Here is a 115,343-nt window from a genome sequence, read left to right on the forward strand (position 1 = left end):
GTTCGCTACTCTTGTTAAAACTTCAAAGCCAAATTCCGCTTTTCCGTTTTCTTTTTTTGGTCTTTCTTTCAAACCGGGCTGCAAAGTTACTACTTCGAAAGCCGCTTGTCAAGAATTTTTGAAAGTTTTTTTTCGCCCTCGCCTCAACCCCACTCCCTTTTCCTTTCTTCCCTTAACCGGGTTGCAAAACTAGTCATTTTAACACCCCATTGTCAAGAAAAATTTTAAATTTATTTTTCCTAACTCCCTCTCCCTCAATTACTTACACCAGCTTACATTCCCTCTTCCCGTCGTTTGGGAGTGCAAAGATGCAGCTTTTTACCCCCTCTTGTCAACACTTCTACCAAACTATTTTTTCTTACTATCCACTCTAATCCCTTAACTCCTTACCCCTCAGGAGCTTATACCTCGAAAAAAAATGAGGCATAGATGCCTCATCATTTGTTGTCTGTCTGCCGTCTTTTTACATTCAAAACAGAATAATATTCGGTATTTTGGCCAAATACATTCTTATTTAGGCCCATATACTCCCGATGCAGCCCATATCTTCCAGCGAACTCATAAATACCACCGCATTATACTTTCCGACAGTATCTGGTAGATCCTCGCCAGATGCGGCTCGTCTTCCAGCAAAGAAAGGTGCCTGGACATCGTTCCCTGGTCCCCCCGGCGGGCCGGCCCCGTCTGCACATCAGCCGGATGATCCGCTTCCAATGCCTTCCGGAGCGTTTCCTTTATAATAGGCTTCAGCAAATCGAACTCGAGATTCTGCTGTTCCAATAGTTCTTTCGCTATCGCCCACAAGTGGTTCGGGAAGTTATTGGCAAACACAGCAGCCATGTGCAGTCGCAGCCTTTCCTCCGAATTCACCAGGTATACCTCCTCGCTGATCTGCCGCGCCAGGTCTATCAATTGCGATTCCGCTTCCTCGTCCTCCGCCTCAATACATAAAGGAACTCCCTTCCAGACCAGCTCTATCTTCCGGCTGATACTTTGCAGCGGATACAGCACGCCGGCCTTCACCGGTACATCGCTATATATAGTAAGGAGCTTCCGGAGATCATCCAGGGGTTTGGCCCCCGAAGTATGCACAAGCAGTGCCTCTTCCGGCAATACCAGGCGTGCAACTACTTCGTCGATCGCGTCGTCCGACAGCGTCAAGAAAAACAACTGTCCTTCACTTTCCGAAAAATCGAGCTGGTCGGTAGGCATCGCCCCGCTCAGTAATTCGGCCAGCTCATCGGCATGAATTTTCTTCCGGCTATATACTGCCAGAATCTCGTGCCCGGCATTTTCGCATTCCCGCGCGAGGTGATGCGCCACATTTCCCGCTCCCAGAAAGACGATTTTCATGTCGCGTTCCGTCAAAGGGCTATATACTTGCAGCCCGTGTTTCCGGCAATATACTTTATGCCGACAACAAGTTCTTCAGAGACAGGTAGGCGCGGCCGCTCTCCAGCGACTCCTTCGCCCGGGCCAGGGACTCTTCCAGGGAAATTTCCTGCGCTACATGCAATGCCACGGCAGCATTCGCCAGTACTACTTCTTTCTGGGCAGGTGTCCCTCTGTTTTCCAGGATCTGTACGAGGATATCGGCCGATTCCTGGAGGGAATTTCCTCCGGCCAGACTATCCGGCGACAATTTGGATAGCCCCATCTGGTCCGGGCTGAGCTGCCGGCTCTCTTTTCCATCAATCAGCAGAAAATCTCCCGTCAGCGATACCTCATCATATCCATCGTATGCATGCACAACCGCGAAGCGGACACCCGCCGATTTCAGTACCCCCGCATACAAATCCGCAATCTGGGTATTATACACGCCGGATAGCTGCGTCTTTACGTTCGCCGGGTTCATCAGCGGCCCGATCAGGTTAAAAAAGGTTTTGAAACCGAGCTCTTTCCGGATATTCCCCACGTGTTTCATGGCCGGGTGAAACAACGGCGCATGCAGGTAGCAGATATTACCGGCATCGAGCTGGCGGCGGAGTTTGTCGTAATCATCTGTAAACCGATATCCCAACTGCTCAATTACCGTTGACGAGCCTACCGGCGACGATACCCCGTGGTTTCCGTGCTTCGCTACGGCCTGCCCGGCGCCGGCGACGACAAATGCCGACGTCGTGGATATATTAAAGGTATGCTTGCCGTCGCCGCCCGTTCCGCACACATCCATCGGGCTGTAATCGGAGAAATCCACCGCCCGGCAAAGCTCCAGCATCGCCTGGCGAAAGCCGTTTACTTCTTCCACCGTCAGGCCTTTAATAGCGTATGAAGTCAGAAAAGCAGCGATTTGAGAAGGGTTTACTTCCCCGCGGCCGATCGCCAGCAGGGCCTGGTAGGCTTGTTCGGTCGAGAGGGTTTGCTGGCTCAGCAGCAACGACAGGTATTCTTTCATTTTTTTGGATCCAATAGTCAAAACGGGAAGTATGGCAGCGGTCGTTATTTCAACCAGTTGATCAGCATTTCCTTTCCGAACTGAGTGAGGTAGGCCTCCGGGTGGAATTGCACCCCGCGTACATCATACCGGGTATGCGCCTCGGCCATGACATATCCTTTTTCATCTACGGCGGTGACTTTCAACTCTGCCGGCATGGTTTCCGGCACTACCGTCCAGGAGTGATACCGGCATACTTCGATTTCGGATGGTAATCCCTGAAAAAGTTTTTCGGAAGTATCCTGAATCAGGCATTTGGTTGTCACGCCGTGGAGTACCTCTCCCATGTTCAGGAGTTTGGCGCCGAACGCCTCTCCGATGGCCTGATGCCCGAGGCATACGCCGAAAATGGACTTTGTCGGAGCATATTCCCGGATCACGTCCAGCATGATTCCGGCTTCTTCGGGAATACCGGGTCCGGGAGACAGCAGGATTTTATCGTATTGCGCGACGTCCTCCAGGGCGATCTTGTCGTTCCGGAACACCTCAACATCATGGCCCAGCTCCTTCAGCAGGTATACCAGGTTATAAACAAAGGAGTCGTAATTATCGAGAACTACTATTCTGGATTTCATGGTCATAATGGGGTTAAATCTCCTCTGCCATCTCCATGGCTTTTCTGAGAGCGGCCAGTTTGCTGTGAATTTCCTGCAGTTCGCTTTCGATATCCGATTTCGCAACTACACCCATTCCGGCCTGGTAAAACAGGGTATGGTTCTTGCTCAGGAACGTGCGGATAGCGATGGCGTGGTTGAAGTCGCCGTTGAAGTTCAAATGGCCGATCGCCCCTCCATAGATACTCCGGTTGGTCGTTTCGTACCGGTTGATGAGCGTCATCGCCATGTGTTTCGGCGCTCCGGAAAGCGTACCGGCAGGGAAGGTATCGGCTACGAGTTGCAGCGGATTTGTCCCGTTTGTCATCTTACCGACGACTTTCGATACCAGGTGAATAACATGGCTGTAATACTGCACTTCCTTGAACGTTTCCACCCGTACATAGTCGGAGCTGCGGCTGAGATCGTTCCGGGCGAGGTCTACGAGCATTACGTGCTCGGCTGATTCCTTCGGATCGGCCAGGAGTTCATGCGCAAGCTCGGCATCGCGGGTGTCGTCGCCCGTCCGGCGGAACGTCCCTGCGATCGGGTGAATTTCCACCATGCCGTTTTTGATGAAAATCTGCTTTTCGGGAGAGGAACCGAAGATATGGTAGGTACCGAAATCGAAGTAGAACAGGTAAGGGGAAGGATTGATGGAGCGAAGCGCCCGGTAGACCTGAAAGTCGTCTCCTTCGAAGTGGCGGGAGAACCGGCGGGAAGGTACAATCTGGAAGACATCGCCCCGGAGGCAGTGACCGATGCACTTCTGAATGACTTCGCGCATCTCGTCGTCGGTCCGGTTGGTTGCTTCTTCGCCTTCCAGCCTGAACTTCCCGGTGGATGTTTTCGGCGTCTGGATGATAAACTGAAGTTCATCCAGTCCTTTGGGCTCCGCATTTCCGTACTGGTGTTCGAACAGAAATACTTCGTTTTTGAAGTGGTTGAAGACGATGACGTAGCGGTAGACATAATACACCAGCTGCGGAATCGCCGATTCTTCGCTTTTGGACTGAATTTCAATGTCTTCGAAATACCCGACCGAATCGTAGGTCATGTGCCCGAACAAACCGCCTGTCGGAAACGGAAAAGACGAAGGCCCTTCTTCGAAACTGGCTGCGAAATCCCGCAGGGCTCCTACTGCGTCTTTTCGTTTGGCGAGTGGAAAGGTTTCGGTCGTTCCATCCGGAAATTTTTGGGTGACGACGCCTTCGTCCAGCACAAAACTCGCCACCGGGTCGCAGCCGATAAAACTTAGGCTGTTTTGCATGGCGTGGTAGTCGGCGCTCTCCAGCAGGACTGAATTCGGAAACTGCCGCCGCAACCGCTGGTACGCACTCACCGGTGTCAGCATGTCTGCCAGCAGCCGGTGGGAATAGGTTGTAATGGGAAAATGTTTCACGGTTTTTTGTTTAAAGGCTTCAGGCAGCAGGCCATAAGCGTTAATTTTTCTTTATAAAGCCGCCGGACAAATGCCGCTGCGCTTGCTTCTTCCCGGACTGCGTGGCGTCTGTTCAGCGCTTACTGCCTAAGGCTTAACGCAACAAAAAAGCGCCCGCTGTTCGGTTGAACAGCGGGCGCTTCGACTAAGTCTATTCAGACATTTCTCTTACGCATAACAAGGCTGCTCAACCGAAGATTCCGGTTGCCACCACCATGCTTGTGCGAAGGAAATGATCATTTTCGTGCGATTTTTACGGAGGCAAACTTATAAACAATTTCAGATTTAGGCTAAGACACCGGGATTTTTTTTGTGTTCCGGGCAATCCGGCCGACTTTTGATTCATGAAACAGGGTCTTTTTCCATTCCCGGTACGCTACGCCCTCCGGTCGCTTCTGCTGTTCGTTTCTGCCCTATGGGTTACTTCCTGTACGCACAAACCTGATCTTCAGGGATTTCCTGTCGATAAATGGCAGGCCGACAAGGGCGGTTGCCAGTCCGTTCGCATGGGCCTGCTACCGGAATTCAAGAAAATCCGGCATAACCTGAAGGGTACGTCGTCCAACGACTTCGTCGAGCTCTTCGGCCGGCCGGATATCAACGAAATCGCTGACCGGAACCAGGAGTTCTATGTCTATTTCCTCGAACCTGGCCCGCACTGCCAGGATATCACAAAAAAATCCGACGCGGCTTCTGTGGCTATCCGCTTTTCGTCGGTAGGGCTGGCGGCAGAAATTACGTTTCAGAAAGGCGTTCCGATCAAATAGGGTAGGAATCTGCCCATACAAGGCACAACCCGCACTTCTTCCTGAAAAAAGATATTCACAGCATAAAAAAACCCGCCGGGATCTGAGTCCCGGCGGGTTTTTTACTACTATAGAACCGATCAGGAACCGAGCGACCAGCCGGCGCGGTACTCGCGCTTGACAAACTGATTAGCCTCTTCGAAGTTCGTGATCTTCATGTTGGTACCATCCCAGAGGAGTTTCTTCCGGCCCGGGTAGGCGAATCCACGGCCATTGGCGTTCGGCACGCGGACGTTGTAGCTGCGGATAGCGAGGTTACCCATGAGAACCGTTTCGGTGAGCGGTCCGGAGTAGTCGAACGAAGACGTAAGTTTCTTATGTGCTTCGCTGCCAAAACCTTCCTTGCAGGCGCGAACCCAGGACGTCTGGTGGCCGCTTTCAGGCATTTTTTGCAGTTCGGTTTCCGTCCACTTCAGCTTTTCCAGTTCCTTTTCACTGACTTTTTTGTTGCCAAAGTACAGTTTCGGGGTATGTCCGTAGGTACCGCAGGTCATGATGCCTTTAGAGCCGATCATGATCACACCGTTGGCGCTGTCCGCGTCGCCCAGGGGCTCATCGGCCGGAATCAGTTCCGGGTGGAAGGCACGAATGCCGCCGTCCGACCAGGTCATGGTTACTTCCGACTTGTTTTTAGCCGTTTCCGGGAATTTCAGCTGTACGTAGCTAGACGGCGGGCAGCCTTCGGGGATGTATTCCGGGTTCCAGTCTTTCACAAAAACGGAACCTACTGAACATTCCACTTCCGTCGGATAACCCAAGCCGAGTACGCGGAACGGGGGATCGATGAGGTGGCAACCCATGTCGCCGAGCGCACCGGTACCGAAGTTCCACCAGCCCCGCCATTTGAAGGGGTGGTAGGCCGGGTTGTAATCCGTCCAGGCAGCAGGGCCGATAAACTGGTCCCAGGCTACTCCGTCGGGTACGTCAAATTTTCCACCGGGAACCGGAATACCTTGCGGCCATACCGGGCGGTTGGTCCAGACGTGCACCGTATGTACTTTCCCGATCAGACCGGCATTGAACCAGTTGACCATTTGCCAGCTGCCCACGCTGGAAGCGCCCTGGTTACCCATTTGCGAAACCACTTTATACTTGCGGGCCGCTTCGGTCATCGTACGGGCTTCAAAAATATCGTGTGCGAGTGGCTTCTGTACGTAAACGTGCTTGCCGGCCTGCATTGCCGCCATAGCAATGACAGCGTGCGTATTGTCAGGAGTGGAGATCGTAACGGCATCGATGTTCTTGCCTTCCTTATCCAGCATCTCCTTGTAATTCTGATACTTGCGGGCATTGGGGTAGCGTTTCACCGATTCGGCTGCTACTTTCCAGTCTACGTCACAAAGGGCTACGACATTTTCAGCACCGTTGTTATAGGCATTCCAGATATCGCTGGTGCCTTTGCCGCCGGCGCCGATAGCTGCCAGATTCAATTTATCAGAAGGAGCAACAAAACCTTTGCCCAGGACATGGCGCGGAACGATGTAGAAAGCCGCCGCAGACATAGCGCCCTTCTTGATAAAGTCGCGCCGGGAGGAGGCGGACGATTCTGGTTTTTCCATAGAATTTAGAGTATCAAATAGAGTAAGTAAAACGTTGGTTATGCAAACGCGACGCGCTCGAGCAGTTGTTTGGTCTTACGAATGCCCTCTTCTTCCGAAAGCTTGTCTCCTTCGTATTCGATCCCGATGTATCCTTTGAAACCGGATTTTTTGACGATTTCAAAAATGCGGCTGTAGTCTGTCTCGACGCAGTTGCCGCTCGCATCGAAATCATATGTTTTCGCAGAAACACCCTTGGCAAACGGCAACAATTCCTGCGTTCCCTTGTAGCGGTCGTACTCTTCTTCGCAGACTTTCCAGTCGCCGGGCTTCCGCTTGATGCAGAAGTTTCCGAAATCCGGCAGGGTTCCGCAGTTTTTGCGGTTGACTTCCTTCATGACGCTGGTCAGCCATTGCGCGTTGGAAGAATAGCCTCCGTGGTTTTCAACGATGACGTTGATACCGACCTTTCCGGCGAACTCGCTCAGGCGGCTCAGACCGTCAACAGCCTGCTTTTTCACTTCGTCAGCGGTACCTTGTCCGGCGGCGTTGACGCGGATGGTCTTGCAGCCTAGAAATTTTGCTGCTTCCACCCATTTATAGTGATTTTCAACGGCTTTGGTCCGCTTGGCTTCGTCCTTGTCGCCCAGCTCCCCTTCTCCGTCGCACATAATCAGGTGGTTTTTCACCCCGTTATCGTTGCAGCGCTGGAGGAGATCCTTGAGATATGCCGTGTCGTTGGCCTTGTCTTTGAAGAACTGGTTGACGTACTCGACCGTACTGATGCCGAAGTCCTTTTTGGCAATAACCGGGAAATCGAGGTTGGTAATTTTTTTCGCAAAGAGCGCCCGGTGGAGAGACCACTCTGCCAGGGAAATTTCGAAGGCAGGTTTTTTGGCCACTGCGCCGGCCAGCAGATCAGCAGCCGGCACAGACGTCGCCGCGAGCAGACCCAGGTTCCGGAGAAAGGAACGACGGTTTTGATGCATAAGTTGAAATGATTTAGAGCCAGTGGCTTTCCGGGTGGGAAAATAGGGAAGAAATCTCAAAAAAAAATACAATTACGACGAAACACGATCCAGCTTTCCGCACCTCCGGATAGCCCGCTTCTGCTCTTTCCGGACACCTGTTCCTTCATTCGGAAACTTTCTCCCCTTCCACGCCGAAATTCTCTTTATTTTTGAATCCGGGAACAACGGATAAGTGGATCATTTTCAGAATTTTACGCATTTTGAATACGCCGGGTTCCTACCCTATCTGTCCCCAAACAGCCGGAATATTCCCCAAAAGTTCCGGAAACTGTTTCCCTTTAATCTTGTTTGACGAATGAGCAGTACAGTCCCGACGCTGCCAGAACGGGCAACGAAATTCAAGAAAATGAAATCGTTTCAGATTCCCGATACATTCAGAAGTCCTGTCATCGGCGCCATCAAGGAATTCCGGCGGAAAGAAGACAAAATGAAGAAGGACTTCACGCCGACCGTCCTCGATTTCGGTCCGGTACGTTTACTGATCGCCCGGCATTTCGGGTTTTGCTATGGCGTCGAAAATGCCGTCGAAACCGCCTATCAGATCATCTCCGAATACAAGGGGCGTTCGATTTATCTCCTCAGCGAGATGATTCACAACCCCGAGGTAAATCAGGACCTGCAAAGCCAGGGGGTCCGGTTTATCATGGATACCTCCGGTAAACAGCTTATCCCCTGGGAAAACCTGAAGGCGGACGATGTCGTGATCATTCCGGCTTTCGGAACCACGCTGGAAATCCAGCAGAAGCTCGGAGAAATCGGTATCGAAACCCGGCAGTTTGATACGACCTGCCCCTTTGTGGAAAAGGTCTGGAAACGGGCGTCTTCCATCGGGCAAAGCGAGTATACTGTTGTTATTCACGGAAAACCGACGCACGAGGAAACCCGCGCGACCTTTTCCCACGCCCGGCAGAACGCGCCGACGGTCGTCGTAAAAGACCTGGCGGAAGCCCGGAAACTGGCCGACTATATCCGCGGCGACAAGCCCGCTGATACTTTCTATCAGGAATTCAAAGGGCAGTATTCGGAAGGATTTGATGTTTCCAGGCATTTACAGCGTATTGGCGTCGTCAACCAGACGACTATGCTGGCCTCTGATACGCAGGGCATTGCCGACTACCTCCGTCAGGTGATGATCGAGGTATTCGGTATTGAAGGACCGGACGTTACCGCCCATTTTGCCGATACCCGGGATACCCTGTGCTACGCCACGAACGATAACCAGACGGCTACCTATGGTTTACTGCAGGAGCAGGCAGATTTGTGCATTGTCGCCGGCGGATATAACTCCTCGAATACGTCTCACCTGGTAGAGCTTTGCGAAGCGAAACTTCCTACCTATTTCATCGCTAATGCCGATAAGCTACTCGACCGCCGTCTCATCCGGCATTATGATCTCCATGAAAAAGTCGAAAAAGTAACGGAAGGCTATCTTCCGGAAGAGGGGCCGGTTACGGTTATGCTGACCTGCGGCGCGTCGTGTCCGGATAAGGTTGTAGAAGATATTCTGTTGAGACTGTTGTCCTTTTTCCCCGGCAGCGCTCCGCTTGAGAGTGTGATGGAACAGATTAATGGATGATATATAAATGAAAGAAGGGCGGTCTCCAAAATCGGAGACCGCCCTTCTCTTTTTCTGTGCTTTCTGTGAGAAAAAGAAAATATGTTCTCACAGAAAGCACAGAATACACAGAAAATATGTCCTTTACTTGACCAAGAGACTTCCTTTGAGCTTGAGCTCAGTAAGTTTCCGTTTGGTATCGAGGGTAAAATCGCCCTGCATCATCCATTCATAGTAACTCGGCTCCCGCTTCAGTACTTCGAGTACAGGCTTGCCGGTGTGTTTTCCAAAGTTGAAAACGACGACACCGTCGTGGTTGAACTTCATACGTTGCGCGAAATCCACGAAGTTTCCTGTCGTAATTTCATGAAGCGCATCCATGTCGTTCTTAACAGGCGACCAGGCTTTGCCTTTGTCGTCCGTGATTTCCACACCGTCATACTTCTTCACCATCGCATCCAGGACTTCGAGGGTGGCAAGGGTATCCGCTTCGGCCGAGTGGGCGTCGATGAGCGTCTTTCCGCAATAGAAGCGGTAGGCGGCCCCCAGGTTACGGGGTTCCATGAGGTGGTAAATCCGCTGGGCATCAATGAGCCGGCGGTTACGGGTGTCGAATTCGATGCCGGCGCGTAAAAACTCTTCCACGAGCATCGGAACGTCGAATTTATTGGAATTAAACCCGGCCAGGTCGCAGCCTTCGAGAAACTGGGCGAGGGATTTGGCGACCTGCTTGAAGAGGGGTTTGTCGGCCACGTCGGCATCGTAGATTCCGTGAATCATACTCGATTCGATCGGAATAGGCATACCAGGGTGGATCCGTTCTGTCCGCACCTGAACCGAGCCGTCGGGAAATGCTTTTGCGATGGAAATTTCCACGATCCGATCACGGACCAGATTGATGCCTGTCGTTTCGAGATCGAAAAAAGCAAGCGGCTTGCGGAGATTGAGACTGTGTTGCACGATGATCCTGTTACTGTGTCTTCAAAAGTACATCAAAACGCCGGAAGTCAGGCCGCACCCGGCAAATGATGTGTACTGTTTCTCAGTACTTTTGTTAATTTTCCGTTAAATCACCCCGATATTTTTTCAGCCCGGGAAAAAGTAGTAGTTTTGTCTGGCAAATAATAATAGCACCGTTATTTGCCATGTTGGACTCCTCCAAGTTTCTCTTTGAAGCACTTACTTACGATGACGTGCTTCTGCTGCCCGCCTACTCCGAAGTTCTTCCCCGCGACACGCGCACTGAAACGTTCCTCACGAAAAACATCCGGCTGAATATTCCTCTGGTTTCTGCGGCTATGGATACCGTGACGGAATCGGAAATGGCCATTGCCATGGCACAGGAAGGCGGAATCGGTATTATCCACAAAAACATGTCGATCGAGCGCCAGGCCGAAGAAGTCCGGAAGGTAAAACGTTCGGAATCCGGCATGATCCTCGACCCCGTTACGCTGTCGGAAGGCGATACCCTCGCCGATGCACACCGGCTGATGCGGGAAAATAAAATCGGCGGTATTCCGGTCGTCGACTCTTCCAATAAGCTTATCGGTATTCTGACCAATCGCGACATCCGTTTCCAGACGAAGCTCAACCAGCCCGTTACGGAAATCATGACGAAAGATCGGCTTGTCACAGCCCGGGAAGGTATCGATCTCCTCGCTGCGGAGTCTGTTCTTCAGGAACACCGCATTGAAAAGCTCCCGATCGTCGATGACAATCACAAGCTTGTCGGCCTGATCACGTACAAGGATATTCTCAAGAAGAAAAATCACCCGAATGCCTGCAAAGACTCCCGCGGCCGCCTGCGTGTAGGCGCAGCCGTTGGCGTGACGCACGATCTCCTCGACCGCGTCGCGGCGCTCGTCAAGGCTGGCGTGGACGTTGTCAGCATCGATACCGCACACGGTCACTCCCTCGGCGTCATCAATGCCCTGAAATCGGTAAAGGCTTCTTTCCCGAATCTGGATGTAATCGTTGGTAACGTCGCAACCGGTGAAGGCGCCAAAGCCCTTGCCGATGCCGGTGCAGATGCCGTGAAAGTAGGTGTAGGCCCGGGTTCGATCTGTACCACCCGCGTCATCGCCGGCGTTGGAATGCCCCAGCTCTCTGCTGTGTACGAAGCTGCGAAGGCCGTTGCAGGAACAGGCGTTCCCATTATTGCCGACGGTGGTATCCGGTATTCCGGAGACATCGTGAAGGCTATCGCGGGCGGCGCCAGCTCCATCATGATGGGTTCGCTGCTCGCCGGTACGGACGAAGCGCCGGGTGAAATCATCATCGCCGAAGGCCGCCGGTTCAAGAGCTACCGCGGGATGGGTTCTGTGGAAGCAATGGAAGAAGGTTCGAAAGACCGCTACTTCCAGGATGCGGAAGATGACATCAAGAAGCTCGTTCCGGAAGGCATTGTCGGACGTATCTCCTACAAAGGCCGCGTGAGCGATATCCTGTATCAGATGGTCGGTGGATTGAAAGCCGGTATGGGCTACTGCGGCTCAGCCAACATCGACGCCCTGCAACAAGCCAAGTTTGTGAAGATCACCGCTGCCGGTGTCCGCGAAAGCCACCCGCATGATGTGGTTATTTCGAAGGAAGCGCCGAACTACAGCGTGAAATAAATCGGTTTACAGTTTTCGGTTTACAGTTTTCGGTTGCGAAACCCCAACTGAAAACTGTAAACCGAAAACTGTAGACTGTAAACCGATTCCCTACTTTTTCCGGAAGAACATCGTAATCGGCACGCCTTCGAAGCCGAAATGCGCCCGGAATTTCTTTTCCAGGTACCGCTCGTAGTTGTCCTTGATGTACTGCGGGTAATTGCAGAAAAGGACGAACGTCGGGCTTGGCGTCGGCAGTTGCGTCAGGTACTTGATCTTCACGTATTTACCGTTGATGGATGGCGGCGGGAAGGCCTCGATCTCCGGCAGAATCGCTTCGTTGAGCTGAGACGTCGGAACCCGGCGGGACCGCTCCTCGTATACTTCAGCAATCTTCTCGATTACCTTATAAATACGGGTCTTTTCCAGTACGGACGTAAAGATGATGGGCATATAGTCCATCGGCGCCAGGCGTTGGTAGAGTTCCTTTTCCATCGTCGGCAGGGTCTTCGAGTCTTTCTCAATAAGGTCCCACTTATTGACCATCAGTACGATGCCTTTCTTGGCCCGGTCAGCCATTCCGATGATGTTGAGGTCCTGCGCTTCCAGTCCCCGCTCCGCGTCGAGAATAATAACGGCCACGTCGCATTCCTCCAGTGCCCGCATCGAGCGCAGGGTGGAATAGAATTCGATGTTGTCGTTGACGCGCGCTTTCCGGCGCATACCGGCAGTATCGGTAATGATAAAATCTTTTCCGTAAAGCGTGTAACGCGTGTGGATCGCATCGCGGGTGGTACCGGCAATATCGGTCACGATACTGCGCTCAGTGCCGAGCAATGCGTTGAGGAAGGAAGACTTACCGACGTTCGGCCGGCCGAGTATCGCAATGCGGGGAATGCCTTCTTCCGGATTTTCTTCACCGGTATCGGGGAAGTTGGCAACGACGGCGTCAAGAAGATCACCGGTATTGTTTCCGTTTTCAGCTGAAATGGGATACGGATCACCAAGGCCCAGTTCATAGAATTCCATGGCAGCGTAGCTCTTTTCCGTCGTATCGGCCTTGTTGGCTACGAGAATGACGGGTTTTTTCGAGCGACGGAGTACATCGGCGAAATCCTTGTCGAGGTCGGTCATTCCCGTGATACAGTCGACCACGAAGAGCACCACGCCGGCCTCTTCCATCGCGATCTGAACCTGCTCGCGGATAGCTTCCTCAAAAATATCTTCGGAACCGACGACATATCCTCCCGTATCAATAACGGTAAAGAACTTGCCGGTCCATTCGGCATACCCATAGTGCCGGTCCCGGGTTACCCCCGAGACGTTGTCCATGATGGCCTTCTTCTGCTCAATAAGCCGGTTGAATAATGTGGACTTACCAACATTAGGGCGTCCGACAATGGCAACAATATTTGACATAAAACACGGAGGCCTTCCAGTCAGAGGCCTCATTTAGAGATGATCAGCAGAACACTGTGTCTGCCCGGTAAAAAAACTACTCCTGGATATAGCCGAATTCCCGGAGTTTATTGGCTTTGCTGCGCCAGTCGGATTCGACCCGCACATATGTTTCAAGGTGAATCTGCTTTCCGAAGAAGGCTTCCATTTCCTTCCGTGATTCTATTCCCACTTTTTTGATCGAGGCGCCCTTGTGACCGAGCAGGATGGCCCGCTGGCTGGTACGCTCGACGTAAATTTCGGCCAGAATCCGGATGATGTCATCGGTTTCCTTGAAAGAAGTGATCACAACTTCCGAACTATAGGGAATTTCCTTTTTGTAATTGAGGAAGATTTTCTCCCGGATGATCTCGGCGGCGAAAAAACGCTCGGGCCGGTCGGTCAGGGAATCCTTGTCAAAAAACGGCGGATGGAAAGGAATGGCCTTGAAAATGAGGGAGAAGATCTCCTCAAGGCCCGACTTGTGCAACGCCGAGATAGGCAGAATGGTTTGCGTGGCAAAACGGTTCCGCCAATAGGCGATTTTCTCTTCCACCTGCTCCTGGGTAGCCAGGTCTACTTTATTGATCAGGAGAATGACCGGGATGTCTTCGATCCGGGTAAGCTTTTCGATGACGTCGTCTTCGTCGTACTTCTCGAAGATATCGGTCACAAAGAGAATCACGTCCGCATCCTGGAGCGAGCCTTTGACGAAGTTCATCATCGACTCATGGAGCTGATACTGGGGCTTGATGATCCCCGGGGTATCGGAATACACGAGTTGGAACGGAATATCGTCATGGACACCGTTGACGATTCCCATGATACGATGGCGGGTAGTCTGGGCTTTGGAAGTAATAATGGAAAGCCGCTCCCCAACCAGGGCGTTCATCAACGTCGATTTTCCCACATTCGGCTTGCCGATAATGCTGACATAGCCGGTTTTATGCTGCTCCATGACTTTTTACTGATTTTTTATCGGGACGATTTTACTGTAAATCAATACATTAGCACAAATCCTCCTCTCAGTCCCTCAATTTTTTTCACAAAGGTATTGATTTCGCTCGATAGTGCCCTATATTTGCAGTCCCAAACAACACCGCGGGATGGAGCAGTAGGCAGCTCGTTGGGCTCATAACCCAAAGGTCGCAGGTTCGAGTCCTGCTCCCGCTACTAAAGGCCGGTCGAACGAGAGCGGCCTTTTTCTTAGGGTTCCGTAGTACAACGGATAGTATGTGAGCCTCCGGAGCTCAAGATACAGGTTCGATTCCTGTCGGAACCACGGAAAAAGAAAAGCCTCAGATGGACGTCTGAGGCTTTTTTGTTTTTTATTCGCCAAAAAGCGATAAATACGACTCGAAAGCGAATACCCGGTTTCTTGCAAATCCGGTCATTTCTTTCAGAATACCCATCTTCTCAAAATCAGAGACCAGATCGCCGGCGGCTTTCGCACTTAGCGAGCATATTCCCCTGACATCCTTAATATGGACAATGGGATGGTTAAACAATGCTTTTAACAACGCCTGGGCCGCGGGTGTCTTTCGTCCCAATTGCTGTCGGATACGTGTCTCAAGTTCTTCCTTGAGTTGCAGAATCTTCACCAGGGTGTCGCACGCCTGTCTGCTCGTTTTCTCAACACCAACGAGGAAGTATTTCAACCAATGTATCAGATCATTTTGATCCCGGACCTTCGTGAGGTTATCGTAATAGAGAATCTTATTCTCTTCAAAAAACGAAGAAAGATAAAGCAGCGGCTTATTCAAATAATCCGTTGAGATCAGGTATAACGTTATTAACAAACGTCCTATACGCCCATTTCCATCGAGAAAAGGATGGATTGTCTCAAACTGATAGTGTGCTATTCCAATTCGTATCAGGGCTGGTACTTCTATGTCTTCGTTATGAAGAAAATTTTCAAGATCTCCCATCAACTCATGCACATACGCGTGACTTGGGGGGATAAATGCGGCGTCGGTAAGGGACGCCCCCCCGATCCAGTTTTGGCTGGATCGCAATTCTCCCGGAAGCCTGTGTTGCCCACGAACGCCTTGCAATAGAATTTTGTGTGCCTGCCGAAGTAACCGGGTGGATACAGGCAGCTTCTCCAATGCCGCCAAAGCCGCATTCATTGCATTGGAATAGTTTCTGACCTCATACCAGTCGTCGCGGCGTTCAGGGTCTATATCTTCCTCCTGCATGAGGGCTTCTTCCACATTCGTGCGGGTCCCCTCTATTCTGCTGGAAACAACCGCCTCTTTTGTGACATGCAGCTGGATAAAGAGATCGATATTGGGGACCAGACGAGCATACGAGTTAAGCTGGCCAACTTGAATGGACGCTTTTTCGAGCAATGTGTTCAATCCGGCGTCAGACCAGGACCATTGCCGGTTCACTTTCTCCGGTACGAAGAAAGAGTACCCCGCCCCTCTCTCCCTCCTGCCGGAAACGAATTCTTCTATTTTCAACGGCTCTTCCATATGCTGGTTTTAGATGAAAGTAAAATAAGAGAATCCATATTTTACTTTACCACCCAAAACTAAAATAAAGGTTTCTGTATTTTAGTTTATTCCTAAAAAATAAAATAAGAGAATCTATATTTTACTTTCTCAACCCATCCTCTTTCGCTCTCCCAACATAAAAAACGGCACATTCCTGCGCCGTATCTTTCTAAAAATTCATCGACTCTCTCCAACGGAGTAACTATACGTCGTTTTCTTTAGCCGCGTTTTTTGCTGCTGCCTCCGCCTCTTTCCGTCGCCTGCGGGCCACAAGTACAGCGATCAATAGTATAAAAAACGCTCCTGACCCGCCATGCGGTGCATAATGCGCCACCGGATGATGCGGTGTGGCAGATGTCAGAAAACCGGCAATCATCAAAAGCACGGCAAATACGGTCAGAAGGGTGAATACCAGAGGCTTGCGTTTCATGTTGTACGTCGTTGACATGGCAAACCTAGCGGGTATACGTCAGTCACAAACTCCGTTCCGGATAGTGGGTTGAATACCTCTTTGAGCGGATCAAATTCGATCCTGGTCTTTTTTTGTCTGTGTATTCTGTGAAGTCTGTGAGAACATACTTTTCCTTTTTTCTCACAGACTTCACAGAATACACAGACAAAAAAAGCTGTCCCATTTTCATGAGACAGCCTTATTTCAACCCAAACCAACCTTCCTACTTCAGAAACGGCATCTTCACGACTACCGCCTTCAGGTATTTATTCCGGATGTTGATATAGATTTCGGTACCGGTCTTCGCGTATTCCATTTGGATATAGCCCATTCCGATTCCCTTGTTCAGGCTCGGAGACTGGGTTCCGGAAGTGACTTCGCCGATGATATGCCCGGCCGCGTTCATGATTTCGTAGTGCTGACGCGGAATACCCCGGTCAATCATCTCAAAACCAACCAGCTTCCGTACCACACCGTTTTCTTTCAATCCTTTGTGAAACGCGCTGTAGGTGAAGTCTTTCGTGAATTTGGTAATCCAGCCCAGTCCGGCTTCGATCGGCGATGTAGAATCGTCGATATCGTTTCCGTACAGGCAGTATCCCATCTCTGTACGCAGCGTGTCGCGCGCGCCCAGGCCAGTCGGCTGAATGCCAAACTCGGCACCGGCTTCCATAATTGCGTTCCAGATATGCACAGCGTGCTCGTTGGGCACATATATCTCTACCCCTCCGGCGCCGGTATAGCCGGTCGTCGCCACGAGGATATTGTCGACTCCGGCAACCGTGCCTTCCGTAAATTCATAGTACTTCAGGTCTCCCAGCTTCAGATCCGTCAGTTTTTGTACCGTTGCGACACCTTTCGGTCCCTGAACAGCAAAAAGACACAACTGATCCGACAGGTTTTCCATCTCCACGCCTTCGGTATTGTGTTGCTGAATCCAGTTCCAGTCTTTTTCAATGTTGGAAGCATTGACGACGACGAAATAGTCCGTCGCACTCCGGCGGTAAATCAGCAAATCGTCCACGATACCGCCACGGTCGTTCGGCAGGCAGGAGTACTGCACTTTGCCATCTACCAGGACCGCTACGTCGTTAGAAGTAACCCGCTGAAGGAGATCCAGCGCTTTTTCTCCCCGGACGACGAATTCGCCCATGTGGGATACATCGAAAATACCCACCGCATTCCGCACCGCGAGGTGTTCCTGAATGAGCCCGGCATAGGAAACAGGCATTTCAAATCCGGCAAAGGGAACCATTTTAGCTCCCAGGGAAACGTGAACGTCGTGAAGAGGGAGGCGACGAAGTGTATCTGTCATGAAAGATGGAAATAATAGACAGGCAAAAATAGCGGAAATTGCCCTTCCGGCCTGCATGGGAAGAGCACTTGCGGGAAACTTCCCTCAGGCAACGACAACAGAGGACGCCTCCCAGAGGCTGGATGTCAGCCATTCTGCCTTGGAAGGGGTCTCTTCCTGCGCGATCCGGATCGTCCGGACGCCGGCTTTATGCCCTGCCTGTACGTCCCGTTCCCGGTCGCCGATCATCCACGATTGAGCCGGGTCGATCGCATACTTGGCCATTGCCTTCTCCAGCATCAGCGAATCCGGCTTCCGGAGCAGGGAATTGCTCGTATAATCCGGGTGATGCGGGCAGAAATACAGATCGTCAAGCAGGTTTCCACATTTTTCCTGCAGAAACTCGTGGCATTTGACGACGTCTTCCTTCTTATATAATCCCTTGGCAATACCTGCCTGATTCGTAATGACAATCAGCATGTAGCCGGCTTCTTTCATCTGCCGGAGGGCTTCGACGGTGCCTTCAGGAATAATCAGGTCCTCGGTACGAAACAGGTATCCTTCGGTATCCTGATTCAGTACACCATCACGGTCGAGAAAAACACATTTTTTCATGGCGCTCGGGGTCACGCTGGCAAAAGTTTCCAGGTTTTGGTTGTTCAGGCAAAAAATAGAATTATGTAAATATAAATTTGTATAATTATTCGAAAGATAAGGAGTGATTCGAATAATTTTCCATTTCGGGCGAAAAAAGCCCGCAGATAAAAGGCTTTAAGGGCTACAAGCAGTATGCTATAAGCTGGAAAGAACCTGCTATACGCACGCGGCACCTCGCTTAACGCTTAAAGCTTATTGCCTACCGCCCACAAAAAAACCTGCCAGCAGTAACTACGCTGGCAGGCTCTCCGGTATTGTACCGGTTATCCGATCTAACGGAACAGCGGACGATCCGTGAAGGGAATCCGGCTGAGCATCAGGAGCAAAGCGATTCCGAAAAAAATCAGCGCCGACTTATGCCGGGCCACGTCTACCGTTCCTTTTTTGGCTTTGCTGTAACCAATGTGTACCAGGGCAATGGCGATGATCATCATCACCGCATGCTCTACGGCGAAGTACCGGATACCGGCTTCCTTCATCGGGTTTACACCTTCCATTGAGAAGGCTGCGATGCCAAGCGGACTGGTCACGAAGTACATAATCAGTCCTACGAGCAACTGGATATCGCAGGAGATCATGAAGAACAGCCCTACTTTGCGATCACCGTCGGTATACGGCTTCTGACCGGTTACGCCGGCAGCGGCTTTGGCGATGGCTACGATGGCGAGAATCAGGACAACCCAGCGGAGCCAGGAGTGGATCGACAGTAAAACAGTTTCCATGTCGTTTGCTACGTTTATTCGTTTGAGTGGGGAGCCGGCGGTCCGGAATCCGGCGGCAAACAAACAGCCAAACCGCCAGATCACCAAACTGTCCGGCACATTTTGCCCCGCTTCTCCGGTGTTCCGGGAGTTTACTATTTCCCGTTCCAGAAGACGCTCAGGCCGTCTTTTCCGGCTGCAACGATCTCCGGTAGTTTGTCTCCGTTGAGGTCTACAATCTCCATGGCAATGCCCGTTCCTTTCGACTGGCCAGCCGGTCCGAAGATGATCGTATGCTTGTCAAAACCGGTACCGTTCCACGTGAAGTAAAACATACCATAGTCATCTTTTGCACCTGCATCATTATCATTATGAGCCCGGTAGCGCTTGCCGGTGACGAGCTCCGGCTTGCCGTCTCCCGTAATATCCCGCCAATGCATTTCATGGTACTGGGAGTTTTTGTCGTCAATTAGTTTCTTTTCCCAGGTACGCTGGCCGTTTGCGTCCGACTGCTTATACCAGAAGAGACCATAGTCATGCGCCGCGCCGACGATGAGGTCGTTTTTCCCGTCTTTATCAACGTCTGTCACCAAAATCGGGACGCTGGCCTGACCCAGTTTGAAATCTTCGTGAAACACCCATTTCTGGGCAAAGGGCTTCTCCGGCGCTTCCAGCCAGCCGTCGGCCAGAATGAAATCACCGCGGCCGTCCCCGTTTACGTCTCCGAAACCAAGACCATGCCCCTGTTTTTCCAGCAGTTGAAACTTGGTGAAACTTCCGTCTTTGTTGAGGCGGTACATTTTAAACGGCCGGCCGGGATTATTCGGAACGATCTCGGGCGTACCATCCCCGTCTACATCCCAGGCGCGGGTCGTTTCGACATTTCCGCAGGCATCGATGACATGTTCGGGCCATTCGGCGCCGAGTTTACCGGTGTTTTCTTTCCAGATCAGCGTTCCGCCGAACCAGCCGCCGGTGACGAAATCCATGCGCCCGTCTCCGTTCACATCCATCGGTATCGTCGAAAAATCATCGTAGTACTCCCCTTCTGCCCGGACCTTTCCGATGAAAAACTTCTTTTTGAAGGAAGGCCCTTCGTACCACCATTCGCCGGATACGAGATCCGGAACCTTGTCGCCGTTGACGTCGAACACGCCGACCGCCTCAAAGCGCTCTTCCGAAACTTTCTGCTGTTTGAAGGGGCGGTCTTTGACAAGCGGGGCGATCGCCGCTGCCAGAACCAACCAGAGACCTGTTTTCATTGTCGATCAGTTAATTTCCAGGGCGTCGCGGGCGGGCAGAGCCGGGAAGGGTGTATGTGGTTCGGTTTGATACCAAAAAATAGTTCCTGCAACATCGGAGCTTTGCGGGAGATACCGCCCGCCGCTCTTCCAGCCGAGGTCCTGAATGGTGACTTTCAGGTCTTTTTCGAAACGGACCGGATCGAGCAAATGCCAGCGGTACAGTCCGAAACGTTGCTGGGATTTGTAGGTACCATCCGGGCGAAGTACCTGCGGAAGGCCGGCATACGGCGTTGAAAATTCCGTATACTTTCCGTTGCGGTCAAAGTTGTAGCTCCCGCAGAAATAGTCTTCCGTGCCGGTACCGGCAATCGTCGGATATTCCTTGTCTCCATCCATAAAAAACTTGATTTCTCCTTCGCCCCACCAACCATTATTATGCACACCCCAGGCAAGGTAGGTTCCGACGTACTGGCCTTTTCCTTTGATTCCGTCGATGAGCGTAATCGGCTGATTGACCGGATGGCCGTTGGCTCTCCGGAATTGAGCGTGGAAGTAGGCTGCGTCGTCAGGTACTTCTGTCAGGGTGTAGTCCACCTGGTAGTAGAGCCGCATTTCCCGGTCGTCGAGGTTTTCCATGGTGATGCGGCATTTTTTGCGGAAGGGCATCGGCCAGTAGCAATTGAAGGCACTGCCCGGGTTGACGCAAACCGCCAGGGAGTTAAGCGGCGCATATTCGCCCCATCCCATGCCGAAAAAATCTCCGACGGGTACTTCAACCGACGGCGTCTTTTCATCATCCCAGTAAAAACGAAGAATACTGAAACGCCAGTTGCCGGTAGGCGTCATCCAGATATGCTGAATCTGCCCGGAGCCGGAGATTTCAGCAAGGGTAAATACCTGCTTGGGCTTGATAATGACGAAAGGGTTGACCTTCCATCCTTTGCCCAGGTCCCGGGCCTCGCGCCGGGCATTGGCCTGATTGGCACGGGTATCGGAGGTATCGGCCATGCCGCCTTTGCCGCGCTCTCCGGTGAAGTTTTCCGGGCTGATGGAGCGGGTTTGCGCATTTGACAGGCGATAAAGGTTGCTCAGGCCAACGTCAAGCCCGTTCCAGGGCTTGTTCTGGGCGAAAAGCGTGGTACAGGAAAGCAATAGCAGTACCGGTGCTAAACGGAGGTTCATGCAGGATAGATTTAAGAGGTTCTGAAGGGAAATTTCGTCATTCCCCTGAAAAATCATACGTCCCGGATAAAAAAGCCCCGACAACCGGTATGATTGTCGGGGCGAAAACCAGAAAAATTTCTGAGGTCAGAATTCGTAAAGAGCACGAATACGTAATCCAGCCGGTGTTTTCTCCAGGCGATAGTCACAATTCCGGAGAGACGGCGCCAGATAGGTTTCTACCTGGAAAGCCAGGTGGGCAAACCGCTTCTCCAGCCCTACTCCTGCGTTGAAGGAGTTGATCAGCGGCTCCCGGGGCTGAAACGTTGTTTTGTCAGCGCTGAACTCCCCGGTAAACGGATTCCGGATAACGTTGAACTTATACTGCTGATCTACCTTGACATCGATCATGGTTCCCGCAGACGTCAGAAAAGCCCAGTTATCCGGCAGGTTGGTCCGATATGTGATATTCAAAGGAATACGAATCATGTCCGATTCCGTATTGATGTTGATAATCTTGAAGTTCGGCGGAACCTTCGGCGCGTGGCTCATCCGGAAATCCCGGTGATTTTTGTCGATAAACTTCCGCTCGCTGACGTAGCTTTCTCCGTTCACTTTGGCGATCGTCAGACCGCTATTGATTCCCCAGTGCTTACCGAGAATGATGCCGACGGAAACAGATTTGGCTGCATAGTTCTTTTCCCACTCAAACCCTCCTCCGACACGGAAGGCCGTCGTCCGGGTTTTCGGCAGGCGTATCGACGGCGATTCCGCTGCGGGCGCCGCGAAGAATCGCCGCTTGACCGGTATAGCCGTTTTCACGGGAATTCCCTCCGGATACACATCAAAACCGGTATGTGGTCTGAGATAGGCTACTTCGGTTATTTTCCTTCCTTCCGAAACAGAAACGGACCGGTTTTCCGGCAGGTTGCCGGAAGCATAACCGGATGGACCGGGCTTCGTATCCGTTCCGGCAAAACGGGTACCTCCGGACCGGGTCTCGCCGGACCGGGTCTCGCCAGACCGGGTCTCGCCAGACCGGGTCTCGCCAGACGACAAGACATTCTCTGTTTCCCGGCTGTTCGCGTTTTTCGTGCCGGCAGGTGTCGCATACCGGTCACCGCGTAATCCGTTTCCTGCTGTCTCAACGCTTTCCGAGAATTTCTCGCCGGACCGCAGGGACCGCGTAGCAGTCTGGCCGGCCCCCTCCCCTTCCGACGCAACGCGATTACCGTAGGTCGACTGCCGGGTCTGATCGGAGAAGCGGCGGTCGGCAGGTTGTGCCGGACCTGCGGCGTAATCCGGGCGGGTTTCGGCGGTTACTTGTCCGTCGCCGGTCAGGTCCGGACGGTTATCAGCAGGATGTATAGTTTTTCCATTCGTTGCGGTTAAGGGAGATTGACTGGAAGAAGCGGCGTTTCCGGGAGCGACGGAAGCGCGGGCAGCGGTCGAGCGGACCACCTGAATCTCCCTGCGGAGCTCGGTGACCGTCTGCCGCAGGATGCGGTTTTCGCGGTACTGGATGATATTCGTCACCACGAGGATCGTCGCAACGAGTCCTGTAGCGCCATAGCCTACCCATTTGGCTCCGGTTCGGACCCACCAGGTTGCAGGCATCTGCTGTTTGTAAAAAGCCTGGAATTTCGACCACTCCTGCTCCTGGAAAGGTGGTTCGATTCCTTCCAACTTTCGTCGGACGGCTTCATTGAAACGATCCGTTTTCATCCTTTAAAAAGGTGTATTACCCCAGTTTCGTTGTGATACATAGGGATATGACTCGATAACCATTTGCTGGAGGAGCGCGCGGGCCCGCGCAAAATGCGAGCGGACGGTTCCTTCCTTGATATTGAATAAATCGGCGATCTCCCGGAGCTGATATCCGTCGACCACGTGCATCAGGAAAATAGACCGGTAGATTGGTTTCAGTTGCTGGACCAGCTGCAGGATTTCATCGGCCGAAATCTGATCGACAATTCCTTCATCCAGCACGGGATCCGGGACGGCATCGTACCCGATCTCACTATGAAATTTCTGGTTTTTCCGGAAGTAGCTGATTGCCGAATTGACCATGATCGTCCGCAGCCATGCTTTAAAAGGCAGTTGGGAATCATAGCGCTCAAGATTCCGGAATACCTTCAGAAAGCCCTCATTCAGTATCTCTTCGGCTTCCTCCGTGCTGGAAGAATAACGCAGGCAGATGCTCTTCGCGTAACTGAAATATTGTTGAAAAAGCACCCTCTGGGCGCGCTTGTCATCCGACAAACACGCCTGTATGACCCCTTCGAGGTCATCGTCCGAAAAGGATGCTTTCTTTCGAAAAAACAAGTTATCTCACGGGTTAAGGTTCCCTTCTATCTTCCTCATACGCAAAAGGAACCTGATTCGTTGCAGCCAATCTGTCTTTTATTGCCTCCGTCCGGAAATAGTTCCGACAAGACACCTTTCCCTGCCCGGAAGAAATAATTTCCTTCTCCCTCACGAAAATAGTTATTACTCTGATTTACAGACAAATAGCATATTCATTTTCTCGTTTTCGTTGAAAAAAAGAGATCAAACGCTTAAAAAAAGCGGCGTTCCTGCAACGCGCTTCCGGCACCCGGCGTAAGGGGTAATTGAATCGATTCACGGATTATTTTTCACTTAAAGCCTGATTCTCTCACTTCCATTATATCTCCGTATGAGAAAATACCTGCTTTTGTTTCTGCTGTTCACCGGAGGGCTCTACCTGACCTCCTGTACGAAAGACAGCTCTGCCGTGGCCGATTCCGAAGATGCACTCGACGCCGTAACGGCCACCGCCGCCCGGTACTCCGCCAGTGTCGATTCGGTAACGCACAAAAAATGTAAGGGAAGTTTAACAGATGTAGATGTTTCAAGCCTTTCCGCTACCATCACATCTTATATCAAGCAGAACTATTCTTCTGCGACGATCAAAATCGCGCTGAAAGACCAAGCCGGAAACACGATCGTCGGTATCGAAGCCGACGGACAGCCGAAAGCGCTTCTTTTCGATGCCAACGGAGCTTTCGTTCAGGAACTTCAGCATTATAAGAAAGCGGCACGGCTGACGGCAGTCGCCGTGGCCGATCTGCCTGCGGCCATTTCATCCTACATCTCGGCTAACTATTCCGGCGCGACCATTCAAAAAGCCGGAAAAAATGCGGAAGGGAGCTACTTCGTGGCGATTTCCGTAAGCGGCTCAATTAAAGTACTGCTGTTTGATTCGGCAGGATCCTTTAAGCAGGAGCTTCCGAAACCACCGAGTCACAAACGTCACTGATCTCTTTCCCGGCGGCCGGATGGTCGCCGGGTTCATTCACCCACCATCAAACCGCTACTTTAACGATGAAAACGACCTCCTTTCCACCTGCTGCTGCTCCGGCAGATCGTCCGGATTTATTCTCATCTTCGGGTACGACATCTCCCCTTTTCCCGCTAGACAGTCTGGATATAACTACTCACACGCGGCGACCGGCTTCAATCGGTGGTAACGGAGAGCAATCGCCGGTTCAGACAGCCAATCTGGATTGGCTCATCGAAGTAATGGTAATGGGTGTGACTGTTCTGCTGGCGTACTCCTTTTTCTGACAATCAGAAGAATACAAAAAAAGAAACCCCTCTTTCCCACAGGAAAAGAGGGGTTTTGTCGTTATAGTGACACCACCGCCTTGGGTCACCTTACTCAAAAAGTACTTCCATGAGGGCTTCAGGTCGCCACTTTAGGCCCTTTGGTGAATCAAAGGTCCTACTTATTTTCAACAACACGGACCGTATTCGACAATTGGTCAAAAATACCGGTTTTTCGGATACTACCTTACCCTTTTCGGGGGATCAGTAGCCTACCGTAAACCGCTTACGGCTGAATTGCGGATCCCGGACTTCGTCGACCAGCGCCACTGCGAGGTCTTCCACCGAAATGGCGCAATGCCCTTTTTCATCGAAAACAGGGCTGTCTGTGCCGGTCCGGAATACGCCGGTACGTTCGCCGGGAGCCAGGTGAATAGCCGGGCTGAGGAACGTCCAGTCCAGTTCGTTTTCTTTCCGGATCACATTCAGGAAATCCCTGGCTGCCAATGCTCCGGGCTTCCATTCAGCCGGAAAAGAATCGGTATCCACCAGTTGAACACCCGGCTGGATTTCGAGGCTTCCGGCTCCGCCGACCACAAGCAGGCGATTTACGCCGGCGGCCTTGGTTCCTTCCAGGATCGCATCAGAGCCTTTCAGAAAGTCTTCATAGATATTCGGGTTCGCCCAGCCGGGATTGTAAGCGCTAACCACGGCGTCGTGCCCGGCAACCAACGCTTTCACTTCTTCCGGATTCTGTACGTCTCCTGCCTTTATAGTAAGCGCTTCTGACGTTTCCGTGATTTTTTCCGGATGCCGGGCAATGGCCGTTACTTCCAGGCCCTGGGCCAATGCTTCTTTTAAAACGGCTGAACCGACAAAGCCGGTCGCTCCGATCAAGGCAATTTTCATGTTTCTTTGGTTATCAGTTGATCCTTGGTTACTTTTGGTAACTCAAAGATAGAATAAATATAACTGCCTGACAAGAAGGCATTTAAAACATACCCGGTAACATGGAAGTAACTAATGTTGACAATCAGCTGACTCCGGTTCAAAAAAAGATAGAAAAAATTTTCAGCCTGGAAGACGGCATCGGAATATGCCCCGTTCGCGGCATTCTCGACCGCATCGGCGACAAATGGTCCTTTCTCACGATCATGCAATTGGGAGGCGCGGGAACGTTGCGGTTCAGCGAACTTCGGGCGCGCATCGGAGATATTTCGCAACGCATGCTTACGGTCACGCTGCGCAGCCTGGAAGAAGACGGTCTGATACGCCGTGTTTACTATCCGGAAGTACCCCCGCGGGTTGAGTACAGTCTCACTCCGCTGGGCGAGAGCCTCCTGGAGCGCATGCTTGACCTTGCCGAGTGGGCCAATTCCTATAAACGGGAAATTGTTCGTGCGCGGCAACAGTATATTGCCGGCTAAAGTAAAAAGGCGACCGTGCGGTCGCCTTTTTACTTTATGACTTGTCTTCTTCTCAAAACTTGAAAGAAGCACTTGCGCTCAACGCTTCGCCACTGGAGGATCCTTCAGCTTTCAGTTGGCCGTCTACATAAATTTCGACTTTCAGTGTGGAAGACGTACCGGTGCCGATTCCGTTGACGACGACATTCGCCATCGTTGCTCCTGCAGGTACGCTTACTTCGGGGCTGGTCCAGGTTGCTCCGGAAAGGCTGGAGGCGGTGGTTACCTTGCTGTCATATCCGTAAATCGCGGTGTCCACATGCGCATCGGATGAGGTTTTTGCTTTGAAAACGATCGTGTGAGAAGATTTCGCCGGGTCATCTTTCTTCGAACAGGAGGTAAAAACGAGGGTCGCCAGAACAGTCAGCGTCAGAAAAAAGTACTTCTTCATGGATAGCGTTAACGTGGCGGCACTTTCAATAGGCAGGGGCCGGAATACCTGGCCCGGCAACTGCCGGGTCAGTATTCTTACGTAAGACAGGTCCGTTCCGGATGCCTCAAACCCGGGATTCCAGCATTTTTTTCAACCCGAGCATCTCGTCCCGCAGGCGGGCAGCATTGAGGAAGTCCAGTTCCTTTGCCGCCTGTTCCATTTCCTTCTGTACCTGTTTGATTCGTTCCTGGATCGACTCTGCGTCCATATACGCCATAACAGGATCCGCTGCGAGCGTTATTCCTTCCGGCTCCACGTAATAGTTTTTGCCCGGCTTGCCCATGACATCGGCGATACTCGTCTGGTCCAGAATAGCCTCTTTCGACTTACGGACAGTTTTCGGCGTAATACCGTTGTCGGCATTGTACTCCATCTGAATAGCCCGGCGCCGCTGGGTTTCAGAAATCGCCTTTTCCATCGAGCCGGTGATGCGGTCAGCGTACATGAGTACCTTCCCCCTGTCGTTCCGGGCCGCACGGCCGATCGTCTGGATCAGGGAGCGGATATCCCGGAGAAATCCTTCCTTATCGGCATCCATAATAGCAACGAGCGATACTTCCGGAAGGTCGAGTCCTTCCCGGAGCAGGTTCACTCCCACCAGTACATCAAAGACGCCCAGTCGGAGTTCCCGCAGGATTTCCACCCGCTCCAGCGCCTTTACCTCTGAGTGGATGTACCGGCACTTAACTCCTACCCGGTCCAGGTACTTCGATAGTTCTTCGGCCATGCGTTTCGTCAGCGTGGTCACGAGTACCCGTTCTTCCCGCTTGATCCGCCCGTGAATTTCATCGAGCAGGTCATCAATCTGGTTCTGGCTGGGCCGTACTTCAATTTCCGGATCAAGCAGACCGGTAGGCCGGATAATCTGCTCAACGACTACCCCTTCGCTGCGCCGCAGCTCGTAATCAGCCGGGGTGGCAGATACATAGATCGTTTGATTGGATAGTTCTTCAAATTCCTGAAACGTCAGGGGGCGGTTATCCAGTGCACTTGGAAGCCGGAAGCCATAATCGACCAGCGCCTCTTTCCGGGACCGGTCGCCGCCCCACATGGCGCGTATCTGCGGTACGGTCACGTGGCTTTCGTCAATCACGAGCAGGTAGTCGTCCGGGAAAAAGTCAATTAAACAGAACGGCCGCTGCCCCGGCTTACGTTGATCGAAATAGCGTGAATAGTTTTCGATACCTGAACAGTAGCCGAGCTCCCGCATCATCTCCATGTCAAACTCCGTGCGTTGCTTGATGCGGTCGGCTTCAGCAAGGCGAACGTCTTTCTCAAAAAACTTGATCTGTTCGACCAGATCGTTCTGGATTTCATGCATGGCGCGCGTGAGCGTATCGCGGCCGGTTACGAACAGGTTGGCGGGGAAAATGGCGACCTGGTTTTCGTCGCCGATCTTCTTGCCCGTTACCGGGTTAATCCGGTGAATAGCCTCGATTTCGTCCCCGAAAAAAATAAACCGGTAGCCAAAATCCGCATAGGGCAGGTGAACGTCGACCGTATCGCCTTTCACCCGAAAGGTTCCGCGTGTAAAATCCGCTTCGGTCCGGGAATACAGAATCTCGACCAGCCGGTAGAGAAACTGGTTACGGGAATACAATTCGCCAACTCCCACCCGCATAATACTCTTGCGAAACTCGTCGGGGTTACCCATACCGTATATACAGGAAACGGAAGCGACGACGATGACGTCCCGGCGGCCCGACATCAGTGCCGAGGTAGCAGACAACCGCAGCTTATCAATTTCTGTATTGATAGCCAGGTCTTTTTCAATGTACGTATTGGTGGAAGCGATGTACGCCTCGGGCTGGTAGTAATCGTAATAGCTGATGAAATACTCTACCGCGTTGTTCGGAAAGAACTGCTTGAATTCGCCGTAAAGCTGCGCCGCCAGGGTTTTGTTGTGACTAAGGATCAGGACGGGGCGGTTGACTTCCTTGATCACGTTGGCGATGGTAAACGTCTTTCCGGAGCCGGTAACGCCAAGCAGCACCTGTGCCGGCTCGTCCCGGTGAAGGCCTTCGACCAATTGCTGGATGGCTTTGGGCTGATCGCCGGTAGGTTGGTATTCAGAGGTCAGTTGATACTCCATAGTTTAGTCGGAATAGCCAGATGAGGGACAACACAAACAAATACCCAAATCATTCCGGAGGGAATTTAATTTTTATTCGTTTTTTCGGCTTACAACCTTTCAGACTTTTCTGTTGTCTGCAGGTTGTCATCCCGTCTGCTATGAAATACGCGTACCTGCTGCCGCTGGCTTTGCTCGCCTCCGGCTGTGTCCAGACCTACCGCCTTGGTGCCGGACTGCATACCCATGATCTGTTTTACCAGGCGAAACCTCTCACTCCGCTTGACTCCACTATTGCCTCCGCAACCTACGTCGGAGGGCAGGTTGTTGCCGGAAGCGGCTATGGCGGCGGGCTGAAAGCCCAGCAGGACGAGCACTTTCTGGGCCTCCTTCAGGTATCCCGGGCACATAGCTGGCGGAACGGAGCGGTCAGCTACGGCGCCTTTGGGTATACAGGTTATTACCGCGTTGGCCAGTATACCTTTTCGGAGTATGACACAGGCGGCATGAAGTTGCCCAGTATCTATCAGGGTAGTTATTCATTTACCGGATGGGGCCTGCGCGGAAGCGCTTATTTTAATACCCAGCTGGATCCCAAATTTGCCTGGCGATTTTTGGGAGTGGAATGGGCCTATAGTACCGAATACGGAAATCTGACAGACTTGCGGCAACGTATCCCGCAAAAACAGATCAGGAACGGCAGCTATGTCACTGACAAGTGGCTGATCGTCAGTGATCAGTCGATGGTTACACTTGCGATCGCCACCGAAGCGGAGATTTCCAGTGACCGCGCCAAAGACAAGTCTTTCGTGATGAAATATGCTGTCGGACGTTCGTTATCAGGCTATTTGGGCGAAGGTTGGTTCAACACTGCCAATTTCACGGCGGCGTACCAATACCACCGGCATACCTTCCACCTTCATATTGGCAATATCAACCGCAAAGGTGCTTACCAGTTCGGCTATCAATTCCGGCTGGAGCAAAAAAGAAAACCACCCCGGCCGTAGCCAGGGTGGTTCGGGAAGTAACCCCATCATCTCTTAAACCAGCTCGTTGTCCTTCAGGTATTCCGCGATCTGAACAGCATTCGTAGCAGCGCCCTTGCGCAGGTTGTCAGCCACGATCCAGAGGTTCAGGGTATTCGGTTGTGTTTCGTCGCGACGGATACGGCCTACAAACGTTTCGTCCTTGCCGTGCGCCGTCACAGGCATCGGGTAAACGAAGTTCTTCGGATCGTCCTGTACCACCACGCCCGGCGCTTTTTCCAGAATCGCACGTACTTCAGCCAGATCGAATTCATTTTCGAATTCAATGTTCACGGCTTCCGAGTGCCCGCCTACAGTCGGGATACGTACGGTCGTCGCCGTTACAGCAATAGCGTCGTCACCCATGATCTTCTTGGTCTCGTTGACCATCTTCATTTCCTCTTTCGTGTAGCCGTTATCGAGAAATACGTCGATGTGGGGCAGTACGTTGAGGTCGATCGGGTGCGGGTATACCTTCTGAACGGAAGTATCTCCGGCGCGTTCGGCAAAAAGCTGATCTACGGCTGCTTTTCCGGTACCGGTTACTGACTGGTACGTCGAAACGACGACGCGGCGGATTTTGTACTGTTGGTGCAGGGGGTTGAGCACCACCACCATCTGAATCGTCGAGCAGTTGGGGTTGGCGATGATTTTATCTTCCGTCGTCAGCGTATGTGCGTTGATTTCGGGTACGACCAGCTTCTTGGTCGGATCCATGCGCCAGGCAGAGGAGTTGTCGATCACCGTGATACCCGCCTCCGCAAAGCGCGGAGCGAGTGACAGGGACGTGCTGCCGCCTGCGGAGAAAATCGCAATAGCCGGCTTGGCTGCAATCGCGTCTTCGAAGCTGACAACCGTATATTCCTTACCCTTGAAGGTTACTTTTTTACCAACGGAGCGCTCAGAAGCGACCGGAATAAGTTCGGTGACAGGGAAGTTGCGTTCTTCCAGTACTTTCAGCATCTCACCACCGACCAATCCGGTGGCTCCAACTACAGCGACTTTCATCGTTCAGTAAAAAATTATAGTTAAACAATCGTTTTTTGAATGGGAGCTTTTGGGCTGTAAGCTTTAGGCTATAGGCTATAAGCCATTGAATCTGTCCTGTTCTTTTCCGCTTACAGCTTAAAGCCTATAGCCCAATGCTTACATCCTGATTACTAGCCAATTACACCGTCAACTCCTCTTCCATAGGCACAAAAAAATTCGTCACCGCGAGGGAGAAGAACCGACAAAACAACTCTGGCAAACGAGGGTCGAGGCCCCGCTCACTCCGAGTGTTCTATTTGGTTTTCTTTGATTTCACAGTGACGAATTGTCAGAATGGCCGCAAAGTAAGGCGTTTCCTTTCTTTCAAAAAAACGGATGGGGAATTTTTTTTAACTCCTGTCATAAAAGCGGGATTTCACCGGAAATAGCAGCATCCTTCCGGCGTCACACAGGCATCCATCGGGATGTCGTAACGGTCGACGTCATCAATGCGATCAGACGGGCCGAAAAACGAAAACCCGACCTTCTGTACATCCTTTCGGCATTTGGCCAGAAAGCGATCGTAAAAGCCCATTCCGTATCCGACCCGGTATCCGGATCGGTCAAATGCCAGCAGGGGAAGTAATACCAGGTCGATCCGCTCCTCCGCAATCATTTCCTCTGCCTCCGGTTCGGGAATGCCCCAGGCATTTTCCACAACCGGCGTATCCGGCGTCAGTGGAAAATGCCGCATCTCCCTGGTTTTCAGGTCCGACACAGAAGTAACCACCTGAATATGTGGATAACTCCCCCAAATCCGGTGGATAAGTGGCCAGTTATCCACTTCTTTCTGTTTCCTGATGGGTAAAAACACGTGGAGAACCTGGATATCCCGCAGAAAATCAGCCTCCTGGAAATGTTGAATTATCGACAGGCTGTGGATAACCGCTTCTTCCGGCAAAAGATTTTTCCGCTGTTCCCGGCCCTGTTTACGCAGTTCAGCCTTCGTCATGCCTTACATAATGGATAGGTTCTGCCCCGAATGCCGACACAGCACGGTATAGGCGCTGGGCTTGATACGCCGCAGAAAAGGAATCGCCCGCAAGACCGCAATTTTAGCTGAAACGACCGCTCTTTTGAAAGGACCCGGATAAATCTGTCTCAGGATTTCGGGCGAAAAGAACGAGAACCGTTCATCCAGTACTTCAAACCCTTCCGACTTGAGCAAAAACTTAAAAAGCGCCGGCGTATAGATGTTGATATGTCCGTAGGCGAGAAACCGGTCTACTTGTTCATCCACAAAAAAGCTGAAATCGATCGGTATTTCGAGTATCTGGTATTCCGATACCCGGGCGATTTCCCGAAGCAGCATACGCGGGTGTTCAACGTGCTCGATGACGTGTGAGCACGTAGCGAGGCGGAACTGCCGATCCGCAAAGGGGATATGGTACCCGTCAAACAGCCGTACTTCTTTCAGCCCGGGGATATTTCGGGAACGGATAGCGGCGGCTCCGCTTTCAGATATTTCAAGGGAAGTAAGGCTGCCCTTGTACCCGGTCCGGGTAAGTGCCTCCAACACGGCGCCGTCTCCGGAGCCCACGTCCACCAGCTCCTGAAAATCCGCCCGGAGCAGGCTCTGTATGTTGATGGCTTTCTGCCGGGCGCTGCTATCCCGCCAGGCCGAGGCTCCCCCGGCGTACTGGTCTTTGTACGTACTCAGCAGCGACTCTGAGATCGTCTGACTCATAGATCGATTGAAGTTTCGTCGTTTTTCCGGCTTCGTCCCGGATATATGCCTTCCGGCCCCCGATCCATCCGCTCATCCAGCGCCGTTAACGCGCCGTCTTTCCGCTTCATCTCCGTTACGAATCCGGTTCAGGATTCAAACAGGAACCCGAACTTCTAATTCCCTAATAGCCATGAAACGCTTCGCCTTTACCCTGACCGCCGTTCTCGCTGCCACCGCAGCCTTCGCCCAAACTGACAGCCTGAACACTCCCCGCCCCCAAAACGACTGGATGCGGATGCACAAAAGCGATTTCGAAGTATCCATCGGCCTGAACACGTTTGCCGACCGCAATACCTCCGGAATCACGGGGTATGAACTCCGCCCGATAGGCAGCCGTTTCATCTCTCTCGGCAGTACGCACCGCTTCAAACTTGTTTCCGGCCGAAACGCTGCCTTAGCCCTGAAGACAGGCGTGGAAGTCTCCTGGAACAACTTTATGCTGGAAGGAAACCGGCAGATTACGGCAGACGGGCCGACTGTCCTGTTTCCTGAAACCGCTACTCCCCTCTCCAAGAGCAAACTGACGGCAGCATACCTCAATATTCCGGTGATGCCGACAGTCGTTTTCCGGAAAGGCGCCTTCACCCATATCAGCCTCGGCGGTTATGCCGGCATGCGGCTCGACAGCTACACCAAAGTAAAAGAGGAAGACGGCACAAAAGACCGTACCCACGGACGGTACTACCTCAGCAACTTCCGCTACGGCATCGGCTTGGATCTGGGTATCCGCGGCGTAGCGACGCTGTTTGCGCAGTACGACCTCAACACGGTATTCGACCGGAGCCGCGGTCCTCAGCTGAATACGATCAACTTTGGTATCCGGTTATAACGACCACCAAAGCCTAAAAAAGGGGAGCCGAGGCTCCCCTTTTTTAATTATTTTCTTTCCAATGAATAGCACATCCGACCGACTTGGTCACGTTGAGCATCACCGGCTTTCCGGTGAGCAGGTTATTAACCGCATCTTCAACATACCTTTTCGTCACGCCTGACGGGTCCTGGGAGCTGTCGTCAATGGCGCCGATGTACTGCACCAGAAACCGTTCGCCCGAGCGATGCAGCACAAATACATGCGGTGTTCGCGTGGCGCCGAAAGCCTGGGCGACCTGCTGCGTTTCATCAAACAAATACGCAAACGGGTAGCTCTTCGCCCGGGCCCGGACTTTCATATTCTCGAAAGAATCTTCTTCGTATACGGAAGGATCGTTCGGATTGATCGCGAGTACCGGAAACCCGGCCGGCCGGTATTTGCGGTCGAGCGCGATAAGCCGGTCTTCGTATGCTTTCGCAAACGGGCAATGATTCGCCGTAAAGACGACGATCAGGCCTTTGGAGGACCGATAGTCACTCAGGCTCACCACGGAGCCTTCGGTGCTTTTCAGCCGGAAATCGGCTACGGCGTCCCCGATGTTGTAGCCCCGCTGATCGGCCGGGCGATCGGTTGCGCCGGCCCAGCCCGCCGCTGCCAGCCAGAAGGCAAGCAGGGCAACTCTGATGCGTGTCATCGTTCCTGTTTTTTACGCGGCATAAATACGAAATCTAACCCACATTCCGGACCCCGGCCGTACGGTTCTCCCCGGATAACGACAAAACAGTCTCTTCCGGCATATCGTGCCCAACAAAAAACGGGAGGCCCGGCCGGGTCTCCCGTTTTTTGTTCGCCTGCAAAAGGATCAGGCTGTTTCTTTTTCCTTGCGCTGGAGCTTGCTGCGCCGCATGCTGTAGCCGAAGTAAACAGCCAGACCCAGTGCCATCCAGACGATCAGACGCATCCAGTTTTCTCCGCCGAGGCCGTACATCATCAGCAGACAGGTAACAGCGCCGAGGACGGGAACAACCGGGGAAAACGGCGTCCGGAAAGGCCGCGGGGTATCCGGATCCGTTTTGCGCATGATAACAACGCCCAGTGATACAAGTACAAACGCGAAGAGCGTGCCGATACTGGTCATGTCACCGACGACGTCGCCGGGCACAAACGCAGCGAATACGCCGACAAACAGGAAGAAAAGAATATTGGAGCGGTACGGCGTCCGGAATTTCGGGTGCAGATCACAGAAAACCTTCGGAACCAGACCGTCCTTGGCCATCGAATAGAATACCCGTGACTGGCCCAGCAACATCACCAGAATAACCGAAGAGAAACCGGCCAGAATGGCCACCGTGATAAGGGTGCCGAGCCAGCCGTATCCGTGCATGTACTTTTCAATGGCATAGGCGACGGAGGCTTCCTTCCCGGCTGAACGGAACTCGCTGAAATGCGCAACGCCCGTCAATACGTGTGCAAAAAGAATATACAAAACCGTACAAACGACGAGGGAAACGAGAATCCCGATCGGCATGTCACGCTTCGGATTCTTGGCTTCCTGAGCGGCCGTCGACACGGCATCGAATCCGATAAAGGCGAAGAACACCGTCCCGGCGCCTCCTACAATACCCCAGAAACCACCGAAATCATGCGTCACACCGGCAGAATCGGTCACTTTCGATACTTCCGGAATGTAAGGCATGTGGTTGGCCGGGTTGATGAACTGCCAGCCCAGGGCGATGAAGAGTATTACAATCGCCACTTTCACAATCACGATGATGGCATTGACCGTAGCCGACTCCTGTACCCCGCGGATCAGCAGGAGTGTCAGGGCCGCCAGAATAAACAGGGCCGGGATGTTCATGATGCCCTGCGTACCCAACTCGGATACCTGGAAGGGAGAGTGACACCACTGGTAGGGTATCTCTGTCCCGAATAAGGTGCCTAATAGCTTGTTGAGGTATTCTGACCAGGCGATCGAAACTGTCGCGGCGCCAAGCGCGTATTCCAGCACAAGATCCCAACCGATAATCCAGGCGACAAACTCGCCCATCGTGGCGTAGGAATAGGTATAGGCAGATCCGGCGATGGGGATCATGGAAGCGAATTCGGCGTAGCACAAACCGGCGAGGGCACAACCCACGGCTGCCAGAATGAATGAGATCGTCACGGAAGCGCCTGCGCTCTCGGCAGCGGCGGCAGCGGTGCGGACGAAAAGCCCTGCCCCGATAATTGCCCCGATCCCCAATGCGATCAGATTTCCGGCAGAAAGCGTCCGCTTGAGAGAGCCTTCTCCCGTTGCGTCCGCCTCGTGCAAGAGTTGTTTAAGCGGTTTCTTGACCCAAATGTTTGCCATATAAATGCTCCGTTAGGAAAATTTTTTTGAATGATGTTTAGGTTTGTAAATGAAGCGGCGAAATAATATTTGTCAAATATGCAAAAAAACCGAGTTCGTCCGCAAACGCCGATTCAATTTTGACGTCTGCTAATCGGCAGAATGGGGTTTTCCCGAGACGCGCCAAACACGGGTCGGAAAGGCCGGAAAATTTTCCTGCGAAAAAGACAAAAACGCCGCCGGACGCCTACTCTCCGGCGGAATGACGTTTCGGAAAATTGAAGAGAAGAGAGGTAATCACCGGTCCTACAAACAATACCACCGTTCCCAGTGATACGTAGAGATCAGCCTCCTCGCTTTCGAGAAAACGGCAGAACGCCGACTCTTTGAAGAAGTGGCAGATAGCCGACGACGTCAGCTTCACGCCGAGAATACCGATGACAATAAACGCGACGGCTTCCATAAACGGAAAACGCTCCATCAGCTTCACGAAAGACTGTGCGACAAACCGCATCGCCAGAATTCCGATAAAAACACCGGTACAGATCAGGTAAATATTGTCCGTAAACGCAACCGCCGCAAAGACATTATCAATCGAAAAGGCGAGGTCCATTACTTCCACCAAGGCAACCGTCGCCCAGAACTTTCCGAGCAGGCCGATGGAGTTTTTATAGAACCAGTTTTCCTTTTTATCGAGCAGATCGTCTTCGTGGCTCGGCGTGGATTCCCCCTTGAAGTAATTGAAACACAGGTAGAGCAGGTAGAGCCCTCCGACGGGCTTGAGCCACCATACTTTCACCAGCCAGGTGGCCGCCAGCAGACAGATTCCCCGGAAAAGATATGCACCGACGATGCCATACTTGAGTGCTTTCTTTCGCTGGTCCTGAGGCAGGTCCATCACCATCGTGGCGAGAACGGCCGCATTATCGACCGACAGCAGGCTTTCGATCAGAATCAGATTCAGGATGATAAATCCGGCTGTTTCGAGGTCTTCGCCCAGCAGGTGGTGCAGAAAATCCATTGCGTCTTTTTGTCTATAGAAAAGTGGAAAGGTGCGTTGCGGCGGCAAAGGTAAGTCCGGAAGCCGAATATGCCGCCTGCCTGTCGGCACGGCCGGAATCTTTCCCGCCGTCAAACTATCCGGCAGGAAATTGCGTTGCCCCACCAACGGCGGAAAAAACACGCAGCCGGTTGAGGCGTATTGATTACTTTTGCCGCCAGTCTGAAGAGACCATTTTTATTCACTTCCATGAAGAAAGCTGTCATTCTGATATTCCTGTTCTGGTCCGCTCTGGCGCAGGCACAGGTCCTTAAACCATATACCCTCCAGTTCTCTCTTTCCAGGAAAGAGGTGAAAGTCGGGGAAACCGTGGACGTACTCATCGACGCCCGCATGAACCCCGGCTGGCATATCTTCTCCTCCGACCAGGACCCCGATGTAGGGCCGCTGCCGGCCGTCGTCAAGTTCAAAAAGAACGGAACATTCGAGACGGTAGGCAAGCTTCGCCCGTCTTCCACCCCTACCGAAAAAATGGATGAAATTTTCGGGGGAAAGGTCCGGTACTTCGAAGGAAAAGGCGGCTTCAAACAAACCATCCGCATACTGAAAGAAGGAGCGAAAATAGAAGGAAGCCTGGGCGGACAGGTCTGCCAGGACGACGGACTCTGCATTGCCATCAACGACGGCGATTTCAGCCTCCCCAACCTGAAAGTACTCCCAGGAGAAGCCCCGAAGGAAGAAAAAAAAAACGAGGCCATAACTGATACGGTTTCGACGGCGCCTCCGGTCTCCGTACCTACTGTTACTGCTGATAATCAGAAAGATACCACTACAACAATCGCTTCCGCGGCGCCGGCGTCACCGGAACAACCCGAGGAAAAGAAGGACGGTATTTCATTCGGAGACCTGGTACTTGCTTTTCTGGCCGGCCTCGCAGCAGTAGCCATGCCCTGTGTCTATCCGATGATTCCGATGACGGTGGCAATGTTCACCAAGCGGGTCGACTCCCGGGCGGAGGGCATTACCAAAGCCCTGTTCTACGGTCTTTCCATCATTCTCATTTTTGCGTTTTTCGGGACGCTGGTTTCGGCCATTTTCGGAAGTGCATTTGTCAACTTCATCAGTACGCACTGGGCGCCGAACCTGTTCATTTTCGCGATTTTTGTTCTGTTCTCTCTGTCGTTTCTCGGAGCATTTGAACTGACGCTCCCAAGTGCGTTTGTCAATAAAGTCGATGCTCAGGCCGACAAAGGCGGCTGGGGCGGTATCTTCTTCATGGCCTTCGCCCAGGCGCTGGTTTCATTCTCCTGCACCGCGCCGATCGTGGGCACCGCGGCGATCCTCGCCGCCAAAGGCAGTATCTGGGATTCGGCCTTGCTGAATGTCAGCTTCGGGTCCGCATTTGCGCTTCCGTTCGTGGCAGCGGCATTTATTCCGAGTTTCCTGAAGTCGATGCCCAAATCCGGCGGCTGGCTCAATACGCTCAAAGTACAGCTCGGTTTCCTCGAACTGGCCATCGCCCTGAAATTCCTCAGCGTACCGGATCAGACGTACCACTGGGGCCTTCTCAATCGGGATGTATACCTTTCGCTCTGGATCGTGATCTTTACGTTGATGGGCCTCAACCTGCTGGGTAAGCTCCGCATGTCGCACGATAGTCCGCTGGAAGCCGTCACCATTCCCCGGGCGCTGTTTGCCATTCTGATTTTCTCGTTCTCGGTCTACCTGGTGCCTGGTTTATTCGGCGCGCCGCTGAAACCGCTCTCAGGTCTGTTGCCGCCGGAAACGTCTCAGGAATTCAATCTGTCTCACGCCAATGGCGCTGCTGCCGCACCGAAAGGTATCCTGCCGGCCGACCGGAAGTATGCCGATTTCCTGAAGCTTCCGCACGGGCTGGAAGGCTTCTTCGACTACAAGGAAGGCCTCGCTTATGCTCAGAAAGCAGGTAAGCCTATCTTCATCGACTTCACCGGCCACGGCTGCGTGAATTGCCGGAAAATGGAGGAAACCGTCTGGAGCCAGCCGGAAGTACTCAAGCGTCTCCGTGAAGACTACGTTATTGTTTCTTTGTATGTGGACGATAAAACGGAACTGCCGGAAAGCGCACACTACGTATCGCGGGTAGACGGAAAGCTGAAGACGACCATCGGCGACCAGAACCTCGACTTCGAAATTGAGAAATACAACTTCAACGCGCAGCCGCTTTACGTACTGATAGACCCGAAAAACGACGCAAAACCGCTTGTCAAGGCCGTAGCCTATGAGCCGAACGTCGAAAAGTTCATCCACTACCTCGATGAGGGTAAAGCGAAATTCAATAACTAAGCAGCTATTCCTGCTGCTCGTACTCGGATGTACCTGTCCGGCGCAGGCACAGGAGCAACTATTGGTTGTCAAAACGCGTAATACAGGTACCTCGGAAGGGGTACTCACCCGGTTTGAGCGGATAAAAGGCCACTGGAAGCAACGGGGAGTATCCTTGCCGGTCGCTATTGGTCGCACAGGACTCGCTCCCGCAAACGGAAAGCGGGAGGGCGACGGAAAATCCCCTTCGGGGCTATTGCGGCTTGAAACGGCCTTCGGTACCGAGCCCAAACCCGCCGGTATGAAGTGGCCGTATTTACAAACGGATGGGTCGTGCTATTGTGTGGATGATGTGCAGTCGGAATGGTACAACCGGATCGTCCATGCCGATACCGTTCGGAAAGACTGGCAGTCTGCCGAAAAAATGAAGATCGACGCCTACAGGTATGGCCTGGTCATCGGGTACAATACCGAGCAACCGGTTCCGGGCAAGGGCTCCTGTATTTTTCTGCATATCTGGGACGGTCCTGCCATTGGTACCGCCGGCTGTACGGCTCTTTCTGAATCCAACCTGCTGGCTATACTCAAATGGCTGGATCCGGCAAAAAAGCCGGTACTGATACAAGTGTCCCAGGCCGATTACCCCGCTTTCCGCACCCGCTATTCCCTACCCGATTAACTGTTTTCACGATGAATCTCGTTTTTGCTACCAACAACCGCCATAAACTCGAAGAAATCCAGCTCGCGCTCGGGTCTTCTTTTCATTTGCAGACACTTTCCGATATCGGCTGTACGGAGGAACTCCCGGAAACGGGCCGGACGCTGGAGGCTAACTCCCTCGAAAAAACGAAGTTTCTGGCCGACTACTACAACGTCGACTGTTTCGGGGATGATACCGGCCTGGAGATTGACGCCCTTGGCGGAGAGCCCGGCGTAGATACGGCTTACTATTCCGGCAGCCGCGACGCCGACTCCAACAACCGGAAAGTACTCGAAGTGATGAAAGGTATTGAAAACCGGTCTGCCCGGTTCCGCACCGTCATTACCCTAATCCTGAAAGGCGAAATCTATCAGTTTGAAGGTATTTGCGACGGCTATATTCTTGAAGAGGCCGTCGGCACACAGGGTTTTGGCTATAACCCTATCTTCCGCCCCGAAGGCTACGACCGCAGCATGGCCGAAATGACTATGGAAGAGAAAAATGCCATCAGCCACCGGACGCGGGCGTTTGGGAAGATGGTGGCGTTTTTGGAGGAAAGACTGTAGGACCTGTTTTCAGTTTACGGTTTTCTGTTAGCACCATACTATAACTGAAAACAGAAAACCGTAAACTGAAAACTCATTTCTGCCCATTCCCCAACGTATCCCCTGCCATCTTCTTGTCTTTTTTTCCGAAGACGGAGAAGTGAACATAGCGCTTGGGTTGCTGGCGGAAGTCGACCAGGAGCTTGTCCAGGTCTTTCATCATGAGGTTCAGGTTGGTGTAAAGCTGCTCGTCTTTGAGCAGTTTACCGGCGGTACCCTGTCCGCTTTGCAGGTCTTTCAGCAGGTGTTGCAGCTCGCCGACGGTCTGGTTGGCCTTCGCGACGGTTTTGCCGAGCTGCAGGGCATTCAGGGAATCTGCAAACGTATTGGCTTTGGCCATAAGAGGTTTGATGCCTTTTTCCGTCTCTACCAGTTGGGTCGACAACTGATTCAGGTTACCCATAATCGCGGCAATCCCTTTCCGGTTTTCATTGATGGTGGCGCGCAGGGTCAGGCCCGTTTCGTCCACGTTGGCCAGTAGTTGATTAAGGACATCGCCGGTTTGCTTGAAGCGGGACACCACCACATTCAGGTTCCGGATGAGGGAATCTGCGTCGGTCAGGATGGGTACTGCCTTGTCCTGCAACGCAGCGGTGAGGCCGGTTTGTTTGCTGGATTTAAGCGTATCTCCTTCGGCAATGGCGGCGCCCTTTCCAATCTGCAGCTGGATGGCTTTGCCACCGAGGAGGCCGTTATCAGCAAGAAGTGCGACGGTATTATTGGTCAGCGGGACGTCTTTGTCGAGTGTCAGAACGACCAGGATCCGGTTATTCTGGTTGGCAAGAATGCGGGTTTCCTTGACACGTCCGACGGCAACCCCGTTGACGGTAATCTGATTGGAGGCGGTCAGGCCATCGACGCTGTCATAGATGGCATAGTATTCCCGGGAAGTAGAAAAGAGATCCGAACCTTTCAGGAAGTTAAAACCGAAGTACAGGATGATCCCAGAAATGAGGGTCATCAGTGCTACCTTAATTTCTTTAGACATGGCTTGGCTGTTATCGATGGGCGTTTGGGAAGGGCCCATTTAGGCTTCCCAAAAGTAGGCGAAACTGCTGAAAATGCAGAACCTCTCCTCAAAAAGCGGCCTGCAGACGGTTTCTGCCGCGCCGAGAGTTACCTTCCATTTGGGAAGCTTACGAATCCGCCGTACCTTTGCGACTTCATGGCCGGTGGGGGTTCTTTCGAACCAAAAGGCTGATCGTCAGCCGGTTTCCCGGCCCATCGAATCATTCAAATAACCAGCAATTCCCAAACATGTCAACGGTCACCGCTTCCCGCATTGAACGCGACACCCAACTCTTCGATCTCATCGAGAAAGAAGCTCATCGTCAGGAGTATGGCATTGAACTGATTGCTTCCGAGAACTTTACCTCGAAGCAAGTGATGGAGGCTCAAGGCAGTGTCTTAACGAACAAGTATGCCGAAGGTCTTCCGGGCAAGCGTTACTACGGCGGTTGCGAGGTTGTTGACCAGGTGGAACAGCTGGCCATTGACCGGGCGAAGGAATTGTTTGGTGCCTCCTGGGCCAACGTGCAGCCGCACTCCGGCGCGCAGGCCAACGCTGCCGTTTTCCTGTCATTCCTGAACCCGGGCGACAAGATCCTCGGCTTCAGCCTGGCACACGGCGGACACCTTTCACACGGATCTCCCGTCAACTTTTCCGGTAAGTACTTTCAGCCGTTCTTTTATGGCGTAGAACAGGAAACCGGCCTGATCGACTGGGACAAAGTAGAAGAAATCGCCCTGCGCGAGAAGCCCCGCCTGCTCATCTGCGGCGCGTCGGCCTACTCCCGCGATTGGGACTATGCCCGCCTGCGGTCTATCGCCGATCAGATCGGCGCGCTGTTGCTGGCGGATATTTCGCACCCCGCTGCGCTGATTGCCAAGGGGCTGCTTAACAACCCGATGGAACATTGCCACATCGTATCTACGACAACCCATAAGACCCTCCGCGGTCCCCGTGGCGGCCTGATCCTCGTCGGGAAGGATTTCGAAAACCCCTTCGGTATCAAAACCCAGAAAGGTGATATCCGGACAATGACCAGCCTCCTCGATTCTGCCGTATTCCCCGGCACGCAGGGTGGTCCGCTGGAGCACGTCATCGCAGCCAAGGCCGTTGCCTTCGGTGAAGCGCTGACCGACGAGTTCGCTGAATATGCCCTTCAGGTTCAGAAAAATGCGAAAGTGATGGCACAGGCGTTTGTCGACAAAGGCTACAAAATCATCTCCGGCGGTACGGATAACCACCTGATGCTGATCGACCTGCGTCCGAAGGGTCTCTCCGGCAAACTGGCGGAGAATACCCTCGTCAAGGCTGATATCACGGTGAATAAAAACATGGTTCCGTTTGACGACAAATCCCCGATGGTCACGTCAGGTATGCGTGTCGGAACGGCGGCTATGACGTCCCGCGGCATGAAGGAAAACGAAATGCTTCAGATTGTGGAGTGGATCGACGACGTCCTGATGCACAATGACAACGAAAGCTACATCGCCGACGTCAAGCAGAAAGTGAACACCTGGATGAACGAATTCCCGCTGTATCGCTAAGACCGGCATGAGAAAAAGATTGGGGTTTGTAAAGCGGGATGTCCCTCTTTTCAAATCCCAATCTTTTTAAATTTTAATACGCATTCCCGAATCGCCGTGTCTTTCCTCATTACTTTTGATTTTTTCTTATAAAGACTAGTAAAATGCCTCTGGATCAACTTTGGGACGACGACGAACAGGAAGGTAAAGGTGGAGAGATGACCTTCATCGAACATTTGGAAGAACTCCGCTGGCACATTATCCGGGCGTTGGCGGCGATTCTGGTGTTTACGGTTGCTGCCTTCATCTTTCACAAGGAGATCTTCAACTACGTTATCCTGGCCCCCAAGAACCCCGATTTCTGGACGTACCGCCAAATGTGTAAGCTGGCGACCCTCCTGAATGCACCGGATCTCTGTGTCAATAAAATCGATTTTATTCTCATCAGCCGGGAAGTGACCGGCCAGTTTATGATGGCGATGACCTACTCGGTCATCATCGGTCTTATTTTCGCGTTTCCCTATGCGTTCTGGGAAGTGTGGCGCTTTATCAAACCCGGACTGCACGACATGGAAGTGAAAGCTTCCCGCGGGGCCGTATTCTGGGTAACATTCCTGTTTCTTCTCGGCGCGCTGTTCGGCTACTACATTGTCTCTCCGCTGGCGATTAACTTCCTGGCCAATTTCAAGGTCGACGAGTCCATCGCCAACCAGTTTGATATTTCCTCCTACATCGGTCTCCTGGCAATGATGGTACTTGCCTGCGGGCTGACCTTCCAGTTGCCGATGGTTACGTTCGTCCTGTCGAAAATCGGCCTGCTGACGCCCAAATTCATGCGGGACTACCGGAAGCACGCCTTCATCGTCATTCTCATCGTGGCGGCGATTATTACGCCTTCTCCGGATGTGTTCAGCCAGATGCTCGTGACGGCGCCCCTCCTCCTCCTGTACGAGATCAGTATTTTCGTTTCGGCGCGGGTCAATCGCCAGCGTCAGGCAGAATTAGATAAAACTCTGGGCGACTAGCGGAATTTTTTCTACAAAAACCCGGTTGCCTGAATTGACAAATCGTACGTTTGCGCGTCTAATCCATGCGCATCATGCGATTTGTCAATTTTTTTTGTTCCCAACACAGCCCCACTGTGTCGTTTTTTCCCAAGCCATGAAAAAAATTTATTACCTGACTACGTTTCTTTTTTCCCTCATTTTGTCCGCAAACGCCCAGAAACAACCTTACAGCCGCAAAGGCGAGTTTTATGTTCTGTGGGGATACAACCGATCAACATACCGGAATTCGGACATTCACTTTTACGGCAAAGGGTACGACTTTACCCTGTACAATGTCGTCGCGAAGGACAAACCCAGTCCGTTTGATTTCGAGACGTATTTCAATCCCACCGAATTTTCCATTCCGCAGTACGACCTCAATGCCGGCTGGTTTTTTGCCGATCACTGGGCGGTTTCCGTCGGCTGGGATCACATGAAGTACGTCATGGTGAACGACCAGGCAAGTACGATTTCCGGTCATATTTCAGGGACGGTTTCGAACCCGGATATTCCGGTGAATCCCGCGTATGTCGGCGACTACAACAAGACGCCCATCGTCATCAACTCAAACGATTTCCTGACGTTTGAACATACTGACGGTTTCAACTATGCGAGCGTGGAACTCGATCGGTATGACCGGATCTGGAAAGCAAAAAACGGTATTCAGGGTCTTGACTGGCTCGTAGGCGTCGGCGCGGGCGCTATCGTCCCCCGAAGCGATGTACGGCTGTTTACGGTCGGAAAAAACAACGCCTTTAACTTCGCCGGCTGGGGTACTTCAGTGAAAGCCGGTCTCCGGTTTGACATGTCCCGTCGGCTGTTCCTCCAGGCCGATTTCAAACACGGATATACCCGTCTTTTCGACATTCATACCACCGGCCGCGGCAGCGACCACGCCAAACAGAGCATCTGGTTTACCGAAGGCTACGTAGCGCTGGGGTATAAGTTCGGCAAACACCGGCCGCGATAACAGTAACAACAAACAAAAACAGGCTTCTTACGGAGCCTGTTTTTGTTTGTTGGAATATGCCGTCTGTCCCTTTTCGGACCATCCGCCGGATAACCTAAAACCGGACTGCCTTCACTTTCTGGTCGATCCGCATGACCGACTCCTGGTGAAAATAGAGGCAATATTTTTTCCGGATCAGGTCAATGGCCTGTGAGCGGCCTTTCGTCAGCGGAACGAAAGCCAGTACTACTTTCGAAGGTTCTGAAATCACTTTTCCGGAAGCTCCCCGCCACTGCCCGCGCGCGTCGACTACCGAAAGCCCTTCCGGCAAAACCGGCGTGATTACGCTGTCAGAAAACGCCTGCCAGTCGGCCGGTGCAATCAGACTTCCATCAGGTCGGCTTTGCCCGAAATACAATTCAACACGGGTATACCGGCTGCAGCCGACGAGCGCCAGCGCCAGCAATCCGGTCAGTATACTTTTCATACGTGCAAAAGAGGCTTTATTCTTCCTCCGCAGGCTCCCAGAGCTCTATTTTATTGCCTTCCGGATCCAGAATCCAGCCGAATTTTCCGTAGGTTTCCTCCTGAATTTCGCCCACGACGGTTACGCCTTCAGCCCGAAGCTGTTCAATCAGTTCGGGCAGGTTTTCTACCCGAAAATTGAGCATGAACGGCTTCTCGGAAGGAGCAAAATAGGTCGAGCCTTTGGAAAAAGGGCTCAGAACCGTCAATCCCGTACGCTCGGGCTGCTCTGCTTCGCGCCAGGTGAAGTTCAGTCCATAATCATCCGAAGGAATTCCCAGGCGTTCGGCGTACCATTTTCTAACGGCAGCAGGGTCTTCACACTTGAAGAACACGCCGCCCAGTCCGGTTACTCGTTTCATACAAGGTTATAAGAATGTCTTTCGTTAAAGTACACGAAAGAACCCATACCCCCAAACTTCACTGCCAACCATCCAATCCACACAATTTCTGACTAAACGCAACGCCGGGGGGTGCATCTGACGTAATGGAAAATATCCCTCTGCTTCGCTCTCTTCCGGACATGAGAAAACCACTATTATCTGTTGTCTTCCTGCTGGTTTCCGGCTGGGTATATGCCCAGCAACCACACCCGTTATACTCTTCCAAACAGACACAGCTGCTGGAGAAAAACGCCCGTCTGGCCGCAGACGGGGAAAAACAGTCGTACAGCAAAGCGCTGGAACTCGTCCAGAAACGCGGCTGGTTTGCCGACAAAGTCTTCGCCAATGGCCGGCGTGTACGTCTCCACGGTCTGGATGCGAAAGGTGAACCCGTTTATGTCACAACGTTTTCAAATGTCGCGTCGGCGGCTACGACGAAGACCAACTCCGTTCAGCCGGGCGGCAGTTTAGGGCTTGCCTTGTCAGGCAGCAGTGCGGGGCTTTCCGGCCGCCTGGGCGTGTGGGATGGCGGGGGTGTCCGCCTGGATCACGTTGAGCTGACCGGCCGCGTCACGCAGGTCGATAACGTCACCACCAATAACGAGCACTCGACACACGTAGCCGGAACGATGATCGCCAGCGGTGTCAATGCCATTGCGAAAGGGATGTCGTTCGGTGCGTCGCTCCGGGCCTGGGACTTCACCAGCGACCTTTCGGAAATGACCTCCGCTTCTTCTACCCTGCTCATCTCCAATCACTCTTACGGGCAGCTCGCGGGCTGGGATCAGGATGAAGACGGTACCTGGCGGTGGTATGGTAACGACGCCGTCAGCGAAACAGAAGATTATAAATTCGGCTACTACGATACCCGTGCCAGGGATTTCGACAAGCTTGCCTTCAGTACGCCTAACTACCTGATCTGCTTCGCCTCGGGCAACTCCCGCGATCCGGATAATACCTTCAAACCTGCTGACGGCGCCTCCTACAAACTCGGCTCCGGCACTACCACGAGCACCAAAAGCCGCAACAGCAACGGCTCTTTCGATAATATTTCGACCTATGGAACGGCAAAGAATATCCTGACCGTCGGCGCGGTCTATGCTGTACCGAATGGCGTCAACCAGTCGTCCGATATTCAGCTGGCGTCCTTCAGCGGCTCCGGGCCGACGGACGACGGGCGTATCAAACCCGATATCATGGGCGTCGGGGTAAATGTCCTTTCCTCTTCTGCCAGTGCGAAAGACGCCTATGCGGTATTGTCCGGGACGTCCATGGCGACGCCCAATGTTTCGGGAAGTCTGTTCCTTCTTCAGGAACTTTATTCCCAGCAAAACAGCGGTAGCTTCATGCGGTCGTCTACCCTTAAAGGCATCGTCATTCATACGGCGACAGACGCCGGTAATGCGGGTCCTGATTACAATTTCGGCTGGGGACTTCTCAACATGGAGAAAGCCGCCAAAGTCATCCTCAATACCGATAAAAGCTACTCCGTTCAGGAGCGTGAACTGACTTCCGGGCAAACACAAACCATCGAGGTAGTTGCGTCGGGGCAGGGCCCGCTGCGCCTGACCATCGCCTGGATCGACCCGGAAGCGACGCCGCTGACCATTGCGACGACCGTCCTCAATAACCGTACCGCACGACTGATCAATGACCTAGATCTTCGTATTTCAGACGGAACGACAACCTGGCAACCTTACCTGCTCGATCCCGACAAACCTACTCAGGCAGCTACCACGGGCGACAACGTCAAAGACAACGTCGAACAGATACTCGTTGCCAATCCGGTTCCCGGCAAAACCTATACCGTCACCATCTCCCACAAAGGCACGCTCGTCAACGGCAAGCAAGCTTATAGCCTCGTGGCGAGCGGCATCGGCGGGAAAGCCTACTGCGCTTCGTCGGCTACAGCTACCAACATCAGTAAAATCAGTCAGGTTGTTTTCGGGGGAATGACCAATACCCTGCCTGATGGCTGCGCAGCGAGCCAGTCGTTCCCCGACAAACAGGCCGATATCGGTCCGGGACAGACCGTTTCCTTCCAGATCACTGTCGCCAACTGCAACGGCCAGAATACCACTAAAACCGTCCGCCTGCTGGCCGATTGGAACCTGGACGGAGACTATGACGATACCGGCGAAACGCTTGGTACGTCCGGATCGCTTTCCAGCGGAGGTGTTTACAACGGTTCTGCGACGGTACCTGCTACCGTTGTGGAAGGGCAGCTGATTCCGCTGCGGATTATTTCAGCCGAAGGAACAACCGTCGCCAATTGCGGAACCTATGCCGGCGGGCAAACGCAGGAATATGTACTGCGGGTCGTCAAGCCGGCAAAAGACGCAGGCGTAACAGCTATTGTTTCTCCCGAAAACAGCTTCTGCGCCGGAAATGCAGTGCAGGTGAAGCTCCGGGTACAGAACTTCGGAACCGAAGCCCAGTCGAACGTACCGTTAACGGCGACGATCAAAGACGGATCATCCGTAGTAGCTACGCTCACCGGCCAAACCTCGCTCAGCGCGTTTGAAACGAAAGACGTATGGTTGTCGGGTAGTTTCAATGCTGAATCCGGTAAGAGCTATACGATCACCGGCGTTTCGGCGCTCTCGGGCGATCAGGTATCTTCCAATAACCAGACGGAAGTAACGCGGGCGGTAACCGTCGCCGTAATGCCTCAGGCAACGGCCATGACCTGCGGTTCGGATGGCAAAGTAACCCTGCGCAATGCCGCTTCAGGTACCGCCTTCTGGTATGATTCTCCCTCCGGCGGAAACCTGCTGGCGATCGGTAACGCAGCTTCCCTTGGCCAGAAACCTGCTTCCGGAACCGTCTATGCCAGCCTCAACGAGTACAGCGCCAGCATAGGGCCGGCCACAAAAAGCACGCTTGGAACGGGCGGTTATAACCAGTTTTCTCCCGGTGTAAACGTGCGGGCCACTATTCCGGTCGTTCTCGAAAGTGCCCGCCTGTACATCGGTAATTCGGGGAAAATCACGTTCACCGCCTATACTACGGCAGGTGTGCAGGTATCGACGGTGACGCTCGACGTCACCGCGACCCGTAATCCGGCGGCGTCCGGATCGCAGGCGGACGACGGATCGGACCAGGGCGCCGTCTACCCCCTCGGGCTGGTTCTTCCGGCTGCGGGAGATTATGTCATTCAGATTTCCTATGCCAACGGGGCGACGATCTTCCGGAACCTCGGCAGCTATACCTATCCATTCACGCTCAGTAATGTCTTTTCCATTACCGGAAATGGTGCCGGTACCAGTCAAAATTCATACTACTACTATTTCTATGACCTGAAAGTACGGGCATCGGGCTGTCCGAGCGCCCGCGTAGCGGTTCCGGTAACGGCCGGGTCTGTGACTTCTCCGGCGAAGATAACACCGGCCGACAGCGCCTTCCTCTGCTCCGGAGGTACGCTTACGCTCCAGGCCAATACCGGCACCGGGTTTACGTATCAGTGGTATTCGGGGTCGACGGCGATTTCGGGCGCTACTAATGCCTCTCTGGCCGTTACAGCCGCCGGAAACTACACCGTTAAGGTATCGGAGCCTTCCGGATGTGAAACGACGTCTTCCGTGACGAATGTCTCGCTCCGGAATGTGGCTACGCCTACGATTACGCGTACCGAACTGGCGCTCGTCTCCTCCGAAGCCTCGGCGTATCAGTGGTTGCTGAATGGTGCTGCGATTTCGGGCGCTACGAAGCAGAATTACACCGTGACGCAGTCAGGTACCTATTCCGTCCGGATCACCAATTCTCAGGGCTGTACAGCAGTTTCTGACGGGGTTACGGTGACGATCACGTCGGTTGCAACGGCGCCGGTATCCGTCAGCCTCACCTTACAGCCGAATCCGGCGACGGAGATGATCCGGATCGATTATCAATCCCCTGAGATGACCGGAGCTACGGCGTCGTTTTACGGGACGGACGGGCGCTTCCTTCAGTCGCTTTCCCTCACCAAATCGGGAGAGGTACTTTCGGGAGATTTCCGGCTCGACGGCCTGCCGGCTGGCCTGTACCTCGTGCGGGTATCCGACTCCCGCCGAACGCTGAGCCGCCGGTTCATCAAACAATAATCTTCTGTGCTTTCAGTGAGCAACGAAAATTGATTTTCTCACAGAATACACAGAAACGTAAAAAGGCTACCCTGTCCGATACAGAGTAGCCTTTTCTTCTTTCCGGGGAGACTAATTTCTCCGGAAAAACTGGAGCAGGACAATGACAATCGTGGTATACAATGTGCTGCTGCCTATTTTGATCAATGTCGGGACAATCAGCGACAGATTAAGCGCTTCCAGGCTGAAAAGAATCGTATGGTGAAGCAGCGCCGACAAAAACACGTAGCTAATTACCCAGCGCAGGTTCATGACGGTAATGGTCGGTTCGTTTCGTTCTTCATAGCCTCGCGCCGGAGTCAGAATACGCAGGATAACCGGTCTCGCGAAAGCCAGAAAAACAGTACTCGCCGCATGCAGGCCCAGGGTATTGTAAAAGAAATCCACAAATATCCCGGTCACAAAGCCCAGCAGCAGTACCTGTGTTTTAGGCGTATCAAAGGAAAACGACAGCGTACTGGCAATGTATACGAAGCAGAAAGCATGATCGAACAGAATCATGCTCCGGAAAAAGAATACCTGCAGCAGGAGGTAAATAACTACCCAAAACGTCGTATTCAGAAAGTTGCGGTTCATGGGCTCTCTGTCCGGTTATTTGGTTTTGGGGTTGAGGGTACTTTCCAGCTGCTCCTGCTGGCTTTGAAGCCGGTTGTCAAGAATATACACGTATGACAGGTTCCGGAAGTCTGTTGCAAGCTTCAGGTCGATATCCCAGAAGGTCTGGTCTGCACTGATACCCAGTTTCTTAACAAACCCGACAAAGATACCGGCCGGAAAAACGGAGTTGAAATGGGACGTCACAATGGTATCGCCCATTTTGACCGACTTGTACCGCGAAATATCATACAGTTTGATCTTCTCGGTATTGTCTCCTTCCCAGCGACCCGAGCCGATTTCACCACTCCGCTTCACAGCAGAAGAAATGCGCATAGGCGGATCGATGTGGAGCAGTGAGGTTACCAGCGAAAAGTCCTCCGAGCAACCCTTCACAATTCCGACGACGCCGGTGGGCGAAATAACACCCATCCCCGGCCTGACGCCGTCTTTGGTACCTTTGTCGAGCGTCAGGTAGTTGTTTTGCGCAACGAGAACCGAGTTTTTCACCACTTTGGCGACAATCGGCTGAAAGCGGGACGCTACCGCCGAATCGGCCTTGTAATTCACCGCCTGAGGTACCTGCTTGTTTTTCAGGAAGGTAATCTCGGCGTTGAGGCGGGCATTCTCGACGGCCAGGGCGTGGTTGACTTCACCCAGGTTGAGATAATTCGTTATCGACGCCTGTAGCTGAAGACTGCGGGCAACGTAGTAGTTCGTCGTATGGAAATAAATAGAACTCGGATAATTGTTGAACTTGAAGTAGCACCACAAGCTCAGCACTTCCAGCAGCACAAACAAAATAAACGCCCGCTGCCGGGCGATGAAGGCAAAGAGCTGGTTCATCCGGACAATGAAAATGAAGAGGGTGGAAAGCAGCCGCTACCGTCCGGCAAACCGGACGACACCTGCTTTCCCCCCTCCGCTGTGGCTATCAGCTAATGAGTACCGCCTTGTACTTCTCCAGGTCCTTGAGTACCTCGCCCGTTCCGCGGACAACAGCCCGGAGCGGATCATCGGCAATGTGAATGGGAAGTTTGGTCTTGGCAGCCAGGCGTTTATCCAGACCGTGCAGGAGTGCTCCTCCGCCGGTCAGGTGGATACCGTTGTGGTAGATATCGGCAGAAAGCTCCGGAGGTGACGTTTCCAGGGCTTTCATCGTTGCTTCTTCGATCTTGGAGATGGACTTGTCGAGCGCGTAGGCAATCTCCGAATACGTTACCTTGATCTCTTTCGGAATACCCGTCATGAGGTCACGGCCACGGATTTCGAAGTCGGCCGGCGGGTTGTCGAGCTCCGGCAAAGCCGCTCCTACTTCAATTTTGATGAGCTCGGCCGACCGCTCCCCGATGAGCAGGTTATGCTCCCGGCGCATGTAGTCGACGATATCACGTGTGAAAACATCCCCCGCAATACGAACCGAAGCTTCGCAGACGATGCCCGAGAGGGCTATAACGGCGATTTCTGTCGTTCCGCCTCCGATGTCCACGATCATGGAACCGTTGGGTTGCTGGATATCGATTCCGATCCCGAGCGCGGCGGCGATCGGTTCGTGAACCATGTAGACTTCTTTCGCTCCGGCGTGCTCGCAGGAGTCCTTGACAGCCCGTTTTTCTACTTCCGTGATGCCGGACGGGATACAGACCACCATACGGTGGGACGGCGTGAAAAACCGCAGCCCCTTCCGCTCGTCGATCAGCTTGATCAAACCGCGGATCATGAGTTCTGCGGCGGTAAAATCAGCAATTACGCCGTCTTTGAGCGGACGGATGGTTTTGATGTTTTCGTTGGTCTTTTCGTGCATCTGCATCGCCCGATGGCCGATTGCAAGCACTTTCCCGGTGGTTTTATCGAGGGCAATAATGGAGGGTTCATCCACCACAATCTTGCCTTTATGAATAATGAGCGTATTGGCCGTGCCTAAGTCGATCGCGATGTCGCTGGTTAGGAAATCGAATAATGCCATTGGAAGCCTCTGAGCGTCAGTTTTTTGGTTTCGTTTCTTAGGAATGTGCAAAATTAGAGAATCTTATCCAGAAACCCGTTTTAAAGATTTTTTTAACACAAGCATTCTCAGGGGTACGGTCTTTTAATACGCTTTCACGTATTTGCAGACCGGATTCTGCAGGTAGAGCGGTGGAACCAAATTCGTCAACTGTCTGTTTATCAGTGGATAATATCAATTTTGAATGAAGAAGAAAAAAACAACAGAAAACCATACCCTCACCAAAGAAGAACGTTTTATCTCCCAGCTGAAAGCGGAGATTCTTTCCTTTTTCGATGTCAACTACCGGGATTCTTTTTCCCTGCCCCAGGTATGGGAGCAAATGGATGTACGAGGAAAATCCCTGCGCGAGATTTACCGGCTTCTGACGGATGAACTTGTAGAAGATAAAAAGCTCCTCCTTCGCGACGGCCGCTACCAGATTGATACCGGCCTCCGGTATCGTACCGGACGTGTCGAACATGTCAATAAAAACTATGCATTTGTCGTTCCGGACGATAAAAAACCGGACGAAGACGATATCCGTATTCCGACCGAAAACCTCAATGGCGCGCTCGACGGAGACCTGGTCAATATTTCCATCTGGAAAGGCAGTCGCCGCTCCGGCTACAAACCCGAAGGCGAAGTACTGGAAGTGACGCAGCGGAACCGTACTGAACTCGTCGGTACCTTCGAGCAGATGAGTCCGAAGTACGGGTTTGTCTATCCGGATAACCGCCGGATCTACAATGACTTTTTTGTCCGGGCCGAAGATTTCAACGAGGTAAAAGACGGGGAAAAAGTCATTCTCGAAATCACCAAATTCCCGGCAGAAGGCGTCCGGCCCGAGGGCAAAATCAAAACGGTTCTCGGAAAGGCTGGGGAAAATGATACCGAAATGCACGCTATTCTGGCGGAATTCGGCCTCCCCTACGAATTTCCCGAAACCGTCGAAAAAGAAGCCAACGCCATTTCTGAAAAAATCCTTGTCAAGGAAATCAAGAAACGGAAAGACTTCCGCCAGGTACTCACTTTTACCATCGACCCGGCCGACGCCAAGGATTTTGACGATGCCCTGTCTATCCGCTACCTGGAGAACGGAAACGTAGAAGTTGGCGTACACATCGCCGACGTAACCCACTACGTCCAGCCCGGAACGGCGCTCGAAACCGAAGCATACCTGCGGGCTACGTCTGTCTACCTGGTCGACCGCACCGTACCGATGCTCCCGGAAAAACTATCGAACCAGTTGTGTTCGCTCCGGCCGAACGAAGATAAGCTGACGTTCTCGGCGGTATTCGAACTCACTCCGGATGCGAAAATTGCGAAAGAGTGGTTTGGACGGACCATTATTCACTCCGACCGCCGCTTCAGCTATGAAGAGGCGCAGGAACTACTTGAAAATCAGGAAGAAGGCATAGAACTTCCCTTCCGTGACGACCTTCACCTGCTCAACGATCTGGCGAAGAAACTCCGTACGGAACGGTTCCGGAAAGGGGCGGTCAATTTCGAGACGGTGGAAGTCAAATTCCGGCTCGACGAAAACGGAAAACCGCTGGAGGTCTTTCAGAAAATCCGGAAAGACGCGCACAAGCTTATCGAAGAGTTCATGCTGCTCGCCAACAAGCGGGTAGCGGAATTTGTCTTCCGGCTGAAACCCGACGAACCGCGAAATACCATGGTATACCGGATTCACGAAGCACCCGACCCCGACAGGCTTAAAACCTTTGCGGATTTTGCCCTGCGGTTCGGGTATCAGATTCAGGTTGAGAAAAACATCGCAAAGTCATTCAACAAGATGATGGACGATGTCGAAGGAAAGCCCGAACAAAACCTGATCGAAAACCTCGCCATCCGGACAATGGCCAAAGCGCGGTATTCCACCGACGCCATCGGGCACTTTGGCCTGGCGTTTTCGCATTACTCCCACTTCACGTCGCCCATTCGCCGGTACCCGGATATGATGGCGCACCGTCTGCTGCAACATTACCTCGACGGCGGCAAGCCTGTCGAACGGAATGAGTACGAAGGTCGCTGCAAACACAGCTCCGAACGTGAAAAACTCACCGCCGAAGCCGAGCGCGCCAGCATCAAGTACAAGCAGGTCGAATTCATGCAGAGCCGGGAAGGACAGGTATTCGATGGTATCGTTTCGGGTGTGACGGAGTTTGGTCTCTTTGTCGAAATCACCGAAACCGCCAGCGAAGGCATGGTACGCCTGGCTGATCTGAAAGACGATTTTTATGATCTCGACGCGGCGAACTACCGCCTCGTCGGGCAGCGCTCCGGCCGGATTATCAACTTCGGCGATGCTGTCCGGGTGAAAGTCCGGGAAGCGAACCTCAGTCGCCGGGTCATCGACCTCGAACTGCTCGGTATTCTCACCGCCGGCGATTCGCCCCGGCTGAAGCCGATTCCGACCAATGGAAGCCGGGGCGGCAGCCGCGGAGGCTCCCGGGGAAACAATAGTCGCTCCGGAAGATCTTCCTCCTCTCCGAAAGACCGAAACCGGTCTTCCAACCGGAAAAAACGATAAAACGAAGGCCGTCTCCCAAACGAGACGGCCTTTTTTCTGTGCAGTCTGTGTATTCTGTGAGAAATAAAATACAGCTCACAGAATACACAGACTGCACAGAAGTCGTCACTTGAGGGGTTCTTCCGAAAGAAACCCTTGAAAACGCACCCTATACGGCAAATTTTTCCTACCTTAACTCGTTACTTGGATCACTGCGGCGCCCGGCGCCGATGAACCCATACGACGACTATGAACGCCTCTCCCGTCGATTCTCTGCTCGTCCAGCTCGACGAGTACAAGCGGAAATACTATGCCAATCTTCTCCTGAAAGGAGTCATCTTTTCGGCGGCGGTAGTATTATCCGCATACCTGCTTTTCAATACACTGGAATATTTCGGTCATTTTGGAAAGACCTTCCGGACGCTGCTGTTTTTCGGCTTTCTGGGGGTCTTCCTGAGTTCGATGCTCTTCTGGGTCATCAAACCGTTGATATTCCTGTATGGACGGAAGAAACCGCTCTCGAATGAAGAGGCCGCCCGGCAGATCGGGCGGTTTTTTCCGGAAGTGGGCGACCGGCTGCTGAATACCCTTCAACTGGTCAGCCAGAGCCAGAGTGATCTAATTCAGGCATCCATCCGGCAGAAATCGCAGCAACTGGCAATCGTGAAGTTTACGGATGCGGTAAAGCTGGAGGAAAACCGGAAGCACCTGAAGTATGCGGCGGTGCCGGCCGTTGTTATCGCCGCTATTCTCTTCGTTTTTCCTCAGTTTTTTACGAAGCCGACGACGCGCCTCGTTCAATTCCGGAATGAGTTCGCGGAGGAAGCCCCTTTTTCTTTTTTCCTGGAAAATAAGTCATTACAGGCCTTCCGCAACGAAGACCTGGTCGTGGAAATGACACTGAAGGGAAACGCAGTACCGGAGGCTGTATACCTCAACGTAGCCGGCCGGCGGTTTAAAATGGAGTCGTCGGATCTCCGGCATTACTCCTATACCTTCCGGAAACTGCAGCAGGATTTTGATTTTACCTTCGAAGCGGCAGGCTATTTCTCGCCTTCCTATGACGTGGATATCGTTGCCCGGCCGAGCCTGACCGGTTTCGACGTATCCCTGCAGTATCCCTCCTACCTCAACAAACCTGCCGAGACGCTTAAAAACACCGGAAACCTCACCGTGCCGGAGGGTACAGTGGTGGAATGGCAGTTTTCCGCAACGGAAACCGATGCCGTCAGCCTCTCCTTTTCCGGCAAACCGGAGCCCGCTGAAAAATCGATGCTCGGAGGTTTTCACCTGGAAAAGAAAGTGCGCACGTCAGGAGAATACCAGGTGTCGCTTCAAAATAAGTATGCGTCCAACCTGGAGCCGGTCAGTTTCTTCCTGAACGTCATCCCGGATAAATACCCCGGTATCACGCTGGAACAGTACCGGGACTCGACGCTATACAACTACCTGGTACTGGGCGGTAATATTTCCGATGACTACGGAATCTCCAATCTTCGGCTGTTCTACCGCATAATCCGCGAAAATGATACGCCGAAAAGCTATGCATCGCTGGGTATCCCGTTCTCCAAAGGACAAACCATCCAGAGCTTCTATTACCAGTGGGCCACAGATTCGCTCAGACTGGCGCCGGGAGACAAAATCGAGTACTATGTCCAGGTGTGGGACAATGACGGCGTAAACGGCGCGAAATCGGCCAAAACGGGGCTGATGAACTACGCTGTTCCGTCGAAAAAAGTCATTGAGAAAGAAATCGAGAACGCCGTGGAGAAAACGGAGAACCAGCTCGACCGCTCTCTTTCCAAGGCACAACAGCTCAAAAAAGAACTGGCTGCACTCGAAGCCCGTCTCCGCAATAAGCGCGACCTCGATTACCAGGACAAAAAGCAGCTCGAAGAACTTATCAAAAAACGGGAGCAGTTGCAGGAAGAACTCCGCCAGTTGCAGGAGCAGAATATGTCGCTGACGCAGAAGCAGCAGCGGTTCAACGAGCAGCGACCGGAGTTGGCGCAGAAATTCGAGCAGCTGCAGAAGCTGATGGACGAGTTGTTGAAAAGCGATTCCGACAAGCTCTACGAACAGCTGAAGCAGATGCTCGAAAAGAATCAGGACGAGCGCCTGCTCGAAATGCTCGACCGTATGAAGGCAAAAGAGCGGAATACGGAGAAGGATCTCGACCGGGCTATGCAGTTGTTCAAACGTCTCCAGCGGGAGCAAAAGCTTGAAAAGTCGATCGACGAACTCAAAAAGCTCGCCGAAGAGCAGCAGAAACTCGCCGAGAAAACAGACCAGCAGAAAGACACCGCGCCGAAGGATACCAAAGATGCGAAGAAAAATGAAGCTGATTCATTGAAAAACGCTCAGAAAGACGCGAAAAAGAACGAGTCCGACTCCTTGAAAAACGACGGCAAAAACAACGAACAGAAGGACGGGAAAGACAACAAAGACGGGAAGGATTCCAAAGACGGAAAAGAAAACAAGGACGGAAAGGACAGCAAGGACGACAACAAGGGCGAAGACAGCAAAGACCAGAAGGATTCAAACTCTCTGGAAAACGAGCAGCAAAAGTTGCAGGACGAGATGGAGGACATCAAAAAGAACCTCAACGACGTCGAAAACCTGAACAACGAGCTCAAGGACATGCAGGAGAAGGATATGGGCAAGAAAGAGCAGCAGGAAATCTCCGAGCAGCAGCAGCAGAGTCAGCAGGACATGAAGAGCGGCAAGAACCGCTCCTCTTCCCAGCGGCAGAAAAAAGCGGCGCAGCAGATGAAGCAACTCGCCCAGAAATTGTCAGACATGAAGCAGCAGGCGGAAATGGAAGAGAACGAGGAAAACATGGATGACCTGCGGGATATTCTCGAAAACCTGGTTCGCCTCAGTTTCGATCAGGAGCGGCTGATGAAGGATTTCCGCGGCGTGCAACTGGCCGATCCCCGCTTTGTGAAACTGGCACAGGAGCAGATTAAGCTTCAGGACGACGCCCGGATTGTCGAAGACAGCCTTTACGCCCTGGCGAAGCGGGTACTGCAGATCCAGGCGTTCGTGACGCGGGAAGTCGGCGATATGAAGAAAAACATGGACGATGCTGCGCGGTTTATCCGCGAGCGGAAGCTGCCGATGGCCACTTCCAAGCAGCAGTTTGCGATGACGAACATCAACAACCTGGCGCTGATGCTGTCGGACGTCTTGAAGCAGATGCAGGAAAACGCCATGAGTATGATGTCGGCGTCTCAAAAAGGCAAGAAAAGCAAGCGTCAGCCCGGCAACAAACCCAGCATGGGCAAGCAGCAGGAGCAGATGAACCAGCAGATGCAGCAGAGCCAGCAAGGGCAACGCAACGGTCGTGCCTACTCCGAGCAACTCGCGAAAATGGCGGCTGAACAAGCCGCGATCCGCAAGCAGCTCCAGGAGGCTATGGATAAGCTACGGGGCACGGAAGCCGGGAAAAAGATGCAGGGAGAGCTGAACGAGCTGATGAAGAAGATGGATCAGACCGAGGAAGACCTTGTCAACAAGCGGGTCACGCCGAATACCATCAACCGGAACAAGGAGATTCTGACCCGCCTGCTCGAATCCGAAAAGGCCATGCAGGAGCAGGAAGAAGAGCAGAAGCGCAAAGGAGAAACAGCGAAGGAACAGCCCCGGAGGGTCCCTCCTGCTTTTGAACAATATGTGAAGGAAAAGCAAAAACAAACGGAACTGCTCCGGACGGTCCCGCCTTCCCTTTCGCCGTTCTACAAAAAAGAAGTAGACCAGTATTTCCGAAAACTGAAATAGTTATCCACGTGAAACAAAAGCCGGGGCATCGCTCCGGCTTTTTTATTTTATGCTAGTAAATATCTAATAATCAGCCTATTACAACTCAAATAATTTATCCACGCGTTATCCACTTTTCTATCAACACGGTTATCCTCCGGGTTATGCACAAAGTTATCCACATTCCATTTCCCGTATGTCCTCCCGGGATTTGAGTGTATCTTTGTGATTCTCAATGACTAAGCAATGATTCGTTTTTTTACGGAGGATGTGGAGTTTGCCGTTCCGTTTCCTCAGAAGACCCGCAAATGGCTGAAGGTTGTAGCAGAAGCGGAAGGTACTTCCGTCGCGGAGTTGAACTATATCTTTTGTTCGGACGAGTATCTCCATCAGATCAACGTCGAGTACCTCGATCACGATACCTACACCGACATCATAACATTTGATAATTCAGAAGACGAAAACGCCGGCCTGACCGGCGATATTTTCGTGAGCGTGGAACGAGTTACGGACAACGCCCGTTCTCTCGGCATTCCCTTTGTCGATGAATTGGCACGTGTTCTCGTCCACGGTATCCTGCACCTTTGCGGGTATAAAGACAAGTCGGACGAGGAAGAAAAAGCCATGCGCGAGCGGGAAAGTCATTACCTTCTTCTACGGAAATAGTTTGTTCCACGTGAAACCCGCCGGAATTTCTATTCTTCTCGTTTCACGTGAAACAACATTGAAACAATCAAAAATCTTTCGGATTCACTCCCCGTGCCCGGGAGGCCATGTGTTGAAAATGAGTGGGGTACATTAGGCTATGTTCAGAGAATACGATGTTATAGTGGTAGGTGCCGGGCACGCCGGTTGTGAAGCGGCACATGCTGCGGCCACGATGGGTTCCCGCGTTTTGCTGATCACCATGAATATGCAGACCATCGCACAGATGTCCTGCAACCCCGCTATGGGAGGCGTCGCGAAGGGGCAGATCGTCCGCGAGGTCGACGCGCTCGGCGGCATGTCCGGTATCATTTCGGACAAGACCATGATCCAGTTCCGGATGCTGAACCGCTCGAAAGGACCGGCAATGTGGTCGCCCCGGTGCCAGTCAGACCGTGTTCGGTTTGCTGAAGAATGGCGGCTTGCATTGGAACAAAATCTCAACGTCGACTTCTGGCAGGAGATGGTTTCGGGACTTTTGGTGGAAGAAGGGAAGGCAGTCGGCGTCGTTACCCAACTTGGCATTGAAATTCGTGCGAAGGCCGTCGTATTGACCAACGGTACCTTTCTCAACGGACTTATTCACATCGGAGAAAAGCAGTTTGGCGGCGGGCGAACCGCGGAGCGGGCGGCGACGGGAATCACCGAGCAACTCGTTCGATTGGGTTTTGAAGCCGGCCGGATGAAGACCGGGACGCCACCGCGGGTAGACGCGCGCAGCCTGGATTTCTCCAAAATGGAAGAGCAGAAAGGGGATGAGCAACCAGGAAAATTCTCCTACCTCGACACCCCCGTTCTGGCCGAACAACGCAGCTGCTGGATTACCTATACCAACGAAGAAGTCCATAGTATTCTCCGTACCGGGTTCGATAAATCACCCATGTTTGCGGGTCGTATCAAAGGGCTTGGGCCCCGCTACTGCCCGTCTGTGGAAGATAAAATCAACCGTTTCGCAGACAAAGACCGGCACCAGATCTTCGTCGAGCCCGAGGGTTGGAATACCGTGGAAGTCTATGTAAACGGGTTCTCCACCTCACTTCCGGAAGATGTGCAATACGAAGCGCTCCGACGCATACCCGGCTTTGAAAATGTTCGGATGTTCCGTCCAGGCTATGCGATTGAGTATGACTTCTTCCCTCCTACACAGCTAAAATCAACCCTCGAAACCAAGCTGGTCGACAACCTCTTCTTTGCAGGGCAGATCAACGGAACGACGGGCTACGAAGAAGCTGCCTGCCAGGGACTCATGGCCGGTATCAACGCGCATAACAATGCGCATGAAAAAGCTCCCTTTGTTCTCCATCGTTCGGAAGCATATATCGGAGTTTTGGTCGATGACCTCATTAACAAAGGGACCGAAGAACCCTACCGGATGTTCACCTCACGGGCGGAGTACCGAACCCTCCTCCGCCAGGACAATGCCGACCTGCGTCTTACCGAGAAAGCCTATGCCCTCGGGCTGGCGTCTCAGGAGCGATACGATCGCGTTGTCCGGAAGAAGGAACAAACAGCAGAATTGGTTGGCCTGCTGAAGAAACACAAAGTCGCCCCTGAAGAAGTCAACCCTTCACTGGAAAATCAGCAATCTGCGCAACTCCGGGAAAAGACTACGCTTTATCACCTGCTTAAGCGGCCGGAGCTTGACATGCCGAAACTTCGGGAACTGAGTCCTTCTGTTGCAGAAGCCCTCGCTTCGTTTACCGACGAGATTCAGGAGCAGGCGGAGATCAATGTGAAGTACGAAGACTACATGGAGCGGGAAAGATTGCAGGTTGAGAAGCTGGAACGGCTCGAGAATCTTTCCATCAACCCTGGTTTTGATTACGAGAAACTGACGGCTCTTTCGAAAGAAAGTCGCCAGAAACTCAGCCGAATACGTCCCGAAACACTCGGTCAGGCGTCCCGAATCAGCGGCGTTTCACCGTCTGACATTTCGATATTGATGGTCCACCTTGGCCGTTGACCGCTCTGCGCGATTCTCAAGCCCTTCTCCGGAAGGGCTTTTTTGTTTACTTAAGGAAAATTAACGGGGAAATCCCCCGAAGGCAGGAGCCCTGCTTTCAAGACCATCGGCTATTTTTGAACCATGAAAATGGAAACCTTATGTACCTGCCCGGTTTGTCAGAGCAGCAGGTTGTCTCCCTTCCTGACGTGCAAAGACTATACCGTAAGCCAGGAAGAATTTACTCTGGTCCGCTGTGATACCTGCGGGTTCGTGTTTACCAACCCCCGCCCTACAGAAGCGGAAATCGGAAGGTACTACCAGTCGACCGACTACATCTCCCACAGCAATACCAAAAGAGGTCTCGTTTCCCAGGTATACCACGCCGTTCGAAGAATTACCCTGAAGAATAAACTGACCCTGCTCAATCGTCTCGTTCCAGGCAAAGGCCGGTTGCTCGACGTTGGCTGCGGTACCGGCATGTTCCTCTCCGTTTGCCAGGAGGACGGCTGGAAAGTATCCGGTATAGAACCGGATTCAGGCGCTCGGAAGCTGGCCGAAGAGCAGATTACCCAGCCCGTCAGTCCGGAGATACTCGGGAGTTATGCGGGGGAAACCTTTCAGGCCATTACCCTCTGGCACGTCCTCGAACACATTCACCGGCTGGAAGAAACCCTGGCCTGGCTCAACGAGCGACTGGCCGCTGACGGCCGGCTGATCATCGCTGTCCCTAATCTTGAGTCGTATGATGCCTCACGGTATGGAGCGCAATGGGCAGCGTATGACGTACCGCGACACCTCTACCATTTTGCTCCGAATACCCTTAAACCGCTGATGGGACAGTATGGATTTGTGCTGGAGGAAACCCTTCCGATGCCATTTGATTCATTCTATGTCTCCATGCTCAGCACACGGTACCGGGATGGAAAAACCCGCTACCTGGAGGCTATCCGGGAGGGACTCAAGTCCAATAGCCTCGGTAAAGGCGAGCGCCCCAACTACTCCAGTCTGATCTACGTATTCAAAAAAAGGTAACCGTCATGCGGCATTTACTCTGGCTTTCCCTGGTCCTGCTTGTGGCAGGTTGCGCCCAGCAAAGCTCCCCTACCGGCGGCCCGAAAGACCTTACGCCTCCCCAGCTGATCCGCCAGACACCGGCCAATCAGACGCTTAATTTCACGGGAAAAACAGTCGAACTGGAATTCGATGAATACGTCAGCGTCGATAACCTGATGCAGCAATTGCTGATCACGCCGGCGATTGAAGGGACCTATGATTTCAAAACGCAGCCTAAAGGGGTACGCATTACCTTCGACCAACCATTCCGTCCGAATACCACGTACTCCCTCAATTTCCGGAATGCATTCAAGGACGTTACGGAGCGGAATCCGGCACGAAACGTGAAGATCGTTTTTAGTACCGGGAAGAGCCTGGACTCTCTCCGGATGTCCGGAAACGTCCGGGATATGATGACTGATAAGCCTGCTTTTGATGCGCTCGTTGGCCTCTACCAAATCAGCGATACCCTCAAGTTTTCCAAGAACAAACCCTACTACCTCACCAAGACTGATAGCTCGGGAAACTTTACGCTCGAGAATCTGGCGCCCGGGCAGTACCGTCTGGCTGCGCTGCAGGACGTCAACAATAACCTGCTTTTCAATACCGAGAAAGAAAAAATAGCCTTCCATCCGAATCCGATAACGCTGCCCGGATTCACCGACACGCCTACCCTGAAGCTTGTCGCCGCGGATATGGCGCCCCAGCGCCAGCCTAAGTCCATGGTGACTTCCAAACAGTATACTCTCGCGTATCCGAGAGGTATTCAGGATGTACAGGTATCGTTCTGGAAACGGGAAGACAGCCTCACGTATGCGCAGGTAGACGACAAGCAACTGCGCTTCTATAACCGGGAAGCCCGGACGGATACCATCCGCGCGCGGATCACCGTCACCGATTCACTCAATAGGACGTTTTCCCACGATCAGAAAATCCGATTCAAAGACCGGCCGAAAAAAGGGAACGATATCGTCGAAGCGATGGAGACGAAAGTACTCCCGAAAAGCAGTGACGACATGGAGCGGAATTTTCATTATCAGCTCCGCTTCTCCAAGCCCATCACAAGGTTTGCTCCGGAGAATATCCTGCTTCAGGAAGACACCATCCGGAACATAAAGCTGACCGATAAAGACTGGAAATGGAACCGGTATAAGACCGAGCTGCTGATCGATAAGCCCATTGAATTCCGCCGGGACGTGCGGGTGATTATGCCAAAGGGAACCTTCATTTCGATCGAAGGAGATACCGCCCAGGCCGTACGGGCATTACACGCCCTCCGCGATCCGGAGAAATACGGTACCATCAGCGGGGAAGTGAAGAACGTGCACTCTGACTTTTTTGTAGAGCTGATCGGCGCGGCCGATTATAAAGTCGTCGCGACGATCCGCAACAAGTCGCCCTTTACGTTTGTCTCGGTTCCGCCGGGAACCTACCGGCTCCGCCTGGTACTCGACCACAACAAGAATGGCCGGTGGGACCCTGGTAATCCCGATGCGTTTATCAGCCCCGAACCCGTTATTCTGTTCCCCAATGAAATCAAACTGAAAGCTAACTTCGAGCTGCTGGGGAACGACTTCTCGCTCTGACGCTTTCTGGCTTTGTCTCAAGAGGCTGCGGCATGTAGATGCCGCAGCCTCTTTTTTATTCAATGCCTCTGCCCAAAGCATGCCTCGTCAGCATACTCTTGCCCCATGCTCGACGCCCCTTGCCCCTTGCCGTCTGTGGATAACTCCGTTGATAACTCTGATTTTCCCGTGGAAAAGTGTTTCCAACCCGGTGGATGAATGGAGTAGTTCTTCACACACGGTATTCCGAAAAATGAATGACTCCCCTCTTTCGTTGAAAACTCAGGAATCATCCACCGGAAACCCCATCAGTTATTAACCGTGTATGTACCTTGTTTTCGGAAGACAATTATCCACGTGCCCGAAAAGAGGATACGGACAGTCTTCCACCATACTTTTATATTCAGTAACTTACATGTGGATAATGTGTGGGTTCACGTGGATAAGCCGGGATTTGATCCACGCACTACTCCACAAGGAATCCGGAAGAAAAATTTTTCCACCTTTCCACCGGACCAACAACGATAACAAAAAAGAAATTTTTAAAAAGAGATTTAAACAATGATTGTACGTAGCGTTTGGTTGTGGGTAATCGTCTGCCTGCTGGCTCTCCCGGTGGCGGCGCAGAAAGCCGACTCTACGGAGGTGCGGCTGGGATTGGAATATGTCCGGACGGGAGAATTTGAAAAGGCCCGCGCCGTGCTGCAGAAACTAGCCCGTGGAAAAGAATGGACGCCGGTCGTGTACAAGCCCTATCTCCAGACGCTGATCCGCCTGAAGGAGTTTTCAGAGGCAGATAAATACCTCCGCCGCCTGGTCAAGGCCGAACCGGACGTACTGGCCTATCAGGTGGACTATGCCCGCCTGCTGGAAACACAGGGAAAGGTGAAGGAAGCCGACAAAGCCTACGAAGAGGTAATTGCACGCGCCCAGAAGAAGGAAGAATGGACGTACGAGCTCGGAAAGGCCTTCTCAGACGCCGATCAGCCGGATCAGGCACTACGACTCTTCCAGGCCGCCCGATCGGCTCAGGGAGAGCCCGCACGGTACGCGCTGCCGATGGCCCGGCTCTACCGGCTGTTGAACCAGCCGGAGCCGATGTTTGAAGAATACCTCCTCTACGGATCGCAGCAGGGAAACCTTGAAGCGGCACAGGGGTTTCTTCAGGATGAACTGAAGGACGAAAAAAGCCTGGTGGCCTTCGAGCGGCTGATGTACAAAAAGGTTCAGGACAAGCCGAACGAGGCCTACTATTCCCGGATGCTCATCTGGTTTCTGATGCAGCAGAAAGAGTTCAGCCGGGCTTTTGTACAGGCACGGGCGCTGGACAAGCGCCTGCGCCTCGAGGGGCAGGAAGTCACGGATATCGGCTTCATGGCGATGCAGAACAAGGACTTCGAGGCGGCCGGAAAGATATTCGAATACCTGGTGAAGGAATACCCGAAAAGTCCGAATTACCCCATTTACCGGCGGCTCCTGATCAATGCGAAGGAGGAAGTGGTGAAGACAACCTACCCCGTCAACACCGCGGATATCCGCCTGCTCATCCGGGAGTACCAGCGCATGTTTGCCGAAGTAGGTCAGACGCCCAAGACCCTGGAGGCGCTCCGGAATACGGCCCATTTGTATGCGTTTTACCTCAACGAAAAGGATACGGCCGAAGCGATTCTTCAGGGAGCGATACGCGCCGGGCAGCTCGACCGCGAGTTTTCGGACCGCTGCAAGCTCGATCTCGGCGATATCTATGTCCTGAAAAATGAACCCTGGGAAGCGACGCTGCTGTACTCTCAGGTGGAGAAATCGGCGAAAGATAGCCCCCTCGGCTACGACGCCAAACTTCGCAACGCGAAGCTTTCGTACTACAAGGGCGATTTCGAACTGGCAGCTGAAACGCTGGATATTCTCAAGAAAGCGACCAGCCGCGAAATCTCAAATGATGCTATAGAGCTCAGCCTGCTCATCCAGGATAATACCGGCATGGACACGACAGAAACGGCGATGAAGGCCTATGCGTCGGTCGAATTGCTCCTGTTTCAGCACCGTACCGATGAAGCCCTCGATCAGCTCAATACACTGTATCAGACGTACAAAAACCACCCGCTGGCCGACGAACTCCTCTGGCTGAGGGCGAATACCCTTCTCAAGGAAAACAGAGCGCAGGAGGCCGTGAATGACCTCGACAAGATACTGGCGTCTTATGCGCATGACATTCTCGGAGACGATGCCCTTTTTCTTTCCGCTAAAATCCGGCAGGAGAAGTTGAACGACAAAGACGGCGCCCTCAGGCAGTTTCAGGAGCTGCTTCAGAAATACCCCGGAAGCATCTATACCGCCGAGGCCCGCAAACGCTTCAGAATTCTGCGGGGTGACGCAATAAATTAGCCGTTTTCCACATTGTATGGAAAAGTCCGTGGCAGTGAGAAACAGTAAGTTGTCAGGCAGTCGGGAGAACTGTCACGGGCTTTTTCCCCAGAGATATGTGGACAAGTAGTCGCCATTGTTAATAACTCCCGGTAGTTTTCCACAGCTTTCACACCTATGAACCTTCTTTTCCGTACCGGCCTCGCCCTGGGCCTGTGGACTCTTGCTCTTTCTGCATGGGCACAGGGGGAAGAACGCTTTTCCACGTGGACATTCGGCGCCCAGAAAACCCAGCGCGGCGGCCCCTGCGATGTATACATGTTCAAATCGAACGACCACGCTGAAAAGGTCGTTGACAACATTCTCCGCTCCGCTGGTATGGGATTCGGCAAACGCAATTTCCAGGTAGTGGAATGCCCGCGGACAGATAACTGCTATGCGACCATCATCAATGGCGTGCGGTACATCGTATACGACAACTCGTTTCTGAAGCTCGTGGAAGACCGAACCCATACCGACTGGGCGGCCATCAGCATTATGGCACATGAAATCGGTCACCATATTCTCGGGCATACATCCGACGGAATGGGCAGCCGGCCGGACAAGGAACTACAGGCTGATTACTTCTCCGGATTTGTGGTGCATAACCTCGGCGGTTCTCTCGAAGAAGCACAGATTGCGATCCGGGTACTTCAGGGCGAAGAAGGCGACGCCAGCCACCCGCCACGACGCGATCGGCTCGCAACAATCGAAAAGGGATGGCGCGAGGCCGACAGCTTTTATCCTCGTCTGGTGAAGAATAGCTCCTCCCCTACCCCACCGCCCGCTCCCGAAATCGTCAAAAATGAACCGAAGCCGGAGCCTCCGAAAACGGAAACCCGGACGGGCTGCATTGACGGAAACTGTGACGACGGCGAAGGCGTCTACATCAACCGCAAAACCCTCGAACGCTATGAGGGCGAATGGCAGGAAAGCCGCCCGCATGGATTCGGTATTCAGTTCTACGCAAACGGCAAAAAGAAATACGAGGGAGAGTTTGCCAACGGCAAATTCGACGGAAATGGAACCCTCTGGCTTTCGAACGGAAACATCTACACCGGCGATTTCAAGACGGGCACGGTACACGGCAAAGGCGTGCTGCTGTATGCCAACGGAGACCGGTACATGGGCGAATTCCGGAACGGGCAACGGCACGGACAGGGTAAGTATGTGTACGCCGGCGGGCGGCAGGAAGTAGTCTACTACGTCAACGACGCCCGGAGGAAAGCGGAATAACGTATCGACCGACGAAGGGGCCGGCTCACAGCCGGCTTTTTTCTTTTCCCGTGAAAAACACCCGCCGGAATAAGGGGTCGACTTCTCCGGAAATGTTCTAATTTAGACTTCAAATAAGAATACCTCTCAAAAACTAGAAACCTATGGAGACGCAAACGCTGACTGCCCCCGCACCGGCAGATAAATCGACCTACAGCAGGGTGTTTGACCTGCTGCCGCATTTTGTCTCCCGGTACAATAGCGATGACGCGCTGGTTTCGAAAGTGAACGGCAAGTGGGAGAAAATACCTGCCGCTACGTTTATCGAAACCGCCAACCGCATCAGCCTCGGGCTGATTAAACTCGGTATCCGGAAAGACGATAAGATTGCCATTATTTCCCCGAACCGGCCGGAATGGAATTTCGTGGACTTCGGTGTTCAGCAACTTGGCGCCGTATCGGTTCCCCTCTATCCGACGATTACCATCGAAGATTACCGGTATATCCTCAGGGACTCGGAGGCGAAGCTGGTTTTTGTCGCCAACACCGATCTGCTGGCGAAAGTGAAGGAGGCTATCACCGAAGTAGAAGGCGTGGAAGGAGTATATACCTTCGACCGGATACCCGGCGTCCCGCACTGGAGTGAAGTAGCCGATCTCGGAAAAGACGAAGATCCGTCCCAGCTGGAAAGCTATAAGGCGGCGGTTTCGGAAGAAGACCTGCTGACGCTGATTTATACCTCGGGTACGACAGGCGTTCCGAAAGGCGTCATGCTGACGCACCATAACCTGCTCTCTAACGTAGAAGCCGTCAAGGATTACATTCCCATCGGTCCCGGTGAAAAAGCCCTGAGTTTCCTCCCCCTGTGCCACGTGTACGAGCGGATGATCGTGTACATGTACATGCGCTACGGGGTGTCGATCTACTATGCCGAAAGCATGGATACCATCGCGGAAAACCTGAAGGAAGTAAAACCCACGGTTTTTACCACAGTACCCCGGTTGCTGGAGAAGGTTTACGACAAAATCGTCGCAAAAGGATACGAACTCAGCGGCATCAAAAAGCAACTGTTCTTCTGGGCGCTGAACCTGGGCCTGCGGTATGATCCCGTTCAGGATATGGGCTTTTTCTACAACATTCAGTTAAAACTGGCGCGAAAACTCATCTTCAGCAAATGGCAGGAAGCACTGGGAGGTAATATCCGCCTCATCGTAACCGGCTCAGCGGCGCTGCAACCGCGCCTGGCCAGGGTATTCTGGGCGGCAGGTATTCCTGTGACGGAGGGATACGGGCTGACGGAAACTTCCCCTGTTATCTCTGTCGGAAAGGTCATGCCGCCGGACCTGCGGGTGGGTTGCGTCGGCACGATTATCCCCGATGTCCACGTGAAAATTGCGGAAGATGGAGAAATCCTCGTCAAAGGTCCCAACATCATGAAGGGGTACTACCGGAAGCCGGAACAGACCGCCGAGGCCATCGACAAGGACGGCTGGTTCCATACCGGAGACATCGGCGAGATGGTAGAGGGCCGCTTCCTCAAAATCACCGACCGGAAAAAGGAAATGTTCAAAACCTCAGGCGGTAAGTATGTGGCGCCCCAGATGGTTGAAAACAAGCTCAAGGAATCGAAGTACATCGAACAGGTGATCGTCGTGGGCGAAGGGCAGAAGTTTCCCTCCGCGCTCATCATTCCGGAATTCGGAGCCCTGAAGGTATTCTGCCAGCTTAACAACCTGGATCCGACGATGACGCCCGAGCAAATGGTAAAAAACGAGCAGATCGTGGCGAAAATCGAACAGGAAATCGAACGGTTGAATGCAAGCTTCGCGAAATACGAACAGGTCAAGAAGTTCCGTCTCCTCGCTACGCCGTTTACGATAGAAGCAGGTGAACTTACACCGACGCTGAAATTGAAACGTAAGGCTATTCTGAAGCGATATCAGTCCGTGATTGAGGGAATCTATCAATAGCATGGAAAAAGGGCCGCTAACGGCCCTTTTTTGTTTCTCAGGGATAAGATTGAACTAAAACCGTCTGTGTATTCTGTGAAGTCTGTGAGCTATTTTGATTGTTCTCACAGACTTCACAGAATACACAGACATAGTTGAAAAGAAAGCGGCTGCCTCATCTTGTAAGGCAGCCGCTTTCTTTTCATGGGACTAAACCGTCGCCCGTTTTCGCCAGACAGCATAAAACGGTAATCCCGTTGCCATCAGCAGCAATCCGGAGATCGCTTCCGACGGTCGGTTAATCAGCGTATTGATGACCAGAAACGCGCAGAAGACCAGAAACAACGCTGGCACTACCGGGTATCCGATCACCTTATACGGCCGCACCACATCCGGCATTTTACGGCGGAGAAGGAATACTCCGAGTGTCGTCGCCCCGTAAAAAATGAACGAAGCGAAGATGAGCATATCGGTCAACTGATCGAACGTTCCGGATAAAATCAGCAAAGAAGACCATACTCCCTGCATCCAGAGCGCTTTTGACGGCGTGTTGAAAACGGGGTGGATGTAGTTGGCCGACTTGAAAAAGAGGCCATCCTTCGCCATTGCGTAAAACAGGCGGGAGGCGAGCAGAATGGTACTGCTGGTACAGTTGAAGGTGGTAACCAGAATCAGCAGGGAAATGGCAAGGCCTCCGCCGTTTCCGAGGAAGTGCTTCACGGCGAATACCGCGGCGATGCCGTTTTTCGATTCGTGTACCTGAATGATCTCGTCGATCGGCATGACATAGAAGTACACAAAGTTCATCAGCAGGTATACCGTCATGATGATGAGCGTTCCGATGGTCAGTGCCCAGGGCAGGTTTCGTTGCGGATTCCGGATTTCGCCGCCGATGTAGCCGAGGTTGTTCCATCCCTCAAACGCCCAGAAAGCACTCAGGCAGGCGAGTGCCATCGCGCTGGCGAGCGCTCCGCCCGACATCTTTTCGGCGTCAAAATTCACGGAGGGTTGCTGAATATTCGCCCAGCTTCCTTCCTTTGAGACGAGTCCTAGGATAATAATGATCAACATTGTCGCGATCATCGTTACCGTTAGAAAGCGGCTGATGTTTTCACCCATCTTCAGGCCGCGGATATTCAGCACCGTCAGAAACAGTACCAGCGCAATGGCGATACCTTTTACAGCGAGGTTATCGAAGGGATATAACCCGAACAGGTTGATCGTCGCAAGTGAATCCGGCGTAGCCGGCAGGGTAATGAGCGACCCCAGCGACTGAGCGAATACATAGGAAATGGAGGCAATTGATGCGGTCCGGATGACGGCGAAATTGGTCCATCCTAACAGGAAAGCGAAGAACCGGTTATAGATTTTGCGAAAATAGACGTATTCCCCGCCGGAGTCGGCGAGCATACTGGCGACTTCGGCGTTGCTCAGCGTGCCGGCCAGACTGATCAGTCCAGCCAGGAGCCAGGCCGTCAGGACCAGGCCGGGCGACTGCAGCTCGGCCGACATCGGCGCGACTTTCTTGAATACACCGGTACCGATCACGGCACTGATCACGAAGACAATACCGGAAACGAGACCGATCGAGCGGCGGAGATGACCTTGTGATTCGGACATACAGGAGGTTTTGTGAGGGAAAATATCGGAAGGTTAACGAAGCAAATTCGGAAAAAGACGCCACTTACCATACTTCCTCCTGCAAAAAAGGCGATTTCCGGCGACTTTCCTCCTGAACCGGAGAAGGATTGCAAAGTCTGCTTCCCGAGGGACCGACAAATCCCCGAAATCGGGGTAACTTTGTCTTTTACGAACCACAACAGTATGGCTCTGACTACGTTAACCGCCATCTCTCCCGTAGATGGCCGCTATCGGCGGACAGCGGAAAGTCTTGCTCCCTATTTTTCGGAATTCGGTTTGATCAAGTACCGCGTCCGGATCGAAATTGAATACTTTATTACCCTTTGCGAGCTGCCCCTGCCGCAATTGGAACAGTTTGATACTGCTCTCTTTGATTCCCTGCGTGCCATTTACCTGCAATTTTCGGAGGAAGATGCCTGGCGTATCAAGGAAATCGAGAAGGTCACCAACCACGATGTCAAGGCGGTCGAATACTTCATCAAGGAAAAGCTGAAGGATCTCGATATCGAACAATACCTCGAGTTTATTCACTTTGGTCTCACGTCTCAGGATGTCAATAACACGGCTATCCCGCTTTCTATGAAGGAGGCGATGGACGAAGTGATGATTCCGGCATTTGCTGAAATTACCCAGAAACTACTCGCCCTGGCGCTCCAGTGGCAAGATGTGGCGCTGCTCGCACGCACGCACGGGCAACCAGCCTCTCCTACCCGCCTCGGTAAAGAGATCCGCGTGTTTGCCGAACGCCTGCAACAGCAACTCGCGCTGTTCCATACCATTCCGTACGCGGCAAAATTCGGCGGAGCTACGGGTAATTTCAACGCCCATCATGTGGCATATCCCGGCTTCGACTGGCCGGAATTCGGTAATAAATTCGTCGGCAGCCTCGGCCTGGCGCGCAGCCGCTATACCACGCAGATCGAACACTACGATCACCTCGCGGCGCTGCTCGACAACCTGAAACGACTCAATACCATCCTACTCGATTTCTCCCGGGATGTGTGGAGCTACGTTTCCCTCAACTACTTCAAGCAGAAAATCAAGGCGGGTGAAGTAGGTTCGTCGGCCATGCCGCACAAGGTGAACCCTATCGATTTTGAAAATGCGGAGGGTAACCTCGGCGTCGCCAACGCGCTCTTCGAACACCTTTCCGCCAAGCTTCCGGTATCGCGGTTGCAACGCGACCTGACCGATTCGACGGTCCTCCGTAACCTCGGTGTGCCGATAGCGCATACCCTCATCGCACTGAAGTCGCTCATGCGCGGAATCGAAAAACTGGAACTGAACCAGGCCGCTATCAACGCCGACCTCGAAGCAAACTGGGCTGTTGTGGCCGAAGCTATCCAGACGGTCCTCCGCCGGGAGAACTACCCCCAACCCTACGAAGCCCTCAAGGCCCTTACCCGGAAGAACGAAGCCATCACCGAGCGGACGATTTCCGAGTTTATCGAGACACTGGCGGTCTCCGAAGCTGTAAAAGAAGAATTACGGGTGATTTCCCCGTTCAACTACCTCGGGGTGATCGAATAAGGACCAAAACGGCTTTTCGTTCCATTTTGGAAGACAGGTTTTCAACAGGCTGAAATGCCGGTCTAAATTCCTGAAAATCAAAAAAGAAAGACGAAAAGAAGGACAGGACATAGCCGCTGAGAATCCGACGAAGGATTTTTCCTGTACAACGGGAAGGCTATGCGGCAATCTCAACGGCATCTTTTGGCGTCTTTTTCATCGGTCCGGCCGGCAGTTCATTGCCGGCCGGATTTTTTTTCAACCCGCCCGTTACATTTGAGTTATGAAGATTTTGCATACTGCCGACTGGCACTTCGGCAAGCGCCTCTACCAAACCGACCTGCTGGAAGACAGCCGGCTGTTTGTCGACTGGCTGTTAAAAAAAATTCAGGAGCTGGAGGTCGACATACTGCTCGTCGCCGGCGACGTCTTCGATACGACCAACCCGTCGTCGGATGCGATGCAGGTATACTATGATTTTTTGAAAGGGCTCGTCGCTACGGGTTGCCAGCTCGTGATCACCGGCGGCAACCACGACTCGCCCGCCGTTCTCAACGCTCCACGTGAAATATTAAAATTATTGAATGTACAGGTGCTCGGCGGCGCCTGTGAGAATTGCCTGGATGAGATACTGCCCCTACCCGATCGTTCCGGAAAGATCGGCGCCGCAGTCTGTGCCGTTCCGTTTTTACGGGACCGGGATTTGAAGCGGTCAGTGGAAGGGGAAAGTTTCGAAGACCGCCGGCTGGCGATCCGGTTCGGACTGGAGCGCCGCTATGCACAGCAGTATGAAGAAGGCCGCCGCCTGTACCCCGATGTCCCCCTTTTCGGAATGGGTCACCTGTTCATGAACGGGTCGGCTACATCTGATGACGACGAAAAACTACATACCATCGGCACGCTGGATCTATTCGAAGCATCACTGTTTCCGCCGTTCGATTACCTCGCGCTGGGGCATATTCATCGTCCGCAAAAAATCGCGAAAAAGGATACAATCCGCTATTCCGGTTCGCCGATAGCCCTCAGTTTCAGTGAGATAAAAGACGAGAAGCTGGTGATATTCATCGAGACGGAAGGAAAGGAAATTACCCGTATTGAAGAGTTAAGGGTACCTGTGTTCCGGAAGCTGGAGCGTATCACCGGAACATTTGAGGAAGTGGAAGCAAAGCTGATGGCGTATACCCGGCCGGAGGGTGCGCTGAAGTCGCTTGCTGAAGTAGAAATCCGGGAAGAGCACCGGGATCCGGCGCTGGCCGACCGGGCAAAGGTGTTTTTTCTGACGTTTCAGCAGGGGGATATTCAGGTATTGAACTGGAAATTCCGCTTCAGTCAGCAGCTCAGAACGGCTGATGAGCTCTTTGGGGAGTCGACCGCGCTGACAGAATTAACCCCGAAAGACGTCTTCGATCAGTGGCTGTCGGAAAATGCAGCTACCGACGAATCAAAAGTCCTGCTCGGTGAAGCCTTTCACGAGTTACTCAACGGATTGAACTGACCCATGCGGATTCATAAACTTGTTTTCGAAAATATCAACTCCCTCCGGGGCGTACATACCATTGATTTTCAGGAAGAACCGGCCTTTCGCTCGTCCAACCTGTTTGCCATTACCGGCCCTACCGGCGCCGGAAAAACCACGATTCTTGACGTCGTTACCCTGGCGCTTTACCACCGCACGCCGCGGTTGGGGGAAGTGACCACCGGGCAACTGGAAAAGCTCGGTGCTATTCTCACCCGTGATACGGATCAGGCACTGGCGGAGGTCACGTTTTCTACTCCCGCCGGCATTTTCCGCGCGAAATGGTCGCTCAAACGGGAGATTATCAGCCGGGGTGCAAACAAAGGGCAGGCCCGGCTGGAAGAGTATGCGGAGATCGCGGACGTCGAAAAAGACGAAATCATCGCCTCAAAAAAGAAAAAGGAAGTACAGGAAGAAATCCGGAAGCGGATCGGGCTTGACTACGAGCAATTTGTCAAGGCCATTTTGCTTTCGCAGGGCGATTTTGCCGCTTTCCTGAAAGCAAAACGGGAAGAGCGGGCTGAGCTTCTGGAACGAATCACCGGCACCGAAATATACCGTCGTCTCGGGATGGAAGCTTACGCCCGCTGGAACGACGGTTATCGCCTCGAAATCGATCAGAAAAAACAACAAATCGATCTTCAGAAACTGCTGAAGGAGGAAGAGGTAGAAGATTTCCGGAAGTTGATCGCGGAATACGAAGAAAAGTCCCGTCAGGCGGAAGCCGGTCGGAAGGAGCTGGAACAACACCTCCAGCGCAAAAACCGACAGGCGGAAGTACACCGCCAACTGCAAGCTATCCAAGCGGCCGACTGGCCCCGCTGGGAAACCGAAAACAGGCAGTTCGAAGAGCAGGTACTTCCGGCGTTCCGGCGGCATGAACAGGTACAACAATTTTCAATACAACTATCTGATTATCAGATAAATGAATCTTCTTTGGCGCAGGCGGTTGCCTTGCAGCAGCGCCTGTCTGCTGATAGGTTGCGTGCCGTTGAAAACCGCGACCAGCTTCTGAAAGCGATTACGGCTCTTACCGGAAAAGCGGTTACGGGAGATACTGCCGCGGAGACGATTGCAGCCTTTCGCGATACTGTTTCGGCGCAGGCTGCGCTTCGTCAGGAAGCCGGTCGGAAATGGGAGTCGGCGCGGGAAGAAGCAGCCTACTGGCTGAGCAAAATCCCCGTACCGGAATTGCATACAACCTGGAAACAGGAGGCCTATGCTGAGGTACTGGAAAGCTCCCGCGGACAGTGGAAAGAGGCGCAGCGCCGACTCCAGGAGCTGAAAGAAGCGTTGAATGTGGGCGACGACCTTCGCGAGCGACAGGTACAGGCGCAGGAGCGCCGCGACGGGCTGCGGGAGCTGGAAACGCAGGTTTCCCAATACGAGCAGTTGCGAAAACGTCTGACCGAATACGACCGCCAGGCGGTAGAACAGCAGGAAAAGAAAAAACACAGCCTGGCGACGGAAACCGCCGCCCATCAGCGCTGGGAAAAAGTGCGGAAAACCTGGCTGGACGCCCAGCAGGAGCAGCTGGCGTTTATCCGGGAAACGTCGATTCCCCGGTTGCAAAGCGAATTGAAAGAGGGAGAACCCTGCCCGGTTTGCGGCTCGGCACATCACCCGGTCGTCCACGGAAAAGAAGAAGCTTTCCGGATCGAAAACTACCTGACTGAGCTGGAAACGCTGAAAGTCAAGGCCGAACAGCTGGAACAGCAGACCTCCCTGGCAGAAAAAGAATGGCGGCATGCGGAGTCTGTAAGGCAGTCAGCCGAGACAACGCTCGCTGCTCTTGACCGGGAAAAGGCAGCCGCACAGGCGGAGCTTCACCCCATCGCCGAGCGGATTAATACCTCCAAAACCCGGCTGAATATTGAAAAAATAGGCAAATCGGAGGACATCCGGGGCTGGATTCAGGGAGAAACGGATATACTCCGTCAGTTGGACGAAATGAGCGGTCTCCAGGAGCGCAGCGAATCCCTGGCGCAATTTGGCCGCTTTCTCAAGGCTGGTCTGGAGCATTTCCGCGAACAGCAGGAGGCGGCTGCCCGTCTTCGTGAATTGTATCCGAAAGAACCCCGTTTGCTGAATCCGGAGTGTGACGAGCTTCTGCGTAAACTGGTACAGAAAGAGTACTCGCCCGCGCTGTATGACGCCGAATGCAAAGAAGCGGATGATACGGCAGGTCGCCTCGAAAAAGCTTTTCAGACGCTCAAAAACGTACTTCTGGCCGATCTGCGTCCGCTGGGCTTCGAGTCGGTGGCGGAGGCGCGCAAGGCGATTCTTCCGCACGAAGAAACCCGGCGTATCGCGGAGCAGAAAGAAGCCCTGAGCCGCCGAAAAACGCAGATGGAGACCTCCATCGGGACGTTGTCGAAAGAAGCAGAAGAACTTCTGGCAGCGGATACCTCCGAACTGACGCCGGAAGTACTCCTCAAGCGGATCGACGATTACAAAATAGACGAGCGGGAATTTCAACAGAAAATCGGCGGCTGGAAGCAAATGCTGCTCGACAACGAAACCAGTCGTGCCGAGCATGCCCGCCGATTAGAGGAAATTACTATTCTCGAGCAAAAGTACCTGAAATGGAGGCTGTTATCAGAAGCGTTAGGCGATCGCGAAGGCCGCCGTTTCAACCAGTTTGCGCAAAAACTGACGCTGGCGAACCTGGTTCGGTCGGCCAACGGGCGCCTGAAAGATTTATCAGACCGGTACCTGCTGCTGCCTCCCGATAAAGACGAAGAAACGCTCCGGGTACTGGACCGGCATTTTGATGAAAGTCGTGCCGTTTCGACGCTTTCCGGCGGGGAAACCTTCCTCGTCAGTCTCGCGTTGGCCTTAGGGCTGAGCGATATGGTGTCGAAAAACGTACGGATCGAAAGCCTGTTTATCGACGAAGGCTTCGGTACGCTCGACCCGGAAACGCTGGAAACGGCGCTGGGAACGCTTGAAAAGCTCCAGGCGGAGTCCAACCGCCTGATCGGCGTGATCTCGCACGTAGAAGCCCTTAAAGAACGAATTACGACCCAAATCCGGCTGACGAAGCAGGCAAACGGCTTCAGTAAGCTGGAAATTGTGGGATAACGACGACGACGATGTCCATCACCACGCAAGCCGAATGGATCGGCATGAAGAAAGTCAGCGAGGCAGTAGCCCTGACACTGAAGGAAATGCAGGCCTTTGCCCGGCCGGGTATGACGGCCCGGGAGGTCGACGAATACGGCGGGACGATTCTCCGGGATCTCGGTGCGCGCCCGGCGCCGAAATTGTCGTATGGTTTTCCGGGATGGACGTGTATCAGCGTCAATCACGAGGTCGCGCACGGTATCCCGTCGGCAGAAAAGAAACTGAAAGAAGGTGACCTCGTCAATATCGACGTTTCCGCTGAACTGAATGGCTTTTGGGCCGATAACGGCGGATCGTTTGTGCTGGGACAGGACTTCCGGAATCACCAGCCGCTGGTCGACGCCTCCAAAGCTATTTTGCAAAAGGCGATTTTGTCGGTGAAAGACGGCGTACGGATTGCGGAAGTAGGTCGCCTGATCGAAAAGGAAGCGAGAAAAGCCGGCTTCCGCGTGATCCGCAACCTGGCCGGTCATGGCATTGGCCGGAAGCTCCACGAAGCCCCGCATGAAATCCTGAATTGCTACGACCGGACCAACTACGGACGCTTCCGGAAAAACAGCGTGGTAGCCATCGAAACCTTCATTTCCACTCATTCCGACTACGCCAACGAAACGAAAGACGGATGGACGCTCATCGGCGATCGCGGCGGGTATGTTGCCCAGCACGAACACACGCTGGTGGTGACAGACGGAAAGCCGGTGATTTTGACGGAGGGGAATGGGATTTGGAACTAAACGTTCTGTGTAGTCTGTGGCTTTTGTGAGCCATTTTGTTCTCACAGAAACCACAGACTACACAGAACGGAGTGGCTTTATCGTCACGGTGTTCTTCGCAACAGGACGCGTTGTACGTGGTCGACAGAGTAGTTGATGACACTGGATGCTACTCCTTTCCGTCCCGACGTCACCTCAAACACCAACCTATTCTTCCCCCTCAATTCATACCCCGACGTCAGTACAATTCCCTCCGTCTCAAAGACACTAAATAGTTTATTGTCAGTTAAATATGCATCCAGGACAGTACCGTCCTGTTCATCGATGACATAGTGATTTTCTTCTTTGTACCGGAGGAGGTAGTCCTTAACCATCGGATGTTTGGGAGACAGGTAATGCGTCTTCCAGGTCCAGCCGCCGGATACCGGGGCGACTTCCAGCCGAATTCCCACACTATCTTTCACCACCCCTTTTCGGTAAATGTGCATCATGCCCGTCCAGGTACCACGGCAGGCATCGCCGAAAAGCTGCTGACCCGAAACGGAGCCGGCGACAAACAACAGACAAACAAACCAATAGCGCATAGAAATAGACGAGTAAAAGGGCAACCCAGGGAATACGAAGATAGAAAAAGCCCGCCGGATAGACGGGCCTGATTAGGGTACGTTTCGACAGGAGCAGGTTCTTACCGTCCCTTCTTCACAGATGAAGGACCTTCCGGAATAGTCACCAAAACCGTTTTTCCCGCTCCTACCGTCACTTTTTTCCAATCCGGAAAAGCGATAAGAGGCAGAGGTTTTCTCGCTTCGGACGAGGTTTCGGAAAAGATAGACACGCGGGCATCAAACCTGGTCGGATTGGTCAGTTTCAACGTAATGGAACGACCGGAAGTTTTCACTTGTTCGGCCTGGATTGCATCAAATACAATCAGCTTCTTCGTATCCGTTTGAAGGTAAATCCCCGGTACTTCCATCGCCATCAGCATGCCGTTGGTTTCGGTCCAGCCATTGGAGGTATAAATCAGATTGCCGGTAGCACCTTTTCCTTCGGCGTCGGAAGGCTGGATGCGCTCCATCGAACAACCGACGGAAGTACCCTTGATTTTGTCGTTTTGCCGGAGGGTAACGGTCGGTCTGCCGGGTAGTTCTGCTACTTCATTATGGGCATATTGAATATCACGCAGTAACTCCGCGTAGAGGGGATTGCCGGTAGCCCGGAGGAGTTTAAACAGGTAATCTCCCGAAGATGTACAGATGCCCGGCGCGGCGTGTTTGTTTTGTGTACTGGCCCAGACAGCACCTTTCGTTCGCGCGCCTAAAACCTGCAGATCAGACCCGGCCGGAAATTGGTAATCGGCTGACGCCACCCAGGTCGATGCGAGAGCTGCTTCCGTCTTGGCTAGTCGGAGCCATTTTTCATCCTGTGTGACGCTGTACAACGTCATCAACGACTCGAGAAAACCGAATGCCGATTCCGAATCCGCATCCTGGCTGATGTCGCCGCAACTACCGTTTGTGAGACCATACCGAAGGACATATTCCTTCGCGTAAAAATCGGCTATTTCGGAGGCAACTTTCAGGTATTCCGGCTGATGAAACCAGGTCGCAGCACGGGCCAGTCCGGCGGGAGCAATTCCACCGCCGATGGTATTGTAAACCACCACGTCTCCCGTTTCAGGATCGACATACTGCCCGATTTCGTGGTGTTTTTTCCAGGTAGAAACAAAGGCATCTGCCAGCTTTCGTGCAGCGTCTTTCCAGCTTTTTTTGATGAGGTGCCCCTGTCCCAGTTTTTCATACAGCTCGAAGTGTTTGAAGAACCAGAGGAGTGCGTCGCTGTTTTTCCGGACGAGCGAATTTTTCGTACCCGGATGTGCATTCCGGACGGATTCGGGCATTTCCCGTTCCGAGACCCATCCATTTTTGGCATTCATCATTCCATAGAAAAAGCCGCTTTTTCCCTGCAAATGATCGACGACAAAATCAATGGTTTTGCCCACTTTTTCCAGGTGTGTGGAATCGTTCAGGCTGAGCATCGGAAAGGTATTCATCATGCCGCCGATCCAACCCAACTGAAAGGAAGAGAAGCTGTTTTCCGGGTAATACATTTCCCCGAAAGTATTTTTAGCCCATCGGAAGGAATCGACTCTTTTCTGCGTGAAATCCAGGATGGCACTCCCCGGAACAAGGTAGTGAATCGCAGTATCCGGAGAGTACGTCTTCCGAACCTTGAAAAACGTCTCCAGCAAATCAGAAAGACCATTCGCCGGAAAGGAATAAACGGTAAGGGACAGCTCCAGGCTTTGCCCTTTTGCCAATGTAGCGGCGCGATCCTGGCTCGGAGTGAAGCTGCCAAACTCGGCCCTTAATTTCCGGACGCCGGGCGTAGTTACGGTAAAATCTGCCTGCGTTCTGTCGCTGTTTTCTTCTACAAAAAGCCCCGAGTCTGTATGAGAAGAGCGCTGTGGTGTCAGGACAATAAACCCTCTCTTTTTTTCCGGGGAATAGAAGGTCAACGCCGGAGTTGCCGTATTCGTCGTCAATAATTCAATCGATGAAGGAGCTCCTTTTTCAATAGCCAGTCGCGGATTATCGGAGAAGGAAATTGGCGCATTCCGGTTATAAAACAGATCAGGAGGATAGGGAGGCATATATCCCCCTTTCAGCACAGAAAAGCGGTTTCCGCTGTAAACCGAAGAGGGAATCATGACGTAATTGGCCGTACTCCAATCGTTGAAATGAAAGCTTGCAGCCAGACTCACCTCGTTGCAATCGGCCTTGTTGCATACATACTGAATCGACAATTGAATAGCCCCGTCTTTCCCAATGGAATGTTCCCTGATTTCTACGTCAATACCGGGTAACAGCGGTTCTCTCCGGACAAGATCGGTGCCTTTGTAGTGCCGGAGTTCGACTTGCAATCGACCGGCAAGGGTTTTCAGAAGAGAATTTGCCTGACTGGTTTTCTCCTGTGCCAGGCATGAAATCCCGGAAAACAGCAGAATCAATGGAAGTAAATAAACGCGTGATTTCATCTCTTGCGGTGACGTATCTTGGGGTATTGTATGTTGGGAAGTTTGGCGACGGAATACCGGAAACAGTACGTTCCCGGAGTATCCGGACACAAGAGAGTATACCCGGAAGGCTCCTACCTGCCCAAAAGAAAAACCCGACTATTCTGTCGGGTGATCGGGTAAGAAAGTAGCAAAAAAGGATCGTTTCGGAGGGTTAGCGAGGAACATTACTCCGCCGCCGCCCGCCGTATCCTATCGTTGATCGCCACGCCGAGGTCCTTTTCCGGCAAAAGCTCTGCGTAAATATGATCGAGGCCAAGGGCGTCAAGCCGGCGCATTGCTGCGAAGAGATTGCGGGCCGCCTCGGCAAAATCGCCTGAAGGCGACAGGATTTCCTGGTGTGCCAGGCCATAGTCCCGCTGAAAACTGAGGACACCTACGGCCCGCGTCGTATTTTCCGGAAGCTCATCCCGAAGCAGGGAAAGCGGCGTACGCGGCGCATAATGGCTTTTGAGCATGCCGGGAGCTTTGGGATTGGAACTGGAATGCGTGCGTACTTCCACCGGCCCGACAATCGCTTCGATTACCTCCACCGGCGTGCCGCCTTTTCGGTAGACGATCACCTGATCGCCTTCAAAACCCACGATCGTCGACTCTACTCCTACCTCACACGGACCACCATCAAGGATATAGGGAATTTTGTCACCGAGTTGCTGTTCAACGTGCGCGGCGGTCGTCGGACTGATGTACCCGAATGGATTTGCACTCGGCGCCGCAAGCGGAAAATCAAGCGTCTTCAGCAGTTCCAGCGTCAGCGGATGGTTGGGGATGCGAATGCCGACGGTATCCAGCCCGCTCGTCACCAGATCCGGAATAGCAGCTGTTCGCGGCAGCAGGAAGGTAATCGGGCCGGGGGTAAGCTTTTGGCCCAGCAGACGCGCTTTCTCAGGTACTTCACGTACCCATTGCCCGAGGGCGTCAAACGAGTGCGTATGCACGATCAGCGGATCGAAAGCGGGGCGATTTTTCACCCGGAAAATGGAAAGAACCGCCTCGGTATTGAGGGCATTACCGGCCAGTCCATACACGGTTTCCGTCGGAACTGCCACCAGTTCTCCTGCTTCGAGAAAGGCTTTCGCCTGTGAGATATCGCTGCCAATCATGATCTGAAACGTGCCGGAATGCGTCCGACAGGTGCAAAAATACAAAAAGCCCGCCGGATGGGCGGGCTTTCGGGTCAGACCAGCGAGCTTACTGGATGCGGAATGCAACCTGCATTTTGTAGCTGATCTTGATTTTCTGGTATTCGAGATCGCTCGGAGCAACATCAGCGCCGGCGGCTTCGGTCTTGGCCATCATCATCTGACTGCGGTACATGACCGGGGCGGCATAGCCTTCTTCGATTTCCTGAATGATCAGTACATCGCCGAGTTTACCGCCGAGGGCTTCGACCAGGTACTTGGCCTTTTCCTTCGCGTCGAGAAGGGCTTTGATTTTCACTTCCTTCTTGATCTGCTCCTTTTTGGAGTATTCCACGCGGTTCATGTAGGTGTTGTTTACCCCGCGGGAATCGACTTTCGACAGAATGACATCGAGATTATACAGCTTCGAAAGTTTCAGGATATACTGCTTGCTTTCGAGAAACTGCGCCGGCTTTTTCTTCGGAGAATACGTCTGGAAGCCGTTTACTCCTCCGATGGTCAGGTCTTCCTTCGCGATACCGGCGGCTTTGACAGATTCAATGAGTTGTTTTTCGAGGACGTCGATGGATACTTTGTCTTTCTGGTTCTTCTCGTCTTTGAAGAATTCGCGAAGGGTGATGCCGATATAGAATTCGTCCGGGTCAACTTCTACTTCCGAAGTACCCGTGACTTCGATTTTGCGAACTGGTTCTTTTTCCACGTTTTGAGCGAAGGTTGATGAAGTGGCAAACAGGGTTGCAGCGATCAAAAGGAGCTTTTTCATGACTCAGTAATTTTTAAAAGGGTTTTCTATTCGTTTTACACCCTCTGGATGAAAACACGACACAAATTCCATACGAGAGGACGTGTTAACGAATGTTAAATAAAATAACTTACTGACTATCAGCAAGATATTTTTCAACTTTTGACTCATCCGGGCACTGGTTCAGCAGTTGCTGTTGGGTCAATTGCAACACAGGATGAAGAAAATCCGGGGCAATTTCGGCGAGCGGAACCAACGTAAACCGGCGTTCGGGGATATAGGGATGCGGTACTTTCAATTCCGGCAGATCCAGTACCTCCGAGCCGATGTACAGAATATCGATGTCCAGAACCCGGGCGCCCCATTTTTCGCGGCGGAGGCGTCCGCCTTCCGTTTCGAGTGCCTGTGTCTGCGCCAGCAGATACGCCGGCGTCAGATCGGTTTCTACCATCAGTACCTGATTGAGAAAAGACGGCTGATCCGTCAGGCCCCACGCCGCAGTTTCCCACAGGCTGGAGACTTTTCCGACAGTCCCGACGCGAACGGAGAGTTGTTCCCGCACCCAGCGGAACATGCCTTCGCGGTCGCCAAGATTGGCGCCAAGCAATAAAAAAACGGTCAAGGAAGCATTAAAAAAGGGTTCTCTGCAAAGGTAAGCTACCGGCGTCAATGCTTTGTGCTATCGTGATATTGCCACAGTACGTTCACGATTTTCCAATTGCCATTCAATTTAGCCAGGTGCATGTAGTCAATCCATTCGTCTGCAATCAATTTTACAGACGCGGTCCGGTCGGAAACATCGAGTAATCGTACCTCTTTCTTCGGATTCGCCGGAAATTGATCGCCTTTTTTGTTATAGGTTTCCGCCAGCAGGACCATTTGCTCGGTCGACGCCTCGCGGAGATAGTCCTTTCCAGCCGCTTTGTCTTTCCAGAACGTCCGTTTTACCATGCGCGGATGGAGCGCCCGTTCCATTTGTGCCGGATTGGGCGTATGCTGGGATTCGATGTAATCGAGCGCCGCCTGCCGGATGGCAAGGCTATCCTGCTTTGTCTGACCCAAAGAAGAGAGGGTTGCTGCCAGTAGAGCGGCAAAGAAAAGGGTGTATTTCATGGTTGAAGTGTTGTGAAGAGCGCAATTCAGTAACAAAAAGACTATTTACCGAAAGCTAAACTAACCGGGTGTTCCGGCATTCTTTTGGAGAATTATGTGAACGGCAACCGTCAGCTTCCCCAGCTCTCCCGGTCCAGGCTCCGGTACTGAATCGCTTCGGCGATGTGTTCAATTTTGATATCGGGGGAAGCTGCCAGGTCGGCTATGGTTCGCGCCACGCGCAGAATCCGGTCATACGCCCGGGCAGATAACTGCAGGCGCGTCATTGCCGTTTTCAGCAGCATTTTCCCGGCATCACTCAGCTCGCACACCTTCCGGACCATTTCGGAAGGCATCATCGCATTGGCGTAGATGCCCGGATGGTCGGAAAAACGTTCCGTCTGCCACTCCCGGGCCTGAATAACCCGCTCCCGGATCACCGAACTGGGTTCTGCTTTCCGGGTGGAGGAAAGCTGTTCAAAGTTAACGGGCGTGACCTCCACGTGCAGATCGATCCGGTCGAGCAGCGGCCCCGAAATCTTGCTGAGGTACTTGGCAACGGCTCCCGGCGGGCAGGTACATTCTTTCTCGGGATGGTTGTAGTAGCCGCAAGGGCATGGATTCATGCTCGAAATCAACATAAAACTGGCCGGAAATTCCACGGCCCACCGGGCGCGGGAGATGCTCACTGTCCGCTCTTCGAGTGGCTGGCGCATGACTTCCAGCGCCGAGCGTTTGAATTCAGGTAATTCATCCAGAAACAGGACACCGTTGTGGGCCAGGGAGATTTCCCCGGGTGAAGGCGCTCCACCGCCACCTACCAGGGCGGCATCGGATATGGTATGGTGCGGGTTGCGGAAGGGCCGACGGGAGATGAGCGTCGCCCGGGTACCGAGTTTCCCCGCAACCGAATGAATTTTCGTCGTTTCGAGGGCTTCCTGCAAGGTGAGTGGCGGCAGAATACCCGGCAGCCGTTTGGCCAGCATCGTTTTACCGGCGCCGGGAGGCCCGATCATGATGACGTTGTGCCCGCCCGCTGCGGCGATTTCCAGCGCCCGCTTGATGTTTTCCTGGCCCTGCACATCGGCAAAGTCCGTTTCGTATTCGTTGAGCGTGCTCAGAAAGAGATCGCGGGTATCCGAAACCGTTGGCTGTATAGCGATCTTTCCCCGTAAAAAATCAACAGCTTCCTGCAGGGATTCGACGCCGATCACATCCAGGTTATTCACGATCGAGGCCTCTTCCGCATTTTCTTTCGGAAGGAGAAAACCTTTGTAGCGATTTTTCCGGGCTTCGATGGCAATCGGCAGTACGCCTTTGATGGGGCGGAGTTTGCCGTCGAGCGACAACTCCCCCATGATGACGTATTCTTCCAGCGACGGCAGGGTTACCTGACCGGAAGAATGCAGAATACACAGCGCCATCGGCAGGTCATATGCTGAACCTTCTTTCCGGACATCTGCCGGGGCCAGGTTGATGACTGTTTTGTTGCGCGGATAGAAGTAATCGTGGTACTTGATCGCCGCCTCCACCCGCTGCACACTCTCTTTTACGGCGCTGTCGGGAAGGCCGACCAGGTAGGTGTTGGCGCCCTGCCCGACGGTCACTTCAATCGTAATCATCGTGGCATTGACGCCGAAAATCGCAGCTCCGTAAGTCTTCGCAAGCATGGAAAGTGGTCAGGTGAATGTCGGGCGAAGATACCGTCATCCAGCCTCAAAACCGGTAGTTTCCGGTCGGTGAAAAACCGCGTTATATCCTTGCTATTCTGTTGATGGTATTGATAGACAAGTAGTTAAAACACAGTAGACGACTTTTTCTTTTTCATAAAAAACTTAGCTACCGGCAGTTTCCAGCAAGGCTTTTACCCGGCATTCCAGCGGAGAAAGCGCATAGCAATCGCCCTCGGGCTCTTCGTCCAGCCCCTGGCAGAACCTCCAGAACCGTTCTGATTCATAGGCGGAGACGACCTTGGGGTGGATATAGTATTTCTTGCAGACGGCGCGGGTATTGCCGAGGGCTTCCGCTACCAGGTCGTAGCAATGGGTGATATTTCGCTTGCAGGCCGCAGCAGAATCAAACAGGCCGAGCTCCCGGAAGGCTTCGAATGCGCCGAGCGTACCCCGCCAGGTACGGAAATCCTTGGCCGTAAACTCTTGGCCGGTAATATTTTTCAAATAGGTATTGATATCGCCGGAATCGATGCGGTGCGGGGCTCCGTCTTCGTCGAGGTACTGAAAAAGCTCTTCTCCCGGAATATCCTTACACCGCTGCACAAGGCGGGCCAACCGCTTGTCTTTCAGGTGAATATCGTGTTGTATTCCCTTTTTTCCGGTGAAATGAAAGGTAATATGAGCTCCTTCGATCAGGGCATGCTCATCCTGTAGCGTCGTCAGCCCGAAAGAGCCGTTTTGCTTTTTGTATTCTTCGTTTCCGACCCGGATACTTGTCTTTTCCATCAGGCGGATGACCAGCGCCAATACTTTTTCAAAGGGTAATCCCTGTCGACGCAAATCCTGCTCTACCTGCTCACGGATACGTGGAAGAAATTCCGCAAACCGCGCCAGGCGGTAAAACTTGGTTTCGTTCCGGACGGCGTTCCAATCGGCGTGGTACCGGTACTGTTTCCGGCCTTTCGCATCATAGCCGGTAGCCTGGAGATGGCTGTTTTCGAGGGGGCTGATCCAAACCCGCTCCCATGCCGGAGGAATCACGAGAGAACGTATCCGGTGGAGCGTTTCCCGGTCGCGCACCGGCTGGTTTTCGGCATCGCGGTACCGGAAAGTCCCGCCGTGCCGCAGACGCCGGATACCGGGTGTCTGATCAGGCAGGTAAACCAAACCCGCCTGCCGGGCGGAGCGCTTCGGGTCTTTCGACCAGGTGCGCCGCCTGCGCGGGGTTTCGGGGGAATGTACTTGCATACTGGCCATAATTGAGGATATTGACCTCCGTTCCGCAGGCGGCGAGCCGGGGGAAGCGGGTGTGGGACGGGTTTCTATTAGTATGCTTGCATACTTTTTTGATAATGGTATATTTGTCGCAATAAATTGCGTTTTTTCGAGCGAAAACGAAGAAATCTATGCCAGTGGTTCAGCAGGTATTATTTGCCCTTGTGCTCGGATTTGTCGGATGGACGATGTTCCGCCGGATTTCCGTCATCAAAAAGACGATTGCTCTCGGCAAGCCGGAGGATCTGACTGACCGTCCGGGCGAGCGGCTATCGACCATGCTCCGCATTGCCTTCGGGCAGAAGAAAATGTTTGACCGGCCGGTCGTCGGGGTTCTCCACTTCCTGGTTTATGCCGGTTTTCTGCTGATCAACCTGGAAGTACTGGAGATTGTGCTGGATGGATTATTCGGCACGCACCGCCTCCTGGCGCCACTACTGGGCGGTTTCTACCCGATTCTGATCGGCTTTTTCGAATTGCTGGCGCTGGGTGTACTCGTGGCCTGTTCCATCTTCCTGATCCGCCGGAATACCGGAAGCGTACCCCGCCTGTCGCCCGCCCGGCACCGCGAACTGAACGGCTGGCCCGTGAAAGATGCCAATACGATTCTGGTGATCGAAATTGTCCTGATGATCGCCATTCTGAGTATGAACGCTGCGGATAGTCTTCTGCAGGAGCGCGGAGAACTGGCGGCGACGGGTCCCTACCTGGTCAGCCGCTGGCTGATGCCGCTGTTTTCGGGTTTGGGCGACGGCGCGCTGCATGCCATCGAGCGTGGCGCGTGGTGGTTCCACATTCTCGGGATTTTTGCTTTCGCGGTGTATGTCACGTATTCCAAGCACCTGCACATCTTCCTCGCGTTTCCAAATACCTATTTCACCCGTCTGAAACCGAAGGGAGAAATGGAAAACATGCCGGCGGTGACGAAGGAAGTCAAACTCATGCTCGGCTTGCAGACGGACAGCGGCGAAGCACCGGCCGAACCCGGCCGGTTTGGCGCAAAGGACGTTATGGACCTGTCCTGGAAAAACCTGATGGACGCCTACTCCTGCACCGAATGCGGGCGGTGCACCGCCTCCTGCCCCGCCAATATCACCGGCAAGAAGCTATCGCCGCGGAAAATCATGATGGATACCCGCGACCGCCTCGAAGACCTCGGCCGGAACATGCTGGCCAACGGCGGAGAGATCAAAGACGACGGGAAATTCCTCCTCGGCGATTATATAACGGCCGAAGAACTCAGGGCCTGTACTACCTGCCAGGCGTGCGTGGAAGCCTGCCCGGTACTCATCAATCCCCTGGATATCATCCTGCAACTGCGCCGGTACCAGGTTATGGAAGAATCTGACGCGCCGGCTTCCTGGAACAGTATGTTTCAGAACCTGGAAAACAACCAGGCGCCGTGGAAATTCTCTCCCGGAGATCGCTTTAACTGGGCCGAAAAAGTGAATTAATCAGCAAAAAACATGGAATACAAGGTCCCGACGATGGCCGATCTCACCGCAGCGGGAGAAACGCCGGAAGTGCTGTTCTGGGTAGGATGTGCGGGTAGTTTTGACGACCGCTACAAGCGGGTAACCGTCGCTTTTGTCCGGATTCTCAACCAGGTCGGTATCAAATTTGCCGTACTGGGTACCGAGGAAAGCTGTACCGGAGATCCTGCCCGGCGTGCCGGAAACGAATTCCTGTTTCAGATGCAGGCGGTGGCGAATATCGAAGTGCTGAATATGTACGGCGTCAAAAAGATCGTGACGGCCTGCCCGCATTGCTTCAATACCCTCAAAAACGAATACCCCGATCTGGGTGGCAACTACGAGGTCATTCACCATTCGACCTTCCTGCAGCAACTCATTGACGACGGTCGACTGAAAGTACAGGGAGGAGCCTTTAAAGGCCGGAAAATCACCTACCACGATTCTTGCTACCTGGGCCGGGCGAACGACGTCTACGAAGCGCCCAGAGCCATTATCACCGCGCTCGACGCCGATCTGACCGAGATGAAACGGTCCCGCAAAAACGGCCTCTGCTGCGGCGCAGGCGGCGGACAGATGTTCAAGGAACCGGAACCCGGCAAAAAAGATGTGAACGTCGAGCGTATTGAAGAAGCCCTGGGTACCGGCGCCGAGACCGTTGCCGTAGCCTGCCCCTTCTGCATGGTCATGATGACCGACGGCGTCAAAAACAAGGAAAAGGAAGATACGGTAAAAGTATTCGATCTGGCCGAGCTCGTTGCGAGCGCAAACGGCTGGTAATCATGGAAAATACAGCGGGTCAGGATACAGAAAGGAATATGTAAGCCGTTCTGCTATTCTTTCCCCCGAAATCAATTTGAAAGGCAATGGCCGGGCGGGTTCCTCGAAAACAGGCGCTTCCCAGCCTTTGTCTTTTGCATTTTGAAGATAGACTTCTTTGCGGGAAGGATGTTGGGGAGCGACAACGTTGAATACTTCACCCCATACACCCTGCTCAATCACCTGGCGGATCAACCCGATCACGTCTTCCCGATGAATGAAATTGACGGGTGTGGCGCCGTTCGATACCGTTTTTCCGATAAAGTACTTGCCTGCCACGCGATCGTCGCCCATAAGCCCGCCACAGCGCAAAATAGTGGCCGGATGGCCGCTGTTTTGTAAGGCTGTTTCTGCCCGTACCAATGGATGGCCGGGTATGACATCGTTGGATTCGGTGATCACTTCCGGACTGTCAGGATAGACGGACGTCGAGGAGATATAGATCAGTTTTCCCGAAAAACCCGCCAGATGCCGGAGCAGGGCATCGATCTGCGCCGGATGGAAATCATCGCCGTGCTGCCCGGCGCGGGGCGGGATGCTGATGATCAGTACATCGCTGTTCAATAGGCTATCCAAACCCGCCGACGGCTCCGGGTCGAAGCGGAGCACGAGCGGATGAATGCCTGCCTGCGCCAGGTTTTCAGTTTTTTCGGGGGAGGTAACGGTTCCGGTGACGTCGTATCCGGCAGCCGCCAGGTGCTTTCCGAGCGGCAGGCCGAGCCAGCCGCAACCGACGATTCCGATTTGCTTCATCGGTTCAGACATAAAACTTTTTCCACTTGATATACGCCTCCACTTCTTCCGGAACCATATACCGGATGGTCCGCTCGGCTTTCAGCTGCGCACGGATAAACGTCGCCGAGATATCGAGCAGCGGCGCTTCGAAAAAGCGTACTTGTGGATGGGTTTTCAACGCGCTTGCCTCCGCGTTGGGGCGGGGGTATACGTACAACCCGAAGTCATTCAGGATTTCTTCATAGTCTTTCCAGTTCGGAAACTGACCGAGGTTATCTTCCCCGATAATCAGCCGGAAGGTATGCTGCGGGTGTTTTTCCCGCAGTTTTTTCAGTGTATCGATCGTATAGCTGGGTCGCGGCAGGGAGAACTCTACATCGCTGACTTTCAGCTTGCTGTTGTTCTGCGTTGCGAGCTCGACCATCTTGTACCGGTCTTCCTCATGCAATAGCTGCTTGTTACGCTTGAACGGATTCTGTGGAGTTACCACAAACCAGACCTGGTCAAGGTCGGTACTTTCGGCCATGACATTCGCGACGATCAGGTGACCGATGTGAATGGGGTTAAACGAACCGAAGAATAAACCGATGTTCATAGGTATTGGACATTAGGACGCGTCGTCGTCATCGGCCTGGTCGAGCCAGGCCTGGGGCAGGTCTTTCGTTGCCCGCGCGCCGAGCGCCTTGATTTTTTCGGCTGTGCGGAGGAGGTTTCCGCGGCCTTCCGACAGTTTTTTGACGGCTTCGTCGTAGGCGTTTTGGGAGGAGCGCAGCGTCTCCCCCACTTTCGTCAGATCCCGTAGAAAACCTTCGAATTTATCGTACAATTCCCCGCTGAGCCGGGCGATTTCGAGGGCGTTTTTGCTTTGTTTTTCGAATTTCCAGATACTGGCAACGGTACGTAAGGTAGCCAGCAATGTTGTCGGGCTGACGAGTACAATACGTCTTTCCCACGCAAACTGAAACAGCTCGGCATCCCCCTGAATCGCCAGGCTAAAGGCCGGCTCCACCGGCATGAAGAGCAGTACAAACTCCGGTGTCAGGAGGCCTTCCGCCGTCTCATACTTCTTTTCGGCAAGCAGGCGGATATGCGTGCGAACGGATCCCAGGTGAGCCGTAAGATATCGCGTCTTCTCTGCCTCGTCGGTCGCGTTCATGCAGCGCTCATAAGCGGTCAGGGATACCTTGGCGTCGATGATGAGGTGTTTCTGATCCGGAAGAGAAATGACAATGTCCGGTCGGATAAGCTGATTGTCAGCGTTTTGTGTGACAACCTGTGTCTGATACTCTTTTCCCTTTACCAAACCCGACCGTTCAAGTATCCGCTCCAGGATGACTTCGCCCCAGCCACCCTGCTGTTTGGTGTCGCCTTTGAGCGCTTTGGCGAGGTTATCGGCGTCGAGGCTGAGTTTCTGGCTCAGGTCATGCAATTTCCGGACTTCGGCGAGCAGGCTTACCTTATCCCGCAGTTCTTCCTTGTACGTTTCCTCGATTTTTCGTTCGAAGGCCTGAATTTTCTCGCCGAGCGGATTGAGCAGTTGGTGAAGATTGGTCTGATTCTGTTCCGTAAAACGCCTGGATTTTTCTTCCAGCAGGTCATTGGCCAGCAGCCGGAATTGCTTGGAAAGTTCTTCCTGCTGGAAATGAAGCTTGTCTTCGAGGTTGCGGTAATCAGCCTCCAGCGCTGCCAGCTGCCGGTTGAGATCAAGCGTCTGCGTGCGCTCGGAAGCGAGCAGCTGCCGGGTTTGGGTGAGGTCTTCCCGGGCGGTTGCCAGACCCGATTCTGCGACACGAAGGGCGGCCCCCTGCCGCCCCCGCGCGACAAACCAGGCGGCGATTGCCCCCGTAGCCAGCCCGATAAGAAGGAAAAGCAGTTCGTTCACGGTAAAAAAAGGTTCTGCCCCGCTGGACAGAACCGTATTGAGCGTTTGGAAAACCTTACAGGGCTCCCTCTTTCAGTCGTTCTGCGTTTTCCGCAATCCGAAGCTGTTCGATGAAGTCGCCGATGTCTCCGTCCATGACCGCCGGCAGGTTGTACACGGTATAGCCGATGCGGTGATCCGTCACGCGGGACTGCGGGTAATTATACGTCCGGATTTTGTCGGAACGGTCGCCCGAACCCACCATGCTTTTCCGGGCGCCCGAAATTTCAGCCTGCTGCTTTTCCAGTTCCATTTCGTAGAGGCGGGAACGGAGGACCGTCATCGCCTTCTCGAAGTTTTTGATCTGGGACCGTTCGTCCTGGCATTGTACGACGAGCCCTGTCGGCAAGTGCGTCACCCGGACAGCGGAGTAGGTCGTGTTGACCGACTGTCCACCGGCTCCTGACGAGCAGAAGGTATCCTTTCGGATGTCGTTCATGTTGATCTGAACGTCTACTTCGTCTGCTTCGGGGAGTACGGCAACCGACGCAGCCGAGGTATGGATACGTCCCTGAGACTCCGTCGCCGGTACACGCTGTACGCGGTGTACACCGGATTCGAATTTCAGTTTTCCGTATACATCTTCCCCCTGAACGGAGCAGATGATTTCCTTGAACCCGCCGGAGCTGCCTTCGGTCTGGTCCATGACCTGAAACTGCCAGCCCTGGTTCTGGGCGAAGCGCTGGTACATCCGGAAGAGGTCGCCGGCAAAAATCGCGGCTTCGTCTCCGCCGGTACCGCCCCGTACTTCCAGAATGATGTTCCGGCTGTCGTTCGGATCTTTCGGAATGAGCAGTTCCTTGAGCTCCTGCTCAAGGATTTCCTGCTTCGGATTAAGTTCGTCGAGCTCGATTTTCGCAAGCTCCCGGAATTCTTCGTCTTTTTCAGTAGTGAGTACTTCTTTGGCCGAGCTGATCTGGCCGAGGAGGAGGAGGTATTCGTCGTATTTGGCGACGATTTTTTCCAGGTCTTTGTACTCTTTGCTCAGGGATTTATACCGCTTCACGTCGCCGGCTACTTCCGGCTGGACGATCTGCTGAGAGACTTCGTTGAATCGTTCCCGTATGGCTTCTAGTTGCTCAAGCATGGTCTTAAAAAGCCGGAATCTGAAGGTTCCGGTAGGTATTTGGAGCCGAAAAATGGCTGTACGTGGCAAAGATAGCCAATAAAAACCACTTCAGGCAGAACGCAAATACCGGACGTTTTGTTACCCCCGAACCCTGTATACAATTTAACAAACGGAATCGCGTTTATACGGGGATCTATCTATCTTTGCATCGTGAACGTCTTCAGAATCAAAGGTTTGGTCCTATTGCTGGTGCTGTGCAGCTTCTCTGTACAGGCCATCAATATTCCTTTGGTCAGAAGATCGAAAAAAGTGATCATCAACGGCGAAGTAGTACGGGTCCGCGAGCATATTCTGACGTTCAAGGTAAATCCCGAAGTACGCCTGTCCACGTTCGATACCCCCTGGGGCCGCCGGCAGTTTGATATGCTGGGCGATTTCCTCCCTTTCCTGCATTTCCTCAAATCGGACCGGATTTTTGCTCCTCCGTCCTATACGCGCTCCGGGAATCTCTTCAGTGCCGTACCTTTGTCAAAAACACAGGGGTATGGATCTGTTTTTGAGCCGTCGTCTTCGCCCGTTCTGGCTAGCAAGTAATCTTCTTTTGATAGGTATTTTGGTGATTTCCTGCGAATTCAAACGCCTGGATGCGCAGCGCATTCAGCAGGAAATGAAGAGCCAGCAAATCCGGCAGGTTACCGCTGCACAGGTTTCAGCCATCGCTGCCCAATGGGGTGAAAAGATAGCGGCGGAACTCGGCAAGCTTCCCCTGCACGGTATTACCTCCCTGCCCCAGGCCGATTCTCTCGCGAAAACGTATGGCGCCCGGATCCGGTTTGTCAGCAACCTGGCCGACCCGTCGTTTGATGTGAAAACCAGAGAAGTGTTTGACGCCTATCGGTACAACGCAACACATCGCCTACCGCAGGAGAATAACCTTCAGAAGCTGGGAGACGGCAGCGAATGGCTATATACCATTCCGGTTACAGCCGATAAACCCCTGCTCGACGCCGGAAAGGCCGCCGGTTTACCGGCATCGCTTCAGGAAAAGGACCTTGCCGGCGTCTGGACCGTCTATTTCAACAGAAAAGAACTCATACGCCTCGTCAGTCCGAAAGAACTCGACGCCCTTCCCCGTTGAAAATATTGTCAAGATTCCGTCGTTTGCTTACTGTCTTTCAAGGATTCCCCCTGCCAAATGGAAAACCACTCGGATAAAAACATTCAGAACAGCCCGTCTGCCGTGCGCCTGCCTATGTTGCTGGCCGCTACCCTTGCCGGCGGGATACTCATCGGGGCGACTTTTTTCGGCGGGCGACCGGCCTATTCCGGCGATATCGTCCGAAATCTCAACAAATTCCGGGAAGTACTGACCTGGATTGATAATGCCTACGTCGATTCGGTGTCAACCGATACGCTCGTAGACTACGGCCTCGAAAAGATGATGACACACCTCGATCCGCACAGTGTGTACATCCCCCGGAAGGAAGTAGCTGCGGCCAAGTCCCAGCTCGAGTCCGGTTTTGACGGCATCGGCGTCGAATTCAACATTTTCAATGATACTGTTTTTGTCATCAACGCCATTCCGGGCGGACCGTCTGCCCTCGCAGGCATTCGCTCGGGAGACCGCCTCCTGAAAGCCGACGGGACCAGCCTCGCCGGAAAGGACGTAGACAACCGATTGATTTTCAGTAAACTTCGCGGGATGAAAGGATCGGTTGTCAAACTGGATATCCAACGGAGGGGCGAAAAAGACCTGCTGCATTTTAACGTCACCCGCGGTCGCATTCCGTCGTATTCCGTATCCGCCGGCTATCTTATCGACGACAAAACGGGCTATATCAAAATTGACCGGTTTGCCGAGTCAACCTATAACGAATTTCGCCAGGTACTGAGCGACCTGAAAAACCAGGGCATGCAGCGCCTGCTGCTCGACCTCCGTGGTAATGGCGGCGGGTTCAAGGACAGGGCCACTAATATTGTCGACGAACTGGTGGGCGGTAACAAACTGATTGTCCGGACAGACGGCAAGGGTACCCAGTTCGACGAAGAAACGTACGCCCGCAAAGACGGACTGTTTGAAAAGGGACCTGTTGTGCTATTGGTAGATGAAAACTCCGCGTCGGCGTCGGAAATTGTCGCCGGGGCTTTGCAGGACCACGACCGTGCGCTGCTCGTTGGCCGCAGGACGTTCGGAAAAGGACTTGTTCAGACGCCGGTGGATCTTTCCGACGGCTCGGAAATCCGCATCACAGTATCCCGTTACTACACTCCCAGCGGTCGCTGCATACAAAAACCCTATTCGATTTACGACAGTGACGACGAAGACCGTTACAAACACGGAGAGCTGTTTTACGCCGACAGTATTAAACTCGATAAAAAGCAGGCTTTTAAAACCGACGGAGGTCGTACGGTTTATGGCGGTGGCGGTATTGTCCCTGACATCTTTGTCTCGGCGGATACCAGCTACCGCACGCCATACCTGTATCAGCTGGCGGCACGGAATATCATGGCTGAATATGCGTTTAATTATGCCCTGTCGCATAAACAGGACCTGAGTAAGATGCCGTTTCGCGAGTACCTGGGTTCGTTTCAGGTAACCGACCGCATGCTTGCCGACGTTGTTACGATGGCCTCCGCCTCCGGAATCCGCCGGAATGATACGCAGTTTGCCCGCTGCAAGGGGTACCTCAGGGAACAGCTTAAAGCCCTGATTGCGAGCTATATCTGGGAAAAGAAATCAGGAGGCCTTCGTAATGAACTCTATCAGGTGCTGAACGCCAACGATCCGACGTATAAGAAGGCGCTGGCCTGTTTTCCGCAGGCAAGCCAGATGGCCGCAGTGAAATAACCTTCTGTGCATTCTGCGAGAAAAATTAAACCAGCTCACAGAAATCACAGAATACACAGAATAAAAAAACGGCTGTCTCCAGGGGGGACAGCCGTTTTTTATTGAGGCGTTTCTTCTTTCTTCTTCCGGAATTGCCAGGTAATGCCGAGCCAGGTCCGGAAATTTCCTGTTTTAAAATCTTCCCGGGAATAAGGCGAAATCTCAAAAGCCACGCCCAGCTGCGGCACTTTGCTAAGCGGATAAACCCGCGTACCGACACTCAGGAAATAGCCCTGAAGCAACTTAGCATCGCTGTCCACAATCTTTCCGATGATACCCAGGTTGGCTCCTACGCCCGCGTAAAACAGATGGGTTGGCTTCCGGTAAAACGAAACCATCGGGGCGATTTCCGTATTGAGAGACGAAAAAATGGAGTTGGTCTGAAAGCGCGCATCCACCCAGAAGGGATTTTTCGGGTTGCTGCTGACGGTCAGAACGCTGTTGAAGGGGTAGTAGCCGACAGCCGCCTGCGCCTGCAACTCGTGTATTCCGGTTATCAGCAGAAGCAAACCGGAAAGAAAAAAGAATCTCATAGTGCAAGTTTTGCCGCAAATTAGCGATTCCGCGCTAACCCGTTGCCCGAAATCCTAGCGAATTGACTTGCCGGTCCCCTACCTTTGCACAGTCCGCCTGTCTGACAGACCGCGGCGGCTTTCAACATGGGTGTTCTGAAAAAACTGGCTGGTGACACGGCGCTTTACGGTGTCAGCAGCATTTTGGGCCGGGTGATCAACTACCTGTTGGTGCCTTTGCACACGGCCATTTTTTCGTCCGGAAAAATGGCGGAGCAGGTGACCTATTTCGCCTGGGTCGCGCTTTTCAATATCATCTATGTCTTTGGCATGGAGACAACCTTTTTCCGGTTTGCTTCCCGGGAAAAAGAGCGTTTTCAGGAATATTTTAACCGCGCGGTCTCGGCCATTATGGTGGTCAGCGTGATCGGCTCCGGGCTGATCATGGTATTTTCGGACCGGCTGGCGGAGAGCTTCGGGTATCCGGGGCGCGGGCAGCTGATTTCCTGGCTCGCTATCGTGATGATTGTGGATGCCGTCACAGCCATTCCCTACGCCCGTCTCCGCCTCGAAAAACGCCCTAGAAAGTTTGTAGCCGTCCGGATTTCGAACATTCTGCTGAACGTCGGGCTGAACTTCTACTTCCTCTGGTTTTGCCGGCAGATATACCTGGGGGCATTTTTACCGGAACTAAAGGATGTATGGCCGTTCCGTTACGATCCGGAGCTGGGTATCGGATACATTGTCCTGGCGAACCTGATCGCGAACGTCGCGACGGTGCCGCTGCTCTGGCACGAGTTCCGCGGGTTCAAACTACTCCTGAATTGGAAAGCCTTCCGGCCGATGTGGCAATATGCCTATCCGATTCTGATCCTGGGGCTGGCGGGCAATTTCAATCAGCTGTTCGACCGGCTGGTACTCGAACAGTGGCTGCCTGAAGGGTTTTACCCCGGACGTACGTCTGAGGAAGCCCTGGGAATCTACGGAAACGTTTACAAGCTCTCCATCTTCATGAGCCTGGTCATTCAGGCTTTCCGGTATGCGGCAGAACCCTTTTTCTTCTCCAGGGCGGAAGATAAAAATGCTCCCGGGGTTTTTGCAGACGTCATGAAATGGTTCATCATTGCGTCCGTGCTGATCTGGGTGGTCGTTTCGGTCAATCTCGATATCGTCGCCAGCCTGTTCTTGCGGAAGAAAGAATACTGGGAAGGGTTGCCGGTGGTGCCGGTCCTCCTCCTGGCGAATCTGTTTCTCGGAATTTACTATAACCTGACGGTGTGGTTCAAATTGTCAGACCGGACGCAGTATGGAACGCTGCTGACCTTCATCGGGGCGGCGGTAACGCTGGTTGGAAACTTCTTCCTGATACCGGTGCTGGGATATATGGGCTGTGCGGTGACGTTTCTGCTATCCTGCGCGGTGATGATGGTATGCTGCTACCTGCTGGGTGAAAAATATTACCCGATTCCGTATCACCTGCGGTCTGCGTTCGGGTATCTGCTCGGCGGCGGGGCGGTTATCCTAGCCTCACTGCTCCCGATTGAAAACACGTATGCTGCCATCGCTTATCATACGCTGCTGATCGGGTTCTTTTTACTGGGTATACTGGTTGCGGAGCGAAAATCGTTACCAGCGTCTCTACGGAAGAAAATATCCGTTTAGTGATAAAAAATCAGGCCATAAGTCTATATTGCGCCCAGGTTGCGGGTAGAGTGCTTTTTTCACAAAAAGATAAAATTGGGGGCCTGTCATAAAATCCCGAATTTTATTTGGAGGTATTTCGAAAAGCATGTCATACCTTGTCGAAAATTTGTTAAAATCTGTTAAATGTCGGGCGGTGACGTCCTGATTTTGGTCTCTGATTTTTGGTATTTTGTCGGAACCGCTTACTTTTGATCACTTCAATTAAAAAAACACGGATAGGAGATACAACATGCAGCACTGCTCTACGTTAACTAAACTGGAAATACAATGGCAAAAGTCCAATTTAGCGACAGTGAGCTTGTATCGCTATATATCCGTGGAAACGAACGTGCCTTCGAGCACCTGGTAAACCGGTACAAGTCGAAGGTTTATACGACTATTTACCTGATTGTCAAGGACCAGTACGTCGCGGAAGACTTAACCCAGGATACATTTATCAAAGCTGTAGAAACCCTGCAGTCGGGTAAGTACAACGAAGAAGGCAAATTCCTTCCCTGGATTATTCGCATTGCCCACAACCTCGCTATTGACTATTTCCGCCGAGAGAAACGCTATCCCGAAGTGGTGTTTGAAGACGGCAGCAGTGTGTTTAATACGCTGGAATTTGCGGACGACTCGATTGAATCGGCGACGATCCGCAAGGAAACGTATGAATACCTGAAAGAACTCATTACGAGGCTCCCGGAGCCTCAGCGAGAGGTGCTGGTAATGCGGCACTACGAGGACATGAGTTTTCAGGAAATCGCTGATGCCACCGGGGTGAGTATCAATACTGCTTTGGGCCGTATGCGTTATGCTCTCATCAATTTACGCAAGATGATGAGTAAACACGTCCGGAACTATGATACAAACCTTTACTCAAGATGACATCCTTCGGTACGCCTACGAAGAAACAAGCACCGAAGAAAACACGCAGATAGAAGAAGCACTCATGCATGACCACGAGTTGCTCCTTTTCTACCTCGATATTATGGATCTCAAGGCAGGTCTGAATCAGGTGGCCCTTCAGCCTTTGGCACGGGTTACGGATAACATCCTCGCCTACTCCCGGTCGTACCGGACAAAAAGCCAATCTTCCAGACAATCGATCTGAAAGATTGGTTTTTTGGTATATTCGCTAACCCCTCTTCTTTCTGGGAGACGGGGTTTTATTGCTTATGACGAAGAAAGAACGATATCGGGGTCTGATAGCCTACTTCACTGAAAATTTCCCGGAACCCGAAACCGAGCTGCATTACGGAAATCCATATGAACTGCTGGTAGCGGTGATCCTGTCTGCTCAGTGTACCGACAAGCGGGTGAATATGGTTACGCCAAAGCTGTTTGAGCGTTTTCCGGTACCGGAAGCGCTGGCGGAGGCTTCTTCCGACGAAGTATTTGAATACATCCGCTCGATTTCCTATCCCAATAACAAGGCCAAACACCTCGTCGGCATGGCGAAAATGCTGGTGAACGATTTTGGCTCCGTCGTGCCGGGTACAATTGAGGAACTGCAGAAAATGCCGGGAGTTGGCCGAAAAACGGCCAACGTCATCGTTTCAGTTATTTACAACCAGCCTGCCATGGCGGTGGATACACACGTCTTCCGGGTTTCGCACCGGCTCGGACTGGTCCCCAAAACGGCCACGACGCCGCTTGCCGTGGAGAAAGAGCTGATGAAACATATCCCGACCGAACTGGTGCCGAAAGCCCACCACTGGCTGATCCTGCACGGACGGTACATATGCCTCGCCCGGACGCCGCAGTGCAGCCGCTGCGAAATCAAGGCCTTTTGCAAGTATTGGGAGACCATTTCCGGCGGAAAACGGCTGCCGGGTTGAAAAAATAAAACAGCCTGTACGACCCATCTATTTTTCATGCACCTTTGCGGAGCCGTGAAATCCCAGAAAAACCCTGTGATCTATGTTTAATCTGACGCCGGCTGTCCGGGCCATACTCCTCGCGAACGTCGCGCTGTTTGCGGCCGAAAGCCTGGTCTTTCCGAACCTGGGAAACCTCCTGGGGCTGCATAATTTCGAATCTCCGCTCTTTCTGCCGTTTCAGTTTGTCACGCATATGTTCATGCACGGGGGCTTTGGCCACCTGTTCAGCAACATGTTCGCACTCATTATGTTCGGCCCCGGGCTGGAGAATCTGTGGGGAACCAAGCGTTTTACCTTTTTCTATTTTTTTACCGGAATCGGTGCGGGCCTGCTTTACTCAGGCGTCAATTACTACGAAATCGGTCAGATCAAGGACGCCGCGCTGGCATTCGTTCAGGATCCGGATCCGACGAACTTCGCCGGGTTCATGAATGATTATGCCCCTCTGCTTCAGAATGAGCCGCTTATCCAGCGCTACCTGAGTAATCCTGACAATGTCATGTTGCAGAAACAGGTGGTACTTCTGACCCGGGAATACGTCAATATGGTGGTCAATATTCCGATGGTCGGGGCCTCCGGCGCGATCTTCGGAATCCTGATGGCGTTCGGAATGTTATTCCCGAATACATTGTTGTTTTTGTTGTTCATTCCCTTTCCCATTAAGGCCAAATATTTTGTAGCTTTATATGGGCTGTATGAGCTGTACTCGGGTTTACACCAGAATCCGGGGGACAATGTCGCCCACTTTGCCCACGTCGGCGGGATGTTGTTTGCCTTCATCCTGATCCGGTACTGGGCCCGTCAGCGTAAGAATTTCTATTAGGCAGGCACTGTTTTTTTATTTCGGAAAAGCTGCGGAAAGCCGGGAGTTCGTATATGGTATTCTCCGGTATTTATTTCTATCTTATTTCGTGCTATGAGCGGCTTTATTGACGACATCAAGGAGGCGTTTTCACGCAGGGACAATGGGCTCATCCAGCTCATCCTGATCAACGTGTTCGTCTTTCTGGGGTTGCTCGTGCTGCAGGTGAGTTTCAGCCTTTCGGGGAAAGAATCCTATTACACGCTTGTCCTGGACCAGCTTGCCCTGAAACCGAACCCGGCCCACCTGCTGTACAAGCCCTGGACCCTCCTGACCTACTGTTTTGTCCACCAGAATATCCTGCATATTCTGTTCAACATGCTTTTCCTGTTCTGGTTCGGACAACTGGTGCAGGAATACCTGGGAAGCCGCCGGCTGGTCAGTCTGTATATGCTGGGGGGATTGGTGGGAGGATTGACATTTGCCGCGCTTTACAACCTGGTTCCGCTGTACCGGCACTGGCTGGATATGCCGAATGTCGGAGCCTCCGGAGCAGTATATGCCGTGATGCTGGGTGCTGCGACGTTGTTGCCGAACTATACCTTTCACGTCCTGATCATCGGACCGGTGCGGATCAAGTATATCGCGGCATTCTTTGTGGTGGTTTCCTTTGCTCAGATACCAGGGTCGAATGCGGGCGGTAACATTACGCACCTCAGCGGCGCGCTGTTTGGCTATCTGTATATCCGGATGCTGCGCCGTGGCACTGACCTGGGCCAGCCCGTGGAAGCCGTACTGGACTTTTTCAAGCGCCTGTTCTCCCGTGAGCCCAGGCCCCGGATGAAGGTCAAATACCGGTCTCAGACCCGTACGACCTACACCGCCTACAGCACAACCGCCGAAGAGTTTCCCGATGATGACGAGATAGACGCCATCCTGGATAAAATTTCCAAGTCAGGTTATGAAAGTCTCACCCGGGAAGAAAAACAAAAGCTCTACAAGGCCAGCCAGAAAAACTGACACGACCTGCCTCTCCTGTTCAAAAGGAGGGGCTTTTTCTATACCAACCGTTTTGCATTACCTTTGTCCTCTTTTTCAAGGGTATGCCTGAAAAGAAACAATTCGTAGCCCCCACCCGTTGAGGTGTTACATTTCATCCAAACCAACTGGCCGGCAGCCAGTTGATTGATTCGTCCCAATGCAATGCTCATAAAGCCTGGTCCGTTGCTTGCTCAGATCGATACCCCCGAAGAGCTGCGAAAACTCGATAAGTCGCAATTGCTTCAGGTATGTCAGGAAGTAAGGCAATTTATCGTCGATAATGTCTCCGTTTACGGAGGCCATTTTGGAGCCAGTTTAGGCGTTGTTGAACTCACCGTTGCGCTTCACTATGTGTTGAATACGCCGGAGGATCAGCTCGTTTTCGACGTCGGGCACCAGGCATACGGACACAAAATTCTGACCGGCCGTCGCAGCCGGTTTCATACCAACCGCTTTTACGGTGGCCTTTCCGGTTTTCCGAAACGCAAGGAGAGCCCGTATGACGCGTTTGGCGTAGGCCACTCGTCGACATCGATTTCCGCCGCCCTCGGCATGTCGGTCGGCGCGGTACACAACGGCAAAAAAAACCAGCAGCACGTCGCAATTATCGGCGATGGCGCTATGACCGGCGGTATGGCCTTCGAAGCCATGAACCATGCCGGCTCGCTGAAAGATACCAACCTGCTGATTGTCCTCAACGACAACTGCATGAGCATTGACCCGAACGTCGGGGCGCTCAAGGATTACCTGACCGACATCACCACGTCCCATACCTACAACCGGGTGAAAGACGAGGTCTGGAACCTGCTCGGGAAGATGAGCAACTTCGGGCGGACGGCGCAGGAAATCGTTTCCAAGATTGAAAGCGGTCTGAAGGCGACGCTCCTTCACCAGAGTAACCTCTTCGAATCCCTGAATCTCCGGTATTTCGGACCGGTGGACGGGCACGACGTAGATCACCTGGTCGAGATTTTCTCCGACCTGAAAGATGTACCCGGACCGAAGATCCTCCACTGCGTGACGGTCAAAGGCAAGGGCTACGGCCCGGCCGAAAAAGACCAGACGAAGTGGCACTCTCCCGGGAAATTCGACAAGATTACCGGCGAAATTTTCAAGAAAGTCTACGAAAAACCCCAGCCTCCGAAGTATCAGGAGGTTTTCGGTCATACGTTGCTGGAGCTGGCCCAGGCAAACCCGAAGATCGTCGGAGTAACGCCCGCCATGCCCAGCGGTTCATCCATGAATATCATGATGAAAGCGATGCCGGACCGGGCCTTTGACGTAGGCATCGCCGAGCAGCATGCGGTGACCTTCTCAGCGGGGATGGCTACGCAGGGGTTGACAGTATTCTGCAATATTTACAGCACATTCATGCAGCGGGCGTATGATCAGGTGATCCACGACGTCTGTATTCAGGAGCTTCCGGTGGTATTTTGCCTCGACCGGGCCGGCCTTGTCGGTGCCGACGGACCGACTCACCACGGCGCCTACGACATTGCGTTTATGCGTTGCGTGCCGAACATGATTGTTGCTTCGCCAATGAACGAGCAGGAGCTGCGCAACCTCATGTATACCGCTCAAAGTGAGGAAGTTCAGTCCGGACATCAGGCCTTCACGATCCGGTACCCCCGGGGCGAAGGCGTTATGCCGGATTGGCGGACGCCCTTCGAGAAGGTGGAAATCGGTACCGGACGGAAAGTACGGGATGGGGAAGAAGTCGCGATCCTGACGGTAGGTCCTATCGGTAATTTCGTTGCCGAAGCCTGCAAAAAGCTTGAAAAAGAAGGGTTATCACCGGCGCATTATGACCTGCGCTTTGTGAAACCGCTTGATACCCGGTTGCTCCACGAAGTATTCCGGCGTTTTGATAAAGTCATTACGGTTGAAGACGGATGCCTGACCGGCGGCGTAGGTTCTGCTATTGTGGAATTTATGACGGATGAAGGCTACTCGGCGCGGATCAAACGCCTGGGTATTCCGGATGGAATCGTCGAACACGGAGAGCCGGCCGAGCTGTACCGGGAATGCGGTTTCGATGCGGAAGGCATCGCCCGGGCTGTCCGGGAAATGGCCGCTGTCAGCCTGGTTCGCTAGTCGCTGTTTCAGTCAAACACTATTGATCGGCCCGTTCCCGTTTTGGAACGGGCTTTTTGCTCATTTTTTCAACGAAAAGACCACATGGAAGAGAATGAAAAACTCGACCGGATCGTCGAGGCACGCCTGAAACTGAAAGCCCGCTTCGAGGAAAAAATGAAGCAGACGCCTTCGCAGGCCGACGCCCGGCCGATGGGTTCCGGCGATCCGAACCGCCACGGTATGCCGGTCGTGCCGGTAGGTCAGACGCTGACGCAGAAATGGCCCGTACTCGATCTGGGATACCACCCGAGTATTTCCCACGACCGCTGGCGCCTGATTATCGACGGCGAAGTGGAAAACCCCGTTACGCTGACGTGGGAAGAGTTTATGGCCCTACCGCAGACGGATGATACCTCCGATTTTCATTGCGTCACAACCTGGTCCAAGCTGGATATGCCCTGGCAGGGAGTCCGGTTCATGGACCTTGCGGCGCTGGTACACCCGCTGGAAACAGCCACGCACGTATTGTGCTACGGGTATGATACGTATACGACCAACCTGTCGCTCGAAGAAGCCCTCAAGCCGGATGTACTCCTGGCTCACACCGTATACGGAGAACCGCTCGCGAAGGAACATGGCGGTCCGGTCCGGATGGTAACGCCGCAGTTGTACGCCTGGAAGGGGTCCAAGTGGATCAAGCGGCTCCAGTTTCTGCCGCAAAACAAGCTTGGATTCTGGGAAGAACGCGGATACTCCAATACTGCCTACCCCTGGCGAAACGACCGATACAGCTGATCTATGAAACAGTTCCTGCTACTCTTATGCGGTATGGTCCTGAGCGGCGCCGTACAGGCACAAAAACCGGCCCCGCTGGCGATTGAAGTCGGCCGGCCCCGTGAAATTGTTTTGGCGGCCAACCCGTCAACCGGCTATCACTGGCAATATGCAGTGGGAGACTCGTCGGTGTTACAGGTGAAGAGCCGGTACGTCGCGTCGGCGCCCGCCCGCATAGGTTCCGGTGGAGAAGAGCGGTTTACGCTGACCGGATTGAAAAAAGGAACCAGCCTGTGGGTACTGTCATATGTTCCGCCCGGACGAAATCAGAAGGCCTCCCGGGTAATGAGTTACATCGTACATGTGAAATAGCGGGGCCTCTTCACTGACACCTGATTTTTCGTAACTTGCGGCCCCGGCGGAGAAGGGTCTTCGCTCCGGAGCCGCCGGATATGGGCCGGAAGGCAAATAACCAATCTGATTTTATGACCATCCATCGCGAAGGAATTGCCACACTGTCTCTGGCTCTGGTTGTCCTGCTGGCGCTCAATGCGACGGTAGCCTACCTCTTCCCTGAGCAGACGCTGTTCCGTCAGCTGTTTATTTTTGCCAGTATCATTGTTTACCTCCTTGTGCTGCAATTTTTCCGGAATCCGCGACGGACGACGGTGCAGAACCCCAAACACATCATCGCTCCGGCCGACGGCAAGGTAGTGGTGATCGAGGAGACCGTAGAGACGGAATATTTCAACGAACCGCGGCGGCAGGTGAGTATCTTCATGTCACCGGTGAACGTACACGTCAACCGGAGCCCGATTTCCGGTATTGTGTCATTTTTCAAATACCATCCGGGTAAATACCTGGTAGCCTGGCACCCGAAGTCGTCAACCGAAAACGAACGTACGACGATCGTTGTCCGGCATCCTTCCGGTACAGAAGTACTTTTCCGGCAGATCGCCGGCGCGCTGGCCCGTCGTATCTGCTGGTACGTGAAGGAAGGCGATCAGGTCACACAGGGAGAAGAATTCGGCTTTATCAAATTCGGAAGCCGGGTGGATATCTTCCTGCCTCTCGACGCGAAGATCCTCGTGCAGCTGGGCGATAAGCCGGTTTCGGGAGAGACCGTCATCGCCGAACTCGCCTGAAACGGTACGCATTTCCCCCAAAACAGACGAGACCCACTCTGAGACACACAGGCCCGGAATTCCGGGCCTGTTTTTTTTGTCCGCTTCTCCCGAAAAAAAACTAAAAAACCTTCCAACGTTCTGGGAATCAGGAGTGTCATGGCGTTGACAAACGCTAATAACCTCCTCTGTCATGCATTTCCGGCGTCTCGTTGTTTCACTGATCGTTTTTCTGGCTTTCTCCTGCGGAAAAGACTCCGTGGCGGAGCAGGACTCCGAACGCCTCCGGCAACTGGAGCAGGAAATCCTCGCATTTATTCAGGACAAAGCCTGTACCGGAGACCGGGTCTGCGGAACGATCGCTTTTGGCGCCAAACCCTGCGGCGGGCCGTGGAAATACCTGGTCTACTCACTCAAGGCTGCCGACGTCGCAGCGCTGGAACAAAAGGTCAAGGGCTACAACGAACTCAACGGTAGTATCAACAAACGCCAGGGGCTTATTTCCGACTGCGCGCTGGTTGTTCCTCCCGCCGTTAGTTGTCAGGATGGACAATGCAAACCCAACACGAACCAATAACCTATGAAAAAACAACTACTTTTTCTCCTGATGGCCGTCTGCGGTCTTACCTCCTGTGAAGACAATTGCCAGCAGACACAGGTCTCGCGCCGCCTGAATCCCTTTCAGATACCCCTGGCGCAGTTGCGCGCTGCCGGCAGCGTCAATGTCCGGGAAGCGATGGAACTGGAAAAACCAGGAAAGATCTATGTCAGAGGGAACGTCCTGTTCATCAACGAAATCAAAAAGGGTGTTCACATCATTGACAATACTGATCCGAAGAATCCCCGGAACCTCTCTTTCATCGAAATACTGGGCAATGCGGATATCGCGGTGAAAGGGAATGTACTCTACGCCGACAGCTACACCGATTTTCTCGTCTTCGATATTTCCCAACCCACGCAACCGAAGCTGCTGAACCGGGTGGAAAATGCCTTTACCAGCGGAATGGTCGAGGGAGTCAACTGGTATTCAGATCTGTACAACCCGCAGGGCGCAAGCACGATAACGGACTATACCGTAACCCTCGAAACGACCGTAGTTGAAACCGACTGCGACGGTGGAACCGGCTGGCGCGGAGGCCCCGTGTTCATGGATTTTATGTCTCTCGGCGCCTATAGCCAGAACTCCGGATCGCCCGGCAATCAGGGCAGCGGCAAGGCCGGATCGATGGCCCGTTTCGCGATTGTCGACAATATTCTGTACGCGGTGACGAACCAGAATATGCAGCTCTTTGACATCAGTGCGCCGGCCAGCCCGAATAAAGGGAAATCTGTGTCACTCGGCTGGGGTATTGAGACGATATTTCCGTACGAAGACCGGCTTTATGTAGGATCGACAACCGGCGTTCAGATCTTTTCCAACGCCGATCCGACGAATCCGATCCGCGTGTCGACGCTGTCGCACGCACGGGCATGTGACCCGGTAGTGGTGCACGGCAACTATGCGTATGTGACCTTACGGGCCGGGGAATCTACCTGCGGTACGTCCCAGAATAACCAGCTCGACCTCATCGACGTCACCAGTATGTACAGCCCCAAGCTGGTCAAAACCTTCTCCATGCAGAATCCCTATGGCCTCGGAATCAACTATCCGACGCTGTTTGTCTGCGAAGGCAACTATGGCCTGAAATCGTTTGACGTGAGCGATCCGCTTCAGCTTGACAAGAAAATGCTGAATCATTTCAAAGGCATGAACGCCTTCGATGTGATTCCGCTGTCGAACAAGCTGCTCATGCTGGTCGGACGGGATGGTTTTTACCAGTATGATTACAGCGACCGGAATAATCCCCAGTTACTGAGCCGTATTCCTGTCCGTAGAAAAGACATCTGATCCATGAAAAGACTCTTGTGGATCCTTGCCGGGCTGCTTCCCCTGGCAGGTATGGCGCAGACGCCCGCCAAAAGGGGGTTTACCAGCCAGATCGAGATGGGCGTACTCCTGGGGCAGGTAAGTACGGACAATAATGCTCCTTCCAGCCGGACAAGCTTTACAGCCAGCCTGTTCAACGGCTACCGGATATTTCCGGCTCTGGCGGCAGGGGTTACTGTGGGCGCCGACTGGTACCGGACGAAGACCGTCATTCCGCTGTCGGTTGGCCTGCGCGGAGATTTCCTCCGAAATGCGAAGGTGACGCCATTCTACGCAATCGACGTAGGCAAGGGAATGACCTGGTTTATGCGGGACAAGACCCTGACCGAACAACGGGGCGGATGGCACATCAACCCGGCCCTGGGTATCCGGATAGCAACCGGAGGCCGGTCTTCCATTACCTGGAGCATCGGGTACAAATACCAGGAACTCTATGGCCGCCGTGACCTCAGTATGGACGAGTACATCGCAACGGACTATCACTACAACCGCATGTCCCTGCGCATGGGGATGAGCTTTTAGCGATGAAACGGCTGGTGTTTGCGGGAATATCCGCCTTGCTGGCGGGCTGCCTTCCGCACAGGGAAGAAGCAGACCTGACGAAGACGATGGTCTGCTCTGCTGCGATCCGGAACAAAACGCCTCCGGAGAGTGCGATGGATATCCGCATCCGGGATGCCTGGCGCGACGGTGACGTGATCCGGGTGAAAATCTCGCATGGCGGCGGTTGCGACCCGGATCATCGGTTTGCGCTGTACCAAACCGCAGAGGAAAGCTGCATCGTACAGTCCCGGATTGTTTTCACGACGAATAATCCCTGTAAACGACTGGATGAATCGACAGTCTGTTTTGATGTTTCGACGCTGCTTGTTGCGGGAAAAGGCTGTGGTGACAAACTTCGCATACAGGGATTCGACAAAGACATCAGCCTGATACGCTGAAAAGCGGCCTTTAAAGCACAAAAAAGAGCGCGGATGATATTCTGATCCATCCACGTTCTTTTTTGTGTTCAGACGCGAACTTATTCGCTCCAGCGCCAGTCTTTGCCGAGTTTCAGCTCTTCTTTCAAGCCCTGTTTGATGAGAAAGTCTTTCGTCGCCTCGTCGTTGAGGGTCTGTACCGGAAGGTCTTTGGCATCGGCAAGCGCATACAACAACATCGCGGTATAGCGGACAGTATTGCGGATACCTTCCTTGTCCACCTTGTCGAAACGGTCGAGGTTGGTGTGGTACGTCATACCGACCATCGGCGGCAGGTGTCCCAGCGGCATGAGCGTCGGAATACCTTCCAGCATAAACGGCTGGTGATCGGAATGGAGACCGGCCTTATTGGCGATTTCGTTTTTATAGTTGGGATCGACTTCCTGCATTTTCCGGCCGACTTCCTGGAAGAAAGCCTCCATTTCTCCCCGTCCGGCAATGTTCACACCAGAGGGTTGGTTGGTCATGTCGAGGTTGAGCATGTACCGTACCCGGTCAATATGCCCTTCTTCCTTCGCTTTCCGGACGTAGGCTTTTGAGCCGAGGAGGCCCTGCTCTTCGCCCATGAAAAGGACGAATTCAATGGTCCGCCGCGGTTTCAGTCCGAGTTTTTTGAACGCTCGCGCGATATCCATGATGGCAAAGGAACCAAGCCCGTTGTCGATAGCGCCGGTACCCAGGTCCCAGCTGTCGAGGTGCCCGCCGATGACGATCTTTTCCTTCGTCCGGCCTTTAAGCGTGGCGACGACGTTGCGGCAGGATACGTTCCGGCTTTTGTTCTGCATGTCGACCATCGCGATGAGCTTCTCTTCGGCGAGCCATTCCCGGATCGTCTGACCGCTTTCGGCCGAGATACAGAGTGCGGGGATGGGGATAAGCGCGCCGGTGACCGACGCGGTTCCCGTCAGGAGTACATTCCCCGGAATCGCGCTGACGAAGATGATACCCGATGCCCCGTAGCGAATGGCCAGGGCTGTTTTCTCGGAGCGGTGCAGATTTTTTGTTCCGGGTGCGGCAGCTACCAGGCCGAGGTTGGCAAGGACGGTCTTCCCTTTGACGCGGTCTTTCACGGATTCGAAATCCGCCTCCAGTCCGTTACCCACGTCCACCAGATCGGCGTTGACATGCGCCTGCACGGGCGAATGCGCGAGCGCTACGACCGGGTAGTCCTGGAAATTATCGCTTTTGCGGGGAGCTATGGTGAGGGAAACGGTGTCGCGGCTCCAGGCTTCGGCCTCAAAAGGCTGGAAAGCTACATCCCGGAAGCCGTAGGACTGCAACAGCCGGAAGGCGTAGTCTTCGGCTTTTTCTCCGTTGGCGCTGCCCGTCAGCCGGTGTCCGATCTGCCGGGTGGCGTCGCCGAGGGTCTCGTAGGCTTTCGAGTGAACCTGTACTTCGTTGTTGATTCTCGAAAAAACCGCCTCAAGTGTATCCCGGTCGACAGCTGCTGTCAGACAGAAAAATACCACGGCCGCACCGGCGAACCGGCAAATGGGAGCTTTCATGGTGGGTAAAAAGATCAGACGTTCGTATACGGTTTCGAAATAGTTCCGGAAAGGACTGAAAATGAATACTGATCAACGGACCGGATGACGTATAACCGTAACCAAATCGGTGACGAAATTACTCATCCCGTGTCGATTATTCACGCATTATTTTCGTCGCCCGATCCATGAAATGAAAATTTTTTCAGGGGAGGTATTGACTTGGGATCTTTTTGAATTACTTTTGCAGTCCCAAAGTGCAAGAAAAACCAAAGAAATACCGAAGTGGTGGAATTGGTAGACACGCACGTTTCAGGGGCGTGTGTCTTCACGGACATGTGGGTTCGAGTCCCACCTTCGGTACCAGAGTAGCAAAAAGCCTGCGTCAGCAGGCTTTTTTGTTTATGGCTTTATGCTGTAGGCATAGGCATTAGGCCGGGTTGCGTAGAAATAAAAAACCCCGGAAAAGCGTTCAGAACACGCTTTTCCGGGGTTTTTTATTTCGCCTACAGCTTATAGCCTATCGCCTAAAGCCTGTCATCCGAGGCTTTTCGCCCCGCATTCCTATGAAACCTCCTCCAGGTAATTCAGCTCCAGCACGCGGCTGGTCCATTCCCGGGATTTTTCCAGAAGCGCGGCATTCTCAATGAGTGACTCACCGTAGGACGGAATCATATCCTTCATTCGGCTTTCCCAACCTTTGCTCTGTTCGGGGAAACAGCGCTTGATGAGATCCAGCATGATCGAAACCGACGTAGAAGCGCCCGGAGAAGCTCCCAGAAGCGCCGCGATGGAGCCATCGGCTGCCGCCACGACTTCTGTGCCGAATTCCAGTACGCCGCCCTTTACAGGGTCTTTTTTGATCACCTGCACGCGCTGTCCGGCCACTTCCAGTTTCCAATCTTCCATCCGGGCTTCCGGCATGTAGTCCTTGAGGGATTCGAGGCGGTCTTCGGGCGACTGGCGTACCTGATCGATGAGGTATTTGGTCAGCGGAATATTCCGGAGGCCTGCGGCCATCATCGGGCCGATGTTATTCAGCTTGATGGATTTGGGCAGGTCGAGAAAGGATCCGTTTTTGAGGAATTTCGTCGAGAAACCGGCGTAAGGGCCGAAAAGAAGGGCCTTTTTGCCGTCAATCATCCGGGTATCGAGGTGAGGGACAGACATCGGAGGGGATCCGACGGCAGCCTTACCGTATACTTTGGCCTGGTGGCGTTCGATGATCTCCGGATCGGTACAGACCAGCCACTGGCCGCTGACGGGGAAACCGCCGAAGCCTTTTCCTTCCGGAATATCCGATTTTTCGAGCAGGGGCAGGGAGCCGCCGCCGGCGCCGATGAAGACAAATTTCGCGCGGAGTTCACGCTTTTTACCGCTTTTGCGGTTTTTGACTTCGATTTTCCAACGGTTGTCGTCGTCACGGTCGAGGTCACGAACATCGTGTCCGAGGTGGAGGCCTATGCCGGGAAGGCTCTTGAGGTGATTGAACAGTCCCCGCGTCAGCTCTCCGAAGTTCACGTCCGTACCGATGTCCATGCGCGTCGCCGCGACTTTTTCAGACGGATCACGTCCTTCCATGATGAGGGGCGTCCATTCGGCAATCTGCGCCGGGTCTTCGCTGTACTGCATTCCTTTGAAAAGGTGGTTGCGGGTCAGCGATTCATACCGGGTTTTGAGGTACCGGACGTTGTCTTCCCCCCAGACAAAGCTCATGTGCGGCGTGTCGTTGATGAACGTCCGCGGAGCGGGGACAATGTTTTTCTCTACCAGGTAAGCCCAGAATTCCCTTGAAATTTCGAATGATTCAGCGATTTTCAGCGCTTTGGAAATGTCCACTGAACCATCTTCCTTTTCCGGTGTGTAGTTCAGCTCGCAAAAAGCGGAGTGTCCCGTTCCGGCGTTGTTCCATGCGTCCGAGCTTTCGGCTGTCACGACGTCGAGCCGCTCGAAAATTTCAATCGTCAGATCGGGTTGTAATTCTTTGAGCAATACGCCGAGCGTAGCACTCATAATCCCAGCACCAATCAAAACGACATCAGGGTCTTTCTTAACAGATTTCTTACTGGTATTCATAGGGAATCAGATTACTTTCAACCTTCAAAATTATTCGGTCCGCGCAGAATAATCAGCGTTTTTCTCCACTATGTTGGTATTTTATTATAGTTCTTCGCCGATTTCGCCGTTTTTGGACAAATCCAAGCCGGTTTCCGAACCGGATTTCTCCCGTCTTACCACAACTTTCATGCCATTATAGTTCCGGGTCCTGCCAGAAAATCAGGAGATTGCCTGTGAGGAACGGATCCCTCAGGCCCAAAAAAATCCCTTCTTTCTACCACGAAGGAGAAAGAAGGGATCCGGTAAATATTGTACTCGGCTCAGATCAGATGTCGATCGCTTCGCCGTAGGCAGCTTCGGTGGCACCCTTCACGGATTCCGACATGGTCGGGTGCGGGTGAACGGCGCGGAGGATCTCCTGGGCCGTCGTTTCGAGCTTGCGGGCCACGACTACTTCAGCGATCATTTCCGTGACATTGTACCCGATCATGTGGGCACCCAGCCACTCGCCGTACTTGGCGTCGAAGATGACCTTCACGAAGCCGTCAGGAGCACCGGCAGCTTTCGCTTTTCCGGAAGCGACAAACGGGAATTTGCCGACTTTGACGTCGTAACCCAGTTCGCGGGCTTTCTTTTCTGTCAGACCGACAGAAGCGATTTCCGGCGTACAGTAAGTACAGCCCGGAATATTGCCGTAGTCGAGGGGTTCGGTATGGTGACCGGCAATTTTCTCCACGCAGATGATGGCTTCCGCCGTCGCTACGTGTGCCAGTGCCTGGCCGGGAGTACAGTCGCCGATGGCGTAGAAACCGGGAATGTTGGTTTCATACCATTGGTTGACGACGATCTTGCCCTTGTCGGTCGCGATGCCTACGTCTTCCAGACCGATGTTTTCGATGTTGGCGACGACACCGGCTGCCGAGAGGACGACGTCTACTTCAAACGTCTTTTCTCCGTCCGGCGTTTTCACTTTTACCTTGCAGCCTTCGCCGGAAGTATCGACACTTTCCACCGCAGAATCGGTGTAGATATCAATCCCCAGTTTCTTGTACTGTTTGGCAAGCTCTTTCGAAATGTCCTCATCCTCAACGGGAACCACGCGGGGCATGAATTCCACAATGGTGACTTTCGTCCCCATGCTGGCATACACATACGCGAACTCCACGCCGATGGCGCCGGATCCGATGACGAGCAGGGATTTCGGCTGCTTTTCGAGGGACATGGCCTTGCGGTATTCGATGACCTTCGTTCCGTCGATTTTGATGTTTGGCAGTTCACGGGCGCGGCCTCCGGTAGCGATCACCACGCCTTTGGTAGCGGTGTAATCGGTTTTGGTGCCGTCAGCAGCCGTTACTTCGACCGTCTTGTTTCCTTTGACTTTGCCGTAGCCCATGATGACGTCGATCTTGTTCTTCTTCATGAGGAACGTGACGCCCTTGTTCATGCCGTCGGCTACCCCGCGGGAACGCTTGATCACCGCGTTGAAGTCCGCAGCATAAGCTCCATCCTGAATGGTAATGCCGTAATCTTTGGCATGCTTGATATATTCAAATACCTGAGCCGATTTCAGAAGGGCTTTTGTCGGAATACATCCCCAGTTGAGGCAGATACCTCCGAGACTTTCCTTCTCGACAATAGCGACTTTCATGCCCAGCTGGGAAGCACGGATGGCGGCAGGATAGCCTCCGGGGCCGCTTCCTACCACGATCAAATCATACTGTTGAGCCATGTTATTGCAAAATCATTTTAAATGGTTTGAGCCGAAGCGCTGCAAAAATAGACAGAAAACCGGACTTGTAACCCCTCCCGGGAGAAATGGTTAGCCCCGGGAAAAATCGCTCCCGGGCCTTTCTCCGGCTGCGGGAAAAAGTAGCGGAAAACAGCCTTGCAGCCCCTTTTCAGGCAACAAAAGAAAGATGTGATTTTGTTCGGATCTACCTGGAAACGAAAGAGATCTCCTTAGAACTTCGGGCAGGACAGCTCCTTTTTCCGCTTTTTGTAGTTCGGTTTCGGATCGAAAAGCTGGTCAAAGGTATAGCTGAGGGATAGCTCGTGCGCGCCGCCGGTGGACATACCCAGGCTGGAGATGGTCGCATCGTAGCTGTAGCCGAAGGAAAAGTTATCCTGCCGGTAGCCGACAAGGAACGCCAGGGCATCGTGGTTGTTCAGCCCTTTGTCGTACTGCTTGATGGGAATACCCCGGTACCAGACGCCGAGGGTAATCGGGTCGAGAGTGAGGTAGGTACCGATGTCGAGCTGATCGAATTTTCCCTGACGTTTATAGAGAATCGCCGGAGACAGGCTCCGCTCTTTCCCCATATCATACCCCAGGCCATTGCCAAACTCCCAGCCCATCAGCGGAATTTTAACACCGGCCTGCAAACTGATTTTCATCGGAAGGCGTTCAGCAGTGGCCGAGAAGGACTGATCCGGGCGATTGAGGTGGTGGACGGAAATTCCGCCCCAGACGCGATCGGAATAGGCCAGCAAACCGCCGGAAAAGTCGAGGTAATTGATCCGCGGACCGGCATCTGTCACCGGGTCATTGTAGATCGGAGTAACATTACCGTTATTAAGATCGTAGTTGAAAACGAGGTTGTAGTAATTGACGCTGCGGTTGACGTAAGAGGCCTGCATCCCCGCCCGTACCCGGACGTCTTCGCTTACTTTTACCTGATAGGCATATTGGAATCCAACATCCAGCGTCTTGAGGTTGCTGAACTGAGCATCGTTCATGACCATCAGCCCGAAACCGGAATTGATTTTGTCGGAATAGGTATCAAAACTGGCGATGCTGGTAATATAATTGGCGTTCAGGGCCGGCCATTGGTTCCGGTAATTGACGGTCAC

The 115,343-nt window shown here is 53.1% G+C and carries 99 protein-coding genes and 3 tRNA genes (1 of these 102 running past the window's edge); 51 read left to right on the plus strand and 51 right to left on the minus strand.

What is annotated here, in order from left to right; all coding sequences use genetic code 11:
• Nucleotides 1–193, plus strand: a 193-nt coding sequence (locus BLR09_RS25670; RefSeq protein ID WP_218126628.1) for a hypothetical protein, incomplete at its 5' end; no start/stop codon positions are given.
• 365 nt (nucleotides 194–558) lie between these two features.
• Here BLR09_RS25670 and BLR09_RS07205 read toward each other — a convergent pair.
• Genes BLR09_RS07205 through BLR09_RS07220 form a run of 4 tightly spaced genes read right to left on the minus strand, consistent with a single transcriptional unit; the run spans nucleotide 559 to nucleotide 4,381 of the window.
• On the minus strand, nucleotides 559–1,353 hold the full coding sequence (locus tag BLR09_RS07205; RefSeq protein WP_093199754.1) for a Rossmann-like and DUF2520 domain-containing protein: 795 nt from the start codon (nucleotides 1,351–1,353) through the stop codon (nucleotides 559–561).
• 55 nt (nucleotides 1,354–1,408) lie between these two features.
• Complete coding sequence (gene trpD, locus BLR09_RS07210; protein WP_093199757.1) at nucleotides 1,409–2,395, minus strand: anthranilate phosphoribosyltransferase; 987 nt, start codon at nucleotides 2,393–2,395, stop codon at nucleotides 1,409–1,411.
• Between the two features lie 44 nt (nucleotides 2,396–2,439).
• The gene (locus BLR09_RS07215) at nucleotides 2,440–3,009 is read right to left on the minus strand and encodes an anthranilate synthase component II (protein WP_093201347.1); all 570 of its coding nucleotides are present in this window, start codon (nucleotides 3,007–3,009) and stop codon (nucleotides 2,440–2,442) included.
• Nucleotides 3,010–3,022: 13 nt separating this feature from the next.
• Nucleotides 3,023–4,381, minus strand: a complete 1,359-nt coding sequence (locus BLR09_RS07220) for an anthranilate synthase component I family protein (RefSeq protein ID WP_093199759.1) — start codon at nucleotides 4,379–4,381, stop codon at nucleotides 3,023–3,025.
• Nucleotides 4,382–4,812: 431 nt separating this feature from the next.
• On the opposite strand from BLR09_RS07220, the gene BLR09_RS07225 reads away from it, so the two are divergent.
• Nucleotides 4,813–5,235: a hypothetical protein gene (locus tag BLR09_RS07225; protein ID WP_093199762.1), complete on the plus strand. Its 423-nt coding sequence runs from the start codon at nucleotides 4,813–4,815 to the stop codon at nucleotides 5,233–5,235.
• 119 nt (nucleotides 5,236–5,354) lie between these two features.
• Here BLR09_RS07225 and BLR09_RS07230 read toward each other — a convergent pair whose 3' ends face one another.
• Both BLR09_RS07230 and BLR09_RS07235 read right to left on the minus strand, forming a co-directional pair.
• Nucleotides 5,355–6,833 (minus strand): Gfo/Idh/MocA family protein, encoded by a 1,479-nt coding sequence (locus BLR09_RS07230; protein WP_093199765.1) that lies wholly within the window; start codon nucleotides 6,831–6,833, stop codon nucleotides 5,355–5,357.
• A gap of 38 nt (nucleotides 6,834–6,871) precedes the next feature.
• The gene (locus BLR09_RS07235) at nucleotides 6,872–7,801 is read right to left on the minus strand and encodes a sugar phosphate isomerase/epimerase family protein (protein ID WP_093199769.1); all 930 of its coding nucleotides are present in this window, start codon (nucleotides 7,799–7,801) and stop codon (nucleotides 6,872–6,874) included.
• Between the two features lie 388 nt (nucleotides 7,802–8,189).
• Between BLR09_RS07235 and BLR09_RS07240 the strand changes: the two genes are divergently transcribed.
• Nucleotides 8,190–9,419 carry a 4-hydroxy-3-methylbut-2-enyl diphosphate reductase gene (locus BLR09_RS07240; protein ID WP_093201349.1) on the plus strand — a complete coding sequence of 410 codons (1,230 nt, stop codon included), beginning with the start codon at nucleotides 8,190–8,192 and terminating at the stop codon, nucleotides 9,417–9,419.
• 123 nt (nucleotides 9,420–9,542) lie between these two features.
• On the opposite strand, the gene BLR09_RS07245 is transcribed toward BLR09_RS07240, so the two are convergent.
• A complete protein-coding gene (locus tag BLR09_RS07245; RefSeq protein ID WP_093199772.1) occupies nucleotides 9,543–10,358 on the minus strand; it encodes a 3'-5' exonuclease in 816 nt (271 codons plus the stop codon).
• Between the two features lie 185 nt (nucleotides 10,359–10,543).
• Between BLR09_RS07245 and guaB the strand changes: the two genes are divergently transcribed.
• Nucleotides 10,544–12,013 carry an IMP dehydrogenase gene (gene guaB / locus BLR09_RS07250; RefSeq protein WP_093199775.1) on the plus strand — a complete coding sequence of 490 codons (1,470 nt, stop codon included), beginning with the start codon at nucleotides 10,544–10,546 and terminating at the stop codon, nucleotides 12,011–12,013.
• Between the two features lie 90 nt (nucleotides 12,014–12,103).
• On the opposite strand, the gene der is transcribed toward guaB, so the two are convergent.
• Both der and era read right to left on the minus strand, forming a co-directional pair.
• Nucleotides 12,104–13,411 carry a ribosome biogenesis GTPase Der gene (gene der, locus BLR09_RS07255; protein ID WP_093199778.1) on the minus strand — a complete coding sequence of 436 codons (1,308 nt, stop codon included), beginning with the start codon at nucleotides 13,409–13,411 and terminating at the stop codon, nucleotides 12,104–12,106.
• A 76-nt stretch (nucleotides 13,412–13,487) separates the two neighbouring features.
• Nucleotides 13,488–14,387, minus strand: a complete 900-nt coding sequence (era, locus tag BLR09_RS07260; RefSeq protein ID WP_093199782.1) for a GTPase Era — start codon at nucleotides 14,385–14,387, stop codon at nucleotides 13,488–13,490.
• Nucleotides 14,388–14,529: 142 nt separating this feature from the next.
• Between era and BLR09_RS07265 the strand changes: the two genes are divergently transcribed.
• A tRNA-Met gene (locus tag BLR09_RS07265) sits at nucleotides 14,530–14,602 on the plus strand.
• Between the two features lie 37 nt (nucleotides 14,603–14,639).
• Nucleotides 14,640–14,711, plus strand: a tRNA-Arg gene (locus BLR09_RS07270).
• Between the two features lie 46 nt (nucleotides 14,712–14,757).
• Here BLR09_RS07270 and BLR09_RS07275 read toward each other — a convergent pair.
• From BLR09_RS07275 to BLR09_RS07315, 9 genes are all read right to left on the minus strand, one after another.
• Nucleotides 14,758–15,906 (minus strand): Fic family protein, encoded by a 1,149-nt coding sequence (locus BLR09_RS07275; RefSeq protein ID WP_093199785.1) that lies wholly within the window; start codon nucleotides 15,904–15,906, stop codon nucleotides 14,758–14,760.
• A gap of 223 nt (nucleotides 15,907–16,129) precedes the next feature.
• A complete protein-coding gene (locus BLR09_RS07280; protein ID WP_176785484.1) occupies nucleotides 16,130–16,357 on the minus strand; it encodes a GlyGly-CTERM sorting domain-containing protein in 228 nt (75 codons plus the stop codon).
• 244 nt (nucleotides 16,358–16,601) lie between these two features.
• Nucleotides 16,602–17,693 (minus strand): glycine cleavage system aminomethyltransferase GcvT, encoded by a 1,092-nt coding sequence (gene gcvT / locus BLR09_RS07285; protein ID WP_093199790.1) that lies wholly within the window; start codon nucleotides 17,691–17,693, stop codon nucleotides 16,602–16,604.
• Between the two features lie 84 nt (nucleotides 17,694–17,777).
• Nucleotides 17,778–18,287 (minus strand): D-glycero-alpha-D-manno-heptose-1,7-bisphosphate 7-phosphatase, encoded by a 510-nt coding sequence (locus tag BLR09_RS07290; protein ID WP_093199792.1) that lies wholly within the window; start codon nucleotides 18,285–18,287, stop codon nucleotides 17,778–17,780.
• A 314-nt stretch (nucleotides 18,288–18,601) separates the two neighbouring features.
• Entirely contained in the window at nucleotides 18,602–19,051 is a 450-nt protein-coding gene (locus tag BLR09_RS07295) for a hypothetical protein (RefSeq protein ID WP_143011049.1), read from the minus strand.
• A 134-nt stretch (nucleotides 19,052–19,185) separates the two neighbouring features.
• The gene (locus tag BLR09_RS07300) at nucleotides 19,186–20,292 is read right to left on the minus strand and encodes an FG-GAP repeat domain-containing protein (RefSeq protein ID WP_093199797.1); all 1,107 of its coding nucleotides are present in this window, start codon (nucleotides 20,290–20,292) and stop codon (nucleotides 19,186–19,188) included.
• A 6-nt stretch (nucleotides 20,293–20,298) separates the two neighbouring features.
• Nucleotides 20,299–21,456 (minus strand): glycoside hydrolase family 172 protein, encoded by a 1,158-nt coding sequence (locus tag BLR09_RS07305; RefSeq protein ID WP_093201352.1) that lies wholly within the window; start codon nucleotides 21,454–21,456, stop codon nucleotides 20,299–20,301.
• 126 nt (nucleotides 21,457–21,582) lie between these two features.
• Nucleotides 21,583–23,160: a hypothetical protein gene (locus BLR09_RS07310; protein ID WP_093199800.1), complete on the minus strand. Its 1,578-nt coding sequence runs from the start codon at nucleotides 23,158–23,160 to the stop codon at nucleotides 21,583–21,585.
• A 3-nt stretch (nucleotides 23,161–23,163) separates the two neighbouring features.
• Nucleotides 23,164–23,760, minus strand: a complete 597-nt coding sequence (locus BLR09_RS07315) for an RNA polymerase sigma factor (RefSeq protein ID WP_093199802.1) — start codon at nucleotides 23,758–23,760, stop codon at nucleotides 23,164–23,166.
• A gap of 352 nt (nucleotides 23,761–24,112) precedes the next feature.
• Here BLR09_RS07315 and BLR09_RS07320 point away from each other — a divergent pair, with 352 nt between their 5' ends.
• Together BLR09_RS07320 and BLR09_RS25285 are read left to right on the plus strand one after the other, a co-directional pair.
• A complete protein-coding gene (locus BLR09_RS07320; RefSeq protein WP_093199805.1) occupies nucleotides 24,113–24,715 on the plus strand; it encodes a PepSY-like domain-containing protein in 603 nt (200 codons plus the stop codon).
• A 65-nt stretch (nucleotides 24,716–24,780) separates the two neighbouring features.
• Nucleotides 24,781–25,023 carry a hypothetical protein gene (locus tag BLR09_RS25285; protein WP_143011050.1) on the plus strand — a complete coding sequence of 81 codons (243 nt, stop codon included), beginning with the start codon at nucleotides 24,781–24,783 and terminating at the stop codon, nucleotides 25,021–25,023.
• Between the two features lie 243 nt (nucleotides 25,024–25,266).
• On the opposite strand, the gene BLR09_RS07325 is transcribed toward BLR09_RS25285, so the two are convergent.
• A complete protein-coding gene (locus BLR09_RS07325) occupies nucleotides 25,267–25,911 on the minus strand; it encodes an NAD(P)-dependent oxidoreductase (RefSeq protein WP_093199807.1) in 645 nt (214 codons plus the stop codon).
• A gap of 101 nt (nucleotides 25,912–26,012) precedes the next feature.
• On the opposite strand from BLR09_RS07325, the gene BLR09_RS07330 reads away from it, so the two are divergent.
• On the plus strand, nucleotides 26,013–26,429 hold the full coding sequence (locus tag BLR09_RS07330; RefSeq protein ID WP_093199810.1) for a winged helix-turn-helix transcriptional regulator: 417 nt from the start codon (nucleotides 26,013–26,015) through the stop codon (nucleotides 26,427–26,429).
• Nucleotides 26,430–26,481: 52 nt separating this feature from the next.
• Here the strand turns inward: BLR09_RS07330 and BLR09_RS07335 are convergent, their stop codons facing one another.
• Nucleotides 26,482–26,859 carry a hypothetical protein gene (locus tag BLR09_RS07335; protein WP_093199812.1) on the minus strand — a complete coding sequence of 126 codons (378 nt, stop codon included), beginning with the start codon at nucleotides 26,857–26,859 and terminating at the stop codon, nucleotides 26,482–26,484.
• A gap of 106 nt (nucleotides 26,860–26,965) precedes the next feature.
• Nucleotides 26,966–28,993 (minus strand): excinuclease ABC subunit UvrB, encoded by a 2,028-nt coding sequence (uvrB, locus tag BLR09_RS07340; RefSeq protein ID WP_093199816.1) that lies wholly within the window; start codon nucleotides 28,991–28,993, stop codon nucleotides 26,966–26,968.
• A gap of 140 nt (nucleotides 28,994–29,133) precedes the next feature.
• Between uvrB and BLR09_RS07345 the strand changes: the two genes are divergently transcribed.
• Nucleotides 29,134–29,979, plus strand: coding sequence for a hypothetical protein (locus BLR09_RS07345; protein WP_093199819.1), 846 nt, complete (start codon nucleotides 29,134–29,136; stop codon nucleotides 29,977–29,979).
• A gap of 33 nt (nucleotides 29,980–30,012) precedes the next feature.
• On the opposite strand, the gene BLR09_RS07350 is transcribed toward BLR09_RS07345, so the two are convergent.
• From BLR09_RS07350 to BLR09_RS07360, 3 genes are all read right to left on the minus strand, one after another.
• The gene (locus BLR09_RS07350; protein ID WP_093199821.1) at nucleotides 30,013–31,005 is read right to left on the minus strand and encodes an aspartate-semialdehyde dehydrogenase; all 993 of its coding nucleotides are present in this window, start codon (nucleotides 31,003–31,005) and stop codon (nucleotides 30,013–30,015) included.
• Between the two features lie 397 nt (nucleotides 31,006–31,402).
• Nucleotides 31,403–31,978 (minus strand): 5-formyltetrahydrofolate cyclo-ligase, encoded by a 576-nt coding sequence (locus BLR09_RS07355; RefSeq protein WP_093199824.1) that lies wholly within the window; start codon nucleotides 31,976–31,978, stop codon nucleotides 31,403–31,405.
• A 3-nt stretch (nucleotides 31,979–31,981) separates the two neighbouring features.
• Complete coding sequence (locus tag BLR09_RS07360; protein WP_093199826.1) at nucleotides 31,982–32,713, minus strand: class I SAM-dependent methyltransferase; 732 nt, start codon at nucleotides 32,711–32,713, stop codon at nucleotides 31,982–31,984.
• A 172-nt stretch (nucleotides 32,714–32,885) separates the two neighbouring features.
• Here BLR09_RS07360 and BLR09_RS07365 point away from each other — a divergent pair, with 172 nt between their 5' ends.
• The gene (locus BLR09_RS07365; RefSeq protein ID WP_093199829.1) at nucleotides 32,886–33,584 is read left to right on the plus strand and encodes an outer membrane beta-barrel protein; all 699 of its coding nucleotides are present in this window, start codon (nucleotides 32,886–32,888) and stop codon (nucleotides 33,582–33,584) included.
• A 43-nt stretch (nucleotides 33,585–33,627) separates the two neighbouring features.
• On the opposite strand, the gene BLR09_RS07370 is transcribed toward BLR09_RS07365, so the two are convergent.
• From BLR09_RS07370 to BLR09_RS07380, 3 genes are all read right to left on the minus strand, one after another.
• Entirely contained in the window at nucleotides 33,628–34,260 is a 633-nt protein-coding gene (locus BLR09_RS07370) for a thioredoxin family protein (protein WP_093199831.1), read from the minus strand.
• Between the two features lie 168 nt (nucleotides 34,261–34,428).
• Nucleotides 34,429–35,916 (minus strand): amino acid permease, encoded by a 1,488-nt coding sequence (locus BLR09_RS07375; RefSeq protein WP_093199834.1) that lies wholly within the window; start codon nucleotides 35,914–35,916, stop codon nucleotides 34,429–34,431.
• A 226-nt stretch (nucleotides 35,917–36,142) separates the two neighbouring features.
• A complete protein-coding gene (locus tag BLR09_RS07380) occupies nucleotides 36,143–36,916 on the minus strand; it encodes a TerC family protein (protein ID WP_093199836.1) in 774 nt (257 codons plus the stop codon).
• 228 nt (nucleotides 36,917–37,144) lie between these two features.
• Between BLR09_RS07380 and BLR09_RS07385 the strand changes: the two genes are divergently transcribed.
• The 3 genes from BLR09_RS07385 to rdgB are packed head-to-tail and all read left to right on the plus strand — an operon-like array spanning nucleotide 37,145 to nucleotide 40,465.
• Nucleotides 37,145–39,220 (plus strand): protein-disulfide reductase DsbD family protein, encoded by a 2,076-nt coding sequence (locus BLR09_RS07385; RefSeq protein WP_093199838.1) that lies wholly within the window; start codon nucleotides 37,145–37,147, stop codon nucleotides 39,218–39,220.
• The gene (locus BLR09_RS07390; protein ID WP_176785485.1) at nucleotides 39,192–39,878 is read left to right on the plus strand and encodes a L,D-transpeptidase family protein; all 687 of its coding nucleotides are present in this window, start codon (nucleotides 39,192–39,194) and stop codon (nucleotides 39,876–39,878) included. The genes BLR09_RS07385 and BLR09_RS07390 overlap by 29 nt, the downstream gene beginning before the upstream one ends.
• An 11-nt stretch (nucleotides 39,879–39,889) precedes the next feature.
• A complete protein-coding gene (gene rdgB, locus BLR09_RS07395; RefSeq protein WP_093199845.1) occupies nucleotides 39,890–40,465 on the plus strand; it encodes an RdgB/HAM1 family non-canonical purine NTP pyrophosphatase in 576 nt (191 codons plus the stop codon).
• Nucleotides 40,466–40,538: 73 nt separating this feature from the next.
• Here the strand turns inward: rdgB and BLR09_RS07400 are convergent, their stop codons facing one another.
• Entirely contained in the window at nucleotides 40,539–41,492 is a 954-nt protein-coding gene (locus BLR09_RS07400) for an MlaD family protein (RefSeq protein WP_093201354.1), read from the minus strand.
• A 269-nt stretch (nucleotides 41,493–41,761) separates the two neighbouring features.
• On the opposite strand from BLR09_RS07400, the gene BLR09_RS07410 reads away from it, so the two are divergent.
• From BLR09_RS07410 to BLR09_RS07420, 3 genes are all read left to right on the plus strand, one after another.
• Nucleotides 41,762–43,057 (plus strand): serine hydroxymethyltransferase, encoded by a 1,296-nt coding sequence (locus BLR09_RS07410; RefSeq protein WP_093199850.1) that lies wholly within the window; start codon nucleotides 41,762–41,764, stop codon nucleotides 43,055–43,057.
• A gap of 143 nt (nucleotides 43,058–43,200) precedes the next feature.
• Entirely contained in the window at nucleotides 43,201–44,061 is an 861-nt protein-coding gene (gene tatC / locus BLR09_RS07415; RefSeq protein WP_093199852.1) for a twin-arginine translocase subunit TatC, read from the plus strand.
• A 136-nt stretch (nucleotides 44,062–44,197) separates the two neighbouring features.
• The gene (locus BLR09_RS07420) at nucleotides 44,198–45,052 is read left to right on the plus strand and encodes a hypothetical protein (RefSeq protein ID WP_093199855.1); all 855 of its coding nucleotides are present in this window, start codon (nucleotides 44,198–44,200) and stop codon (nucleotides 45,050–45,052) included.
• A gap of 94 nt (nucleotides 45,053–45,146) precedes the next feature.
• On the opposite strand, the gene BLR09_RS07425 is transcribed toward BLR09_RS07420, so the two are convergent.
• Both BLR09_RS07425 and BLR09_RS07430 read right to left on the minus strand, forming a co-directional pair.
• The gene (locus BLR09_RS07425) at nucleotides 45,147–45,518 is read right to left on the minus strand and encodes a DUF3574 domain-containing protein (protein ID WP_093199858.1); all 372 of its coding nucleotides are present in this window, start codon (nucleotides 45,516–45,518) and stop codon (nucleotides 45,147–45,149) included.
• Between the two features lie 16 nt (nucleotides 45,519–45,534).
• Nucleotides 45,535–45,918 (minus strand): VOC family protein, encoded by a 384-nt coding sequence (locus tag BLR09_RS07430; protein WP_093199861.1) that lies wholly within the window; start codon nucleotides 45,916–45,918, stop codon nucleotides 45,535–45,537.
• Between the two features lie 161 nt (nucleotides 45,919–46,079).
• On the opposite strand from BLR09_RS07430, the gene BLR09_RS07435 reads away from it, so the two are divergent.
• Complete coding sequence (locus BLR09_RS07435) at nucleotides 46,080–50,021, plus strand: S8 family serine peptidase (protein WP_176785486.1); 3,942 nt, start codon at nucleotides 46,080–46,082, stop codon at nucleotides 50,019–50,021.
• A gap of 111 nt (nucleotides 50,022–50,132) precedes the next feature.
• Here the strand turns inward: BLR09_RS07435 and BLR09_RS07440 are convergent, their stop codons facing one another.
• From BLR09_RS07440 to BLR09_RS07450, 3 genes are all read right to left on the minus strand, one after another.
• Complete coding sequence (locus BLR09_RS07440) at nucleotides 50,133–50,636, minus strand: hypothetical protein (protein WP_093199866.1); 504 nt, start codon at nucleotides 50,634–50,636, stop codon at nucleotides 50,133–50,135.
• A 15-nt stretch (nucleotides 50,637–50,651) separates the two neighbouring features.
• Nucleotides 50,652–51,500, minus strand: coding sequence for a rod shape-determining protein MreC (mreC, locus tag BLR09_RS07445; protein WP_093199869.1), 849 nt, complete (start codon nucleotides 51,498–51,500; stop codon nucleotides 50,652–50,654).
• Between the two features lie 88 nt (nucleotides 51,501–51,588).
• A complete protein-coding gene (locus BLR09_RS07450) occupies nucleotides 51,589–52,620 on the minus strand; it encodes a rod shape-determining protein (RefSeq protein ID WP_093199872.1) in 1,032 nt (343 codons plus the stop codon).
• 223 nt (nucleotides 52,621–52,843) lie between these two features.
• On the opposite strand from BLR09_RS07450, the gene rnr reads away from it, so the two are divergent.
• The 9 genes from rnr (at nucleotide 52,844) to BLR09_RS07495 (ending at nucleotide 69,765) form a co-directional block, all read left to right on the plus strand.
• Entirely contained in the window at nucleotides 52,844–55,174 is a 2,331-nt protein-coding gene (gene rnr, locus BLR09_RS07455) for a ribonuclease R (protein ID WP_093199875.1), read from the plus strand.
• A gap of 228 nt (nucleotides 55,175–55,402) precedes the next feature.
• Complete coding sequence (locus BLR09_RS07460; protein WP_093199877.1) at nucleotides 55,403–58,933, plus strand: DUF4175 family protein; 3,531 nt, start codon at nucleotides 55,403–55,405, stop codon at nucleotides 58,931–58,933.
• A gap of 225 nt (nucleotides 58,934–59,158) precedes the next feature.
• Nucleotides 59,159–59,578, plus strand: a complete 420-nt coding sequence (gene ybeY, locus BLR09_RS07465) for an rRNA maturation RNase YbeY (RefSeq protein ID WP_093199880.1) — start codon at nucleotides 59,159–59,161, stop codon at nucleotides 59,576–59,578.
• A 139-nt stretch (nucleotides 59,579–59,717) separates the two neighbouring features.
• Nucleotides 59,718–61,580, plus strand: a complete 1,863-nt coding sequence (gene mnmG / locus BLR09_RS07470; RefSeq protein ID WP_093199882.1) for a tRNA uridine-5-carboxymethylaminomethyl(34) synthesis enzyme MnmG — start codon at nucleotides 59,718–59,720, stop codon at nucleotides 61,578–61,580.
• A gap of 123 nt (nucleotides 61,581–61,703) precedes the next feature.
• Nucleotides 61,704–62,594, plus strand: a complete 891-nt coding sequence (locus tag BLR09_RS07475) for a class I SAM-dependent methyltransferase (protein ID WP_093199885.1) — start codon at nucleotides 61,704–61,706, stop codon at nucleotides 62,592–62,594.
• Nucleotides 62,595–62,599: 5 nt separating this feature from the next.
• Nucleotides 62,600–64,201, plus strand: coding sequence for an Ig-like domain-containing domain (locus BLR09_RS07480; protein WP_093199887.1), 1,602 nt, complete (start codon nucleotides 62,600–62,602; stop codon nucleotides 64,199–64,201).
• A gap of 540 nt (nucleotides 64,202–64,741) precedes the next feature.
• On the plus strand, nucleotides 64,742–66,562 hold the full coding sequence (locus BLR09_RS07485; protein WP_093199890.1) for a tetratricopeptide repeat protein: 1,821 nt from the start codon (nucleotides 64,742–64,744) through the stop codon (nucleotides 66,560–66,562).
• Between the two features lie 156 nt (nucleotides 66,563–66,718).
• Entirely contained in the window at nucleotides 66,719–67,816 is a 1,098-nt protein-coding gene (locus BLR09_RS07490) for a M48 family metalloprotease (protein WP_093199893.1), read from the plus strand.
• 143 nt (nucleotides 67,817–67,959) lie between these two features.
• A complete protein-coding gene (locus BLR09_RS07495) occupies nucleotides 67,960–69,765 on the plus strand; it encodes an AMP-dependent synthetase/ligase (RefSeq protein ID WP_093199895.1) in 1,806 nt (601 codons plus the stop codon).
• Nucleotides 69,766–69,954: 189 nt separating this feature from the next.
• On the opposite strand, the gene BLR09_RS07500 is transcribed toward BLR09_RS07495, so the two are convergent.
• A complete protein-coding gene (locus BLR09_RS07500) occupies nucleotides 69,955–71,364 on the minus strand; it encodes an APC family permease (RefSeq protein WP_093199898.1) in 1,410 nt (469 codons plus the stop codon).
• A gap of 204 nt (nucleotides 71,365–71,568) precedes the next feature.
• Here BLR09_RS07500 and purB point away from each other — a divergent pair, with 204 nt between their 5' ends.
• The 4 genes from purB to map all read left to right on the plus strand — a co-directional run bounded on the left by purB (nucleotide 71,569) and on the right by map (nucleotide 78,270).
• Nucleotides 71,569–72,915 (plus strand): adenylosuccinate lyase, encoded by a 1,347-nt coding sequence (gene purB / locus BLR09_RS07505; RefSeq protein ID WP_093199900.1) that lies wholly within the window; start codon nucleotides 71,569–71,571, stop codon nucleotides 72,913–72,915.
• A 262-nt stretch (nucleotides 72,916–73,177) separates the two neighbouring features.
• Entirely contained in the window at nucleotides 73,178–74,389 is a 1,212-nt protein-coding gene (locus BLR09_RS07510; RefSeq protein WP_093199904.1) for an exonuclease SbcCD subunit D C-terminal domain-containing protein, read from the plus strand.
• 3 nt (nucleotides 74,390–74,392) lie between these two features.
• Complete coding sequence (locus BLR09_RS07515) at nucleotides 74,393–77,494, plus strand: AAA family ATPase (RefSeq protein ID WP_093199907.1); 3,102 nt, start codon at nucleotides 74,393–74,395, stop codon at nucleotides 77,492–77,494.
• 11 nt (nucleotides 77,495–77,505) lie between these two features.
• A complete protein-coding gene (gene map, locus BLR09_RS07520) occupies nucleotides 77,506–78,270 on the plus strand; it encodes a type I methionyl aminopeptidase (protein WP_093199908.1) in 765 nt (254 codons plus the stop codon).
• An 83-nt stretch (nucleotides 78,271–78,353) separates the two neighbouring features.
• Here the strand turns inward: map and BLR09_RS07525 are convergent, their stop codons facing one another.
• From BLR09_RS07525 to BLR09_RS07560, 8 genes are all read right to left on the minus strand, one after another.
• Nucleotides 78,354–78,833, minus strand: coding sequence for a hypothetical protein (locus BLR09_RS07525; RefSeq protein ID WP_093199911.1), 480 nt, complete (start codon nucleotides 78,831–78,833; stop codon nucleotides 78,354–78,356).
• Nucleotides 78,834–78,934: 101 nt separating this feature from the next.
• Nucleotides 78,935–81,283, minus strand: coding sequence for a YyaL domain-containing protein (locus BLR09_RS07530; protein ID WP_176785487.1), 2,349 nt, complete (start codon nucleotides 81,281–81,283; stop codon nucleotides 78,935–78,937).
• Nucleotides 81,284–81,489: 206 nt separating this feature from the next.
• Nucleotides 81,490–82,425: an L-threonylcarbamoyladenylate synthase gene (locus tag BLR09_RS07535; protein WP_093199916.1), complete on the minus strand. Its 936-nt coding sequence runs from the start codon at nucleotides 82,423–82,425 to the stop codon at nucleotides 81,490–81,492.
• Between the two features lie 88 nt (nucleotides 82,426–82,513).
• On the minus strand, nucleotides 82,514–83,227 hold the full coding sequence (locus BLR09_RS07540) for an SIMPL domain-containing protein (RefSeq protein ID WP_093199918.1): 714 nt from the start codon (nucleotides 83,225–83,227) through the stop codon (nucleotides 82,514–82,516).
• 109 nt (nucleotides 83,228–83,336) lie between these two features.
• On the minus strand, nucleotides 83,337–83,828 hold the full coding sequence (gene folK, locus BLR09_RS07545; RefSeq protein ID WP_176785488.1) for a 2-amino-4-hydroxy-6-hydroxymethyldihydropteridine diphosphokinase: 492 nt from the start codon (nucleotides 83,826–83,828) through the stop codon (nucleotides 83,337–83,339).
• Nucleotides 83,829–83,872: 44 nt separating this feature from the next.
• On the minus strand, nucleotides 83,873–84,319 hold the full coding sequence (locus BLR09_RS07550; RefSeq protein ID WP_093199921.1) for a nuclear transport factor 2 family protein: 447 nt from the start codon (nucleotides 84,317–84,319) through the stop codon (nucleotides 83,873–83,875).
• A 110-nt stretch (nucleotides 84,320–84,429) separates the two neighbouring features.
• Nucleotides 84,430–85,968, minus strand: a complete 1,539-nt coding sequence (locus BLR09_RS07555) for a YifB family Mg chelatase-like AAA ATPase (RefSeq protein WP_093199923.1) — start codon at nucleotides 85,966–85,968, stop codon at nucleotides 84,430–84,432.
• Between the two features lie 165 nt (nucleotides 85,969–86,133).
• Nucleotides 86,134–87,219 (minus strand): DNA topoisomerase IB, encoded by a 1,086-nt coding sequence (locus tag BLR09_RS07560; RefSeq protein WP_093201359.1) that lies wholly within the window; start codon nucleotides 87,217–87,219, stop codon nucleotides 86,134–86,136.
• Nucleotides 87,220–87,377: 158 nt separating this feature from the next.
• On the opposite strand from BLR09_RS07560, the gene BLR09_RS07565 reads away from it, so the two are divergent.
• Together BLR09_RS07565 and BLR09_RS07570 are read left to right on the plus strand one after the other, a co-directional pair.
• A complete protein-coding gene (locus BLR09_RS07565; protein ID WP_093199926.1) occupies nucleotides 87,378–88,700 on the plus strand; it encodes a 4Fe-4S dicluster domain-containing protein in 1,323 nt (440 codons plus the stop codon).
• Nucleotides 88,701–88,712: 12 nt separating this feature from the next.
• Nucleotides 88,713–89,498 carry a (Fe-S)-binding protein gene (locus BLR09_RS07570; RefSeq protein ID WP_093199930.1) on the plus strand — a complete coding sequence of 262 codons (786 nt, stop codon included), beginning with the start codon at nucleotides 88,713–88,715 and terminating at the stop codon, nucleotides 89,496–89,498.
• Here BLR09_RS07570 and BLR09_RS07575 read toward each other — a convergent pair whose 3' ends face one another.
• Genes BLR09_RS07575 through prfA form a run of 4 tightly spaced genes read right to left on the minus strand, consistent with a single transcriptional unit; the run spans nucleotide 89,499 to nucleotide 93,280 of the window.
• Nucleotides 89,499–90,290 carry an SDR family oxidoreductase gene (locus BLR09_RS07575; RefSeq protein WP_176785489.1) on the minus strand — a complete coding sequence of 264 codons (792 nt, stop codon included), beginning with the start codon at nucleotides 90,288–90,290 and terminating at the stop codon, nucleotides 89,499–89,501.
• Nucleotides 90,291–90,294: 4 nt separating this feature from the next.
• Entirely contained in the window at nucleotides 90,295–90,867 is a 573-nt protein-coding gene (gene nadD, locus BLR09_RS07580; protein WP_093199935.1) for a nicotinate (nicotinamide) nucleotide adenylyltransferase, read from the minus strand.
• A 12-nt stretch (nucleotides 90,868–90,879) separates the two neighbouring features.
• Nucleotides 90,880–92,154 (minus strand): DNA recombination protein RmuC, encoded by a 1,275-nt coding sequence (locus BLR09_RS07585; protein ID WP_093199937.1) that lies wholly within the window; start codon nucleotides 92,152–92,154, stop codon nucleotides 90,880–90,882.
• A 55-nt stretch (nucleotides 92,155–92,209) separates the two neighbouring features.
• Nucleotides 92,210–93,280 (minus strand): peptide chain release factor 1, encoded by a 1,071-nt coding sequence (prfA, locus tag BLR09_RS07590; RefSeq protein WP_093199940.1) that lies wholly within the window; start codon nucleotides 93,278–93,280, stop codon nucleotides 92,210–92,212.
• 192 nt (nucleotides 93,281–93,472) lie between these two features.
• On the opposite strand from prfA, the gene BLR09_RS07595 reads away from it, so the two are divergent.
• Genes BLR09_RS07595 through BLR09_RS07605 form a run of 3 tightly spaced genes read left to right on the plus strand, consistent with a single transcriptional unit; the run spans nucleotide 93,473 to nucleotide 96,110 of the window.
• Nucleotides 93,473–93,856 carry a hypothetical protein gene (locus tag BLR09_RS07595; protein ID WP_093199942.1) on the plus strand — a complete coding sequence of 128 codons (384 nt, stop codon included), beginning with the start codon at nucleotides 93,473–93,475 and terminating at the stop codon, nucleotides 93,854–93,856.
• Between the two features lie 7 nt (nucleotides 93,857–93,863).
• Nucleotides 93,864–94,400, plus strand: a complete 537-nt coding sequence (locus tag BLR09_RS07600; protein WP_218126629.1) for a hypothetical protein — start codon at nucleotides 93,864–93,866, stop codon at nucleotides 94,398–94,400.
• Between the two features lie 57 nt (nucleotides 94,401–94,457).
• The gene (locus BLR09_RS07605) at nucleotides 94,458–96,110 is read left to right on the plus strand and encodes a S41 family peptidase (protein ID WP_093199947.1); all 1,653 of its coding nucleotides are present in this window, start codon (nucleotides 94,458–94,460) and stop codon (nucleotides 96,108–96,110) included.
• 98 nt (nucleotides 96,111–96,208) lie between these two features.
• Here the strand turns inward: BLR09_RS07605 and BLR09_RS07610 are convergent, their stop codons facing one another.
• Nucleotides 96,209–96,682, minus strand: a complete 474-nt coding sequence (locus BLR09_RS07610) for a hypothetical protein (protein ID WP_245689883.1) — start codon at nucleotides 96,680–96,682, stop codon at nucleotides 96,209–96,211.
• 126 nt (nucleotides 96,683–96,808) lie between these two features.
• Here BLR09_RS07610 and BLR09_RS07615 point away from each other — a divergent pair, with 126 nt between their 5' ends.
• The 14 genes from BLR09_RS07615 to BLR09_RS07680 all read left to right on the plus strand — a co-directional run bounded on the left by BLR09_RS07615 (nucleotide 96,809) and on the right by BLR09_RS07680 (nucleotide 108,912).
• Nucleotides 96,809–98,323, plus strand: coding sequence for a lipopolysaccharide biosynthesis protein (locus tag BLR09_RS07615; protein ID WP_093199949.1), 1,515 nt, complete (start codon nucleotides 96,809–96,811; stop codon nucleotides 98,321–98,323).
• Nucleotides 98,324–98,632: 309 nt separating this feature from the next.
• Entirely contained in the window at nucleotides 98,633–99,232 is a 600-nt protein-coding gene (locus tag BLR09_RS07620; RefSeq protein WP_093199952.1) for an RNA polymerase sigma factor, read from the plus strand.
• Nucleotides 99,207–99,458 carry a hypothetical protein gene (locus BLR09_RS07625; protein ID WP_093199954.1) on the plus strand — a complete coding sequence of 84 codons (252 nt, stop codon included), beginning with the start codon at nucleotides 99,207–99,209 and terminating at the stop codon, nucleotides 99,456–99,458. Before BLR09_RS07620 ends, BLR09_RS07625 begins: the two co-directional genes overlap by 26 nt.
• 64 nt (nucleotides 99,459–99,522) lie before the next feature.
• Nucleotides 99,523–100,185 carry an endonuclease III gene (nth, locus tag BLR09_RS07630; protein WP_093199957.1) on the plus strand — a complete coding sequence of 221 codons (663 nt, stop codon included), beginning with the start codon at nucleotides 99,523–99,525 and terminating at the stop codon, nucleotides 100,183–100,185.
• An 82-nt stretch (nucleotides 100,186–100,267) separates the two neighbouring features.
• On the plus strand, nucleotides 100,268–101,050 hold the full coding sequence (locus BLR09_RS07635; protein ID WP_093199959.1) for a rhomboid family intramembrane serine protease: 783 nt from the start codon (nucleotides 100,268–100,270) through the stop codon (nucleotides 101,048–101,050).
• Between the two features lie 93 nt (nucleotides 101,051–101,143).
• Nucleotides 101,144–102,049, plus strand: coding sequence for a rhomboid family protein (locus BLR09_RS07640; RefSeq protein ID WP_093199962.1), 906 nt, complete (start codon nucleotides 101,144–101,146; stop codon nucleotides 102,047–102,049).
• Between the two features lie 183 nt (nucleotides 102,050–102,232).
• Complete coding sequence (dxs, locus tag BLR09_RS07645) at nucleotides 102,233–104,164, plus strand: 1-deoxy-D-xylulose-5-phosphate synthase (RefSeq protein WP_093199964.1); 1,932 nt, start codon at nucleotides 102,233–102,235, stop codon at nucleotides 104,162–104,164.
• Between the two features lie 84 nt (nucleotides 104,165–104,248).
• Nucleotides 104,249–104,941, plus strand: a complete 693-nt coding sequence (locus BLR09_RS07650; RefSeq protein ID WP_093199967.1) for a molybdopterin-dependent oxidoreductase — start codon at nucleotides 104,249–104,251, stop codon at nucleotides 104,939–104,941.
• A 3-nt stretch (nucleotides 104,942–104,944) separates the two neighbouring features.
• Nucleotides 104,945–105,292: a protease inhibitor I42 family protein gene (locus BLR09_RS07655; protein WP_093199971.1), complete on the plus strand. Its 348-nt coding sequence runs from the start codon at nucleotides 104,945–104,947 to the stop codon at nucleotides 105,290–105,292.
• A 113-nt stretch (nucleotides 105,293–105,405) separates the two neighbouring features.
• Nucleotides 105,406–106,065: a phosphatidylserine decarboxylase family protein gene (locus BLR09_RS07660; RefSeq protein ID WP_093201364.1), complete on the plus strand. Its 660-nt coding sequence runs from the start codon at nucleotides 105,406–105,408 to the stop codon at nucleotides 106,063–106,065.
• A 172-nt stretch (nucleotides 106,066–106,237) separates the two neighbouring features.
• Nucleotides 106,238–106,621 carry a hypothetical protein gene (locus BLR09_RS07665; protein WP_093199975.1) on the plus strand — a complete coding sequence of 128 codons (384 nt, stop codon included), beginning with the start codon at nucleotides 106,238–106,240 and terminating at the stop codon, nucleotides 106,619–106,621.
• Between the two features lie 3 nt (nucleotides 106,622–106,624).
• On the plus strand, nucleotides 106,625–107,932 hold the full coding sequence (locus tag BLR09_RS07670; RefSeq protein WP_093199979.1) for an LVIVD repeat-containing protein: 1,308 nt from the start codon (nucleotides 106,625–106,627) through the stop codon (nucleotides 107,930–107,932).
• Between the two features lie 3 nt (nucleotides 107,933–107,935).
• On the plus strand, nucleotides 107,936–108,493 hold the full coding sequence (locus tag BLR09_RS07675) for a hypothetical protein (RefSeq protein WP_093199982.1): 558 nt from the start codon (nucleotides 107,936–107,938) through the stop codon (nucleotides 108,491–108,493).
• A 2-nt stretch (nucleotides 108,494–108,495) separates the two neighbouring features.
• Nucleotides 108,496–108,912 carry a hypothetical protein gene (locus tag BLR09_RS07680; RefSeq protein ID WP_093199984.1) on the plus strand — a complete coding sequence of 139 codons (417 nt, stop codon included), beginning with the start codon at nucleotides 108,496–108,498 and terminating at the stop codon, nucleotides 108,910–108,912.
• An 80-nt stretch (nucleotides 108,913–108,992) separates the two neighbouring features.
• Here the strand turns inward: BLR09_RS07680 and BLR09_RS07685 are convergent, their stop codons facing one another.
• Nucleotides 108,993–110,456, minus strand: a complete 1,464-nt coding sequence (locus tag BLR09_RS07685) for a M20/M25/M40 family metallo-hydrolase (protein ID WP_093199987.1) — start codon at nucleotides 110,454–110,456, stop codon at nucleotides 108,993–108,995.
• A gap of 258 nt (nucleotides 110,457–110,714) precedes the next feature.
• Here BLR09_RS07685 and BLR09_RS07690 point away from each other — a divergent pair.
• Nucleotides 110,715–110,801: transfer RNA gene (locus BLR09_RS07690), tRNA-Leu, on the plus strand.
• Nucleotides 110,802–110,999: 198 nt separating this feature from the next.
• Here BLR09_RS07690 and BLR09_RS07695 read toward each other — a convergent pair.
• From BLR09_RS07695 to BLR09_RS07705, 3 genes are all read right to left on the minus strand, one after another.
• A complete protein-coding gene (locus BLR09_RS07695; protein WP_093199989.1) occupies nucleotides 111,000–112,511 on the minus strand; it encodes a malate:quinone oxidoreductase in 1,512 nt (503 codons plus the stop codon).
• Nucleotides 112,512–112,818: 307 nt separating this feature from the next.
• Nucleotides 112,819–114,222 carry a dihydrolipoyl dehydrogenase gene (gene lpdA, locus BLR09_RS07700; protein WP_093199992.1) on the minus strand — a complete coding sequence of 468 codons (1,404 nt, stop codon included), beginning with the start codon at nucleotides 114,220–114,222 and terminating at the stop codon, nucleotides 112,819–112,821.
• Between the two features lie 230 nt (nucleotides 114,223–114,452).
• On the minus strand, nucleotides 114,453–115,343 hold the 3' portion of the coding sequence (locus BLR09_RS07705) for a PorP/SprF family type IX secretion system membrane protein (RefSeq protein WP_093199994.1). The gene runs 141 nt beyond the window's last position; 891 of the gene's 1,032 nt are visible here — the last part of the coding sequence; its start codon lies off the right edge, out of view; its stop codon occupies nucleotides 114,453–114,455.

This window comes from Siphonobacter aquaeclarae (assembly GCF_900103285.1).
Lineage (GTDB): Bacteria > Bacteroidota > Bacteroidia > Cytophagales > Spirosomataceae > Siphonobacter > Siphonobacter aquaeclarae.

Bases quoted from the DNA above. Each gene is read 5' to 3' on its own strand.
- BLR09_RS07410 (WP_093199850.1), top strand. From the start codon at position 41,762: ATGTCAACGGTCACCGCTTCCCGCATTGAACGCGACACCCAACTCTTC.
- BLR09_RS07550 (WP_093199921.1), bottom strand. From the start codon at position 84,319: ATGAAATACACCCTTTTCTTTGCCGCTCTACTGGCAGCAACCCTCTCT.
- mnmG (WP_093199882.1), top strand. From the start codon at position 59,718: ATGTTCAGAGAATACGATGTTATAGTGGTAGGTGCCGGGCACGCCGGT.
- BLR09_RS07375 (WP_093199834.1), bottom strand. From the start codon at position 35,916: ATGGCAAACATTTGGGTCAAGAAACCGCTTAAACAACTCTTGCACGAG.
- nadD (WP_093199935.1), bottom strand. From the start codon at position 90,867: ATGAACATCGGTTTATTCTTCGGTTCGTTTAACCCCATTCACATCGGT.
- purB (WP_093199900.1), top strand. From the start codon at position 71,569: ATGGCTCTGACTACGTTAACCGCCATCTCTCCCGTAGATGGCCGCTAT.
- BLR09_RS07490 (WP_093199893.1), top strand. From the start codon at position 66,719: ATGAACCTTCTTTTCCGTACCGGCCTCGCCCTGGGCCTGTGGACTCTT.
- BLR09_RS07450 (WP_093199872.1), bottom strand. From the start codon at position 52,620: ATGGCATTATTCGATTTCCTAACCAGCGACATCGCGATCGACTTAGGC.
- BLR09_RS07460 (WP_093199877.1), top strand. From the start codon at position 55,403: ATGAACGCCTCTCCCGTCGATTCTCTGCTCGTCCAGCTCGACGAGTAC.
- BLR09_RS07215 (WP_093201347.1), bottom strand. From the start codon at position 3,009: ATGAAATCCAGAATAGTAGTTCTCGATAATTACGACTCCTTTGTTTAT.
- BLR09_RS07570 (WP_093199930.1), top strand. From the start codon at position 88,713: ATGGAATACAAGGTCCCGACGATGGCCGATCTCACCGCAGCGGGAGAA.
- BLR09_RS07685 (WP_093199987.1), bottom strand. From the start codon at position 110,456: ATGAAAGCTCCCATTTGCCGGTTCGCCGGTGCGGCCGTGGTATTTTTC.
- BLR09_RS07530 (WP_176785487.1), bottom strand. From the start codon at position 81,283: ATGAAATCACGCGTTTATTTACTTCCATTGATTCTGCTGTTTTCCGGG.
- prfA (WP_093199940.1), bottom strand. From the start codon at position 93,280: ATGCTTGAGCAACTAGAAGCCATACGGGAACGATTCAACGAAGTCTCT.
- BLR09_RS07615 (WP_093199949.1), top strand. From the start codon at position 96,809: ATGGGTGTTCTGAAAAAACTGGCTGGTGACACGGCGCTTTACGGTGTC.
- BLR09_RS07230 (WP_093199765.1), bottom strand. From the start codon at position 6,833: ATGGAAAAACCAGAATCGTCCGCCTCCTCCCGGCGCGACTTTATCAAG.
- BLR09_RS07665 (WP_093199975.1), top strand. From the start codon at position 106,238: ATGCATTTCCGGCGTCTCGTTGTTTCACTGATCGTTTTTCTGGCTTTC.
- BLR09_RS07205 (WP_093199754.1), bottom strand. From the start codon at position 1,353: ATGAAAATCGTCTTTCTGGGAGCGGGAAATGTGGCGCATCACCTCGCG.
- BLR09_RS07275 (WP_093199785.1), bottom strand. From the start codon at position 15,906: ATGGAAGAGCCGTTGAAAATAGAAGAATTCGTTTCCGGCAGGAGGGAG.
- mreC (WP_093199869.1), bottom strand. From the start codon at position 51,500: ATGAACCAGCTCTTTGCCTTCATCGCCCGGCAGCGGGCGTTTATTTTG.
- rdgB (WP_093199845.1), top strand. From the start codon at position 39,890: ATGAATCTCGTTTTTGCTACCAACAACCGCCATAAACTCGAAGAAATC.
- BLR09_RS07335 (WP_093199812.1), bottom strand. From the start codon at position 26,859: ATGAAGAAGTACTTTTTTCTGACGCTGACTGTTCTGGCGACCCTCGTT.
- BLR09_RS07385 (WP_093199838.1), top strand. From the start codon at position 37,145: ATGAAGAAAGCTGTCATTCTGATATTCCTGTTCTGGTCCGCTCTGGCG.
- BLR09_RS07575 (WP_176785489.1), bottom strand. From the start codon at position 90,290: ATGAAGCAAATCGGAATCGTCGGTTGCGGCTGGCTCGGCCTGCCGCTC.
- BLR09_RS07365 (WP_093199829.1), top strand. From the start codon at position 32,886: ATGAAACGCTTCGCCTTTACCCTGACCGCCGTTCTCGCTGCCACCGCA.
- BLR09_RS07500 (WP_093199898.1), bottom strand. From the start codon at position 71,364: ATGTCCGAATCACAAGGTCATCTCCGCCGCTCGATCGGTCTCGTTTCC.
- era (WP_093199782.1), bottom strand. From the start codon at position 14,387: ATGGAGCAGCATAAAACCGGCTATGTCAGCATTATCGGCAAGCCGAAT.
- BLR09_RS07555 (WP_093199923.1), bottom strand. From the start codon at position 85,968: ATGCTTGCGAAGACTTACGGAGCTGCGATTTTCGGCGTCAATGCCACG.
- BLR09_RS07695 (WP_093199989.1), bottom strand. From the start codon at position 112,511: ATGAATACCAGTAAGAAATCTGTTAAGAAAGACCCTGATGTCGTTTTG.
- BLR09_RS07220 (WP_093199759.1), bottom strand. From the start codon at position 4,381: ATGCTGACACCGGTGAGTGCGTACCAGCGGTTGCGGCGGCAGTTTCCG.
- BLR09_RS07330 (WP_093199810.1), top strand. From the start codon at position 26,013: ATGGAAGTAACTAATGTTGACAATCAGCTGACTCCGGTTCAAAAAAAG.
- BLR09_RS07565 (WP_093199926.1), top strand. From the start codon at position 87,378: ATGCCAGTGGTTCAGCAGGTATTATTTGCCCTTGTGCTCGGATTTGTC.
- BLR09_RS07620 (WP_093199952.1), top strand. From the start codon at position 98,633: ATGGCAAAAGTCCAATTTAGCGACAGTGAGCTTGTATCGCTATATATC.
- BLR09_RS07345 (WP_093199819.1), top strand. From the start codon at position 29,134: ATGAAATACGCGTACCTGCTGCCGCTGGCTTTGCTCGCCTCCGGCTGT.
- BLR09_RS07225 (WP_093199762.1), top strand. From the start codon at position 4,813: ATGAAACAGGGTCTTTTTCCATTCCCGGTACGCTACGCCCTCCGGTCG.
- BLR09_RS07675 (WP_093199982.1), top strand. From the start codon at position 107,936: ATGAAAAGACTCTTGTGGATCCTTGCCGGGCTGCTTCCCCTGGCAGGT.
- BLR09_RS07425 (WP_093199858.1), bottom strand. From the start codon at position 45,518: ATGAAAAGTATACTGACCGGATTGCTGGCGCTGGCGCTCGTCGGCTGC.
- BLR09_RS07510 (WP_093199904.1), top strand. From the start codon at position 73,178: ATGAAGATTTTGCATACTGCCGACTGGCACTTCGGCAAGCGCCTCTAC.
- BLR09_RS07655 (WP_093199971.1), top strand. From the start codon at position 104,945: ATGAAACAGTTCCTGCTACTCTTATGCGGTATGGTCCTGAGCGGCGCC.
- BLR09_RS07670 (WP_093199979.1), top strand. From the start codon at position 106,625: ATGAAAAAACAACTACTTTTTCTCCTGATGGCCGTCTGCGGTCTTACC.
- ybeY (WP_093199880.1), top strand. From the start codon at position 59,159: ATGATTCGTTTTTTTACGGAGGATGTGGAGTTTGCCGTTCCGTTTCCT.
- guaB (WP_093199775.1), top strand. From the start codon at position 10,544: ATGTTGGACTCCTCCAAGTTTCTCTTTGAAGCACTTACTTACGATGAC.
- BLR09_RS07325 (WP_093199807.1), bottom strand. From the start codon at position 25,911: ATGAAAATTGCCTTGATCGGAGCGACCGGCTTTGTCGGTTCAGCCGTT.
- gcvT (WP_093199790.1), bottom strand. From the start codon at position 17,693: ATGACAGATACACTTCGTCGCCTCCCTCTTCACGACGTTCACGTTTCC.
- BLR09_RS07310 (WP_093199800.1), bottom strand. From the start codon at position 23,160: ATGAAAACGGATCGTTTCAATGAAGCCGTCCGACGAAAGTTGGAAGGA.
- BLR09_RS07680 (WP_093199984.1), top strand. From the start codon at position 108,496: ATGAAACGGCTGGTGTTTGCGGGAATATCCGCCTTGCTGGCGGGCTGC.
- BLR09_RS07400 (WP_093201354.1), bottom strand. From the start codon at position 41,492: ATGTCTAAAGAAATTAAGGTAGCACTGATGACCCTCATTTCTGGGATC.
- BLR09_RS07540 (WP_093199918.1), bottom strand. From the start codon at position 83,227: ATGAAAAAGCTCCTTTTGATCGCTGCAACCCTGTTTGCCACTTCATCA.
- BLR09_RS07660 (WP_093201364.1), top strand. From the start codon at position 105,406: ATGACCATCCATCGCGAAGGAATTGCCACACTGTCTCTGGCTCTGGTT.
- BLR09_RS07430 (WP_093199861.1), bottom strand. From the start codon at position 45,918: ATGAAACGAGTAACCGGACTGGGCGGCGTGTTCTTCAAGTGTGAAGAC.
- BLR09_RS07440 (WP_093199866.1), bottom strand. From the start codon at position 50,636: ATGAACCGCAACTTTCTGAATACGACGTTTTGGGTAGTTATTTACCTC.
- BLR09_RS07635 (WP_093199959.1), top strand. From the start codon at position 100,268: ATGTTTAATCTGACGCCGGCTGTCCGGGCCATACTCCTCGCGAACGTC.
- BLR09_RS07525 (WP_093199911.1), bottom strand. From the start codon at position 78,833: ATGCGCTATTGGTTTGTTTGTCTGTTGTTTGTCGCCGGCTCCGTTTCG.
- BLR09_RS07475 (WP_093199885.1), top strand. From the start codon at position 61,704: ATGAAAATGGAAACCTTATGTACCTGCCCGGTTTGTCAGAGCAGCAGG.
- dxs (WP_093199964.1), top strand. From the start codon at position 102,233: ATGCTCATAAAGCCTGGTCCGTTGCTTGCTCAGATCGATACCCCCGAA.
- BLR09_RS07240 (WP_093201349.1), top strand. From the start codon at position 8,190: ATGAAATCGTTTCAGATTCCCGATACATTCAGAAGTCCTGTCATCGGC.
- BLR09_RS07320 (WP_093199805.1), top strand. From the start codon at position 24,113: ATGAGAAAATACCTGCTTTTGTTTCTGCTGTTCACCGGAGGGCTCTAC.
- der (WP_093199778.1), bottom strand. From the start codon at position 13,411: ATGTCAAATATTGTTGCCATTGTCGGACGCCCTAATGTTGGTAAGTCC.
- BLR09_RS07360 (WP_093199826.1), bottom strand. From the start codon at position 32,713: ATGAGTCAGACGATCTCAGAGTCGCTGCTGAGTACGTACAAAGACCAG.
- BLR09_RS07610 (WP_245689883.1), bottom strand. From the start codon at position 96,682: ATGAGATTCTTTTTTCTTTCCGGTTTGCTTCTGCTGATAACCGGAATA.
- BLR09_RS07640 (WP_093199962.1), top strand. From the start codon at position 101,144: ATGAGCGGCTTTATTGACGACATCAAGGAGGCGTTTTCACGCAGGGAC.
- BLR09_RS07300 (WP_093199797.1), bottom strand. From the start codon at position 20,292: ATGAAAACAGGTCTCTGGTTGGTTCTGGCAGCGGCGATCGCCCCGCTT.
- BLR09_RS07235 (WP_093199769.1), bottom strand. From the start codon at position 7,801: ATGCATCAAAACCGTCGTTCCTTTCTCCGGAACCTGGGTCTGCTCGCG.
- BLR09_RS07560 (WP_093201359.1), bottom strand. From the start codon at position 87,219: ATGCAAGTACATTCCCCCGAAACCCCGCGCAGGCGGCGCACCTGGTCG.
- BLR09_RS07485 (WP_093199890.1), top strand. From the start codon at position 64,742: ATGATTGTACGTAGCGTTTGGTTGTGGGTAATCGTCTGCCTGCTGGCT.
- BLR09_RS07650 (WP_093199967.1), top strand. From the start codon at position 104,249: ATGGAAGAGAATGAAAAACTCGACCGGATCGTCGAGGCACGCCTGAAA.
- BLR09_RS07390 (WP_176785485.1), top strand. From the start codon at position 39,192: ATGAGGGTAAAGCGAAATTCAATAACTAAGCAGCTATTCCTGCTGCTC.
- rnr (WP_093199875.1), top strand. From the start codon at position 52,844: ATGAAGAAGAAAAAAACAACAGAAAACCATACCCTCACCAAAGAAGAA.
- BLR09_RS07305 (WP_093201352.1), bottom strand. From the start codon at position 21,456: ATGAACCTCCGTTTAGCACCGGTACTGCTATTGCTTTCCTGTACCACG.
- BLR09_RS07290 (WP_093199792.1), bottom strand. From the start codon at position 18,287: ATGAAAAAATGTGTTTTTCTCGACCGTGATGGTGTACTGAATCAGGAT.
- BLR09_RS07295 (WP_143011049.1), bottom strand. From the start codon at position 19,051: ATGGAAACTGTTTTACTGTCGATCCACTCCTGGCTCCGCTGGGTTGTC.
- BLR09_RS07495 (WP_093199895.1), top strand. From the start codon at position 67,960: ATGGAGACGCAAACGCTGACTGCCCCCGCACCGGCAGATAAATCGACC.
- BLR09_RS07535 (WP_093199916.1), bottom strand. From the start codon at position 82,425: ATGATTGGCAGCGATATCTCACAGGCGAAAGCCTTTCTCGAAGCAGGA.
- BLR09_RS07370 (WP_093199831.1), bottom strand. From the start codon at position 34,260: ATGACACGCATCAGAGTTGCCCTGCTTGCCTTCTGGCTGGCAGCGGCG.
- uvrB (WP_093199816.1), bottom strand. From the start codon at position 28,993: ATGGAGTATCAACTGACCTCTGAATACCAACCTACCGGCGATCAGCCC.
- BLR09_RS07350 (WP_093199821.1), bottom strand. From the start codon at position 31,005: ATGAAAGTCGCTGTAGTTGGAGCCACCGGATTGGTCGGTGGTGAGATG.
- BLR09_RS07625 (WP_093199954.1), top strand. From the start codon at position 99,207: ATGATACAAACCTTTACTCAAGATGACATCCTTCGGTACGCCTACGAA.
- trpD (WP_093199757.1), bottom strand. From the start codon at position 2,395: ATGAAAGAATACCTGTCGTTGCTGCTGAGCCAGCAAACCCTCTCGACC.
- BLR09_RS07355 (WP_093199824.1), bottom strand. From the start codon at position 31,978: ATGACGAAGGCTGAACTGCGTAAACAGGGCCGGGAACAGCGGAAAAAT.
- BLR09_RS07280 (WP_176785484.1), bottom strand. From the start codon at position 16,357: ATGAAACGCAAGCCTCTGGTATTCACCCTTCTGACCGTATTTGCCGTG.
- lpdA (WP_093199992.1), bottom strand. From the start codon at position 114,222: ATGGCTCAACAGTATGATTTGATCGTGGTAGGAAGCGGCCCCGGAGGC.
- BLR09_RS25285 (WP_143011050.1), top strand. From the start codon at position 24,781: ATGAAAACGACCTCCTTTCCACCTGCTGCTGCTCCGGCAGATCGTCCG.
- nth (WP_093199957.1), top strand. From the start codon at position 99,523: ATGACGAAGAAAGAACGATATCGGGGTCTGATAGCCTACTTCACTGAA.
- BLR09_RS07380 (WP_093199836.1), bottom strand. From the start codon at position 36,916: ATGGATTTTCTGCACCACCTGCTGGGCGAAGACCTCGAAACAGCCGGA.
- BLR09_RS07480 (WP_093199887.1), top strand. From the start codon at position 62,600: ATGCGGCATTTACTCTGGCTTTCCCTGGTCCTGCTTGTGGCAGGTTGC.
- BLR09_RS07605 (WP_093199947.1), top strand. From the start codon at position 94,458: ATGGAAAACCACTCGGATAAAAACATTCAGAACAGCCCGTCTGCCGTG.
- BLR09_RS07515 (WP_093199907.1), top strand. From the start codon at position 74,393: ATGCGGATTCATAAACTTGTTTTCGAAAATATCAACTCCCTCCGGGGC.
- map (WP_093199908.1), top strand. From the start codon at position 77,506: ATGTCCATCACCACGCAAGCCGAATGGATCGGCATGAAGAAAGTCAGC.
- BLR09_RS07435 (WP_176785486.1), top strand. From the start codon at position 46,080: ATGAGAAAACCACTATTATCTGTTGTCTTCCTGCTGGTTTCCGGCTGG.
- tatC (WP_093199852.1), top strand. From the start codon at position 43,201: ATGCCTCTGGATCAACTTTGGGACGACGACGAACAGGAAGGTAAAGGT.
- BLR09_RS07420 (WP_093199855.1), top strand. From the start codon at position 44,198: ATGAAAAAAATTTATTACCTGACTACGTTTCTTTTTTCCCTCATTTTG.